At 68.8% G+C, this 114,084-nt stretch carries 97 protein-coding genes, 4 tRNA genes and 1 CRISPR repeat array (1 of these 102 running past the window's edge); of the genes, 69 read left to right on the top strand and 32 right to left on the bottom strand.

All coding sequences use genetic code 11. From position 1 onward, the window contains the following. The 3 genes from OMP39_RS14050 to OMP39_RS14040 all read left to right on the top strand — a co-directional run. Positions 1–505: the 3' portion of a porin gene (locus OMP39_RS14050; protein WP_264892397.1), read on the top strand. Its footprint begins 461 nt before the window's first position; 505 of the gene's 966 nt are visible here — the last part of the coding sequence; its start codon lies off the left edge, out of view; it ends in the stop codon at positions 503–505. Between the two features lie 209 nt (positions 506–714). After that, a complete protein-coding gene (locus OMP39_RS14045) occupies positions 715–1,347 on the top strand; it encodes a PhaM family polyhydroxyalkanoate granule multifunctional regulatory protein (RefSeq protein ID WP_264892395.1) in 633 nt (210 codons plus the stop codon). Between the two features lie 11 nt (positions 1,348–1,358). Further along, on the top strand, positions 1,359–2,645 hold the full coding sequence (locus tag OMP39_RS14040; protein ID WP_264892394.1) for an FIST signal transduction protein: 1,287 nt from the start codon (positions 1,359–1,361) through the stop codon (positions 2,643–2,645). 10 nt (positions 2,646–2,655) lie between these two features. On the opposite strand, the gene OMP39_RS14035 is transcribed toward OMP39_RS14040, so the two are convergent. Continuing rightward, positions 2,656–3,333, bottom strand: coding sequence for a hypothetical protein (locus tag OMP39_RS14035; RefSeq protein WP_264892392.1), 678 nt, complete (start codon positions 3,331–3,333; stop codon positions 2,656–2,658). 102 nt (positions 3,334–3,435) lie between these two features. Here OMP39_RS14035 and OMP39_RS14030 point away from each other — a divergent pair, with 102 nt between their 5' ends. The 6 genes from OMP39_RS14030 to OMP39_RS14005 all read left to right on the top strand — a co-directional run bounded on the left by OMP39_RS14030 (position 3,436) and on the right by OMP39_RS14005 (position 10,764). Beyond that, the gene (locus OMP39_RS14030) at positions 3,436–3,999 is read left to right on the top strand and encodes a hypothetical protein (protein WP_264892391.1); all 564 of its coding nucleotides are present in this window, start codon (positions 3,436–3,438) and stop codon (positions 3,997–3,999) included. Between the two features lie 200 nt (positions 4,000–4,199). Then, positions 4,200–5,717 carry an FAD-linked oxidase C-terminal domain-containing protein gene (locus OMP39_RS14025; protein ID WP_264892390.1) on the top strand — a complete coding sequence of 506 codons (1,518 nt, stop codon included), beginning with the start codon at positions 4,200–4,202 and terminating at the stop codon, positions 5,715–5,717. 75 nt (positions 5,718–5,792) lie between these two features. Next, positions 5,793–6,905: a glycolate oxidase subunit GlcE gene (glcE, locus tag OMP39_RS14020; protein WP_264892389.1), complete on the top strand. Its 1,113-nt coding sequence runs from the start codon at positions 5,793–5,795 to the stop codon at positions 6,903–6,905. 12 nt (positions 6,906–6,917) lie between these two features. Then, positions 6,918–8,153, top strand: coding sequence for a glycolate oxidase subunit GlcF (gene glcF / locus OMP39_RS14015; protein ID WP_264892387.1), 1,236 nt, complete (start codon positions 6,918–6,920; stop codon positions 8,151–8,153). 156 nt (positions 8,154–8,309) lie between these two features. After that, positions 8,310–8,519 (top strand): CsbD family protein, encoded by a 210-nt coding sequence (locus OMP39_RS14010; protein WP_264892385.1) that lies wholly within the window; start codon positions 8,310–8,312, stop codon positions 8,517–8,519. A gap of 370 nt (positions 8,520–8,889) precedes the next feature. Continuing rightward, on the top strand, positions 8,890–10,764 hold the full coding sequence (locus OMP39_RS14005) for an ABC-F family ATP-binding cassette domain-containing protein (protein WP_264892384.1): 1,875 nt from the start codon (positions 8,890–8,892) through the stop codon (positions 10,762–10,764). A gap of 30 nt (positions 10,765–10,794) precedes the next feature. Here the strand turns inward: OMP39_RS14005 and OMP39_RS14000 are convergent, their stop codons facing one another. Next, a complete protein-coding gene (locus OMP39_RS14000) occupies positions 10,795–11,553 on the bottom strand; it encodes a hypothetical protein (RefSeq protein WP_264892383.1) in 759 nt (252 codons plus the stop codon). Between the two features lie 338 nt (positions 11,554–11,891). On the opposite strand from OMP39_RS14000, the gene OMP39_RS13995 reads away from it, so the two are divergent. From OMP39_RS13995 to OMP39_RS13975, 5 genes are all read left to right on the top strand, one after another. Beyond that, the gene (locus OMP39_RS13995; RefSeq protein WP_264892382.1) at positions 11,892–12,506 is read left to right on the top strand and encodes a LysE family translocator; all 615 of its coding nucleotides are present in this window, start codon (positions 11,892–11,894) and stop codon (positions 12,504–12,506) included. A gap of 154 nt (positions 12,507–12,660) precedes the next feature. Further along, complete coding sequence (locus OMP39_RS13990) at positions 12,661–13,494, top strand: PhzF family phenazine biosynthesis protein (RefSeq protein ID WP_264892380.1); 834 nt, start codon at positions 12,661–12,663, stop codon at positions 13,492–13,494. Between the two features lie 63 nt (positions 13,495–13,557). After that, positions 13,558–14,538: an IS5 family transposase gene (locus OMP39_RS13985; RefSeq protein WP_028915768.1), complete on the top strand. Its 981-nt coding sequence runs from the start codon at positions 13,558–13,560 to the stop codon at positions 14,536–14,538. A gap of 460 nt (positions 14,539–14,998) precedes the next feature. Further along, on the top strand, positions 14,999–15,490 hold the full coding sequence (locus OMP39_RS13980; RefSeq protein WP_264892379.1) for a GNAT family N-acetyltransferase: 492 nt from the start codon (positions 14,999–15,001) through the stop codon (positions 15,488–15,490). A gap of 152 nt (positions 15,491–15,642) precedes the next feature. Then, positions 15,643–16,626, top strand: a complete 984-nt coding sequence (locus tag OMP39_RS13975; RefSeq protein WP_264892377.1) for an SMP-30/gluconolactonase/LRE family protein — start codon at positions 15,643–15,645, stop codon at positions 16,624–16,626. A gap of 27 nt (positions 16,627–16,653) precedes the next feature. Here OMP39_RS13975 and OMP39_RS13970 read toward each other — a convergent pair whose 3' ends face one another. Next, positions 16,654–17,187 carry a DUF2062 domain-containing protein gene (locus OMP39_RS13970; RefSeq protein WP_264892376.1) on the bottom strand — a complete coding sequence of 178 codons (534 nt, stop codon included), beginning with the start codon at positions 17,185–17,187 and terminating at the stop codon, positions 16,654–16,656. A gap of 160 nt (positions 17,188–17,347) precedes the next feature. Here OMP39_RS13970 and OMP39_RS13965 point away from each other — a divergent pair, with 160 nt between their 5' ends. From OMP39_RS13965 to OMP39_RS13925, 9 genes are all read left to right on the top strand, one after another. Beyond that, positions 17,348–17,851, top strand: coding sequence for an ATP synthase subunit I (locus tag OMP39_RS13965; protein ID WP_264892375.1), 504 nt, complete (start codon positions 17,348–17,350; stop codon positions 17,849–17,851). 19 nt (positions 17,852–17,870) lie between these two features. Then, positions 17,871–18,755, top strand: a complete 885-nt coding sequence (gene atpB, locus OMP39_RS13960) for a F0F1 ATP synthase subunit A (protein WP_264892374.1) — start codon at positions 17,871–17,873, stop codon at positions 18,753–18,755. 66 nt (positions 18,756–18,821) lie between these two features. Continuing rightward, entirely contained in the window at positions 18,822–19,070 is a 249-nt protein-coding gene (atpE, locus tag OMP39_RS13955; RefSeq protein ID WP_264892373.1) for a F0F1 ATP synthase subunit C, read from the top strand. Between the two features lie 59 nt (positions 19,071–19,129). After that, complete coding sequence (locus OMP39_RS13950) at positions 19,130–19,600, top strand: F0F1 ATP synthase subunit B (RefSeq protein ID WP_264892372.1); 471 nt, start codon at positions 19,130–19,132, stop codon at positions 19,598–19,600. Between the two features lie 2 nt (positions 19,601–19,602). Further along, positions 19,603–20,136: a F0F1 ATP synthase subunit delta gene (locus tag OMP39_RS13945; protein ID WP_264892371.1), complete on the top strand. Its 534-nt coding sequence runs from the start codon at positions 19,603–19,605 to the stop codon at positions 20,134–20,136. Positions 20,137–20,266: 130 nt separating this feature from the next. Further along, the gene (atpA, locus tag OMP39_RS13940; RefSeq protein ID WP_264892370.1) at positions 20,267–21,820 is read left to right on the top strand and encodes a F0F1 ATP synthase subunit alpha; all 1,554 of its coding nucleotides are present in this window, start codon (positions 20,267–20,269) and stop codon (positions 21,818–21,820) included. Between the two features lie 18 nt (positions 21,821–21,838). Continuing rightward, positions 21,839–22,708 (top strand): F0F1 ATP synthase subunit gamma, encoded by an 870-nt coding sequence (gene atpG, locus OMP39_RS13935; protein WP_264892368.1) that lies wholly within the window; start codon positions 21,839–21,841, stop codon positions 22,706–22,708. 50 nt (positions 22,709–22,758) lie between these two features. Continuing rightward, complete coding sequence (gene atpD / locus OMP39_RS13930; protein WP_264892367.1) at positions 22,759–24,159, top strand: F0F1 ATP synthase subunit beta; 1,401 nt, start codon at positions 22,759–22,761, stop codon at positions 24,157–24,159. A gap of 129 nt (positions 24,160–24,288) precedes the next feature. Next, positions 24,289–24,705, top strand: coding sequence for a F0F1 ATP synthase subunit epsilon (locus tag OMP39_RS13925; RefSeq protein WP_264892366.1), 417 nt, complete (start codon positions 24,289–24,291; stop codon positions 24,703–24,705). Between the two features lie 233 nt (positions 24,706–24,938). Here OMP39_RS13925 and OMP39_RS13920 read toward each other — a convergent pair whose 3' ends face one another. From OMP39_RS13920 to OMP39_RS13910, 3 genes are all read right to left on the bottom strand, one after another. After that, complete coding sequence (locus OMP39_RS13920; protein WP_264892364.1) at positions 24,939–25,445, bottom strand: TPM domain-containing protein; 507 nt, start codon at positions 25,443–25,445, stop codon at positions 24,939–24,941. Between the two features lie 8 nt (positions 25,446–25,453). Further along, positions 25,454–26,386, bottom strand: a complete 933-nt coding sequence (locus OMP39_RS13915; protein WP_425340680.1) for a TPM domain-containing protein — start codon at positions 26,384–26,386, stop codon at positions 25,454–25,456. A gap of 63 nt (positions 26,387–26,449) precedes the next feature. Then, on the bottom strand, positions 26,450–27,052 hold the full coding sequence (locus OMP39_RS13910) for a LemA family protein (protein ID WP_264892361.1): 603 nt from the start codon (positions 27,050–27,052) through the stop codon (positions 26,450–26,452). A gap of 193 nt (positions 27,053–27,245) precedes the next feature. Between OMP39_RS13910 and hemE the strand changes: the two genes are divergently transcribed. Further along, positions 27,246–28,340, top strand: a complete 1,095-nt coding sequence (gene hemE, locus OMP39_RS13905; protein ID WP_264892360.1) for a uroporphyrinogen decarboxylase — start codon at positions 27,246–27,248, stop codon at positions 28,338–28,340. 334 nt (positions 28,341–28,674) lie between these two features. Next, positions 28,675–30,720, top strand: a complete 2,046-nt coding sequence (locus tag OMP39_RS13900) for a primosomal protein N' (RefSeq protein WP_264892359.1) — start codon at positions 28,675–28,677, stop codon at positions 30,718–30,720. A 49-nt stretch (positions 30,721–30,769) separates the two neighbouring features. Here OMP39_RS13900 and OMP39_RS13895 read toward each other — a convergent pair whose 3' ends face one another. Further along, positions 30,770–31,729 (bottom strand): AEC family transporter, encoded by a 960-nt coding sequence (locus OMP39_RS13895; RefSeq protein WP_264892358.1) that lies wholly within the window; start codon positions 31,727–31,729, stop codon positions 30,770–30,772. A 239-nt stretch (positions 31,730–31,968) separates the two neighbouring features. Here OMP39_RS13895 and OMP39_RS13890 point away from each other — a divergent pair, with 239 nt between their 5' ends. Then, a complete protein-coding gene (locus OMP39_RS13890; protein ID WP_264892356.1) occupies positions 31,969–34,029 on the top strand; it encodes an ATP-dependent helicase in 2,061 nt (686 codons plus the stop codon). Positions 34,030–34,092: 63 nt separating this feature from the next. Further along, complete coding sequence (locus OMP39_RS13885) at positions 34,093–34,794, top strand: lysoplasmalogenase (protein ID WP_264892355.1); 702 nt, start codon at positions 34,093–34,095, stop codon at positions 34,792–34,794. 4 nt (positions 34,795–34,798) lie between these two features. Here OMP39_RS13885 and OMP39_RS13880 read toward each other — a convergent pair whose 3' ends face one another. The 12 genes from OMP39_RS13880 to OMP39_RS13825 all read right to left on the bottom strand — a co-directional run bounded on the left by OMP39_RS13880 (position 34,799) and on the right by OMP39_RS13825 (position 52,080). Continuing rightward, positions 34,799–35,344, bottom strand: coding sequence for a YceI family protein (locus OMP39_RS13880; protein WP_264892354.1), 546 nt, complete (start codon positions 35,342–35,344; stop codon positions 34,799–34,801). 167 nt (positions 35,345–35,511) lie between these two features. Further along, positions 35,512–36,588, bottom strand: a complete 1,077-nt coding sequence (locus OMP39_RS13875; protein WP_232301078.1) for an IS5 family transposase — start codon at positions 36,586–36,588, stop codon at positions 35,512–35,514. 214 nt (positions 36,589–36,802) lie between these two features. Next, positions 36,803–39,972: direct repeats of the CRISPR family, unit length 28 nt; unit sequence TTTCTGAGCTGCCTACGCGGCAGCGAAC. 130 nt (positions 39,973–40,102) lie between these two features. After that, positions 40,103–40,669 (bottom strand): type I-F CRISPR-associated endoribonuclease Cas6/Csy4, encoded by a 567-nt coding sequence (gene cas6f / locus OMP39_RS13870; RefSeq protein WP_264892353.1) that lies wholly within the window; start codon positions 40,667–40,669, stop codon positions 40,103–40,105. A 4-nt stretch (positions 40,670–40,673) separates the two neighbouring features. Further along, positions 40,674–41,714, bottom strand: coding sequence for a type I-F CRISPR-associated protein Csy3 (csy3, locus tag OMP39_RS13865; protein ID WP_264892352.1), 1,041 nt, complete (start codon positions 41,712–41,714; stop codon positions 40,674–40,676). A 24-nt stretch (positions 41,715–41,738) separates the two neighbouring features. Further along, positions 41,739–42,725 (bottom strand): type I-F CRISPR-associated protein Csy2, encoded by a 987-nt coding sequence (gene csy2, locus OMP39_RS13860; RefSeq protein ID WP_264892351.1) that lies wholly within the window; start codon positions 42,723–42,725, stop codon positions 41,739–41,741. Further along, positions 42,722–44,080, bottom strand: coding sequence for a type I-F CRISPR-associated protein Csy1 (csy1, locus tag OMP39_RS13855; RefSeq protein ID WP_264892349.1), 1,359 nt, complete (start codon positions 44,078–44,080; stop codon positions 42,722–42,724). The genes csy2 and csy1 overlap by 4 nt, the downstream gene beginning before the upstream one ends. Before the next feature lie 98 nt (positions 44,081–44,178). Next, positions 44,179–45,450, bottom strand: coding sequence for an IS256 family transposase (locus OMP39_RS13850; RefSeq protein ID WP_133598512.1), 1,272 nt, complete (start codon positions 45,448–45,450; stop codon positions 44,179–44,181). 183 nt (positions 45,451–45,633) lie between these two features. Beyond that, a complete protein-coding gene (cas3f, locus tag OMP39_RS13845) occupies positions 45,634–49,032 on the bottom strand; it encodes a type I-F CRISPR-associated helicase Cas3f (protein WP_264892347.1) in 3,399 nt (1,132 codons plus the stop codon). Next, a complete protein-coding gene (gene cas1f, locus OMP39_RS13840; protein WP_264892345.1) occupies positions 49,029–50,006 on the bottom strand; it encodes a type I-F CRISPR-associated endonuclease Cas1f in 978 nt (325 codons plus the stop codon). Before cas1f ends, cas3f begins: the two co-directional genes overlap by 4 nt. A gap of 221 nt (positions 50,007–50,227) precedes the next feature. Continuing rightward, the gene (locus tag OMP39_RS13835) at positions 50,228–50,797 is read right to left on the bottom strand and encodes a YceI family protein (protein ID WP_264892343.1); all 570 of its coding nucleotides are present in this window, start codon (positions 50,795–50,797) and stop codon (positions 50,228–50,230) included. Between the two features lie 104 nt (positions 50,798–50,901). Continuing rightward, entirely contained in the window at positions 50,902–51,462 is a 561-nt protein-coding gene (locus OMP39_RS13830) for a YceI family protein (protein ID WP_264892341.1), read from the bottom strand. Positions 51,463–51,522: 60 nt separating this feature from the next. After that, on the bottom strand, positions 51,523–52,080 hold the full coding sequence (locus OMP39_RS13825; RefSeq protein WP_264892340.1) for a cytochrome b: 558 nt from the start codon (positions 52,078–52,080) through the stop codon (positions 51,523–51,525). Positions 52,081–52,246: 166 nt separating this feature from the next. On the opposite strand from OMP39_RS13825, the gene OMP39_RS13820 reads away from it, so the two are divergent. The 7 genes from OMP39_RS13820 (at position 52,247) to OMP39_RS13790 (ending at position 59,202) form a co-directional block, all read left to right on the top strand. After that, positions 52,247–53,404, top strand: coding sequence for a phospholipase A (locus OMP39_RS13820; protein ID WP_264892339.1), 1,158 nt, complete (start codon positions 52,247–52,249; stop codon positions 53,402–53,404). A gap of 265 nt (positions 53,405–53,669) precedes the next feature. After that, on the top strand, positions 53,670–54,542 hold the full coding sequence (locus OMP39_RS13815; RefSeq protein WP_264892338.1) for an IclR family transcriptional regulator: 873 nt from the start codon (positions 53,670–53,672) through the stop codon (positions 54,540–54,542). Between the two features lie 15 nt (positions 54,543–54,557). Next, the gene (locus OMP39_RS13810) at positions 54,558–55,325 is read left to right on the top strand and encodes an ABC transporter ATP-binding protein (protein WP_264892336.1); all 768 of its coding nucleotides are present in this window, start codon (positions 54,558–54,560) and stop codon (positions 55,323–55,325) included. Position 55,326: 1 nt separating this feature from the next. Then, positions 55,327–56,037 carry an ABC transporter ATP-binding protein gene (locus tag OMP39_RS13805; protein ID WP_264892335.1) on the top strand — a complete coding sequence of 237 codons (711 nt, stop codon included), beginning with the start codon at positions 55,327–55,329 and terminating at the stop codon, positions 56,035–56,037. Positions 56,038–56,081: 44 nt separating this feature from the next. Then, a complete protein-coding gene (locus OMP39_RS13800; RefSeq protein ID WP_264892333.1) occupies positions 56,082–57,293 on the top strand; it encodes an ABC transporter substrate-binding protein in 1,212 nt (403 codons plus the stop codon). A gap of 69 nt (positions 57,294–57,362) precedes the next feature. Beyond that, positions 57,363–58,250, top strand: a complete 888-nt coding sequence (locus OMP39_RS13795) for a branched-chain amino acid ABC transporter permease (protein ID WP_264892331.1) — start codon at positions 57,363–57,365, stop codon at positions 58,248–58,250. Between the two features lies 1 nt (position 58,251). Then, positions 58,252–59,202 (top strand): branched-chain amino acid ABC transporter permease, encoded by a 951-nt coding sequence (locus tag OMP39_RS13790; RefSeq protein ID WP_264892330.1) that lies wholly within the window; start codon positions 58,252–58,254, stop codon positions 59,200–59,202. Between the two features lie 56 nt (positions 59,203–59,258). On the opposite strand, the gene OMP39_RS13785 is transcribed toward OMP39_RS13790, so the two are convergent. The 3 genes from OMP39_RS13785 to OMP39_RS13775 all read right to left on the bottom strand — a co-directional run bounded on the left by OMP39_RS13785 (position 59,259) and on the right by OMP39_RS13775 (position 66,445). Further along, complete coding sequence (locus OMP39_RS13785; protein WP_264892329.1) at positions 59,259–61,835, bottom strand: PEP-CTERM sorting domain-containing protein; 2,577 nt, start codon at positions 61,833–61,835, stop codon at positions 59,259–59,261. A 183-nt stretch (positions 61,836–62,018) separates the two neighbouring features. Continuing rightward, positions 62,019–62,783 carry a DUF4397 domain-containing protein gene (locus OMP39_RS13780; protein ID WP_264892327.1) on the bottom strand — a complete coding sequence of 255 codons (765 nt, stop codon included), beginning with the start codon at positions 62,781–62,783 and terminating at the stop codon, positions 62,019–62,021. An 89-nt stretch (positions 62,784–62,872) separates the two neighbouring features. Further along, entirely contained in the window at positions 62,873–66,445 is a 3,573-nt protein-coding gene (locus OMP39_RS13775) for an indolepyruvate ferredoxin oxidoreductase family protein (RefSeq protein ID WP_264892326.1), read from the bottom strand. A gap of 170 nt (positions 66,446–66,615) precedes the next feature. On the opposite strand from OMP39_RS13775, the gene OMP39_RS13770 reads away from it, so the two are divergent. Continuing rightward, complete coding sequence (locus tag OMP39_RS13770; protein WP_264892324.1) at positions 66,616–67,179, top strand: Lrp/AsnC family transcriptional regulator; 564 nt, start codon at positions 66,616–66,618, stop codon at positions 67,177–67,179. 191 nt (positions 67,180–67,370) lie between these two features. After that, positions 67,371–68,543 carry a GGDEF domain-containing protein gene (locus tag OMP39_RS13765; protein ID WP_264892323.1) on the top strand — a complete coding sequence of 391 codons (1,173 nt, stop codon included), beginning with the start codon at positions 67,371–67,373 and terminating at the stop codon, positions 68,541–68,543. Here the strand turns inward: OMP39_RS13765 and OMP39_RS15385 are convergent. Together OMP39_RS15385 and OMP39_RS13755 are read right to left on the bottom strand one after the other, a co-directional pair. Beyond that, positions 68,528–69,340: a DUF6515 family protein gene (locus OMP39_RS15385; RefSeq protein ID WP_342454864.1), complete on the bottom strand. Its 813-nt coding sequence runs from the start codon at positions 69,338–69,340 to the stop codon at positions 68,528–68,530. The two genes, OMP39_RS13765 and OMP39_RS15385, sit on opposite strands and share 16 nt — an antisense overlap. A gap of 206 nt (positions 69,341–69,546) precedes the next feature. Further along, on the bottom strand, positions 69,547–69,855 hold the full coding sequence (locus OMP39_RS13755) for a hypothetical protein (protein WP_264892320.1): 309 nt from the start codon (positions 69,853–69,855) through the stop codon (positions 69,547–69,549). Here OMP39_RS13755 and OMP39_RS13750 point away from each other — a divergent pair. Further along, positions 69,854–70,591 carry a hypothetical protein gene (locus OMP39_RS13750; protein ID WP_264892319.1) on the top strand — a complete coding sequence of 246 codons (738 nt, stop codon included), beginning with the start codon at positions 69,854–69,856 and terminating at the stop codon, positions 70,589–70,591. The two genes, OMP39_RS13755 and OMP39_RS13750, sit on opposite strands and share 2 nt — an antisense overlap. Positions 70,592–70,636: 45 nt before the next feature. Here the strand turns inward: OMP39_RS13750 and mltA are convergent, their stop codons facing one another. Continuing rightward, complete coding sequence (gene mltA / locus OMP39_RS13745) at positions 70,637–71,824, bottom strand: murein transglycosylase A (RefSeq protein ID WP_425340639.1); 1,188 nt, start codon at positions 71,822–71,824, stop codon at positions 70,637–70,639. On the opposite strand from mltA, the gene OMP39_RS13740 reads away from it, so the two are divergent. Beyond that, positions 71,823–71,978, top strand: a complete 156-nt coding sequence (locus tag OMP39_RS13740) for a hypothetical protein (protein WP_264892317.1) — start codon at positions 71,823–71,825, stop codon at positions 71,976–71,978. The two genes, mltA and OMP39_RS13740, sit on opposite strands and share 2 nt — an antisense overlap. 51 nt (positions 71,979–72,029) lie before the next feature. Here the strand turns inward: OMP39_RS13740 and OMP39_RS13735 are convergent, their stop codons facing one another. Both OMP39_RS13735 and apaG read right to left on the bottom strand, forming a co-directional pair. After that, positions 72,030–74,213 (bottom strand): site-specific recombinase, encoded by a 2,184-nt coding sequence (locus OMP39_RS13735; RefSeq protein ID WP_264892316.1) that lies wholly within the window; start codon positions 74,211–74,213, stop codon positions 72,030–72,032. 13 nt (positions 74,214–74,226) lie between these two features. Next, on the bottom strand, positions 74,227–74,604 hold the full coding sequence (apaG, locus tag OMP39_RS13730) for a Co2+/Mg2+ efflux protein ApaG (protein WP_264892314.1): 378 nt from the start codon (positions 74,602–74,604) through the stop codon (positions 74,227–74,229). A gap of 222 nt (positions 74,605–74,826) precedes the next feature. Between apaG and rpe the strand changes: the two genes are divergently transcribed. After that, positions 74,827–75,510 (top strand): ribulose-phosphate 3-epimerase, encoded by a 684-nt coding sequence (rpe, locus tag OMP39_RS13725; protein WP_264892312.1) that lies wholly within the window; start codon positions 74,827–74,829, stop codon positions 75,508–75,510. Then, a complete protein-coding gene (gene gph / locus OMP39_RS13720; protein WP_264892311.1) occupies positions 75,507–76,172 on the top strand; it encodes a phosphoglycolate phosphatase in 666 nt (221 codons plus the stop codon). The genes rpe and gph overlap by 4 nt, the downstream gene beginning before the upstream one ends. Positions 76,173–76,267: 95 nt before the next feature. Here the strand turns inward: gph and OMP39_RS13715 are convergent, their stop codons facing one another. Further along, the gene (locus OMP39_RS13715) at positions 76,268–76,885 is read right to left on the bottom strand and encodes a chalcone isomerase family protein (RefSeq protein ID WP_264892309.1); all 618 of its coding nucleotides are present in this window, start codon (positions 76,883–76,885) and stop codon (positions 76,268–76,270) included. A 453-nt stretch (positions 76,886–77,338) separates the two neighbouring features. Here OMP39_RS13715 and trpE point away from each other — a divergent pair, with 453 nt between their 5' ends. The 18 genes from trpE to rpoC all read left to right on the top strand — a co-directional run bounded on the left by trpE (position 77,339) and on the right by rpoC (position 96,609). After that, positions 77,339–78,823, top strand: a complete 1,485-nt coding sequence (gene trpE, locus OMP39_RS13710) for an anthranilate synthase component I (RefSeq protein WP_264892307.1) — start codon at positions 77,339–77,341, stop codon at positions 78,821–78,823. A 19-nt stretch (positions 78,824–78,842) separates the two neighbouring features. Further along, positions 78,843–79,412: an anthranilate synthase component II gene (locus OMP39_RS13705; RefSeq protein WP_264892306.1), complete on the top strand. Its 570-nt coding sequence runs from the start codon at positions 78,843–78,845 to the stop codon at positions 79,410–79,412. A 13-nt stretch (positions 79,413–79,425) separates the two neighbouring features. Then, positions 79,426–80,466: an anthranilate phosphoribosyltransferase gene (gene trpD / locus OMP39_RS13700; RefSeq protein ID WP_264892304.1), complete on the top strand. Its 1,041-nt coding sequence runs from the start codon at positions 79,426–79,428 to the stop codon at positions 80,464–80,466. Positions 80,467–80,515: 49 nt separating this feature from the next. Continuing rightward, positions 80,516–81,316, top strand: coding sequence for an indole-3-glycerol phosphate synthase TrpC (gene trpC / locus OMP39_RS13695; protein ID WP_264892302.1), 801 nt, complete (start codon positions 80,516–80,518; stop codon positions 81,314–81,316). Further along, on the top strand, positions 81,313–82,077 hold the full coding sequence (locus OMP39_RS13690; RefSeq protein WP_264892301.1) for a uracil-DNA glycosylase: 765 nt from the start codon (positions 81,313–81,315) through the stop codon (positions 82,075–82,077). The genes trpC and OMP39_RS13690 overlap by 4 nt, the downstream gene beginning before the upstream one ends. A gap of 125 nt (positions 82,078–82,202) precedes the next feature. After that, positions 82,203–82,288 (top strand) — tRNA-Tyr (locus OMP39_RS13685). A gap of 83 nt (positions 82,289–82,371) precedes the next feature. Then, a tRNA-Gly gene (locus tag OMP39_RS13680) sits at positions 82,372–82,445 on the top strand. A 278-nt stretch (positions 82,446–82,723) separates the two neighbouring features. Continuing rightward, positions 82,724–82,798, top strand: a tRNA-Thr gene (locus OMP39_RS13675). A gap of 51 nt (positions 82,799–82,849) precedes the next feature. Further along, entirely contained in the window at positions 82,850–84,040 is a 1,191-nt protein-coding gene (tuf, locus tag OMP39_RS13670; protein ID WP_264892270.1) for an elongation factor Tu, read from the top strand. A gap of 12 nt (positions 84,041–84,052) precedes the next feature. Then, positions 84,053–84,128: transfer RNA gene (locus OMP39_RS13665), tRNA-Trp, on the top strand. Positions 84,129–84,280: 152 nt separating this feature from the next. Next, on the top strand, positions 84,281–84,664 hold the full coding sequence (gene secE, locus OMP39_RS13660) for a preprotein translocase subunit SecE (RefSeq protein ID WP_264892300.1): 384 nt from the start codon (positions 84,281–84,283) through the stop codon (positions 84,662–84,664). Between the two features lie 16 nt (positions 84,665–84,680). Then, positions 84,681–85,238: a transcription termination/antitermination protein NusG gene (gene nusG / locus OMP39_RS13655; protein ID WP_264892299.1), complete on the top strand. Its 558-nt coding sequence runs from the start codon at positions 84,681–84,683 to the stop codon at positions 85,236–85,238. A 248-nt stretch (positions 85,239–85,486) separates the two neighbouring features. Further along, the gene (rplK, locus tag OMP39_RS13650) at positions 85,487–85,918 is read left to right on the top strand and encodes a 50S ribosomal protein L11 (protein WP_264892298.1); all 432 of its coding nucleotides are present in this window, start codon (positions 85,487–85,489) and stop codon (positions 85,916–85,918) included. 2 nt (positions 85,919–85,920) lie between these two features. Continuing rightward, entirely contained in the window at positions 85,921–86,628 is a 708-nt protein-coding gene (gene rplA / locus OMP39_RS13645) for a 50S ribosomal protein L1 (protein ID WP_264892297.1), read from the top strand. Positions 86,629–86,931: 303 nt separating this feature from the next. Beyond that, positions 86,932–87,435, top strand: a complete 504-nt coding sequence (gene rplJ / locus OMP39_RS13640) for a 50S ribosomal protein L10 (RefSeq protein WP_264892296.1) — start codon at positions 86,932–86,934, stop codon at positions 87,433–87,435. A gap of 36 nt (positions 87,436–87,471) precedes the next feature. Next, positions 87,472–87,846, top strand: coding sequence for a 50S ribosomal protein L7/L12 (rplL, locus tag OMP39_RS13635; RefSeq protein ID WP_264892295.1), 375 nt, complete (start codon positions 87,472–87,474; stop codon positions 87,844–87,846). A gap of 410 nt (positions 87,847–88,256) precedes the next feature. Continuing rightward, the gene (gene rpoB / locus OMP39_RS13630) at positions 88,257–92,378 is read left to right on the top strand and encodes a DNA-directed RNA polymerase subunit beta (protein ID WP_264892294.1); all 4,122 of its coding nucleotides are present in this window, start codon (positions 88,257–88,259) and stop codon (positions 92,376–92,378) included. Between the two features lie 13 nt (positions 92,379–92,391). Then, positions 92,392–96,609 (top strand): DNA-directed RNA polymerase subunit beta', encoded by a 4,218-nt coding sequence (rpoC, locus tag OMP39_RS13625; RefSeq protein WP_264892293.1) that lies wholly within the window; start codon positions 92,392–92,394, stop codon positions 96,607–96,609. A gap of 1,026 nt (positions 96,610–97,635) precedes the next feature. On the opposite strand, the gene OMP39_RS13620 is transcribed toward rpoC, so the two are convergent. Beyond that, complete coding sequence (locus OMP39_RS13620; RefSeq protein ID WP_264892292.1) at positions 97,636–99,165, bottom strand: sensor histidine kinase; 1,530 nt, start codon at positions 99,163–99,165, stop codon at positions 97,636–97,638. A 165-nt stretch (positions 99,166–99,330) separates the two neighbouring features. On the opposite strand from OMP39_RS13620, the gene OMP39_RS13615 reads away from it, so the two are divergent. The 5 genes from OMP39_RS13615 to OMP39_RS13595 all read left to right on the top strand — a co-directional run bounded on the left by OMP39_RS13615 (position 99,331) and on the right by OMP39_RS13595 (position 101,564). Continuing rightward, complete coding sequence (locus tag OMP39_RS13615; RefSeq protein ID WP_264892291.1) at positions 99,331–99,498, top strand: DUF1328 domain-containing protein; 168 nt, start codon at positions 99,331–99,333, stop codon at positions 99,496–99,498. A 183-nt stretch (positions 99,499–99,681) separates the two neighbouring features. Continuing rightward, on the top strand, positions 99,682–99,834 hold the full coding sequence (locus tag OMP39_RS13610) for an entericidin A/B family lipoprotein (RefSeq protein WP_264892290.1): 153 nt from the start codon (positions 99,682–99,684) through the stop codon (positions 99,832–99,834). A gap of 161 nt (positions 99,835–99,995) precedes the next feature. Then, complete coding sequence (locus OMP39_RS13605; protein WP_264892289.1) at positions 99,996–100,634, top strand: response regulator; 639 nt, start codon at positions 99,996–99,998, stop codon at positions 100,632–100,634. Between the two features lie 123 nt (positions 100,635–100,757). Further along, positions 100,758–101,189 (top strand): response regulator, encoded by a 432-nt coding sequence (locus tag OMP39_RS13600; RefSeq protein ID WP_264892288.1) that lies wholly within the window; start codon positions 100,758–100,760, stop codon positions 101,187–101,189. Positions 101,190–101,222: 33 nt separating this feature from the next. Further along, positions 101,223–101,564 (top strand): ElaB/YgaM/YqjD family protein, encoded by a 342-nt coding sequence (locus tag OMP39_RS13595; RefSeq protein WP_264892287.1) that lies wholly within the window; start codon positions 101,223–101,225, stop codon positions 101,562–101,564. 39 nt (positions 101,565–101,603) lie between these two features. On the opposite strand, the gene OMP39_RS13590 is transcribed toward OMP39_RS13595, so the two are convergent. Next, positions 101,604–102,431, bottom strand: a complete 828-nt coding sequence (locus OMP39_RS13590) for a carbon-nitrogen hydrolase family protein (RefSeq protein WP_264892286.1) — start codon at positions 102,429–102,431, stop codon at positions 101,604–101,606. Next, positions 102,428–106,600, bottom strand: a complete 4,173-nt coding sequence (locus OMP39_RS13585) for a YhdP family protein (protein ID WP_264892284.1) — start codon at positions 106,598–106,600, stop codon at positions 102,428–102,430. Before OMP39_RS13585 ends, OMP39_RS13590 begins: the two co-directional genes overlap by 4 nt. Positions 106,601–106,799: 199 nt before the next feature. Here OMP39_RS13585 and glnE point away from each other — a divergent pair, with 199 nt between their 5' ends. The 4 genes from glnE (at position 106,800) to OMP39_RS13565 (ending at position 112,244) form a co-directional block, all read left to right on the top strand. Beyond that, the gene (gene glnE / locus OMP39_RS13580) at positions 106,800–109,538 is read left to right on the top strand and encodes a bifunctional [glutamate--ammonia ligase]-adenylyl-L-tyrosine phosphorylase/[glutamate--ammonia-ligase] adenylyltransferase (RefSeq protein WP_264892282.1); all 2,739 of its coding nucleotides are present in this window, start codon (positions 106,800–106,802) and stop codon (positions 109,536–109,538) included. Next, positions 109,535–110,170 carry a rhomboid family protein gene (locus OMP39_RS13575; protein WP_264892281.1) on the top strand — a complete coding sequence of 212 codons (636 nt, stop codon included), beginning with the start codon at positions 109,535–109,537 and terminating at the stop codon, positions 110,168–110,170. The genes glnE and OMP39_RS13575 overlap by 4 nt, the downstream gene beginning before the upstream one ends. Before the next feature lie 393 nt (positions 110,171–110,563). Then, positions 110,564–111,496: a lysylphosphatidylglycerol synthase transmembrane domain-containing protein gene (locus OMP39_RS13570; RefSeq protein WP_264892280.1), complete on the top strand. Its 933-nt coding sequence runs from the start codon at positions 110,564–110,566 to the stop codon at positions 111,494–111,496. A gap of 79 nt (positions 111,497–111,575) precedes the next feature. After that, a complete protein-coding gene (locus OMP39_RS13565; protein ID WP_264892279.1) occupies positions 111,576–112,244 on the top strand; it encodes a glutathione S-transferase in 669 nt (222 codons plus the stop codon). A 16-nt stretch (positions 112,245–112,260) separates the two neighbouring features. Here OMP39_RS13565 and OMP39_RS13560 read toward each other — a convergent pair whose 3' ends face one another. Next, the gene (locus OMP39_RS13560) at positions 112,261–112,749 is read right to left on the bottom strand and encodes a putative toxin-antitoxin system toxin component, PIN family (RefSeq protein WP_264892277.1); all 489 of its coding nucleotides are present in this window, start codon (positions 112,747–112,749) and stop codon (positions 112,261–112,263) included. A 277-nt stretch (positions 112,750–113,026) separates the two neighbouring features. Here OMP39_RS13560 and rpsL point away from each other — a divergent pair, with 277 nt between their 5' ends. After that, positions 113,027–113,404, top strand: a complete 378-nt coding sequence (rpsL, locus tag OMP39_RS13555; protein ID WP_264892275.1) for a 30S ribosomal protein S12 — start codon at positions 113,027–113,029, stop codon at positions 113,402–113,404. Between the two features lie 160 nt (positions 113,405–113,564). Further along, the gene (rpsG, locus tag OMP39_RS13550; protein ID WP_264892274.1) at positions 113,565–114,035 is read left to right on the top strand and encodes a 30S ribosomal protein S7; all 471 of its coding nucleotides are present in this window, start codon (positions 113,565–113,567) and stop codon (positions 114,033–114,035) included. The last annotated feature ends 49 nt before the right edge of the window (positions 114,036–114,084 follow it).

Here is a 114,084-nt window from a genome sequence, read left to right as displayed (position 1 = left end):
CCTGACGGCTGAACTGCAGTACAGCCTGAAGGAAACCACCACCGGCGGCGACAACGCGTGGGAAATCGCGGCCAACTACCAAGCAGGCCCTCTGCACCTGGGAGGCGGCTACGTGAAGTTTGGTGAGGACAAGCTCTTCGTGATCCGTGCCCTGTACGAAATGGGCGCCTTCACGTTCGGCGGTTACTACGAGCGCGACGACTTCGACGGCGACAAGCGCAACAACTTCCGTCTGGCCGGCATGTACACCATGGGCGCCTCCGAGTTCCACCTGAACTTCGGCCTGGCCGGTGACGTGGGCGACCTCGACGACTCGGGTGCCAAGCAGTTCACGCTCGGCTACAACTACAACCTGAGCAAGCGCACCAAGCTGTACGCGTTCTATACCCGCATCAACAACGAAAACAATGCGGCTTACGCGCCCGCCCGCCTGCAAGGCAACCTGTCGATCGGCAACGGGCAAAACTTCAGCTCCTTCGCCGTGGGCGTGCGGCACAACTTCTGATCGATTCGCACCGATCGGCGAAACGGCCCTGCGGGGCCGTTTTTCTTTTCGTCACGCGTGGTCAAGCGTGGCGAGTGCGCGCAGAATGGGGACGGGACGGGCCGCCTGGCGCCCGCCCGGGTCGCGCGCTGCGCCGCCTGACGAGAGGCCGGCGGCGGCCGTGCCCCGCGCGCCAGAACGCTCTTGCCCGCTTACGAGGAGGCACGGGGATGAACGATGCAAGTGGACCGGGCAGCCAGATGCCCGGATTCGACTTTCTGCGCCAGCTCGGCGCCCAGGCGGGATCGGCCGCGCTGCCCTTCGCGCAGTGGATCGCACCGACCCTGGACCCGCAGGAGCTGGACAAGCGCATCGCCGATCTGAGGGCGGTGCAGTTCTGGCTGGAGCAGAACGCCAAGATGGTCGCGGCCACCGTGCAGGCGATGGAGGTGCAGCGCATGACGCTGGCCGCCCTGCAGACGATGAATGTGCCGCTGGAATCCATGAAGGACGCGCTCTTGGCCCGTCCGGCGCCGCCCCAGGCCGCCGGGGCGGCGCCTGCGGCTGCCGCCGCCCCGGCCTCTGCGGCGCAGCCTCCCGCCGCAGAGGCCTCGGCGGGGAGCGCGGCCCCTGTTGGCGCCCTGCCGCTCGTCGATCCGATCCAGTGGTGGGGGGCGCTCACGCAGCAGTTCGCCCAGCTCGCCGGCAACGCCTTGAAGGAAGTAGGCGCGTCGGCCGCCACGCCTGCGGCGTCCGGCACGGGCGGAGGTTCGCCCGAAGCCGGGGCGGCGGGCGACGGCGGGTCGCGCAGCCCCTCCCGGCCGCGCCGCGCGGCAACGAAGCGTCCGCCCGGCGCGCGCTGAAGGGGACTTCGGTGCCTGCATCGCTCTTTCTGCAGGGCCACGCGACACACCCCGACTGGCGCATGGCGCTCGGGCTCGCGCTCGCGCCGGTCGAAGGCCGCCTCGGCAGCGAGGGGTACGTGGTGCGGCCGACATTGGGTTGGATCTACTTCACCGATCACCTCGCGCCTCACGCCGAAGCGATGCTGGCCGAGCTGAATCGCCGTTTCCCGGGCACGCATTGGGTGGGGGCGGTGGGGGTCGGCGTCATGGGCAGCGGGGTGGAGTATTTCGACGAGCCGGCCGTCGCCGTGCTGCTCTCCGACCTGCCGGCGAGGTCCTTCCGGCTCTTTTCGGGGGTGGCCCCGTTGCCGCCGCGTCCGCGCTGGCATGCCGCGCAGGTGCACGCCGATCCTCGCGCCCCGGACCTGGAAGACCTGGTGCAAGAACTCGCCGCGAGGACGGACGCGGGCTATGTCTTCGGGGGGCTCGCCGCCGCGCGCACCCGCGTTTGTCACGTCGCCGACGGCGTGTGGGAGGGCGGGCTGTCCGGAGTCGCCTTTGCGGACAGTGTAGAGATCGTCTCGCGCGTGACGCAAGGCTGCGACCCGCTCGGACCGACGCGCACGGTGACCGAGGCGCAAGGCCAGCTGGTCGTGCGTCTCGACGATCGCCCGGCCCTCGACTGCCTGCTGACCGACCTGGGCGTGGACGCCACCGAGCCGCGCGACGCCCTGCCTCGCGTGCAGCACACGCTGGCGGCGCTCAGTGCCCCCGCGACGGCGTCTTCTGGGCGGGGCGGCGCCCGCGCCGGGCCGCGGCCCCGCCTGGGCGGGCGGCCACCGCAGGCGAGTGGGCGGGCGCTCGGCGAGGACACCCGCGTGCGCCATCTCATCGGCATCGATCCGCGCGGCGGCGGCATCGCGGTGGCCGACGAGCCGGTCGTCGGCACCTCGCTGACCTTCTGCCGCCGCGACCCGCAGGCCGCCCGGCGCGACCTGGTGCGCCTCTGCGCCGAGATCCGCGAGGCGCTCGAACCGCAGGAACTGTGGAACGCTCCGCCCGCTGCGTCTGCCGGGACGGGGACGCTGCCGACCGAGGTGGGCGGCGGGGGAAGGATCATCCGGGGTGCGGTGTACGTTTCGTGCGCAGGCCGGGGCGGCGCGCACTTCGGCGCCCCGCATGCGGAACTCCAGCTGGTGCGGCACGCGCTGGGCGACGTGCCGCTCGTCGGGTTCTTCGCCGGCGGCGAGATTGCGCACCGCCACGTCTACGGCTACACCGGGGTGCTGACGGTCTTCACGGCGCCTACGGCCTGACGCGGGGTCCTCAGCGGCCGCCAGAGGCCTCGTGCTCGCCCTTCCATTGCCACCAGCCGATCCACGGCAGGATGGCCAGACCCAGCTCGAGCATTTCCTCCACGGCCGACCGCAGCACGCTCAGCCACAGCGGAAAGGCAATGCCGAAGTCCTCCAGGAGGACGTTCTCGGACCGGTCGACCAGCTTGGAGACCACGATCGACAGCACGAAGACCAGCACCGTGACGGCCACCGGCCGGCCTCGGCCGATGCCGGCTGCGACGGCCGCCGCATGCCGCCGTACCAAGTAGAGCGTCGTCAGCCCCACCGGCCCCAGGACTGCCAGCGCCAGGGCCTTGTGCTCCCAGGCGGCCGGGCCGAAGTAGAAGCTGACCTTGAGCACGCTGACTCCGGTCCAGGCTTTGTGCAGGTCCAGCTCGCGGGCGCCGAACGCGGCCAGCACCAGGGCGATGGCGAAGACGGTGCCACGTGCGCCGGCCGGCGAGCGCCAGGCGAGCACGCCCCACATGGCGGCGGTGATGAAATACAACCACGCCGTGCCCCGCTCGACGGGCCCGGTTTCGGCCAGGAGTTGCGCGAGCACGTCCAGCGGGAGCGCCGCCCACAGTCCCAAGGCCGCCACCACGAGGGCCAGGGCCAGCGCCGGGGCCGTCCAGGCGCGCAGGGCGGGGTGGGGGGAGGCAGACACGGACATCCTTCGAAAAGAAGTGCGTGACTGTAAGCCAAGCGGGAAGTACCGGGTGGAACCGGGCTGGGGAGCTGCGGTCCAATAGGGGCGATGGACTGGTGCTTGACCTTTCGAGCCTGCGGATGGGCGGTGGCTTTGCTGGCGGCGGCCGGGGGGAGCGCGGCCGAGCCGGTCGTGCCCGTCACCGGCCGCGCACTGACGAAGGTGTACCAGCAGCGCCTGCCCGACGGGCGTGTGGTGCTGACCGACCGGCCCGTGCCGGGCGGCGGGGCGCCGGAGCGGCGCTGGGACTTCGAGCCCGAGGACCCTGCCCGGGCTGCGGAGGCGGCCGCGAAGCGGGAGGCCGCCTCGCGCGAGGCGGCCGAGGTGAACGAGCGCATCCAGCGCTCGATCGAACACCGCGAGCGGCTGCAGCGGGACCTGGAGCTGGAACGCCTGCGCCGTGAGCGGGCGTTGGTGGAGTTGCAAGCAGAGCGCGAGCGCGCGGCCCGTGCGCGCGAGGAGGTCCTCACCCCACCGGTGCTCGTGGTGCCCGGGTGGCACCGGCCCCAGCTCCCGCCCTCGGTGATCGGCCCGCGGCCCTGGGAGCCCCCCGGCGTGCCGCCGCCCGTCGCGCCCCCGCGGGAGCGGCCGGCGCCGCTTCTCGGCGAGCCGCCGCCGCGCTGAGCGGGGCGGCGGCCTCCGAGCCGACGCGCTCCTTCATCTTTGCTTGCGGTGCAAAGCCGTCGCGACGGCTCGCTCGGCGCGTCTTCAGTTGCATCTCAGCCCGCGCGGGTTACAGTGAGCCGCCGTAATCCGTCGCTGACGAGGGGCTGCCGCCCGGTTCGCAGCCCGCGGCGGCTCTCGGCCGAACGAGGAGACCCACGATGAACGCCCCCCTGCGCCCCGACGTCCTGGGCACCGGCCCCGGCGAGGCTATCGACCGCGCGGCCCGCCAGGCCGAGGTGGTCGAGGCCCTGTCGAAGGTGCTGCCGGGTCACGCCCTGCTGTGGCGCCGCGAGGACACGGTGCCCTACGAGTGCGACGGCCTGACCGCGTACCGGGAGCAACCCCTCGTCGTGGCGCTGCCGGAAGACGACGCCCAGGTGGCGGCCGTCTTGCGCACCTGCCACCGGCTGGGCGTGCCGGTCGTCGCGCGCGGCGCGGGCACGGGGCTGTCGGGCGGGGCCTTGCCGCACCGCCTGGGCGTCACGCTCTCGCTGGCCAAGTTCAACCGCATCCTCCAGGTCGACCCGGTCTCCCGCACGGCGGTGGTGCAAAGCGGCGTGCGCAATCTCGCCATCAGCGAGGCCGCCGAGCCGTACGGCCTCTACTACGCCCCCGACCCGAGCAGCCAGATCGCCTGCACCATCGGCGGCAACGTGGCCGAGAACTCGGGCGGCGTGCACTGTCTGAAGTACGGCCTGACCGTGCACAACGTGCTGCGGGTGCGCGGCTACACCGTCGACGGCGAACCGATGGAACTGGGCAGCGAGGCCCTCGATGCGCCGGGGCTGGACCTGCTGGCGCTGTTCATCGGCAGCGAGGGCATGCTGGGCGTGGTGACCGAAGTCACCGTCAAGCTCGTGCCCAAGCCGCAGGTGGCACGCTGCATCATGGCCAGCTTCGACGACATCCGCAAGGCAGGCGACGCGGTGGCCCACGTGATCGCCGCCGGCATCATCCCGGCGGGGCTGGAGATGATGGACAAGCCCATGATCGCTGCGGTCGAGGACTTCGTGCACGCGGGCTACGACCTGAACGCCGAAGCCATCCTGTTGTGCGAGAGCGATGGCACGCCCGAGGAGGTGCAAGAGGAGATCGGCCGCATGGTCGACGTGCTGGTCGGCTCGGGGGCCACGCGCGTCGAGGTCAGCCGCGACGAGGCGCAGCGGCTGAAGTTCTGGAGCGGCCGCAAGAACGCCTTTCCCGCCAGCGGCCGCATCAGCCCCGACTACATGTGCATGGACTCGACCATCCCGCGCAAGAAGCTGGCCGACATCCTGATCGCCATCGCCGAGATGGAAAAGAAGTACGGCCTGCGCTGCGCGAACGTCTTCCACGCGGGCGACGGCAACTTGCACCCCTTGATCCTGTTCGACGCCAACGACCCGGATCAACTGCACCGTTGCGAGCTCTTCGGGGCCGACATCCTCGAGACCAGCGTGGCGCTGGGCGGCACCATCACGGGCGAGCACGGCGTGGGAGTGGAGAAGCTCAGCTCGATGTGCGTGCAGTTCTCGCCCGAGGAGCTGGAGCAGATGCGCGGCATCAAGCGCGCCTTCGATCCGCGCGAACTGCTCAATCCCGGCAAGGTGGTGCCCACGCTCCACCGCTGCGCCGAGTACGGGAAGATGCACGTGCGCAAGGGGCTGCTGCCCTTTCCCGACATCCCGAGGTTCTGATGGCCCTCCGTCTCGCTCCCTCGTCCCGTTGCGCATCGTCCGGCCCCTGGGCCCCGACACCTCGATCCTGATCTCATGAGCATCGACACCTCGAGCGATCCCGCTCTCGCGCGGCTGACCGAGCAGGTCCGCGCGGCGGCGGCCACCGGCACGCCGCTGGACATCCGGGGCGGCTGCACCAAGCGCTTCTACGGAGGGCCGGCGCGCGGCGAGCCGCTGGACGTGCGACCGCTTTCGGGCATCTCCAGCTACGAGCCGAGCGAGCTCGTCGTGACGGCCCGGGCCGGCACGCCGCTGGCCGAGCTGGAGGCCGCCTTGGCCGAGAAGGGGCAGTGCCTGCCGTTCGAGCCGCCGCGCTTCGCAACGGGCGGCACCGTGGGCGGCATGGTCGCGGCCGGCCTTTCGGGCCCTGCGCGAGCGGCCGCGGGCGCGGTGCGCGACTACGTGCTCGGCGCGACGCTGCTCAATGGCCGCGCCGAGGTGCTGAGCTTCGGCGGCCAGGTGATGAAGAACGTGGCCGGCTACGACGTCTCGCGCCTCTTGGCCGGCTCGATGGGCACGCTGGGCGTCATCCTCGAAGTCTCGCTCAAGGTGTTGCCCGTGGCACCGGCCACCGCCACGCTGCGTTTCGATCTCGACGAGGCCACCGCCTTGCGACGTCTCAACGAGTGGGGCGGCCAGCCGTTGCCCCTCAACGCGAGCGCGTGGTGGGACGGTACCCTCGTCGTGCGGCTGCGCGGTGCGGCCGCGGCGGTGGAGGCGGCCGCGCGCAGCCTGGGCGCAGAGCGCCTGCCCGAGGAGCTGGCGCAGCCGTTCTGGGAGGGCTTGCGCGACCAGCGCGACGAGTTCTTCGCCAAGGCCCGCGCGGCGGTGCAGGCGGGCGCCTGCCTGTGGCGGCTGTCCGTGCCGTCGGTGGCGCCGCCGCTGCAACTCTCGGGCGAGCAGTTGATCGAATGGGGCGGGGCGCAGCGGTGGTGGTGCACCAGTGCCCCGGCCTCGCGGATGCGCGAAGCCGCACGTGCCGTGGGCGGCCACGCGACGCTCTTCCTTGCGCGCGACGAGGACAAGGCCGGCGCGCAGGTGTTCACCCCGCTGGCCCCGCCGCTCGAGCGCATCCACCGCGAGCTCAAACGCGCGTTCGACCCGCACGGCCTCTTCAACCCCGGCCGCCTGTACCCTGGCTGGTGAGCCTTCATCCGCATGCAGACCCATCTCGCCCCCGAATTCAAGGACACCCCCGAGGGACAGGAGGCCGAGGCCATCCTGCGCAAGTGCGTGCACTGCGGTTTTTGCACGGCCACCTGCCCCACCTATCAGTTGCTCGGCGACGAGCTCGACGGGCCGCGCGGGCGCATCTACCTGATGAAGCAGGTGCTCGAGGGCCAGCCGGTCACACGCAGCACGCAGCTGCACCTGGACCGCTGCTTGACCTGCCGCAACTGCGAGACGACCTGCCCCTCGGGCGTGCAGTACGGGCATCTGGTGGACATCGGCCGCAAGGTGGTGGAGGCGCGCGTCGAGCGGCCGCTGGGCGAGCGCTGGTTGCGCACCGCGCTGAAGGAAGGCCTCACCTCGCCGCTGTTCGCGCCGGCGATGAAGCTGGGGCAAATGGTGCGGCCCCTGTTGCCTGCGGCGCTCAAGAACAAGGTGCCGCCCAAGGACCGCTCGCCGCGGGCTCACCAGTGGCCGCAGCGCCAGCACCCGCGCAAGGTGCTGATGCTCACCGGCTGCGTGCAGCCGGCGATGATGCCCAACATCAACAGCGCCACCGCCCGCGTGCTCGACGCGGCCGGCATCCAGACGCTGGTGGCCGATGGGGCCGGCTGCTGCGGCGCGATCCGCACGCACCTGAACGACCACGAAGGCGGCCTGGCCGACATGCGGCGCAACATCGACGCCTGGTGGCCGGCGGTGATGCGCGGCGAGGTCGAGGCGATCGTGATGAACGCCTCCGGCTGCGGCGTCACGGTCAAGGAATACGGCCATGCGCTGCGCCACGACCCGCAGTACGCCGAGAAGGCGCAGCGCATCAGCGACCTCACGCGCGACCTGTCGGAACTGCTGCCCGACCTCGTGCCGCGGCTCAAGCCCCGGCTGAGGGCCAAGCCTGCGATGCGGCTGGCCTACCACCCGCCTTGCACCTTGCAGCATGGGCAGAAGCTGCGTGGCGGGGTGGAGGGCCCTCTGCGCGAGCTCGGCTTCGAGGTGGAGTTGGCGACCGGCGAAGCGCATCTGTGCTGCGGCTCGGCCGGCACCTACTCGGTGTTGCAACCGGAGCTGGCCTACCCCTTGCGCGACCGCAAGCTCTCGCAACTGCTGCCCCGCAACCCCCACGCGATCGTGTCGGCCAACATCGGCTGCATCCAGCATCTGCAATCGGGCACCGAAGTGCCCGTGCGGCACTGGGTGGAGGTGCTCGACGACGCGCTGGCCTGAGCCGAGGCCCTGCCAGAGGGGGCTGTGGTCGTCCGTCCTACACGGCAGGGCGCCCCCGGCCGACAGCCCGCAGTCCTTCTGCAAGGCACCATGGATCACGTCGAGCAAGAGATCTCTTGCCCGGCACATGTCCCCACTTTGCAGAAAGGACTCGCCATGAACCGAGATCAGATCAAAGGTCGCATGGAACAGGCCAAAGGCAAAGCCAAGGAGGTGACCGGCAAGGTGACCGACGACGAGAGCCTGGAATGGCGCGGCCGCGCGCAGAAGCACGCCGGTGACATGCGTGCCGACTACGGCGACGCGAAGGAGAACATCGACGACGCGCTGAAGCCCGACACCCCGCCGCGTGCGCGTGACCGCTGACGGCTTTTCGGAGAGCCGCAACATGTGGCTGTCTCACGCCAGGGCCTGCCCCATCCCGCAATGGGCAGGGGCGGGGGTGTCGGCCCATACCGATCCCCCGGCTCCGCCCACCGTGCCGAGCCCGCCTCCGCCGCCGACGGAGATTCCGCCCACGGGCCCCGATCCCTCGCCGCCCGAGGTGCAGGACCCGCCGCCGCCGGAAGCGCCGGTGCCGGTGCGCGAACCGCCGGTGATGCCGCCGCCCATGGCCTGAGCACCCGCCGCCCGGGACCGTACCGGGCGGCGGTTTTTTCATGCCCGGAGCACCGAGCAGGCGCGTGGCGTCCGCTCGATAATGCTCGGTTCCTCCTGATCTCATCGCCGCAGCCCCATGGCCCTGCTCACCCTCGCTCAGGCGCATCTCGCGTACGGGCATGTGCCGTTGCTCGACGGCGCATCGTTCTCGCTGGAGGCCGGCGAGCGCGTCGGCCTGATCGGCCGCAACGGCACCGGCAAGTCGTCGCTGCTCAAGATCCTGGCGGGGCTGGAGCGGCCCGATGACGGCGCGCTGCAACTGCAACAGGGCCTGCGCTTGGCCTACGTGCCGCAGGAGCCGCAGTTCGAGGCCCAGGCCACGGTGTTCGATGCGGTCAGCGAGGGCTTGGCGGAGGTGCGCGCCTTGCGCGAGCGCTTCGAGGCGCATCGGCCCGGCGACGACCTGGACGCCTTGCAGTCGCGCATCGAGGCCCTGGGCGGCTGGACGTGGGAGCAGCGCGTGGACGAGACGCTCCACCGCCTGCGGCTCGAGCGGGACCGCCCGCTCGCGCAACTCTCCGGCGGCCTGCGCAAGCGCGTGGCGTTGGCGCGCGCGCTCGTCGCGCAGCCCGACGTGCTGCTCCTGGACGAGCCCACCAACCACCTCGACCTGGACTCGATCGGCTGGCTCGAGTCGCTGCTCGGCGAGTTCCCCGGCGCAGTGGTGCTCATCACCCACGACCGCGCGTTCCTCGATGCCGTCGCCACCCGCATCGTCGAGCTCGACCGCGGCGTGTTGCGCAGCTACCCCGGCAACTTCAGCGCGTACCAGCAACTGAAGGAGCGACAGCTCGCCGAGGAGGCCGTCCAGCAGGCCAAGGCCGACAAGCTGCTCGCGCAGGAGGAAGTGTGGATCCGCAAGGGGGTGGAGGCGCGCCGCACGCGCAGCGTGAGCCGCATCAAACGCCTGGAGCGGCTGCGCGAGCGCCGGGCCGAGCGTCGCGAGGCCATCGGCCGCGTGCGGCTGGACATCGACGCGGGCGCTGCCTCCGGCAAGCTCGTGGCCGAGCTCGAGCACGTGAGCAAGTCCTACGACGGCCAGCCGGTGGTCCGCGATTTTTCGGCGATCTTCCTGCGCGGGGACAAGGTCGGCCTGATCGGCCCCAACGGCGCGGGCAAGACCACGCTGCTCAAGCTCATCCTCGGCGAGATCCCGCCCGATGCCGGCACGGTGCGGCGGGGCACCAACCTGCAGGTGGCCTACTTCGACCAGATGCGAGAGGCGTTGGACCTGGAGGCGACGTTGGCCGACACCATCAGCCCCGGCAGCGAATGGATCGAGATCGGCAGTGCCCGCAAGCACGTGATGAGCTACCTCGGCGACTTTCTCTTCGCCCCCGAGCGCGCCCATTCCCCGGTCAAGACGCTGTCGGGCGGCGAGCGCAACCGCCTGCTGCTGGCCCGGCTCTTCGCGCGGCCGGCCAACGTGCTGGTGCTCGACGAGCCCACCAACGACCTCGACATCGACACGTTGGAACTTCTGGAGGACTTGCTGCAGGACTACGAGGGCACGGTGTTCCTCGTGAGCCACGACCGCCGCTTCCTCGACAACGTCGTCACCAGCACGATCGCCTGGGAGGGCGACGAGTCGCCCGGGCGCTGGCGCGAGTACGAGGGCGGCTACGAGGACTGGCGCGCCCAAAGCGAGCGCAGCCGCGCACTGCGCCCGCGCGCTGCGGCACCCGCGCCCGCGCCGCCGCCCCCGCCGGCGGTCGCGCCGCGCCCGGCGGCGCGCAAGCTCTCATACAAGGAGCAGCGCGAGCTCGACGAGCTGCCCGCGCGCATCGAGGCGCTGGAGGCGGAGCAAAAGCAGATCGGCGAGACGCTGGCGGGCACCGAGATCTACCGCAAGGAGCCGCAGCGCGTCGCCCAGCTCCAGGCCCGCTACCAGCAGATCGAGGAGGAGCTGATGGCCGCGCTCGAACGCTGGGAGGCGCTCGGGTCGCGGTGAGCCGCGCAGGCGGTCAGCCGCTCGGCGCGCTCAACGCCGGCGCAGCGTGGCGAACCAGGAGCCGGCGGACGAGGGCAGCGAGCGGCTGACGATGAGGCCGGACTGCAAGTACAGCGCGTTGAGCAGGCGGCTCGCCTCCTCGCGCGTGCCGCTCAGCATGTCGGCCAGGTCCCGCACGCTGACCGGCTGCCCCCGCATGTGCCGGATCGCCTGCCGGTGGGCGGGGCTCATCGGCATCGTCCGCAGGTCCAGGCCCGGCGCCGTCCGGTACAGGGCCGGCTCGGCGATCTCGGGGAGCAGCTCGGAGCGCGCGCCGTGCAGCGCCAGCACCCACAGCAACGGGTCGAGCGGATGGTACTGGGAAGAATGGCCGACCAGGGCCTCCTCCCGGTCGCCGGGCGGACGCAGGACGGCCGGCTCCAGACGCAGCACCCGCAGGAGGGCCAGGCGCTGCAGCAGGTAGGTGCCCGGGTCGGCGGGGCAGTGGAACAGCCGCTCGCGCGGAAACAGGGTGATCGGTAGGACGTAGCCACCCGCCTCGCAGTGAACCACGACCCGTTGCGCGTGGCGCAGGCAAGCCGCCAACACCTCCAGCACGTCCGCGCCCTCGCCGCGGTGCTCGAATCGCTGCAGGTCGGCCATCAGCGAGGGGCTGAGCGACGTCCATCGGGAGCGGGCCGGGTCGCCTGCCGGCGAGCAGGCGAGCTCCTGCAGGTAGCGCCGGAACGCGCTGGCCCGCATCAGCTCGGGTTCGCCGAAAGGAATGGTCGTCTCGTCCATCAGCAGCATGGGGGCTTCGGGCGCCCCTCCTCGGGCCGGAGCCGGTCGCCCCCGCCCGTCATCGCCACAGCATGCGCAACCAAGCGCGGCGAATTGTGTGTAAACGTCACTTTACTTGACGCAAGCTGACTGTCCAGCTGACAGCCCTGCGAGGGGCTGCGAACCCGGGCCCAACCCGAAAAATGTCACGGCGGCAAGGCGCGGCCGCGGGGAGCTGCTCCAGTCGCCCGCCCCAAGTCCCGGCCGGAACCGGTGCGCGCTGGGAGTGCAGTGCTCGAGGCGCATCCACCGGCTGGACCGGCGCCCCATCTCGGTGCGGCACGTGCCTTCGGCATAGACTGCCGCCCATGACCCCGCAGGAATTCTTCGCTTTGCTGGTGTTGGCCACGGCCATGAGCTTCACGCCCGGCCCCAACACCACCCTCTCGACCGCCTTGGCCGCCAACGGCGGGCTGAGGCGGGCTCTGCGCTTTTGCCTGGCCGTGCCCACCGGTTGGACGCTGCTGATGCTCGTGTGCGGGTTGGGCCTCGGCGCCATCGTGATGGCGGTGCCCGCGCTGCGCGGGGCCGTGCAGATCGCGGGGGTGAGCTACATGCTGTGGCTGGCGTGGCGGCTCGCGGGAACGCGCCGTCTGGCGCAGGCCGACGACGCCCGGTTGAACGTCGGATTCTGGCAAGGCGTGGCACTGCAGTTCGTCAACATCAAGGCCTGGATGCTCGCGCTGGCCCTCACCGGCGGATGGGTGACGACCCAGGCGGGCCAGCCCGCCCCCAACCCCGGCGAACGGCTGGTGATCGTGATCGCCGTCATGGCGGTGTACGCCTTCTCGAGCAACTTCACCTACGCGATGGTGGGCTCGTTGTTGCGTCGTTGGCTGGCCGAGGGGCAGCGGCTGCTGTGGTTCAACCGGACGATGGCGGCGATCCTCGTCGCCACCGCCGTCTGGATGCTGCGGCTGTGACCGGCCTCATCGCACGCGCGCGCTCCGGCGACCACGCCCGCGGCCTGCTGCTCGTGGTCGGGGTGGCCATCTTCGGGCGGCGAATCGGTCCGCCGCCTGCCGCGCCTCGGGCGCTTCAACGGGCCAGTCACAAGGAAAGTCACAAGGGAAGGCCATGCCCTACCGATTCAAGCAAGTCGACGTCTTCACCCAGCACGCCCTGAAGGGCAACCCGCTGGCCGTCGTGCTCGGGGCCGACGACTGGACGGATGCGCAGATGCAGGACTTCGCGCGCTGGACGAACCTGTCGGAGACGACCTTCCTGCTGCGCCCCACCGACCCTCAGGCCGACTACCGCGTGCGCATCTTCACCCCGGGCAGCGAACTGCCTTTCGCCGGGCACCCGACGCTCGGCTCGTGCCATGCCTGGCTGGAGGCGGGCGGGCGACCGCGCACCGCCGGCCGGGTGGTGCAGCAATGCGGTGTCGGGCTCGTGACGCTGCGCCAAGACGGCGGGCGCTGGGCCTTTGCTGCGCCGCCCATGTCGGCGCAGGAACTTGCGCCCTCGGTGCTGTCCGCCCTCGTCGAGGCGCTCGGTCTGCGGCGCGAGCAAGTGCGCGCCGCGCGGCTGCTCGACAACGGCCCCCAGTGGTTCACGCTGCTGCTCGGCAGCGCCGAGGAGGTGCTCGCGATCGAACCGGACCTCTGCGCGCTCGCCCGCATCGGCTTCGTCGGCGTGGTCGGCCCCCACCCGGAAGGGCGCGAGGTCCAATTCGAGGTCCGCGCATTCGCCGCCCCCGACGGCATCGCCGAAGACCCCGTCACCGGCAGCCTCAACGCCAGCGTTGCACAGTGGCTCGTCGCCGCAGGCCTCGCACCGCGCCGCTATGTCGCCGCCCAGGGCACGCGGCTCGGGCGCGCCGGCCGTGTCCACATCGACGCCGCGGACGACGCAGTCTGGGTGGGCGGCCACTGCCGCACCTGCATCGACGGCACGGTGCAGCTCTAAGGAAGGTCTGAACAACTCCGCCCGATTGCGCGACAATGCCTCACCGTGATCGGGGTGAGTGCGATGCAGCTGTCGTTCGGTGATGCCGAGGGTCTGGGGAGCCGCAAGCGCACGCGGCGCGAGGTGTTTTTGGCGGAGATGGAGCAGGTGGTGCCGTGGCAGGCGCTGCTGGGTCTGATCGAGCCGCACTACCCGAAGATGGGCCGTCCCGGTCGCCAGCCCTATCCGTTGGCGACGATGCTGCGCATCCACTTCCTGCAGCAGTGGTATGCGCTCAGCGACCCGGCGATGGAAGAAGCCTTGTACGACACGCCGGTGATGCGCCGCTTCGCGCAGTTGGGCGGGCTTGCCGACATCCCGGACGAGACGACGATCCTCAACTTCCGCCGGCTGTTGGAGACGCACGGGCTGGCCGAGAAGCTCTTCGAGCAGGTCAACGCCCATCTTCAGCGCAAGGGCCTGAGCCTGCGCAGTGGCACGATCGTGGATGCCACGATCATCAGTGCGCCGAGCTCGACCAAGAACAAGGCGGGCGAGCGCGATCCGGCGATGCACCAGACCAAGAAGGGCAACCAGTGGTTCTTCGGGATGAAGGCGCACATCGGCGTGGATGACGCGTCCGGTCTGGTGCACCACGTGGAATGCACGGCGGCGAACGTGGCCGACGTGACGCAGGTGTACAAGCTGCTGCACGGCCGGGAAGACACGGTGTGCGGCGACAGCGGCTACACGGGTGCCGAGAAGCGCGAGGAGCTGCAGGACGTGGACGCCGGATTCCTGATCGCGGAGAAGCCGTCGAAGCTGCGTGCGATGAAGAACGAGCGCGAGCGGCGCTACGCCGAGCGGTGGGAGCGCTACAAGGCCAGTCTGCGGGCGAAGGTGGAGCACCCGTTCCGGGTGATCAAGCGGCAGTTCGGCTACACGAAGGTGCGCTACCGCGGCCTGGCGAAGAACGCGGCGCAGGTGCTGACGCTGTTCGCGCTGTCGAACCTGTGGATGGCGCGCCGGCGTTTGTTGCCGACGACGGGAGCAGTGCGTCCGTAAGGCGGGGAAACCCGCCAAAAACCGCCCTGCACGGGCGAAATCCGGCTCGAAAGCGACGCCAGGCCGGCGCCACGATGCCGCAATCCGGGCGGCAGAGCGGGTTGTTCAGACCTTCCCTAAGGCCCGGCGCCCGGCCGCCCGAAGCCGGGCCGTGACCCCCGCGGGGGGTGGGGCGCAAGCCCCGGGGGCAAACGGATAGGCCCGGCGCCCGGCCGCCCGAAGCCGGGCCGTGACCCCCGCGGGGGGTGGGGCGCAAGCCCCGGGGGCAAACGGATAGGCCCGGCGCCCGGCCGCCCGAAGCCGGGCCGTGACCCCCGCGGGGGGTGGGGCGCAAGCCCCGGGGGCAGAGATTTGAGCGGCCCCGGGACCGGCCGTGCGGCCCGCACGGCTGGCTGGCATGGCGCGCAGCGCACGCTAGACTTCGCGAGGTGAACATCGCGCGCCCCCGCGCCCTGGATGGATGGAGTCCCCTGAGATACGGCTCGTCGTGCCCGACACGCCGGAGCTGCTGCACACCACCCGCGCGCTCTTCGTCGAGTACGCCGATTCGCTGGGCATCGACCTGAGCTTCCAGCAATTCGAGGCCGAACTGGCCTCCTTGCCCGGCGAGTACGCCCCGCCGGCCGGGCACCTGCTGCTGGCCCTGCTCGACGGCGAGCCGGCCGGCTGCGGCGGCTTCCGTCCCATCGCCGACGTGGACTACGCCAATGCCTGCGAGATGAAGCGGCTCTACGTGCGCAAGCCGTTCCGTCGCTTCGGTCTGGGGCGAGCCCTCGCACAGGCCCTGCTCGATGAGGCGCGGCGCTGCGGCTACTCCGTGATGCTGCTCGACACACTCGACGAGATGGAGGCCGCACGCAGCCTCTACGCCAGCCTCGGCTTCCAGGAAGTGCCGCCTTACTACTACAACCCCCTGCCCGGGGCGCATTACCTCAAGGCCGAGCTCGAGTGAGCCGAGGCGGGCCGACGCCCCCGAACGCACCCGACGGCCGCAGTTACGTCGAAGTACCGGCGTAGGATCGAAAGCTGCTGCAGCCGGCATGCCCCTCGCATGTCGCCTGTGTCCCGACAGCCCCCGGCTTCGCATTCCACCGATCCCACCCCATGAACGTCCCCGCTTCCGGCTCCACCGCCTCCTTGCGCCGCGCCGCGCCCGAAGCCGCCCCACCGGAGGCCGTCAGCGTCGCCGTCGAACACGCCGCACTGCTCGGCGAATCACCCTTCTGGCACCCGCAGGAACAGGTCCTGTACTACTGCGACATCCCGGGCCGAAGACTCCACCGCTTCGACCCCGCGAGCGGCCATCTGGACGGTTGGGCGTTCGACACCGACGTGGCATGCGCCGTCCCGTACGCGGCGGGCGCTCTGGTGCTGGCACTGCGCGATGGCGTGTGGCAGTTCGACCCGGCCACCGGCACGGCGAGGCTGTGCGTGCCCGCGCCCTACGACCCCACGCACCAACGCTTCAACGACGGCAAGTGCGACCCGGCCGGGCGCCTGTGGTGCGGCACGCTCGACGAGACCCGGCAACCCCTGGGGGCCTTGTACTGCCTCGACCTCGATGGCCGCCTCACCGCGCGCGCCGAGGGCTGCACCACCTCCAACGGGCTCGCGTGGAGCCCCGACGCGCGCACCCTGTACTGGGCGGACACGCGCGCCCACACCGTCTACGCATTCGATGCAGATCCCGACACCGGACACATCGGCGAGCGTCGGGTCTTCGCGCAGTTCCCGGCCCGTGCGCAAGGGCAGCCGCTCGACGACTACCTGGGCCGGCCCGACGGCGCCGCGGTGGACGCCGAGGGCCACTACTGGGTGGCGATGTTCGAGGGCTCGCGCGTGCTGCGCCTGTCGCCCGAGGGCCGCGTCGTGCAGGAGATCCTGCTGCCCGTGCGTTGCCCGACGATGCCCTGCTTCGGCGGTGCGGACCTGCGCACGCTCTACATCACCACCGCACGCGAAAAGCGTCCCGCCGACGAACTCGCGCGGCAACCCTGGGCCGGCTGCGTGTTGCAGGTGCAAGTCGAGGTGCCGGGTTTGCCGACGAACGCCTTCCGCGGCGTGCTGGTGCCGCCGGCGGGAGATTGAAACCGAAGCGCCAGAGGCGGGCGGGCGTCAGCGCGCGCGGCGCAGCTCCCGCGCACGCAGGCGCCGCCACAGCCGCAGCCGCCAGAACAGCTTCACGCCCGCATAGCCGAGCACCGCGCCCACCACGCCAAAGATCGCCATGCCCACGAGCGCGGGCAGCCCCACCGTCTGGAGCCACATCAAGAGCCCCGCGCCTTCTTCGGGCGGTACCGCCGTCGCGGCACCGCCGACGAAGACGCTGCCCACCTGATAGGCCAGCCAGAGCCAGCCGCCCACCGTCAGCGGGTTGGTCACGAAAGTGATCGCGGCGGCAATCGGGATGTTGCCCCGCCACCAGACGCAGTGCAGCGTGGCGAACAAGATCTGCGCCACGGGCACCAGGAACGCCCAGAACAGGCCCACGGCCACACCCCGGGCCACCGACTCCGATTTCATGCGCCACAGCTCGGGCGCCGTGAGTTGCGCGGCCACGGGCTTGAGCCACTTCGACCGGGCCAGCTCGTGTCGCGTGGGCAGTTGCTCGCGCAGCCGCCTTGCCAGCAAGTCCTTCATCGATGCCATGGCACCTATGGTGTCACGAGGTTTCGCATCAGGGCAATGCGTTGCCGCGCGGCGCACCCGGGCGTCACGCGCAGGCGGACGCACGAGGGGGTAGCGGGACCGTGCGGGTTACCACGTATAATCCAAAGGATTTGCCGTAACCCGACCGGAACCGAACGCCATGACCGCCGATCCCGCGAAGGGAAGAACCGACGATGGCGCTCCCGATACGGGTGCAGATGCGGGCGCAGACCCGGAGTTCAAGACCCTGTCGCGTGAGGAAGCGCAGGCTCTGATGGCAAAGCACCCGCCGGTCTCACCGTGGCGGGTCGTCGCGGTGCAGGCCGCGGCGGGCGCGGTGGTCGCGGCCTTGTGGCTCGCGGCGACTGGCCGAGGTGGGGCGGCCTGGTCGGCCCTCTACGGGGCGGCGGCCGTGGTGCTGCCAGCGGCGCTGATGGCGCGCGGCATCACCAGGAGGCTTTCTGGGGCAGCGCCCGGCGCACTCGTGCTGGGCTTCTTGTTCTGGGAGGCCGTGAAGATTGCCCTGGCCGTCGCCATGCTGGTGGCGGCCGTCAAGATCGTGCCCGACCTCAGTTGGCCGGCTCTGCTGGTCTCGATGGTCGTGTGCATGAAAGTGAGTTGGTTGGCCCTGCTGTGGCGGGGTCGCGTGAAACAGACGTCATAGCGAGCGTTCGAGACACACGATGGCTGCCGAAGGACAAGGACCGACCCCGAGCGAATACATCCAGCATCACCTGCAGCACCTGCAGAACCGGGCGCAGGAGGGCATCGCCAATTTCTCGCTGAGCGAGCCGGTCTTCAAGCTCGACTCGCTGTTCTGGTCCATTCTGCTGGGCGTGCTCGGCTGCTTCCTGCTGTGGCGGGTGGCCAAGAGCGTCACCTCCGGCGTGCCCGGCCGCATGCAGGCCGCCGTCGAGTTCCTGGTCGAGATGGTCGACACCCAAGCCAAGTCGATCATCCACAACGAAGCCTCCCGCAAGGCCGTCGCGCCCCTGGCGCTCACCGCGTTCGTCTGGATCTTCCTGATGAACGCGATGGACCTGCTGCCGCTGGACCTCATCCCGCGCATCTGGGAGTGGATCTACGCCTCGGCCGGCGGCGACCCGCACCACGCCTACATGCGCGTCGTGCCGACCGCCGATCTGTCCATCACGCTGGGCCTGTCGATCACGGTGCTGCTGGCGTGCCTGTACTACAACATCAAGATCAAGGGCCTGGGCGGCTGGGTGAAGGAGCTCTTCTCCGCGCCGTTCCACGCGCACGGCATCGCCGCCGTGCTGCTCGCGCCGGTGAACTTCCTGCTGCAGATCATCGAGTTCCTCGCCAAGACCATCTCGCACGGCATGCGACTGTTCGGCAACATGTTCGCGGGCGAGCTGGTGTTCATGCTGATCGCCCTGATGGGTGCGGTGGGCTTCGCCTCGCTGGGCGGCGTCTTCCTGTGGATCGGCCAGGTCATCGCCGGTGCCGCCTGGGCCATCTTCCACATCCTGATCATCACGCTGCAGGCCTTCATCTTCATGATGCTGACCCTGGTCTATGTCGGCCAGGCGCACGACAAGCACTGATCGCCTGAAGTCAACGAGTTCCGCTTTTTCTTTCCGTCCGTCAACTACTCTCTCATAGGAGCAATCATGGAAAACGTGTTGGGTCTTGTCGCTCTGGCTTGCGGTCTGATCATCGGCCTGGGTGCCATCGGTGCCTGTATCGGTATCGCGCTGATGGGTGGCAAGTACCTGGAAGCGTCGGCCCGTCAACCCGAGCTGATGAACGAACTGCAGACCAAGATGTTCCTGCTGGCCGGTCTGATCGACGCCGCGTTCCTGATCGGTGTCGGTATCGCGATGCTGTTCGCCTTCGCCAACCCGTTCGTCGCCGCCTGATTCGACGTTTCTCGAACGTACTTTCCCAAGCAAAGTTCTAACCGAGAGAGGTCGAAGCCGTGAATCTGAACGCTACTTTGTTGGCGCAGATCGTCGTCTTCGCGATCCTCTGGTGGTTCACGATGAAATTCGTGTGGCCGCCGATCACGAAGGCGCTCGACGAGCGTGCCAAGAAGATCGCCGACGGCCTGGCCGCGGCCGACAAGGCCAAGCTGGAGCTGTCTGCCGCCAACAAGCGCGTCGAGGAACAGCTCGCCCAGACCCGTGACGAAGCCGCCAAGGTGCTGGCCGACGCCGAAAAGCGTGCGCAGGCCATCATCGAGGAAGCCAAGAAGCGGGCCGAAGACGAAGGTGCCAAGATCGTCGCGCAAGCCAAGGCCGAGGCCGAGCAGCAGATGGTCCAGGCCCGCGAGGCCCTGCGCGAGCAGGTGGCCGTGCTGGCCGTCAAGGGCGCCGAGCAGATCCTCAAGCGCGAAGTCAACGCCGGCGTCCACGCCGATCTGTTGAACCGTTTGAAAACCGAGCTGTGATCATGGCTGAGCTCGCAACCATCGCGCGTCCGTATGCCGAGGCCCTCTACGAGGTGGCTCGCACGCAGGACCTGAACCAGTGGGCGGCCCAGGTCGACGAACTGGCGGCCGTCGCGGCCAACCCGCAGCTGCGTCAGTTCGCCGACCATCCCAAGGTCACCGCCTCGCAGGTCTTCGACCTGATCGTGTCGGTGGTCAAGGTGCCGCTGGCCGACGGCGTGAAGAACTTCCTTCGCACCGTCATCGAGAACGACCGTCTGGCGGCCTTGCCGGCGATCGCGGAGCAGTTCCACGTGCTGAAGAACGAGGCGTCCGGTGTCTCCGACGCCACGATCGTCAGCGCCTTCCCGATCGAGCCGGCCCAGCTGGCCGATCTGGTGGCCACGCTGGAGAAGCGCTTCGGTCGCAAGCTGCAGGCCAAGGTCGAGGTCGATCCCGAGCTGATCGGCGGCGTGCGCGTGGTGGTCGGCGACGAGGTGCTCGACACCTCGGTCAAGGCCCGCTTGGAACGCATGAAGGTCGCGCTGACCGCCTGAAGGCGATCGGGCGTCGCGACCCGAGGTATGGGTGAGCCCCGGAGCCGTGTGGGCGCCGGGTCTTTCGGAGCCCCCGGGTTCCGGACAGCCGTTGCGGCCAGGTGGCCGAGGACGAGACTGGGAGCAAGCAATGCAACTGAATCCCGCAGAAATTTCTGAACTGATCAAGAGCCGCATCGAGGGTCTCGGTGCGGCGGCGGACATCCGCAATCAAGGCACCGTGGTGTCGGTGACGGACGGTATCTGCCGCATCCACGGCCTGTCGGACGTGATGGCGGGTGAGATGCTCGAGTTCCCGGCGGGCAAGGACGGCCAGCCCACCTTCGGCCTGGCGCTCAACCTCGAGCGCGACTCCGTCGGCGCGGTGATCTTGGGCGACTACGAGCACATCTCCGAAGGCGACACGGTCAAGTGCACCGGCCGCATCCTGGAAGTGCCGGTCGGCCCCGAACTCATCGGCCGCGTCGTCGACGCGCTGGGCCGCCCGATCGACGGCAAGGGCCCGATCAACGCCAAGCTGACGGACGTGATCGAGAAGGTCGCCCCCGGCGTGATCGCGCGCAAGTCGGTCGACCAGCCGGTGCAGACCGGTATCAAGGCCATCGACGCGATGGTGCCGATCGGCCGCGGCCAGCGCGAGCTGATCATCGGCGACCGCCAGACCGGCAAGACCGCCGTGGCGCTGGACACGATCATCGCCCAGAAGGGCCAGAACATGATCTGTATCTACGTCGCCATCGGCCAGAAGGCGTCGTCGATCAAGAACGTCGTGCGTGCCCTCGAACAGCACGGCGCGATGGACTACACCATCGTCGTCGCCGCCTCGGCCTCCGAGTCGGCCGCCATGCAGTACATCTCGGCCTACTCCGGCTGCACGATGGGCGAGTACTTCCGCGACCGCGGCCAGGACGCGCTGATCATCTATGACGACCTGTCCAAGCAGGCCGTCGCGTACCGCCAGGTCTCGCTGCTGCTGCGCCGCCCGCCGGGCCGCGAAGCCTTCCCCGGCGACATCTTCTACCTGCACTCGCGCCTGCTCGAGCGCGCCGCCCGCGTGAACGCCGACTACGTCGAGAAGTTCACCAACGGCGCCGTCAAGGGCAAGACCGGCTCGCTGACCGCGCTGCCGATCATCGAGACCCAGGCCGGTGACGTCTCCGCGTTCGTGCCGACCAACGTGATCTCGATCACCGACGGCCAGATCTTCCTGGAGACCAACCTCTTCAACGCCGGCATCCGTCCCGCGATCAATGCGGGTATCTCGGTGTCGCGCGTGGGCGGTGCCGCGCAGACCAAGCTCATCAAGAGCCTGTCGGGCGGTATCCGTACCGACCTCGCGCAGTACCGTGAGCTCGCGGCCTTCGCGCAGTTCGCCTCCGACCTCGACGAAGCCACCCGCAAGCAGCTGGACCGCGGTGCCCGTGTGACCGAACTGCTCAAGCAGCCTCAGTACCAGCCGCTGCCCATCAGCCTGATGGCCGCCTCGCTGTACGCCGCCAACAAGGGCTACCTCGACGACGTCGACGTCAAGAAGGTCCTGGCGTTCGAGCACGGGCTGCACCAGTACCTGAAGACCAGCCACGCCCAGCTGCTCGACAAGCTCGAGCGCGACAAGGCGATGGACAAGGACGCCGAGGCCGAACTGCAGGCTGCCATCGTGGCCTTCAAGAAGACCTTCGCCTGAAACTGAAGGAGTTCCGTCATGGCGGCAGGCAAGGAAATACGCGGCAAGATCAAATCGGTCGAAAGCACCAAGAAGATCACCAAGGCCATGGAAATGGTCGCCGCGTCGAAGATGCGCAAGGCGCAGGACCGCATGCGCGCGGCCCGGCCTTATGCCGACAAGGTGCGCAACATCGCGGCCAACCTGGCGCAGGCCAACCCGGAGTATAAGCCGGCGTTCCTGCGCAAGAACGAGGGCACCGGTCAGGTGGGCATGATCGTCGTGACCACCGACAAGGGCCTGTGCGGCGGCCTGAACACCAACATCCTGCGCGCCACGACGGCCAAGCTGAAGGAACTGGAGTCCCAGGGCCTGAAGTCGCAGACGGTCGCCATCGGCAGCAAGGGGTTGGGGTTCCTCAACCGCGTCGGCGCCAAGGTCGTCGCGCAGGTCACCCAGCTGGGCGACAAGCCCCACCTCGACCGCCTCATCGGGCCGGTCAAGGCGCTGCTGGACCAGTACGCCGAGGGCAAGCTGGATGCCGTCTACCTGTGCTACACGCGCTTCATCAACACGATGAAGCAGGAGCCGGTGGTCGAGCAGTTGCTGCCGCTGGCCGCCGACCGGCTGCAGGCCGACCAGGGCAGCCACTCGTGGGACTACATCTACGAGCCTGATGCCCCGACCGTCATCGACGAACTGCTCACCCGCTACATCGAGGCGCTGGTGTACCAGGCGGTGGCCGAGAACATGGCTTCGGAGCAGTCTGCCCGCATGGTGGCGATGAAGGCCGCGACCGACAACGCCGGCAACCTGATCAACGAGCTCAAGCTCGAATACAACAAGACGCGTCAGGCGGCGATCACCAAGGAACTGGCCGAGATCGTGGGCGGCGCGGCCGCGGTCTGACGCGGCGCCGGAACCGAAGGCATAACGAATACTGATTGAAGGAACGAAAAATGGCTCAAGGCAAGATCGTTCAGTGCATCGGCGCCGTGGTGGACGTGGAGTTCCCGCGCGACCAGATGCCCAAGGTGTACGACGCCCTGAAGATGGAAGGCACCGACCTCACGCTCGAGGTCCAGCAGCAGCTGGGCGACGGCGTGGTGCGCACGATCGCGCTGGGCTCCTCCGACGGCCTGCGTCGCGGCATGATGGTCACCAACACCGGCGCGCCGATCACGGTCCCGGTGGGCAAGGCCACGCTCGGCCGCATCATGGACGTGCTGGGTAACCCCATCGACGAGCGCGGCCCGATCGACCAGTCGCTGGCCAGCTCGATCCACCGCAAGGCCCCGGCCTACGACGAGCTGTCTCCATCGACCGAGCTGCTCGAGACGGGCATCAAGGTGATCGACCTGATCTGCCCGTTCGCCAAGGGCGGCAAGGTGGGTCTGTTCGGCGGCGCCGGCGTCGGCAAGACCGTCAACATGATGGAGCTCATCAACAACATCGCCAAGGCCCACTCGGGTCTGTCGGTGTTCGCGGGTGTGGGCGAGCGTACCCGTGAGGGCAACGACTTCTACCACGAGATGATCGAGTCCAAGGTCGTGGTGCCGGACAACCTGGGCGAGTCCAAGGTGGCGATGGTGTACGGCCAGATGAACGAGCCGCCGGGCAACCGCCTGCGCGTGGCGCTCACGGGCCTGACGATCGCCGAATCGTTCCGCGACGAGGGCCGCGACGTGCTGTTCTTCGTGGACAACATCTACCGCTACACGCTGGCCGGTACCGAGGTGTCCGCGCTGCTGGGCCGCATGCCCTCGGCGGTGGGCTACCAGCCGACGCTGGCCGAGGAGATGGGCAAGCTCCAGGAGCGCATCACCTCCACCAAGGTCGGCTCGATCACCTCGATCCAGGCCGTGTACGTGCCGGCGGACGACCTGACCGATCCGTCGCCGGCCACCACGTTCGCGCACCTGGATGCGACCGTCGTGTTGTCGCGTGACATCGCCGCGCTGGGTATCTACCCCGCCGTGGACCCGCTGGACTCCACCAGCCGTCAGGTCGACCCGAACGTCGTGGGCGAAGAGCACTACAACACCACCCGCGCCGTGCAGGCGGTGCTGCAGCGCTACAAGGAACTGCGCGACATCATCGCGATCCTGGGCATGGACGAACTGTCGCCGGAAGACAAGCTGGCGGTGGCCCGCGCCCGCAAGATCCAGCGCTTCCTGTCGCAGCCGTTCCACGTCGCCGAGGTGTTCACCGGCCAGCCGGGCAAGTACGTCCCGCTGAAGGAGACCATCCGCGGCTTCAAGATGATCGTGGGCGGCGAGTGCGACCACCTGCCGGAGCAGGCCTTCTACATGGTGGGCACCATCGACGAAGCCTTCGAAAAAGCCAAGAAGCTGCAGTAAGCGGCGCACACGGGCGCCATGCGTCGGTGCCCATCCTCAGCGGGCAGGAAGCCCGCTTCCGGTTGACGCCCAGCCTGGCACCCGTCTGCTTGCTTTCTGCACCTTCTCACACGCTAAGGATCAATCAGCATGGCCACGATTCATGTCGACGTCGTCTCCGCCGAAGAGTCCATCTTCTCGGGCGAGGCGAAGTTCGTCGCGCTGCCGGGCGAGGCGGGCGAGCTGGGCATCCTGCCGCAGCACACGCCGCTCATCACCCGCATCAAGCCGGGAGCGGTGCGCATCGAGCGGGCCGACACCGGCGAGGAGGAGTTCGTCTTCGTCGCCGGTGGCATCCTGGAGGTGCAGCCGAACGCGGTGACGGTGCTCGCCGACACCGCGATCCGCGGCAAGGACCTGGATGAGGCCAAGGCGGCCGAGGCCAAGCGTCTGGCGGAAGAGGCGATGAAGAACGCCAAGAGCGACATCGACTTCGCCCGCGCGCAGAGCGAGTTCGCGGTCATGGCCGCTCAGCTCGCGGCGCTGCGTCGGCTGCGCCGCAAGTAAGCCGGCCGATCCGGCACGCCGCCCTGGGGCCACCTCGGGGCGGCCACCCGAACACGCCCGCCTCTGGCGGGCGTGGTGCTTTCTGGGCGGCTCACGCGACGCGTGCGTCATGGGGGCAGCCATGGATCAGATGCAACTCCGCGTGGTGCTTTCTGGGCGGCTCATGCGACAGCGTGCGTGCCCGCAGCGGGCGGGGCGGGGCTGCGCAGCCCCATGGGCGGCCCCATCGCAGTTCATTGCAGGTGAGGCACGTCGGGCAGTTCGTTCGGGTTCTCCGCTCCCGCGGCCGCGGGGAAGTGCTGCACCAGCAGGGCCGTCACGGCGTCCACGGCCGCGTTCAGCCCTTCCTCGAAGCGCCCTGCGCGAAACGCCCCCGACATGCCCTGCACGATGTCGTCCCAGGTGCTCTGAGGCACGCGGCGCGCCAGACCGCGGTCGGCGATGATCTCGATCCGGTGCTCGGCCAGCAGCAGGTAGATCAGCACGCCGTTGTTGTGCTCCGTGTCCCACACGCGCAGCTTGCCGAACATCTGCACGGCGCGCTCGCGGGCGGTCGCGCCGCGCCACAGGTAGCTGAAGGGCAGGCCCGCTTCGACGCACACGCGGATCTCCCCGGTGTGCCGGCGTTCGCTGGCTTCGACCCGGCGGGCCAGCCGCTCGAGGGCGTCGGCTCCCAGCGCGCGCAGCGCGTCGCGGTCGTCGAGCCAGCGGTGTTTGAGGATGCGCCAGAGCCGGTTCATCGTGCGTCTCACCAGTCGCCGGAGGCGCCACCGCCCCCGAAGTCGCCGCCGCCGCCGGAGGAGAAGCCGCCGCCACCGCCACCGCCCCCCCAGCCGCCCCCGCCGCCCCAGATGATGGGCGGGCCGCCGTGGTGCCCTCGCCGCATGCGGCTGCCGGCCGCGGCGCCGGTGCCGAGCACCAGCGTGAACAGCCAGGCGAACAGCGCGACACCGAGGGCGATCGCCAGGCTCGCGGTGAACCACCACCCGAGCACGCCGACGGCCCCGCCGGTCGCCACCGAGCCGAGCTTGCGCCCGAGCAGCCCGGTGAGGACCGCGCTGATGACGGGAGCACCGACGAGCAGGAAGATGAGGAGGTCCGACCACTGCGTGCCTTCGTCGGCCCCAGCGGGGCTGCCGGAGGGCGCGGGCAAGCCCTCCCCGCGGAGGAGCCCGGCGATCCGGTCGATGGCCTGGTCGAGCCCGCGGTGGTAGTCGCCGGCGCGGAAGGCCGGCACGATGGCCTGATCGATGACGCGGCGGGCCATGAGGTCGGGAATGGCGCCTTCGAGGGCCTTGGCGACCTCGATGCGCACGCGCCGGTCGTCCTTGGCGACGACGATCAGCAAGCCGTCGCCGACCTCGCGCCGGCCGATCTTCCAGGTGTCGGCCACGCGGTGGGCGTAGGAGGCGATGTCCTCGGGCGCGGTGCTCGGTACGATCAGCACGACGATCTGGCTGCCGAGCTCGGTCTCCAGGGCCTGCAGTTTGGCCTCCAGCGCGGCGCGCTGCCCGGGCGTCAGCGTGGCGGTCTGGTCGATCACACGGGCGGACAGGGGCGGCACGGCGAGCACGTCCTGCGCGAAGCCGGGCGGCGCGAAGGCCGCTATCAGCGTGGCGAAGAGCGCGCCGAGGAGCGCCCGTGCGAAGTCGAGGCCGTGGACGGGCCCGCGGCGGCGCATCGCGTGCCCGATGACCTGAGCGACCCAGGCGCCGCACATGCCCGCGATCCCGAGGACGAGACTTCAGCGCGAGGCGCCGAAGTCGACCTTCGGCGGGGCGGAGATGGCCGCCTCGTTGGCGACGTTGAAGTTGGGCTTGGGCTTGTAGCCGAACACCATCGCCGTGAGGTTGGTGGGGAAGCTGCGCGCCAGCACGTTGTACTCCTGCACCGCCTTGATGTAGCGGTTGCGCGCGACCGCGATGCGGTTCTCGGTGCCTTCGAGCTGGATGCGCAAGTCCTGGAACCCCTGGTTGGCCTTGAGGTTGGGGTAGTTCTCGCTCACCGCGATGAGCCGCGACAGCGCGCTGGACAGCTCGCCCTGCGCCTGCTGGAAGCGATTGAAGGCCTCCGGGTCGTTGAGCGTCTCGGGCGAGACCTGGATGGAGGTGGCCTTCGCGCGGGCCTCGATGACGCGGGTGAGCGTCTCCTGCTCGAAGTTGGCTTCGCCCTTGACGGTGCTGACGATGTTGGGAATGAGGTCGGCCCGCCGCTGGTACTGGTTGAGCACTTCGGACCAGGCGGCTTGCGTCTGCTCGTCGAGCCGCTGGAACTCGTTGTAGCCACAGCCGCTGAGCGCGAAGACCGCGGCGAGCGCGACGAACCAGGACCACCAGTTGCGTTTCATCGAGGACTCCTTGAGCACGGAAACCTGGACGGCGGGCGCCACGTGCGGCACGTCGCTCCCGAACACCGACATCCAGATGCGTGCATCATGCCCGAATTCAACCGCCGCGCAATGACGGGTTGTGTCGGGCGGCGCGCCGGAGCGCGCGGGCTTCAGGCCGAGGGCGGGGTGGGCGTCTCTCTACAATGCAAAGATGTTTGCCCCCCTGCAGAACGACTGTCTGCTGCGCGCGCTGTTGCGCCAGCCCACCGAGTACACGCCTGTCTGGCTGATGCGCCAGGCGGGGCGCTACCTGCCCGAGTACAACGCCACCCGCGCGCGAGCGGGCAGCTTCATGGGGCTCGCCACCGATCCGGGCTACGCCACCGAGGTGACCCTGCAACCGCTGGAGCGCTACGCGCTCGATGCGGCGATCCTCTTCAGCGACATCCTGACCGTGCCCGATGCGATGGGGCTGGGTCTGCGCTTCGAGGCGGGCGAGGGCCCGCGTTTCGAGCGTCCGGTGCGTGACGAGGCCGATGTGGCGCGCCTGGCCGTGCCCGACCTCGAGCGTCTGCGCTATGTGTTCGACGCCGTCACGAGCATTCGGCGCGCGTTGCAGGGGCGAGTGCCGTTGATCGGCTTTTCCGGCAGCCCGTGGACCCTGGCGTGCTACATGGTGGAAGGCCGCGGCTCGGACGACTACCGGCTGGTGAAGACGCTGATGTATCGCCGGCCGGACTTGATGCACCGCATCCTGCAAGTCAACGCCGACGCGGTGGCCGCCTATCTGAATGCGCAGATCGAAGCGGGCGCGCAGGCGGTGATGATCTTCGACTCGTGGGGCGGGGTACTCGCCGACGGGGCGTTCCAGCGTTTCAGCCTGGCGTACACGCGGCGCGTCCTGCAGCAGCTCAAGCGCGACCAGGACGGCCAGGTCGTGCCGCGCATCGTGTTCACCAAGGGGGGCGGCCAGTGGCTGGAGGAGATCGCGGCCCTCGAGGCCGATGCGGTCGGCGTGGACTGGACCGTCCACCTCGGGCGCGCACGCCAGCGGGTGGACGACCGGGTGGCATTGCAGGGCAACCTCGATCCCGCCGTGCTGTTCGCCGAGCCGCAGCAGATCCAGACCGAGGCCGAGGCGGTGCTCGACAGCTTCGGCCCGCCCGAGCGCCCGGACGGGCGCTGGGGGGGGCACGTGTTCAACCTGGGGCACGGCATCAGCCAGTTCACGCCGCCCGAGCACGTCCAGGCGCTGGTGGAAACGGTGCACCGGCACTCGCGCACCCTGCGGCGCGAGAGGGGATGAAAGACCGTGTGCCTACTGGTGCAAACCCGTGAAGCCGACGAACGGGGCTTGACTTATCCCCAATTGGGGTGATCCAGCTCTGCTGCACCGCAATTGTTGCGCTGTAACATGAGCCGGCACGAAAGTACCGCTAAGTCGTTGATTTTACTAGGTTTGCCTCGTTGCTTCGTAGGTGGGCAATCCAACGGCCGGGCAGGCAGCACAAGGATTTAGGGCTCGTTTGCGCAGCTTGCCCACAAAGTTTTCCACAGGTTTGGTGGATAGCTGGAAAAGCGCAAGAGAATCAACTGCTTACGCCTGGAAGTTCAGACGGCGGCAGAAGTCACGGGGCTAAATGAGCGAGTCGTACCTGGTGCATGTGGCTGTGGAGGCGCCGCAACACAGCGCGCTGTCCGGCCCGCTCACCTACCGCGCCACGCACCCGTGGCCCGCGGGCAGCGTGGTGCAGGTGCCGCTCGGCCGCCGCGTGGTCTGCGGCATCGTCTGGGGCGCGGCGCCCGAGGCGGCGGCCGAGGAAGGCGCCGGCCTCGCCTTGCGCGACGTGCACAGCGGCCTGGCCGGGCTGCCGCCCCTGAGCGACGCCTGGCGCGCGCTCGTGCAGTTCGCCGCCGGGTACTACCAGCGCGGGCTCGGCGAGGTGGCGCTGGCGGCCCTCCCGCCTGAGCTGCGCAAGCTCGACGACAAGCAGCTCGCCCTGCGGCTCAGGCGGGCGCAGTCGATGAGCCTTGTCCCGCAGGGCGGTGAGCCCGAGTTGCCGCCCCTGACGCCCGAGCAGCAGGCGGCGCTGGACGGGGTGGACCATGGCGGGGTGAGCCTCCTGCACGGCAGCACGGGCAGCGGCAAGACCGAGGTGTACCTGCGCCTCGTGGCGCGCACGCTCGCGGCCGGCCGTCAGGCGCTGGTGCTGGTGCCGGAGATCAACCTCACACCTCAGCTGGAGGAGCGGTTCTCGGCGCGCTTTCCGGGCCGGCGCATCGTCTCGCTCCACAGCGGCCTCACCCCGGCGCAGCGGCTCAAGCACTGGCTCGCGGCCCACCTGGGATGGGCGGACATCGTGCTCGGCACGCGCATGGCCGTCTTGACGCCGCTGCCCCGGCTGGGGCTGGTCGTGGTCGACGAGGAGCACGACCCCTCGTACAAGAGCCAGGAAGGCGCGCGCTACTCGGCACGCGACCTGGCGGTCTACCGCGGCAAGCTGGAGCAGGCGGCCGTGGTGCTCGGATCGGCCACCCCGTCGCTGGAGTCCTGGTACCACGCGCAGCGGGGCCGCTACCGGCGCCTGGCGATGCCCACGCGCATCGGCGGTGCCGCGCTGCCGACGGTGCGGTTGATCGACATGAACCACGTCCCGCGGGAGGTGGCGCGCACCTCGGCGCTCTCACCCGCGCTGCTCGCGGCTCTCGGGTCGCGGCTCGAGCGCGGCGAGCAAGCCCTCGTGCTGCTCAACCGCCGCGGCTACGCGCCGGTGCTGCACTGCCCCGACTGCGGCTGGAAAAGCGGGTGCGCGCACTGCAGCGCGTGGCGGGTGTTCCACCGCATCGACCGCACCCTGCGCTGCCACCATTGCGGCGCGTGCGAGCGCGTGCCGCGCGCGTGCCCCGACTGCGGCAACCTCGACATCCAGCCGCTGGGCCGCGGCACCGAGCGGCTGGAGGAGCAACTGGCTGCCGCCTTGCCCGGCGCGCGCATCGCGCGCATCGATGCCGACACCACCCGGCACAAGGGCTCGCTGGAAGCCCAGCTCAGCAGCGTGCATGCCGGCGAGGTGGACGTGCTGGTGGGCACGCAGATGCTCGCCAAGGGCCATGATTTCCGGCGCGTGACGCTCGTGGCGGCCCTCAACCCTGATGCGGCGCTCTTCAGCAGCGACTTTCGGGCGGGCGAACGCCTGTTTGCCTTGCTGATGCAGGCGGCGGGCCGGGCCGGGCGCGAGGCGGCCCACAGCGCCGGCAGCGAGATGCTCGTGCAGACCTGGCATCCGGCGCACCCGCTCTACCAGGCTCTGCGCGCGCACGACTACGCCGCGTTTGCCGCTCGTACGCTGGAGGAGCGGGAGATGGCCGGTCTGCCGCCCTACGCACACCTGGCGCTGGTGCGCGCCGAAGCCCGTACGCAGGAGGCCGCGCAAGCCTGGTTGCTGGCCGCAAGCGAGCAGGCCGAGCGGCTGCCCGAGAAGGGCGGGGTCACGCTCTACCCGCCGGTGCCGAGCGCGATCGCGCGGGTGGCGGACGTCGAGCGTGCGCAGATGCTGGTGGAGTGCGAGTCGCGTCCGGCGCTGCAGCGCTTTCTCGCACAGTGGGTGCCCGGCCTGCATGCCTTGCGCGCCGAACACAAAGGGGTGCTGCGCTGGGCCGTGGACGTGGACCCCCTGGCGATCTGAGGGCTCGCCTGCACAGAGGCTCCCCTGCTCGCCGGGGAGGGGCGGGGGTTCACCCCCGCTCGACGCCGAACAGCCGCACCGCGAACGAGAAGCTGAGGAACGCCAGGGCGGTCGTCCACAGGATGATGCGCGCGATGCGCCCGTTGTCGGCGCCGTAGCGTTCGGCCAGCAGCGAGACGTTGCTCGCCGAGGGCAGCGCCGCGGCCAGCACCAGGATGCCCAGCGCGAAGCTCTCCAACGGCAGGCCCGCCTGCACGAACATCAGCCCCAGTGCGAGGACCAGGGCCGGGTGGACGAGCAACTTGACCAACACCACCGGCACGATGTCGCGCGCCGGGGTGCGGGTGTGCGCCGCCTGGTTGGAGCGCCAGAGCACGGCCCCGATGGTGAAGAGTGCCACCGGCGTGGCCGAGTCGCCCAGCAACTTGACGATCTGCATCACGGGCTGCGGCAGCGTCCACTGCGTGACGGACACCAGCGCGCCCAGGGCGATGGACCAGGGCAGTGGGTTGCTGAGCGCCCCGCGCAGCGCCTTGTCGAGGCCCTCGCGCCAGTGGCCGGCGCCCTCGCTTTGTGCCAGCGCCAGGCACAGCGAACTGGTGAAGAAGAGGTCGGCCAGCACCGTCATGATCACGGGCCCCGCGGCGCGGTCGCCCGCCAGCGCCACCAGCAGGGGCACGCCCATGAAGCCGGTGTTCGGGAAGGCCGCGATCAGCGCACCGAAGGCCGAATCCTTGAGCCCCAGGCCCGAGGCCAGGCTGTGGGTGGTGGTGACGAACACGACCAACAGCGCCGCGCCGATCCACAACGCGAGCCACACGGGATTGAAGAGCTGCCCGATCGGGGTGCTCGCGCCGAAGCGAAACAGCATGCACGGCAGCGCGAAGAAGAGCACGTAGGCGTTCAGGCCGGGGATGGCGGCCTCGGGCAGCACCCGGCGCTGGGCGGCGAGGTAGCCGCACAGCACCAGCGCGAAGAAGGGCAAGGTGACCTGGAAAATCGCTTGCATGCGCGCGGGAGTATCGCAAGCCGCTGCGCGCATCCGGCTGAACGGGCGCTGAAAGCATCCGACGGGCGCCCGGCAGGCACGCCGGAGGGACCCTTCGCCGACTCTGCACGCCGGGGCCCCCGAGCGGTTGGCTATCATGGCGCGCTCGCCGGCCGCCCGGGCTTTCGGGCGTGGCCGACCGTCTCTCGCACGACCGTCGGCTGGCCCGACGGTCTTTGTCGTCCCGTCTGGCTGCCCACGTGTCCACTCCTGCCACCCTCAACCCCGCTCAGCTCGAAGCCGTTCACTACCTGCAAGGGCCTTGCCTCGTGCTGGCCGGCGCCGGCTCGGGCAAGACGCGAGTCATCACGCACAAGATCGCGCGGCTGTTGCAGGCCGGCTACGAGCCCCAGCACATCGCGGCCATCACCTTCACGAACAAGGCCGCCGAGGAAATGCGCGAGCGCGCCCGCGACCTCGTCGGCCCCCGCGCGGCCAAGCCCCTGGCGATCAGCACCTTCCACTCGCTGGGGGTGCGCATGCTGCGCGAGGACGGCGAGCGCGTGGGGCTCAAATCGCAGTTCTCCATCCTCGACAGCGACGACGTGCTCTCCATCCTGCGTGATGCAGGCGGCACGACCGACGCGGCGCAGGCCAGGCGCTGGCAATGGGCGATCAGCCTGTGGAAGAACCAGGGCCTCGACGCGGACCAGGCCGAGGCCCAGGCCGAGGACGACGAGCGGCGCATCGCCGCACGCGTGATGAGGCTCTACCAGGAGCGGCTCGCGGCCTACCAGGCGGTGGACTTCGACGACCTGATCGGCCTGCCGCTCAAGATGCTCGAACGCGACCCCGAGGCCCGCACCAAGTGGCAGGGCACGCTGCGCTATGTGCTGGTCGACGAATACCAGGACACCAACGCCGTGCAGTACGAACTGCTCAAGGCGCTGGTGGGCGAGCGCGCGATGTTCACCGCGGTGGGCGACGACGACCAGTCCATCTACGGCTGGCGGGGGGCGACCATCGAGAACCTCAAGCGCTTGCCGCAGGACTTTCCGCAGCTCAAGGTCATTGCGCTGGAGCAGAACTACCGCTCCACCGGCCACATCCTGCGCGCGGCCAACAACGTCATCGCGGCCAACCCCAAGCTGTTTCAAAAGAAGCTGTGGAGCGAGTTCGGCGACGGCGAGCCGGTGCGGGTGCTGGAGTGCGACAACGAGGAACACGAAGCCGAGCGGGCGGTGGCGCGCATCCAGGCGATCCGCGGCAACGCCGGCATGTATGGCGGCCAGGTGGAGTGGAGCGACTTCGCCATCCTGTACCGCGCCAACCACCAGGCGCGCGTGTTCGAGCAGGCCCTGCGCAAGGCCAACATCCCGTACAAGGTGTCGGGTGGGCAGAGCTTCTTCGACCGCGCCGAGATCAAGGACCTGTGCGCCTGGCTGCGCCTGTTGGTGAACAACGACGACGACCCGGCCTTCCTGCGCGCGGTGACGACGCCCAAGCGGGGCATCGGCCACCAGACGCTCGCGCAGCTCGGCGAGTTCGCGTCGAAGTGGAAGGTGAGCCTCTTCGAGGCGCTGTTCGCCGATTCGCTGGCCAGTGCGGTGAGCGCCAGAGCGATCGGCTCGCTGCATGAGTTCGGCCGCTATGTGAACGATCTCGAGTACCGCTTTCGCCACACCGCGGGGGCCGAAGATGCCAAGCCCGCACTGCTCGAGTGGCTCAAGGAGATCGGCTACGAGCAGCATCTGTACGACGGCGAGGACAACGAGAAGCTCGCGGCCAGCCGCTGGCAGAACGTGCTCGACTTCATCGACTGGGTGGCGCGACGTTGCGGCGGCGAGATCGACAACGAAGGCGGGCTCACCACCGAGACCGAGAAGAAGACCATCCTCGAAGTCGCGCAGACCATCTCCGTCATCCTGAGCCTGGCCGAGCGCGGCGGCGACACCAACGTGGTGACGCTGTCCACCTTGCACGCCTCCAAGGGGCTGGAGTGGCCGCACGTGATCCTCGTGGGCGTCAACGAGGGGCTGCTGCCTTTCAAGGGCGAGGACGAGGAGATGACGCCGCAGCGCCTGGAGGAGGAGCGGCGCCTCATGTACGTGGGCATCACCCGCGCGCGGCGCACGCTGGCGGTGAGCACCTTGCGCCGCCGCAAGAAGGGCCGCGAGTTCGTGCAGGGCCTGCCCAGCCGCTTCATCGCCGAGATGCGCTTGCACGAGGCCTCCGGCAAGGAGGACCCGCGCGAAAAGCTCAAAGCGCTGCGCGCCGAACTTGCCGCACGCGCGGCGGCCAAGGCGCCGGCCGAGGGGTGAGCCCCGCACGCCGAGAGAAACCCCAGGTGACGGCGCGTACCCCGGACGGCAGACTCCGCCGGCATGGACACGTCCGCTTCCCTCACGTCGGCGCCACGGCCGCTTCGCTGGCTGGGCGCGCTGTACGCCCTCAGTGCCTTGGCAGCCATCGCTGCGGCCAGTGATTGGCTTCCCGGTGCATGGTTCTGGGTGCTCAAGCCGCTCACGACGGCGCTGCTCATCGCGCACCTCGCGCGCCACGAAGGCCCCGACCGCGCGTTGCGCCGATGGGTGTTGACGGGGCTCGTCTTCTCGCTGGCCGGAGACACCGCGCTCCTGTGGCGCGAAGGGTTCACCGTCGGGCTGGTGTGCTTTCTCGTGGCGCATCTGGCCTACATCGTCGCCTTCACCCGCCACGTGCGGCTGCTGGCGCGGTGGGAGCCGTTCGTCTTCTACGGCCTCGTGGCGGCCGGCGTCCTCACCCATCTGTGGGCCGGCGTGCCCGGCCCCTTGCGCGTGGCAGTGATGGCCTATGTGATGTGCCTGGTGGCGATGGCCGCTCAAGCCGCCGTATGGGCCTGGGTGGCGCGCCCCACCCCGGCGCTGCGCCCGGCAGCCTGGGCCGCTGTGGGCGGGGCGCTCTTCGTGGCCTCCGACAGCCTGCTGGCCATCGACCGCTTCACCCACCCGCTGCCGTGGCGCGACGTGTGGGTGTTGGGCACGTACTGGGCGGCGCAGTGGTGCATCGCCAAGTCGGCCCTGCGGCACTCGATGCGGCAGCCCTGAGGCCCTATTGCCGCACCCCTTCGGCCTGCACGCGCAAGACCACTTCGTCGGCCACGAAAGGCAGGGCCACGTCCATGCCCACATCGCTGCGCCGCATGCGCCCCTCGAAGTCGCCGCCGCACACCTCTTTGCGCCACAAAGGGTTGGTGTAGCACCCGAAGCGCACGGCCCGGAGCGTGAGCCCGATGGAGCGGCCCTTGAGGGTGAGTTCGCCCGTCACCGTCTGCAGCTGGCCTGCGGCATCGAACTCCAGCCGCTCCGCAACGAACCACGCGGCGGGGTGATCGGCCGTCGCAAACAGATCGCGTTCGCGCAAGCGAGCGTCGAAAACCGGCACACCCGTGTGCAACGTTCGCACATCGATCTCCACGGCCACCCGCCCGCGCCGCGCAGCCCGGTCGATCTCCACGTCTCCGCCGAGGGACGCAAACCGACCGCGCAGCGTCGAGGTGCCGAAGTGCAGCACCTCCCACGTCACACTCGTGTGGGTCGGATCGAGCCGATAGCGCACCGGCTCCGCGCGAGCGGTCCCGAGCAAAGAGAACCCCAAGGGGCACTTCGCATAACCCCATTTCCGAAGGCTGAACCGGCATGAGGGCGCTCGCGTCGTTCAGTTCGGGGTTCTCGGTGCCGCTCAGGCCCCGTCATCGCAGCCTTGGCGGGCGCCCGAGGCCCTGCAAAACTGCGTTTGCAGGCTCTGCGGGCGCACCTCTCCCTTCATCGCGCACACCCGCACGGGTCATGGCGCACCAGCCAGACCAGCCGCTTGGCGTTGTACGCCGCGCACTTCAGCAGGATCGCCAGTTCGTTTCTCGCCAGCGTCATCGCCCGCACGCACTTGCCGCCCAACTGCTCGAGGCCGGCGAACACATGTTCGCCTCTGGCGCGGACGCGGTTGATCGCCTTGTTGCGCGCGTCCAGTCGCACGCGCCGCTCCTGCCCGGGCTTGGCACGCCGCGCGATGCCGTCGCGCAGCCCGTGGGCCTGCAGCAACTGGCGGTTGGTCTGCGCGTCGTAGCCTCGGTCGGCCAGCAGCCGCGCGCCGGTGTTGGCGCGGTCCAGCACCTCCTTGAGCGTCTGGCCGTCGTCGGCGTTGGCCGGCGTGACCTTCGCCCGGCGGATCAGCTTGTAGCGCGCGTCCGCGTTGGCGTGCACCTTGTAGCCGTAGAAGCTCTTGCCGTGCTTCTTGGTCCAGCGCGCGTCGCGGTCGGTGTGCTGCAGCCGCTTGGCATTCCAGCCCTCGGGCCTGCGGCCTTCGTTGAGCGCTTCGCGCTCGTCCTTGTTCGCCTGGGTGAGCGGTGCCTGCACGATGCTGGCATCCACGATCTGCCCGCCGCGCGGGATGTAGCCGTGCTGCTGCAACTGCAGGCTCACCGCCTCGAAGATAGCGCGGCCGCCCAGACCGCCTTGGGCCAAGCGCTGCTTGAAACTCCACAGCGTGCGCGCATCGGGGATGTGCAGTGCTCCGTCCAGGCGGCAGAAGTGCTGGAAGCTCATGCGGTCCAGCACCTGGTACTCGCAGTCCTCGTCGCTGAGGTTGTACAGCGACTGGATGAACAGCAGCCGCACCATCACCTCGGTGGGGTACGGCGGGCGCCCGCCTTTGCTACGGTCAGCGCGAGGGCAGGCGGTGTCGACCCGGGCGGCAATGGCCGCGAAGTCGATCAGTTCGTCCATTGCTGCCAGGTTGGCGATGAAGCCGCCGAGCTTGGCTTGGCGCTGGTCCTGCACGAACAGGTCAGCGCCAGGCTGGTGACGCCACAAAGACGAGGGCTTGATGCGCGGGGTGATCATGGGCGACATCATGCCGGCTCACGGGCTGCAAGGGGGAGGGAGGTTTCGAGAAGTGCCCCAAGGCCAGTAAGGGGAGGCATCTCCAAGGCATGACCACTCCCGAGGGGTGCGGTTGAGGAATGATGCCAGGCCAATGCAGACAGGGTTATGGGCGATGCGGCAGCGAACGCTGTGTGTGGCGTGCGCGTTGTGGCCATAGGCCGCTCTGCTCAATTTTCTGAGCTGCCTTCGTGGCAGCGAACGCCGAGAAGAATCTGGGTCGTTGGAACCACGCATTCCTGAGCTGCCTACGCGGCAGCGAACGTTCAGGCTGTAGTCCGCAAACGCGAGCTCGATTTCTGAGCTGCCTACGCGGCAGCGAACTGCGAGCTGGTGCGCGCCTTGCGCCTGCAGATTTTCTGAGCTGCCTACGCGGCAGCGAACAAAGAACTCGGGGAGATGACCGGACAAGCTCATTTCTGAGCTGCCTGCGCGGCAGCGAACCGACTCGTTACGGCGGGGACGACTTCACTGAGTTTCTGAGCTGCCTACGCGGCAGCGAACGAATACGTCGGCAGCGGTTAGAACCGCGAAAATTTCTGAGCTGCCTACGCGGCAGCGAACGAAGATCGGCTTCGAGGGGCAGGAGCCTCAATTTTCTGAGCTGCCTACGCGGCAGCGAACTAGACGTTCGCCTCGTAGCTCTTGCCGCCACCTTTCTGAGCTGCCTACGCGGCAGCGAACAGCGCCAGGGGCTCCACGCCATCGATCGCGAATTTCTGAGCTGCCTACGCGGCAGCGAACCAGAGTTGCAACCGGTTCACCGACGACAGGATTTTCTGAGCTGCCTACGCGGCAGCGAACGTAAGGCGGCGGACATCTTCGAGCCCGCACCGTTTCTGAGCTGCCTACGCGGCAGCGAACTCGAGTGCGGTGCCGAATCGACTTCCTGTGAATTTCTGAGCTGCCCACGCGGCAGCGAACCCGACGAACGGTATTGACCACTAGCCCCATTGTTTCTGAGCTGCCTACGCGGCAGCGAACACGACCGGGGGCAGCCGGCCGACGTGCGGCCGTTTTCTGAGCTGCCTACGCGGCAGCGAACAGCAGCGCGTCGGGCTCCCAAGGCCAATCCGCATTTCTGAGCTGCCTACGCGGCAGCGAACGCCGCCTGGTCCGCAGCCAGTGACGCCGCCAAGTTTCTGAGCTGCCTACGCGGCAGCGAACTCCTGACGGTTCCACCCCGACCGCTGCCAATGTTTCTGAGCTGCCTACGCGGCAGCGAACGCAGGGGATTCAGGTCGCGGCTGCATCGCGCTTTTCTGAGCTGCCTACGCGGCAGCGAACGATCTGGATGCCCTTGGCCACGTTGCCCCACGTTTCTGAGCTGCCTACGCGGCAGCGAACTGTTTGCGTTGATCCCGTCGCTCACGCCTACCTTTCTGAGCTGCCTACGCGGCAGCGAACGAATATGGTGGGCGTCAATGAGGATGGGACGTTTTCTGAGCTGCCTACGCGGCAGCGAACTTTCACATCGGGCTCGGCGAAAACTTCGTGATTTTCTGAGCTGCCTACGCGGCAGCGAACGCGACCGCGCCCACATTCATGCCGGGCAGAAATTTCTGAGCTGCCTACGCGGCAGCGAACGGCCGCATGATGCGGCGGCAATCGACGGTTGATTTCTGAGCTGCCTACGCGGCAGCGAACTCCAGCATGGCGATCACGATTTCCGGCGGCATTTTCTGAGCTGCCTACGCGGCAGCGAACAGCACAAGAAGAGGCCGAGTGTGTCGCCCTGTTTTCTGAGCTGCCTACGCGGCAGCGAACTCTGCGGCAGCGAACCTCCGACAAAAGCCGACCTGCCACCCATTCCGTTTTCTGAGCTGCCTACGCGGCAGCGAACCCTGACCGCAACCGGCTTCACCGCTTCGGTGCTTTCTGAGCTGCCTACGCGGCAGCGAACGACCACTGGCTGGCACCGGGAGAGATGGGCTTTTTCTGAGCTGCCTACGCGGCAGCGAACGTCATCACCGAGCCCCTGGGCGATTGGCTCGGTTTCTGAGCTGCCTACGCGGCAGCGAACTCGACGCGCCGGTGGAGTGGATGGGGCTGCTGTTTCTGAGCTGCCTACGCGGCAGCGAACATGGACAGCACGGTGCTGCCCGACCAGCCGGCTTTCTGAGCTGCCTACGCGGCAGCGAACATCGCGCCTGCGATCAACTGCGGCATGGCAAATTTCTGAGCTGCCTACGCGGCAGCGAACCACGATTGACGCGGACTCCTGGACATGGAGCTTTTCTGAGCTGCCTACGCGGCAGCGAACCCACCATGACCAGCCGCGCGGCTGCACTCGCTTTTCTGAGCTGCCTACGCGGCAGCGAACGTTACCGCCGTCGCCGCTCAGGCGTCGGCACATTTCTGAGCTGCCTACGCGGCAGCGAACCGCCGCTCCGATGCGCAGAACAGGCGGCTGTGTTTCTGAGCTGCCTACGCGGCAGCGAACTTTCAGCAAGGGCTTGAGACGAATCGCCTGTTTTTCTGAGCTGCCTACGCGGCAGCGAACTGTGAAGGTGCGCTACGACTTCACCGCAAGCGTTTCTGAGCTGCCTACGCGGCAGCGAACCTTCACTCTGTGTGACCCGGTATGCACCGTCATTTCTGAGCTGCCTACGCGGCAGCGAACGCTCGCGGACCTGATGGCGCTCGCCACCGAAATTTCTGAGCTGCCTACGCGGCAGCGAACTCATGGTGCGTGTCGTCATCGTGCTTGGCCTTTTTCTGAGCTGCCTACGCGGCAGCGAACCGTTGATGCGCTCGCCGATCCAGCGCACTACTTTTCTGAGCTGCCTACGCGGCAGCGAACACGGTCTACAACACGAAGTCGCACGGGCTTGATTTCTGAGCTGCCTACGCGGCAGCGAACCCGATCGTCGGCCTCTACATCAACGCGATGCATTTCTGAGCTGCCTACGCGGCAGCGAACTTGCACTGCGGGCGCAAGGTGCACGAGCATATTTTCTGAGCTGCCTACGCGGCAGCGAACATGCTGATCGAAGGCGTGAAGGGCGAGCTGTACTTTTCTGAGCTGCCTACGCGGCAGCGAACTGGGCCGGGCTGCTGGACACGATGTCCATTCATTTCTGAGCTGCCTACGCGGCAGCGAACACCGACTGACTGGGACGAGGGCAATTTTGTTATTTCTGAGCTGCCTACGCGGCAGCGAACGCACACCGTCATAGATCCCAAAGCCCGCGTCTTTTCTGAGCTGCCTACGCGGCAGCGAACCATTTCGCCGCGGGTCGATACGGCGTCATCGTTTTCTGAGCTGCCTACGCGGCAGCGAACTGGATATGGCCTTGCGGCTACGACTTCGTTATTTTCTGAGCTGCCTACGCGGCAGCGAACTAGGACAGCGGTTTGCCAAGTCGCCGCTGCCATTGGGCTTGCGGCGACTTGGCGCTCTTGGACCCTTTCCTACAAGCCCGACGCAAGCCCTTGATTTCTCAACGCTCGGCCGGCAGCCGGCAAAAAAGGGTCAAAACCACGGGATGGTGGAGCTGCTGCTGAGGCCGTAGCTGTTAAAGGCTCCGGGTACAGGATCAGGACGAAGTGGCCCGAGCGCGATGAATAGGCAGTAAGGCTGTCCGGTGCTGCGGCTTCGAAGCCATACGTACGGAAGGTCGGGACGGCGCTCCACCGAGATCGGGATGGCCTTCGCGGCTTGTTCAGCGGACTCGCCCTTGCGCCGCATCCGCCGCCGGCGCAGCCGCTCCGCACTGGTCTTGAACTGACGTCGTTGAACAGTTCTGTGCAGAGCGTCCGCTGGCGCCGGCGCGACATCGCTGACACGGACATAGTCCCGTGTTCCCTTGAGCCAGTCACCCGACATCAGCTTCTCAAGGACGAGAGGTTGGCCATGCAGGCGCAGCAGTGGCCCGAGGCTTCTTGGGTCCAGGCTGTAGCGGGGGAAGCTCACGCCTACACTCTCGGTTCGATGGTGCACCAATGCGAGATGCAGCCGGTCATACAAGGCGCCGAGCAATTGGGGCAGGCTCACTTCTGGATCTGGCGCCAGAGACAGGTCGATGTAGTGCGTCGTCATGGCATCAAGCCGCCTCGCCGAACACGCCGCCGCGAATGAGAGTGGCGACGACGAAGTGCTGCTGCTCTACCGGTGGCACCTTGTCCCTGAGAACCCAGCCGTCGAGCAGGTTGTAGAAGTCCACCTTGTCCTTGGGTTGACGGTAGGCGCGCCCCTGCGTGGTCACAGAGCCGTACGGCTCAATCGCGATCGGCCCGTTCTCGTCGGCTCCGGGGTACCAGGTGTCGATCGTCCGCAACGCATTGCCGATCTTCTGCGAATGGATGGCGGCCACCGCGTCGTTTCCGCTCCCCACCGCGTAAAGCGTCTTGCTCTTCTTGCTGTTGGCGCGATCCAGAATGAGCTCCTGCGAGGGGAAAGCCTCCTGACCTGCGCCTACGCGTGCGAAGGCGGTTACTTGAAGCAGGACGTGCGACGTGCCCGCCAACCCCGATTCGATAAGAGTCGCAAGCCTGGCCACGTCGGCCTGCTCACCGACCGGCGCCGACAGCTCCCGTAGCGAGTGCTCAAGGGCCTGGAAAGTCCACTGAGCCAGAGGCCGACCGTCCTTCAAGTGCGCGACGCGCACTTCGACTTGCTCAGCGCCGATACGGTTGCGCCAGAGAAAACGCCCGTTAGCGAGGTTGGCAGCATATCGCCGTGCCAGCTCGCCAAAGCCATGCTGGCGGACGTACGCATCGATGGTGTCGATCAGCTTCCTGCGATAGTCCGCGTCGTTGCATGCCGAGGGCTGCCCCGTTCCACCGAGCACCCGCAGGGTGAACTGAACCTTCAGGGTGTCCGCATCCAACGGCAACGTCGCAACATCCACCGTTTGCAGATTGGGATTCTCGATGGCGGCATCGAGCTTGGCTGGATCCTGATCCTTTGCCTTCAGCCGATTCGAGATGGTGCCACGGACCGACTTCTCGCGGACCCTCACCGGCGTCCAGTTCGTCGAGTCTTCGCGCTGTTCCCATGTGCCACAGAAGAACAGGGCATCGGACGGGTCGAGCTTGCGCTCGAACGCGAGAACGGAAGCAGTTTCGAGATTATTCTTGGACACGATGGACTCCTTGTAGTAGGGCGGTCAGTCGAGTTCGTAGTAATCGTCGGACGGGACGGCGTAGTCGTTCCGGCAGCGGTAGCGGCCCTGGCCCGGTTGGCTATCCGCGTACCAGAGCATCTGCCGCGGCGAATGCAGCCGATGAGGGCTTATCCATTCGCCGATCGAGTACAGGCTCTCGACGAAATGAAACGGGGTGTGGGTATCCCGCGCGTTGGAAACGGTGCCCGGGGTCTGGATGCCGCCCAGAGCGCCATATCCGACCGGAATGGGGACGATCCAGCCATCGCGGTCGTGGACCCATTCGCCTTGGTCATCGCCTTTCCCGCTGGGGCGGTAGGTCCAGTTGACACGCGATAGCGATAGCCAGGCATCGAGCCGCGTTACCGTGGGGTTCTCGGCCCTGAGTGCTGCGAGACGCCGGTCGAGCAGTTCATCTCGCGATACCAGCGCAAAGCCGGGAAGCAGACGCATCTTCGCCTTGCGGAACTCCAGACGCTGGTCGGTCTCGCTGCCCGTGAGATCGAGCACCCAAGGACGATGACGAAGCCGCCGCTGGTCGACATCGGGCAGCACAGCGCCTCCCGCGATGCGCATCCCGCCCAGCAGCTCGGCCACACGGGCCACGTCACGGTCTCGGATGGCAGGGTCACGCATCCAGTGCTCGCTGCGCACCGCGAACACAAGGCTCAGTTCCAGGTGGATACGCCCCTCTTCGACGATGGCGGCCGTACTGCCGTCCTTCTCGACCGGATTGCGGGTCAAGCGCAAGGATTTGATGAAACCGCCGTCGCTGACCTGTTCCTGATGGTCGTGGCACACGACCCCTACCGCTTTGAACGCGAGATCAAGCCCGGTGGCGCGCGTTCTCCGCTCCAGCGCCCACATCAGACCCAGGAACGCCGTCATCGACGGAAAGCCGTGGGTAAGGGGGCTGGACACGGCGTTGGCGTTCTGCACGCGCATTCGAGGCAGCACGAGCAAGTGATCGAACTGCGGCAAGGCGCTCATGCACGACCTCCGGTTGGTGCGCGCCGCTGGACGGGCACTGGCCAGGCCGCATCGATGACCGCCTGCCGGGCCCAATGCCTGTACTCGGCATCACCCAGCCCGAGCAGCCCGGCACGGCGCAACTGCTCGTTCACCCAGTTGGCAAAGCGTCCGGCGACCTCGTCCGGCCAGTTGCCTGCGTGATAGGCCGCCTTGAAGCCCTTGTCCTCCTGCTCGTGCCCCGCTCGCGCAGGCAGGCCCACCCGCTCCGGGTCGAGCCACAGTTGTTCGCACAGCGGCAGTTCGCACGCCGGGTCCCGGGTCCAGCCTGGCTCCAGACGCGCATGGATTTCGGCGGCGAACAGGGCCAACTGCTGGCCCAGCTCCTGCTCGAGCTGGCGACGCTTGCGGCGGGTATCCTCATTGGGCGGCGGATCGGCCCGGAGGAAGTCGGCGAGCGCCGCGACCTGCTGACGCAAGCCTTTGAAGTAGGTCAACCGCTCCATTGCCGACTCGATGTACAGGAGCGCACGGGGGCGCTGCATGTCCCACTTGGGCGGCAGGGAAGCCAGCAGGTAGTTGATCCCGCCGCGTTCGCTATTGAGCTGGCTGATGTTCTGCGGCTTCGTGCCTCCCAACTTGCGGGCGACCAGATTGCGATAGTCGCGATAGGGGGCCTCATGCGGCTTCTTCTGAAAAAAGGCTTGCCGGGCGAGCTTGTTCGCTTCACCAAAGCGGGCATCCTGGATCTCCAGGTGGATCACATGCGCCAAGCTGCTGGAGAAGAGCGGCTGCAACAGATGGTAGTCACCGTCTTCGGCAGGACTTTCGCCAACCAGCCAGTAGACTTGTTTTGCCCGGCTATGAGAGCTGGAAGCCTGGCCGGTTCTAATGACCTGCTTGAAGGAGTCTGCCAGTTGAGATGCACGATTCCTGTCGGGATCAAGTGCCTGCAACAAATCCTCGTCGTTTTCCAGCAACCAATGAAGCAGAGGCCGGCCCTCAACCATTACTCGGCCAAGAAACCTAATGATGACGAGCCATGCAGCATCACCTGTCCCGTCGAGGACGTCATGCAGGATGAGGTGGCTCCCTACTTCCCAATGCTGCGGAAGGTTGCGTCCTTGAATGAAGGGACTTGTCGTCGCCCGAATCTTCGCATCGGGGAATGTGGCTTTGAGCGGATGCGTGGCGAATTGAACGGAAGCGGCTCGAGCTGCGGAATTAGCTAGCCACGTCGCGTAGTCGTACCTTGGCGCTGTCCCGGCGTCCATGCCCTTGCCCTTCAGCTTAGCCTCCTGCTGCTCCTCGATGAAGGTGGCGATAGCAGCGCGGAACGCCTCTGTTCTGCTTGAACTGGCTTGATCTTGTCGCATTCCTTGTCTCTCCTGACCCAACCGTCTTGAATAAGCCACGGCGGCGATGTCCCGTTCGCTGTTGAACGAGACCGTGTGACGGCTCCTCATTCGTGATGCTACGCGGCTTTGAGTTCGGCGGGCTGCGTGGCGGCGATGCGCTTGTCCAACGCGGCAATCAAGTGCTTCATGTCGCGGTGCCCGCGCAGCTTGCGGAAGCGATCCTTGGCGTCGCTGAGTGCGCTGGCGACCCAGCGCAACGTCATCTGTCCGTCCCGCCATCGCTTGACGTTGCGCGTGTAGTGCGCGATCGAGCCGTTGAGGTTCTCGATCGGGTTGGTGGTGCGCAGCGTGCGGTACAGCGCGCCCGTGATGCCCAGAGCCTGCACGGTGAGCGTCTCCTCGAGTCCCTCGCGCAGACTGGCCGCAGCGCCGGGATGCTTGGACTGCAGCGACGTAGCCAGGCGCTGCAGCTGCTTCTTGGCCAGCTCGGCGTTGGCGCTGTCCCAGGCGTCGCGCATCGCGCGGCCCACGCTGGCGTGCAGCTCTTCGGGCAGGTGCTCGATGACGTTGCGCCGCTTGTGCTCCTGGCAGCGCTGGATCAGCGCCGTGGCCCCGAAGGTCTCGACGATCGCCTTGCGCAGCGCCTTGCCACCATCGATCACCCACAGCCGTGCGCGGTCGGCATCGAGACCGCGCTCGATCAGATCGCTCAGCAGCGAGCGCACGACCCGCGTGCTCTCGGTGGAGCCTTCGCGCAGCCCCAGCACGTGCTTGTTCCCCTGGGCATCAATGCCCAGCGCCAGCAGGATGACGCGGTCTCGGAAGTGGATGCCGTCGACCATCACGACCGGCAGGTCCAGCTTGCCCAGCGAGCGCGACAGCCACTGCAGCAGTTGCTCTTCGCTCAGCGCCACGAAGCGCCGCGAGGTCGCGCTCTTGGACACCGACAGCGCTTGCTCGGGCGGCGGCAATTCCTCCAGCGTGCTGGCGTAGCGGCGCATGGACACGCCCGCAGCAATGGCGGCCATCGTCGCGGTGTCCAGCGGGTCGGTGCCGGCGGCCCAGGCGAAGCTGGGCAGCTCCAGCTCGCCCGCATCGACGCCGCGTGCACGTGGCCGCTTGATGCCGATGCGCTGCCCGCCGAGAACAACGGCGCTGCGCGTGCTGCCGCCACGTACCGCGCGGCGATCGGCATCGGGCACGCCCTTGGGGCCGCACAGTGCGATCCTGTCGGCCTCCATCATGGCTGCCAGCACCTGCTTGCCGGCGTTGATGCACAGCCCATAGAACGCGTGCTTCACGTCCTGCAGCACGCCCTGGATCGGCAACGTCAGCTGCACCTGCGCAGCCGGAACAACCCGCAGCGCGGGCTTCGTGCGAGACTTCATGTCGGTGGCTCCTTTGGTTGCTTGCTAGGCAACCCGCATGGTCACATGCGGGTCAAAGGAGCCGCCACCTTAGCTCACCCGTTCAACAATCCGCGGGACATCGCCAGCCACGGCTCCGTCTCAGCACACGAGACGTGACTGCGCGAGTTGCTCCGAAAGAAGTCGCCACCCGATCGACCTCATCTAGGCCGGAGCAAAACCTAACCAAGGGTGCCATCGCCACCCTTGGGTACTCTGCGGCACTTCGACACTCGCAAACTTTCTGGCGACCTCCCACAACGTCGTGTCCTCTGCCTCGGCCCGCTCAGCAAGCAGCTCCATCAACTGAAAATCTCCCCACGTGCCGATGCCTTGGCCCAACGCCAGCGCAACGTCATGCCGCATGCTCGCATCGACTCGCACATAGAGCTTCTCAGCAGACATGCTGCCGCCATCGATCCGATGCAGGATGAGCCGCTGCTCCTCATCATCGGGAAGAAAGACCAGCGAGACTTTGGGGTGTGGGTCGTCCCGAAACGCCTGCTGTTGCTGCAGGACCCCGATCAAGGTGACCTGCGGATGCAGCCAAGACCAGGCGGCCTCATCCCGCTCGACACGCCCGCTTTCTGGGCAGGCGAGCGATGCGGGCAGGCGATCGCGCGGAAGCAGGCTGGCCGCCACACGGGCATGCTCCAGATCGACCAACCGTTCACCGCAGGCCCACTCGGCGTCGGGTCGAGCGCGGATGCGTGGCAACGCCGAGATCGTGCGGTACTCCTCCGGCGACAGTAGGCGGCTCAAGCGGTGATAGCGCAACCGGAAGCGCCGGGAGCCGGACGATCCATCCCGCTCGAACCCGGGGCGGATGAAAACAGGAGCCGGATCTTCGCCAGGCACCGCTGGCTTTCTCTCAAGCGCCTTGATGTTGCGATCCAGCAGCAGGATGTTTGGCTTATCGCCCAGCCGGCCGCGATGGCGTTGGACACGTCCAGCCAGCTGGATCAGCGAGCGCATCGACGATGGTTCGGCTACGGCCCAATCGGCATCCCAGTCCCGGCCGACTTCGCAGACAGGCGATGCGAGAACCACGAACAGATGGTTCCCTTCCGGATGGGCATCGAGCTGGGCGCGAACGAACGGCAGACGATAAGGGCCTTGCCCGTCGCCGCGTCGATCGAATGCGGCATCGAGTTGACGCTCGATGGCCGAACGCTGCAAGGCGGGAAACCGGGCGTGATAGACGCACAAATGGATGCGGTAGCCCTCCGGTGCGCCCAGCGCGAACAATGTCCGCGCCACATCGAACAGCGGATCGATGTTGGCCATACGAACGAGGCCGAAGCTCACCCGCTTGCCTGTCGCCGGGTCGGTTTCGGCGTGATCATCGTGCAACCGCAGGCACGCCTGGCGCACGTGTTCGGCGAACTCGGCACGCAGGCGCTGCGTCGGTTGGCCCTTGCTCAGTTCGATGGGCAAGATTTCACCGCGCCGCACCGGTGGGGCTTTGTCCAGTTGTGAAGCGCGCTTGCTGACGAACACCGCGTGGTCCCGAGCAAAACCGTCCGCATCGCGGCAGCGGCTGCTCTGGACACCGAACTCATCGACCCACAGGCACGGAACCTCGAGTGAGTCGTCCGACCGCCCGCCCTCATTGCCGCGATTGCGCCGGTATTGGAGCCGGCCCGCGCGATAGGCCAGGAACATGCCCTGAACCAACGCCGGCGGAAGCGTCGCAGACGAAAGGACGATTCTCGTCCCCAGCATCCCAGCCCAATACACCAGCCGGACGAGGGCCGGCATGTCGTCCAGATCGTAGTCGTCCAGCTCGTCCAGCACCAAGTCGGCGCTCATCAGGCGCAGCATGGGCGCGATCTGACGCCCGGCGCGCAGGGCTTCTGTGGCCGGCGTCATATGGTCCACAGTACAGACCAGCACAGGCGCGGACAGCAGGCTTCGAATATCGGCGTCGCGCAGCGCTCGCGACAACAGGGGATGCTCGGCAACGGGGCCTTCGTAGCGAACATGAGCGTCTTCTTCGATGAGACGTTGCGACGAGGCCGAGCCCTGGGCCTCGGCCTGCCGCTCGTAGTACTCGAACAACGCTCGACTGGCTGATCCGCCCACACGGATCGCAAGGTCGTTGTCGTCAAGGTTGAGATCCGTGCGGTAGCTGCGCCCGGTCTGCAGGGTCAACGTGCGCAGGCCGAGCGCATAGGTGAAGCGCATTCCTCGTTGGGGGTCCGCAAGGGCGTACAGGAGGCGGGCATTGGCCAGCGTCTTGCCGCAACCGGTGGACGCCATGTTGACGATGAAGGCACCGTGATCGCGGGCGCTTTCGCGCAGTGCCGAGGCCGCGTCCGCGGCCCTGTCCTGCCAGGCGAACCGGAGGTCAGTACTCCGCCTGCGAAGGCCGCGGTGTCGAGCCAAATGGGGAAGATGGCGCTCGAAGCCGGGTAACGCATGGGCGATCAGACCGGCATCGCGCGCCACGCCCAACAGGTGCTCGTCGAGCGGCTGCTTGAGGCGACCGTCCCGGTCGGTGTTCGCATACAACGCAGTGCGACCGTCTCCTTCCACCCGTTCGGACGAGTCCAGCGGCAGGCTGGAGTAATGATGGTCCGCCAGCATCAGGGTGAGGCGGGCCAGATGCATCACGTAGGGATTGTCCAGCCAAGCGGTGCTGCGACGCGTGCGCAGTTCGATCAAGTGTTTCGCCAGCCGGGCTGCCTGGGCGCGCCACTTCGGTTCAAGCACCGGGAGGGGGGCGGCCGGCATCCAGTAAGGCTCGATCTGCCGCGGATCCGCGATCTGCCGGATCTCGTTCCAGTCATGCGCGACCAACGCCAAGGGCTCCGTCAGCCAAGTGGGATTGAAGTTCCGCACTCTTCGACCCCATGCCGCTTGGGTTCCGTCGTCCTTCTCGCACGGTGCAACCGGTAGTCTGTGGTGGGTCACCACCAGCCAACCCACTGCCGCAGCCAAAGGAGGCAAGCTCCTGAAGGGGTACTCCTCTCGGGCATCGATGCCATCGCGCTGATAACGCCCCGGCGCGAGCCAGTCTTCCTCGCCATAGCCGTCGGCAGCGGCCAGCCGCAGCAACCATCCTTCATCGTCATCATCCCCGACAAACGCCTGGAACAATCGAAGCGATACCCACTCATGCCGATACAGGTTCCGCTCCGTCCGTCGTCCACGCAGGCGCTCCTGGAAAGCGATGACGGCCTTGCCCAGGTCGTGCAGCAACGCGGCCAACTGGGCGAGCAGGCGGATGTCCTGGCCGGTGTGCCAGTCGTTCTCGTCTTCGCGCCGCAGCCGGTCGATGCTGGTCGTGTTTGTCGGTACCGCACCCTGCGCGTTGAAACGAGAAGCATCTCCCACAATCCACAGCAGCTCGCTGTGATCGCGCCCACGTATCCAATGACATGCCACCGCCGTGTTCTTGCGCGCGGTCTTGCGAAGCAGCCGACGCAATGTGTCCAGTCCATCCTGGGTGATGGCCGTTTGCCAGGTGCGCTCGCCGCGACGCTCGGCAAATTGATCGAGGATCCGCCGAGTCTCCTTGAGCGCGTTCTTGGTGCACTCGGATACCAGTAGTACGTTCATGCGGCTGACTTTGCCGTCTCGATCGCCACGTGTTTGACGGTGTCGATCATGTGGTCGAGCGCCTCGGCGCGCGTGAGGTTCTCGATGCAGGCGCGACGGAACTCCTGTTCGTCATCACCTCGAACAGCCGAAATGAATGCCTGAGGCAGAACGAGAGCATCCTTGACGAGATCGGCAATGTCGAACACCAGGCCGCCACGGCGGGTCTTGCCGTGCAGTACGGCCAGACCATGAGGAAGGCCGAGCACCCATGCGGCCGTTGCGCCCAGCCCGTATGCGAGGTAGTTGCCGTGATCGAGGAACCGGTTGGCGGGATCGGTTCCCGTTCCGCGCTTGGCGCGAACAAAATCTCCGTACTGCAGCGTGCGAGCGGCCAGCTTGAACAACTCCTTGGTCAAGCGCGCCTCCTCGGTGAGGAGACCCGTAGCGTCGGATGCGGTCACAACCATGGAAGCCGAAGCGGTCAGCAGCGTGCGCAGCTTGTGGGCATCTGGCACGAAGCCGCACTCCCGGAAAGCACCGTGAGCGAACCACTGGTGCTCGATCCATGCCAGTCGAGCCTTCTGGAACGCCTTTGCGGCCCGCAGACGTGCATCGTCCTGAAACCAGAAGCGCACCCAGGCCTGCAGGTACTCGGTGGGGCGGTACTCACTTTGTGGAGAGAACCAGACGACTTCCACGTCGAACTCGTTAGCTGAGAAGAGCGGCGTTCCACCACCTCCGCAGAAGCCGACCAGCACGCCTGCCTTCGCTAGTTCTCGCATCGCCGCTTGGGTGACGGACGTGCCGGTGCCGAGCAATAGCGTCGTCGTGTTGGCGATAGGGATGTTCCAGTAGAGCTGCCGTTTCCCGTGGTCCGTCACGTACTCGACCCGTCCCCCGTTGACGAGAACGCGGCAGTGCTCCAAGTAGTAGATGTTGGCCCGCTTGGAGTGGAGGATGGTCTTGAGATCGGATGGCGCAATCTCGTCCATATCCCTTCAGATTCCCTAAGCTCCAGGTACGGCATGGCGCGATCACCCTCGATCCACCGGATTTCTGGATGCCCGCGGAACCGTTTCTGTTTGTTACTTCACTGTAAGGCAACTGTCCGCGGCAAGGTGACGCTCCGACCTGCAAAGGTTGTCAGGGGCAAAGAAAAACCCCCGCGAGCTTGCGCGCGCGGGGGCTTTGCAAGACGTGTCGCCGGGGCGATTTACTGCTTGATGCCTTCCACCTGGATCAGCAGCCGCACGTTGTCCGGCGCCACCGCGGGCAGGCCGTAGGTCAGGCCCCACTGGCTGCGCTGGAGGGTGGTTTCGAAGTCGCCGCCGCACGCTTCGCGCCTGAGCATGGGGTGCTGGATGCAGTTGAAGCGCGTGGCCTTGAGGGTGACCGGGTTGGTCTTGCCCAGCATGGTGAGGGTGCCGCTCACTTCCGTCACGCGGTCGCCGTCGAAGACGAACTTGTCACCGACGAACTTGGCGTTGGGGTACATGTCGGTCTTGAAGAAGTCGTCGCCCTTGAGGTGGTTGTCGAAGCGGGGCACGCCCGTGCTGATGGAAGTGGTGTCGAACGTGACCTCGGCGCGTCCGGTCTTGGCGGCGCGGTCGATCTCGACGAAACCCTCTTTCTTGTCGAAGCGGCCTCGGATGGTCGACATCCCGAGGTGCTGGATCTCGAACGTCGCGAACGTGTGGTTGGGGTCGAGCGCGTAGCGCGCGGGCTCGGCCTGTGCGGCGAAGGCAGTGACCACGACAGACGCGGCGATCAGGGTCTTTTTCATCTTCAGTACTCCGTCCTTGGTGTGGGAGACACGAACTGCAGGGGGCTGGCACCCCCCGCGCATACGCTCTGGCAGCGCCGGCAAAGGCGAGGGCGTGAGGCCGATCACAGCGGCGGCACGCCCGTCAAGGCGAGCTTGAACTTGACCTGCACGTCGTTGGCGACCATCGAGGTGTCGGCCCAGTCGCCTTCGCCGATCTTGAAGTCGAGCCGCTTGAGGGTGAAGGCGCCGGTGGCGGTGGTGGTGCCGGCGTTCTGCGCCACCGCCACCGGCACCACGAGGTCGCGCGCCTGGCCCTTGATCGTGAGCTTGCCGGCCACTTCGTAGCGGCCGCCGCCCAGTCCCTTGATCGCAGTCGACTGGAACTGCGCCTGCGGGAACTTGCGGGTGTCGAACCACTCGGGCTTGGCGAGTTCGGCCTCAGTCTCGGGCACACCGAGGGCGGCGCTGCCGAGGTCCACGGTGAAGGCGACCTTGGAGGTCTCGGGCTTCTTCGGATCGAACTGCACCTGGGCGTCGAACTTCTTGAAGCGGCCCTCCACCGGCACACCCATCTGCCGGCTGACGAACACGATCTCGCTTTGCGCCGGCAGCAGCTTCTGCTGCGCCCACGCCGGGGCGGCGAGGGTGAGCGAGGCGCAACAGGCAAGGAACCAGGATTTCATCGGATCTCCAACTTTCGAAGAGGCTCGCGCAACGGGTGGCAGGGCAGCCGGCATGGCGGCTCAGCCCCGACCCGGCAGCATGCGCCAGAGCAGGCCGTCGCGATCGACCCATTGGTGCTTGACCACCGCGGCCACGTGGACGACCACGAGCAGCGCGAGCAACCAAGCGAGGCGGCCGTGCCAGGGCTTGATCGCTTCGGCCAGAGCCTTGTCGGGCGAGACGAAGTCGGGCAGCGGCACGACGCCGAACCACACCACCGGAAAGCCGGCGGCGGAGCTGTAGGCCCAGCCGACGAGCGGCACCGCGAAGAACAGCAGGTACATGCCGGCGTGCGTGGCGTGGTGGGCGGCGCGCTGCCAGGGCGGCATGGTGCGCAAGACGGCCTCGGGCAGCGGCGGGGGGCGCCGCCACAGGCGCCACAGCAGGCGCAGCGCCGACAAAGCCAGGATCGTCACCCCCGCCCACTTGTGCCAGTTGTACAGCTTGAGCCGGGCAGGCGATATGGGCAGCCCGGTCATGTACAGGCCCACGCCGAAGGCGCCGATGACGGCCACGGCCAGGAGCCAGTGCAAGACGATGGCGAGGGCCGAGTAGCGTGGGGTCGGGGCAGCGGGCATTGTTGAAACGGATTGAATCTGAGCGGCCGGCCGGGCCGGCAGGCATCCGGCGAAGAATAGGAGTTGGCCGCGCGATGCGAGTTCACGCGGCTTCACGGAAATGTTCGAAGGATTTGAAACGCCGGGCTCGCGGGGCGGGCCGGCATCTGCGGCACACTGCCGGCCCATGTTGCACTGCGAAGTGACCCACCGCGGCCCCCGGGCCGCCGCTCGGGGCAGGCGCGGCACGCTGGCCGTGGGCGCGCTGGTGGCCGCGATGAACATGAACGCGTGGGCCGACACGCCGGCGCAGCCCATCGGGTTGCCGGCGTGCGCCGCGATCGAGAACGATGCCGACCGTTTGGCCTGCTACGACCGCTTGGCCGGGCGCCAGCCGCCGGCACCTGCCGCGGCCCAGCCGCAGCCCGACACCGTGTCCCGGCCGGCGCCGCTGCCGCAGCCCGCCTCCACGGCCGTATCGCCTGCGGCAAGCCCGGCGGGCGAGGGGCTGCGTCCGCCGGCAGGCACGAGCCTGTGGTCGCGCTTCTGGGAGCTGGACCCCCAGGACAAGCGAGGCACGTTCAACTTCCGCACCTACCGTCCCAACTTCCTGCTGCCCGTGCACTACACGAGCAGCATCAATCGCGCGCCCACCAGCCCGACGCGGCCCGCTCCCACCGAGCGGCTGCGCTACAAGCCGCTCGAGGCGAAGCTGCAGTTGTCCCTGCGCACGAAGATCGCGCAAAGCGTGCTGCTGCCGCACGCCGACCTGTGGTTCGGCTATACGCAGCAGTCGCTGTGGCAGGTGTGGAATCCCTCGGAGTCGGCTCCGTTTCGCAACACCGACTACGAGCCCGAGGTGATCTACGTGGTGCCCGTGCCGGAGGGCCTGGCGCGCCTGCCGGGCGGATGGCGCTGGAGCATGGCCCAGGCCGGCGTCGCGCACCAGTCCAACGGGCAGTCCGAGCCCCTGTCGCGCAGTTGGAACCGCGTGTACCTCGCTGCGGGGCTCGAGCGTGGCGAGCTCACGGTGCTTGCGCGAATCCACAAACGGCTGCGCGACGGCGACGACGACAACCCCGACCTCACCACCCACCTCGGGCGCGGGGACGTGGCGCTGGCCTGGGTGCCGGGCCGTGCGACGGCCTCGCTGCGCTGGCGCACGAACTTCAAGGACCTCAAGCGCGGCTCCTGGCAACTGGACTGGACCTACCCCGTCGACGAGGCCAAGCCCGACGGGCTGCGCTGGTACGTGCAACTCTTCAACGGCTACGGCGAGACGCTGATCGACTACAACCGCCGTCAGACGAGCATCGGCGCCGGTCTCACTCTGTTCGAGTTCTGAGGGCGGTGGGGCGGGCCAGAGCGGGCCTGGCCCTGCCGGCCGCGGTGCCCGCCGGGCGCTGCATCGAAAGCCCCGTTGCTTGCCCCCGCGCGAAATGTTCAGCATCTTCTCAGTTTGGGCGCAGTTTTCGGGTCTTCCCTGTGAGGAGTAACCCGTGAATCGAGCCTTGCCCCGGTAGGAAGGCGCGTGCGGCCTGCCTAGACTGGCCCACGTTCCAAACACCGAACGGGCGTTCAAAATCTTGAACGCCTGGCGTGAGGCTCGCATGACATCGCCCGCGGTGGCCACCGGCCACGAAGCCCCTTCGCTGCGCACCGTGCTCACCCCGACCGAGGCCGGGGGCGGCTCGGCCTCGGCCCTCGTGCCCGCGGTCACGCGCGCTTTCGCGGTGCTGGAGCTGCTGGCGGCCGAGGGCGAGCCGGCGAGCCTCTCGCGCATCGCGTCGTCGCTGGCGCTGCCCAAGAGCAGCGTGCATGCACTGTGCCGCACCTTGGCGCACCTTGGCTACCTGCGTCGCTTCGACGACGGCAGCTACTTCCTCGGGGCCCGGGTGCTCGAGCTCGCGCACGCCTTCACCTCGCGCACGCAGGTGGTGGACGAGTTCCAGCGCATCTGGGCCGAGCGCGGCGACCCGCCGGAAGAAACGATCATCCTCTCGGTCCTCGACGGTCCCGACATCGTCTATGTCGGCGCTCGGCCGGGCAGCCATCCGCTCGGCCTCGCCTTCCACGTCGGCATGCGGCTGCCGGCGCACCTGGCAGCCACCGGCAAGGCCATGCTCGCCTTCCATGACCCCGCCGAGGTGCGCGCGCGCCTGCCGGCCTCGCTCGCGCCGATGGTGCAGGGCCGCGGTCCCGTGCCGATCGACGAGTTCCTGAGCGAGATGGCCGACACGCGTCGGCGCGGATACAGCATCGACGACGAGGGCGTGCGCGAAGGCATCTACTGCTACGGCGCACCGGTGCTCGATGCGGCCGGGCAACCGGTCGCCGGTGTGGGCGTGTGCATCCCCAAGCCGCTCCTGCCCTCCAGCGGCGAGCGCCTGCGCGGTGTGGTGATCCACGTCGCCACGCGCCTGTCCGAACGCATCGGCGGCCCGGGCGTGGCTGCCGCCGCCATTTCCGGTCCGAAGAGCTGACGAGGCTGCAACCCGATGGACATCATCCTCGAGACACGTGCGCTGACGAAGGAGTTCAAGGGCTTCGTCGCGGTCAACAAGGTGGATCTGAAGGTGCGCCGAGGCACCATCCACGCGCTGATCGGGCCCAACGGCGCCGGCAAGACCACCTGCTTCAACCTGCTGACCAAGTTCATCGCCCCGACTTCGGGGCAGATCCTGTTCAACGGACACGACATCACGCACGAGAAGCCGGCGCACATCGCGCGGCGCGGGATCATTCGTTCGTTCCAGATCTCGGCGGTGTTTCCGCACCTCACCGTGCTGGAGAACGTGCGCGTCGCATTGCAGCGCAAGCTGGGCACCTCGTTCCACTTCTGGAAGCCCGAGCGCTCGCTCTACACCTTGAACGACCGCGCGATGGAGCTGCTGCGCGAGGTGGACCTGGAACGCTACGCGCAGTTGCCGACGCACGAGCTCAGCTACGGGCGCAAACGCGCGCTCGAGATCGCGACGACGCTTGCGATGGAGCCCGAACTGATGCTGCTGGACGAACCCACCCAGGGCATGGGCCTGGAGGATGTGGAGCGGGTGCAAAGGCTCATCAAGAAGGTCTCGGCCAATCGCACCATCTTGATGGTCGAGCACAACATGAGCGTCGTCTCCAGCATTGCCGACACCATCACCGTGCTGCAACGCGGCGCGACGCTGGCCGAAGGCCCGTATGCCGAGGTCTCGCGCAACCCCGCGGTGATCGAGGCCTACATGGGCAGCGCGGACGCCGAGCTGAAGGGAAGCCACTGAGATGTCGAACAACAAGCGCATGCTCGAGGTGCAGGACCTGCATGGCTGGTACGGCGAGTCGCACGTGCTGCACGGCGTGAATTTCCATGTGGACGAGGGCGAGGTGGTGACGCTGCTCGGCCGCAACGGGGCGGGGCGCACCAGCACGCTGCGCGCCATCATGGGTCTCATCGGCAGCCGCAAGGGGTCGGTGAAGATCATGGGCCGCGAGTCGATTGCGCTGGCGCCGCACCAGATCGCCCGGCTCGGCGTCGGCTACTGCCCGGAGGAGCGCGGCATCTTCTCGAGCCTGTCGGCCGAGGAGAACCTGCTGCTGCCGCCGGTGCTGGCGCAAGGCGGCTTGGCGCTCGAGGCCATCTACGCCATGTTCCCCAACCTGAAGGAGCGTGCCGCGAGCCAGGGCACGAGGCTGTCGGGCGGCGAGCAGCAGATGCTCGCGGTGGCCCGCATCCTGCGCACCGGCGCGCGGCTGCTGCTGCTCGACGAGATTTCCGAGGGCCTGGCGCCAGTGATCGTGCAAAAGCTCGCCGAAGTGGTGCGCACGCTGCGCCAGCAGGGCTACACGATCGTCATGGTGGAGCAGAACTTCCGCTTCGCCGCGCCGCTGGCCGATCGCTTCCTCGTGATGGAGCACGGCCGCGTGATCCAGTCCTTCTCGCAGGCCGAGCTGCCCGCGCGCATGCACGATCTGCACGAATACCTCGGCGTCTGACCAGAGGCTATCCCCACCGTCCCACCACACTGAAGGAGACATCGATGACACCGAAGAAACTCGCCGCCGCCTGCTCGCTGGCCTGTGCCGCCCTGGCCGTCGCAACGCCCGCCCAGGCCCAGATCTCGGGCGATGTCATCCGCATCGGCTTCATCACCGACATGTCCGGCCTGTACGCCGACATCGACGGCCCCGCCGGTGCCGAGGCCATCCGCATGGCGATCGCCGACGCGGGTGGGCAGATCGAGGGCAAGAAGATCGAGTTGCTGGTCGCCGACCACCAGAACAAGGCCGACGTGGCCGCGGCCAAGGCCCGCGAGTGGTTCGACCAGCAGGGCATGGACGTGCTGATCGGCGGCACCAACTCGGCCACGAGTCTGGCGATGGCCAAGGTCGCGCAGGAGAAGAAGAAACCCTTCATCGCCATCGGCGCGGCGACCTCGGCGCTGACCAACGAGCAGTGCAGCCCGTACACCATCCACTACGCCTACGACACCGTGGCGCTGGCCAAGGGGACCGGCAACGCCGTGGTCAAGGCCGGCGGCAAGACGTGGTACTTCCTGCAGGCCGACTACGCGTTCGGTCAGGCGCTCTACAACGACACCGCCAACGTCGTGAAGGCGGCGGGGGGCAACGTGGTCGGCGTGGTCAAGCATCCGCTGTCGGCGAGCGACTTCTCCTCCTTCCTGCTGCAAGCGCAGGCCAGCAAGGCGCAGATCCTGGGCCTGGCCAACGCGGGCGGCGACACGATCAACAGCATCAAGGCGGCCAACGAGTTCGGCATCACCAAGACGATGAAGCTGGCCGGCCTGCTGATGTTCATCAACGACGTGCACTCGCTGGGTCTGAAGGCCACGCAGGGCATGTACCTCACCGACAGCTGGTACTGGAACCGCGACCCCGAGACGCGCGCCTGGAGCCGCAAGTTCTTCGAGAAGATCAAGCGCATGCCCTCGTCGCTGCAGGCGGCCGACTACTCGGCCACGCTCCAGTACCTCAACGTCGTCAAGACGATCAAGACCGACGATGCGGACAAGGTGATGGAGCAGTTCCGCAAGGTCAAGATCAACGACATCTTCGCCAAGGGCGGCTACGTGCGTGCCGACGGCCGCATGGTCCACGACATGTACCTGATGCAGGTGAAGTCGCCCGACAAGTCGGTCGAGCCCTGGGACTACTACAACGTCGTCTCCGTCATCAAGGGCGAGGACGCCTTCACGACGAAGGCCGAAACCAAGTGCGCGTTGTGGAAGTGAGCGCGCGCGACTGCCGCTAGAGGTCCAGCTCCCGCCGGCTCGCGCCGGGGGAGCGCGACGGGAGAGCACATGAGCGAGATCTTCGGCATACCGGTCCAGGCCCTGCTCGGGCAGTTGCTGCTCGGGCTGGTGAATGGGTCGTTCTATGCGATGCTGAGCCTGGGCCTGGCCGTGATCTTCGGCCTGCTGGGCATCGTCAACTTCGCGCATGGCGCCCTCTACATGGTGGGCGCCTACATCGCGTGGTTGGGGCTGGAGAAGTGGGGCCTGAACTACTGGGTGGCCCTGGTGCTCGCGCCCGTGGTCGTGGGGGCGCTGGGCGTGGTGATCGAGCGCACGATGCTCAAGCACCTGTACCGGCTGGACCCGCTCTACGGCCTGCTGCTCACCTTCGGTCTGGCGCTGATCCTGGAAGGCATCTTCCGCGACCAGTTCGGCGTCTCGGGCCAGTCCTACCCGGTGCCGGAGCAACTCACCGGGGCCACCGACCTGGGCTTCATGATCCTGCCCAACTACCGCGGCTGGGTGGTGTTCGCCTCGCTCGCGATCTGCCTCACGGTGTGGTTCGTGATCGAGAAGACGCGCCTGGGGGCCTACCTGCGCGCGGGCACCGAGAACCCGCAGCTGGTGCAGGCCTTCGGCATCAACGTGCCGTTGATGGTCACGCTCACCTATGCGGGCGGTGCCGGTCTGGCGGCGGTGGCGGGCGTGCTCGCCGCACCGGTCATCCAGGTCACGCCGTTGATGGGCTCGAACCTCATCATCATCGTCTTCGCGGTCGTCGTGATCGGCGGCATGGGCTCGATCCTCGGTTCCATCCTCACCGGGCTCGTGCTGGGCTTGATCGAGGGCCTGACCAAGGTCTTCTACCCCGAGGCTTCCAACATCGTGGTGTTCGTCATCATGGCCATCGTGCTGATGCTGCGACCGGCCGGCCTGTTCGGCAAGGAGAAGTGACTTGAACGCGCAGACTTCCCAACGCGTCGCCTGGCTGGTGGTGCTGGCCCTGCTGGTGGTCGCGCCGTTCGCGGGGATCTACCCCGTGTTCATGATGAAAGCGCTGTGCTTCGCGATCTTCGCCTGTGCCTTCAACCTGCTGCTCGGCTACACCGGGCTGCTGTCGTTCGGGCATGCGGCCTTCCTCGGCTCGGCCGCCTATGCCACCGGCTGGCTCGTGCGCAGCGCGGGGTGGTCGCCCGAGCTCGGCATCCTGGCCGGCACGTCGGTCGCCGCGCTGCTGGGGCTGGTGGTGGGGCTGGTGGCCATCCGCCGGCAGGGCATCTACTTCGCGATGATCACGCTCGCCATGGCGCAGATGGTCTACTTCATCTGCCTGCAGGCGCCCTTCACCGGCGGGGAAGACGGCCTGCAGGGCGTGCCGCGGGGCAAGCTGTTCGGCGTGCTGCCGCTGCACAACGACGTGGTGATGTACTTCTTCGTGCTCGCCGTCTTCGTCGCGGTCTTCCTGTTCGTCGTGCGCATCGTGCATTCGCCCTACGGACAGGTGCTCAAGGCGATCCGCGAGAACGAGCCGCGCGCGGTGTCGTTGGGCTACGACGTCGACCGCTACAAGCTGCTGGCCTTCGTGCTGTCGACCACGCTGGCGGGCCTGGCCGGCTCGCTCAAGACGCTCGCGCTCGGATTCGCGACGCTGTCTGACGTGCACTGGAGCCTGTCGGGCGAGGTGGTGCTGATGACGCTGCTGGGCGGCATGGGCACCTTCGCAGGCCCCGTGATCGGCGCCTTCACCATCGTGGGCTTGCAGAACTTCCTGGCCGACCGCGTCGGCTCCTGGGTCACGGTCATCATCGGCGTGACCTTCGTCGTCTGCGTGCTGGCCTTCCGCCGCGGCATCGTCGGCGAGCTGCTCGAGTGGCAGAAGCGGCGCAACCGCCACCATCGGGCCTAAGGCCCGGCGCCCGGCCGCCCGAAGCCGGGCCGCGACCCCCGTGGGGGCTGGGGCGCTCAGCGGCGCCGCCGGTGGACCCGCGCGGCCAGAGCACCCAATCCGGCGAGCATCAGCGCGTAGGTCTGGGGCTCGGGCACGGGCGAAGCCGGCAGCAGCGCCTGGGGTCCTTCGAGTTCGAGTGCGGTCAAGCGGCTGACGACCAGGTCCAGGGACTGGGCGGCGTAGCGCACTTCGAGCCGGTACACGGCGGGATCGAGGTCGGTCAGGACCGCAGCGAAGCTGCCGGTCAGCCCACCGCCTGCCGTGAGAACCCGGTACGTCCCTTCGCCCGCTGCTTCGCCGAAGCTCGCGTGCAGCGAGCCGCCCAAGGTAGCGCGGCCCGAAATCCACACCACATCGTAGAGCGAGCCGCCGAGGATATCGACGTCGAGCTGACCCGCGCTCAGCGTGACGGCGCCGCCAAGGAGCGACGCCCGCCCGACGGTGCCATCCGACCCGGCGCCCCACACGCCGCCTTCGAAGCTGAGGCCGGCGGCCTGAAGCGTCCCGTCGATCCACGTGCGGGCCGATGGACCCGATTGGGTGTACCGCCCGGTGCTGGCCAAGCTGCTGCCTGCGGCCACGACCACCTCGCCGGCATTGCGCAGCGCGGACTGCGTGGCCATCGAGGCACCGGCCAGCAGCCGCAGGCTCCCGTCGTTGACCGCCAGGGTGGCGAGGGCGGGGCGGTCCACACCGCCGTGGTTGTCGACGAGCCGGGCGGTGCTGCCACGCAGTTCGATCCGCGCCGAATTGCGCGCGATGCCTCCCGTGCCCAGAAGGTCGAGGCCGAGGGTCTGCCGCTCGGCGATGTAGGTGCCGCCGGTGAGCCGCCGTTCGCCCGCGCTCCATTGCGCGAGCCCGCCTCGCACGTCGATGCGGGCCCCCCGTGCGTGCAAGGTCCCGGGGGTGTTCAGCGGGCCGGTGAAGATCAGGGCCCCACCGCCTTGCGTCAGCACCCGGCCGGTGTTGTAGTAGCGTGCACTCACCTCGGTGCGCCCCGCGCCCGTCTTGAGGTGCAGGCCGTGGTTCTCGAAGGCGGCGACGCCGAGCACCACCGGGCGCCCGCTGCCTTCGCGGGGCGCAAGGTCGGCCGCCGCCTCGTCGCGGAAGGCGCCGCCGCGTGAGACGACGATGCGCCCGCTGCCCACGATGTCCGTCTCGCCGGTCCACGACGCTGTTGCCAGCACCAGCTGGCCGTCGATCTGCTTGCGGTAACCCGGCACGTCCGGCCCCGCCCCGTCGCTCACCCAGTATTGAGGGCCGCCATGCAGCCGTGCCGTGCCCGTCACCAGGATCGGCCCGGCCACGCGCAGGTCACCCACGCCCCAGTCCAGCCGCCCGACGGTGAGCGAGGGCGCTTGCACCCGCCCCCAGTACGGTTCGTGCCAGCCGGGGGCGACCGCGCTGTCGAGCCGCAGCGCCCCCACGGACAAGGCATTCGCGTGCACGAGCGCCGCGCCGCGGGTGACCTCGACCCGGCCGCGACCGGTCAGTGACGCCTGCGGCGCGAAGTGCGCCTCGCCGCCCTCGAACGCCAGCACGCCGTCGTTGCGCAGCGTGCCGGCCGAGAAGTGCGCGCCGCGGGCCGGATCCAACGGGCCGCCCGTGACGATGCGCAGCACGCCGCTGGAGCCGACGAGCCACTGACCGCTGCTCTCGAACCCTGAGTCGGGCGTGCGCAGCTCCGCCCGCCCGTCGATCTGCGCGGTGCCGGTGTGGGAGAAGCCGCCGCGGGAGATGTCGAGCGTGAACGCGGCACCTCGCGCCACCTCCAGCCGCCCGCCGTTGTGCCAGCGCGCGTCTGCCGGCGCCCCGCGAACCTCGTAGCGGCCCTCCAGCACCCGGAGGGTGCCGCGGTTCTCGGCGAGCGGGCCCGCGTACGGCATCGAAAGGGTGGACGTGCCCGAGCCCGTCTTCACGTAAGTCCCGGCGTTGACGAATCCCCCGGCCACCGACAGCTCGTGCGAGCCACCGGTCACGTGGTCCTCGAAGCGGCTGCCGGGGCCCAGCGCAAGGCGCCCGTCGAAGGCCATCGACGAGTCGCCGTCGAGCCAGCGCGTGGTGCCGCGCCACTCGACGGCGGCGCCATAGCCGACGTACTTGTCGCCCCCCGGCCCGATGGTGGTGTTGCCGCTGACGACCAGGTGCGAGGCGGGGTCGCTCAGGGGATCGAGGGGGCCGAAGCTGCCGCGGTCCCAGCGCAGATGCGTCAGGTTCATGCGGCCCTGCAGCGTGCCGCCGTCGAGGTGCATCGCCCACAGGGCCGATGCGTCGCCGTGCAGGCGCAAGGTGCCGCCGGTGAAGCTCAGGCGGCCGGTGCCGTGCACGCTGGCGATGTCGAAGGACCCGCTGCGCAAGGTGGTGTGGTGGGCGCCCAGCAGGGCGCGCGCCTCCGGGCCCGCGGGCAGGCCCGGGGTCCAGTTGGCGGCCAGATCCCAGAACGACGCCCCGCTTCCCGCGCCGCCCGTCCAGCGGTAGTCTGTGGCCTGCGCAGCGCCCGCCAGCGCGGCGGCCGCCAAGGCGAGCGCTGCGCGATGCCGGGGCCGCGCGCAAGTACTGGGCGCGCGTGCGCCTCGTGTCGGGTTCGACATGTCCTCCTCCTCGCTTGTGCATTCGGCGTCTCGCCGGGAAGTGAATGATCACTCCACGAATGTGACTCCAGGGGGAGAAGCGCAACTGCTCGTAACGGTCACCGGGCTTTCCCGGCGGGCACGAGGCCGACGATCGCCTCGTTCAACGAGCGGGGTGACGCCCCCCTTGGAAGGGGTGAGCGATCAGGCCGTCCAGGTCTGGCCGTCGCCACGCTCGCGGATGGCCGCGATGTTCACCCTGTCGCTGCCCGCGGCGCGGGGCACGACCGCCAGGTGCCAGACGGTGTCGGCGGGCAGGAGCGCGGCCGGGTAGTCCAGGAGGAGGTCGTCCGGGGCGCCGGCGGGGGTGACGCGGACCCGGTACGTGCCGGCCGGCACCTCGACGAAGCCCGAGCGCGTCTCGTAGGCGTCGAGGGTGAAGGTCGGCGTGCCCAGCGGGGCGCCGGCCGCGCCGACGTGCACGGCGAGCGGCTGCGGCCGGTGCACCGCGGCGTGGAACGCGCGCAGCCGCACCTGGCCCGGCGCCGGCCGGGCACTGTCTTCTGCGACGACCCAAAAGCGCACGTCGCCGCCGGGGGCCGTGCTGCCGTACGCCAGGATGGTGGTGGCGCTGTCGCCGAAGAAGGCGAGCTGCACCCGTTCGAGCTCGTTGCCGCCTTGTCGCACGCTCACGGTGTGCGTGGCGCGCGAGAGCTCGCCATAGATGGAGCCGATGCCGCCGAGGTTGAGGCTCGTGGCGAAGAGGTCGTCGACGTAGAAGCTCGCGAGCGTGACGTCGCGCGTGCCGTTGACGAAGCGCAGCAGGGGATCGGCGGGGCGGTCGTCGTGACCGCCCCCGCAGCCCGCGAGGCCCGCCAGCGCGGGGAGGCCGAGCGCGGCCAGCACCAGGCGGCGCCTGCGGGCGTCCCGAGGGGACAGGGGCTGCACGGACAAGGGCGGCCGGCTCATCGGGATCCTCCTGCGTGAGCGGACATTGTGGCCCGCACGCGCAGGCCGCGCGTGCTTCTCCCCGCTGCCATCGCTGGCGGCCGGTGCCGTCAGGCCGCGCGTGCCTGCACCTCGGCCGAGCGCCAGCGGGCCATCAGCTGCGCCCACTTCTCGCGCGCCTTGGCGAGGTGCCGCTCCTTCACGTGCCCATAGCCACGGATGTCCTCGGGGATGCGCGCGATCTCGACCGCCAGCGGCAAGCGCTCGGGCGTGAGGCCGGCCAGCAGCTCCTCGATGCAGTCCTTGTACTCGCCGATCAGCGCGCGCTCGGTGCGGCGCTCCTCGGTGCGGCCGAACGGGTCCAGCGCCGTGCCGCGCAGGCCCTTGAGCTTGGCCAGCAGGCGGAAGGCGGAGAGCATCCACGGGCCGAAGCGCTGCTTGACCAGGTGCCCGTGCTCGTCGCGCCGGGCGGTGAGCGGCGGCGCGAGGTGGTAGGCCAGCTTGTAGTCCCCTTCGAACTGCTCGGCGATCCTCTTCAGGAATTGCGGGTCGGTGTGCAGGCGCGCGACCTCGTATTCGTCCTTGTAGGCCATCAGCTTGAAGAGGTAGCGGGCCACGGCCTCGGTCAGCTTGGTGGAGCCGAGCGGCGCCTCGGCCGCACGCACGCGGTCGACGAAGGCGCGGTACTGGCGGGCGTACGCGGCGTTCTGGTAGCCGGTGAGGAACTCCTCGCGCTTGGCGATCAGCTCGTCGAGGTTGACCGACTTGCGCACGAACTGGACGACCTGACCCTGGGGCTCCACGAGCCGCATCACCGAGGCGAGGTCGTGCGCCGCGCGGCGTCCCCATTCGAACGCGGCCTTGTTGTTGGCGACCTGCACCCCGTTGAGCTCGATCGCGCGCATCAGCGACGCGTGCGCGAGCGGCACCCAGCCCTTTTGCCAGGCGTAGCCCAGCATCAGCGGGTTGGTGTAGATCGAGTCGCCCAGCAGCTGGGTGGCCAGAAGCTCCGCATCGAACTTGGCGAGCTGCCCTTCACCGACGGCCTGGGCCAGCACCGACTCGCACTGCCCGGCCGGAAACTCCCAGTTCGGGTTGCCGACGAAGGCCGCGGTCGGCGTGCCGTGCGTGTTGAGCGCCACGCGCGTGCGCCCCGCGCTCATCGTGGCCACGGTGGTCGCGTTGGCGGTGACGATCGGGTCGCACCCGATCACGAGGTCGGCCTCGGCCGTGCCGACCTTGGTCGTGTGGATGGCCTCGGGCCGGTTGGCGATCTGGATGTGGCTCCAGGTGCTGCCGCCTTTTTGCGCCAGGCCCGCGGCGTCCTGCGTGACGACGCCTTTGCCTTCGAGGTGGGCCGCCATGCCCAGCAATTGCCCGATGGTGATGACGCCGGTGCCGCCCACGCCCGCGACGACGATGCCGTACGCCTCCTCGGCCACCGGCTGCGACGGCTCCGGCAGCGGCGGCAGCGAGAACGGGTCGGGCCGCACGCCCGTCTTCTTCGCCGTCTTGAGCTGCCCGCCCTCGACGGTCACGAAGCTCGGGCAGAAGCCCTTCAGGCAGGAGTAGTCCTTGTTGCAGGTGCTCTGGTTGATGCGGCGCTTGCGGCCGAACTCGGTCTCGACCGGCTCGACGGACAGGCAGTTGCTTTGCACCGAGCAATCGCCGCAGCCCTCGCACACCAGCTCGTTGATCACCACGCGCGTGGTCGGCTCGGTCATCGTGCCGCGCTTGCGGCGGCGGCGCTTCTCGGTCGCGCAGGTCTGGTCGTAGATGATGACCGTGCAGCCCTCGATCTCGCGCATTTCGCGCTGGAGGCGGTCGAGCTCGTCGCGGTGGTGCACCGTCACGCCCGGTGCCAGGTTCAGCGGCGCGTGGTACTTCTCGGGCTCGTCGGTGACGACGACGATCTTCTTGACGCCCTCGGCCTCGAGCTCGCGCGTCATCTGCGGCACCGTCATCGTGCCGTCCACCGGCTGGCCGCCCGTCATCGCCACCGCGCCGTTGTAGAGGATCTTGTAGGTGATGTTGACCCCGGCCGCGATGCTCTGGCGGATCGCGAGCAGCCCCGAGTGGTAGTAGGTGCCGTCGCCCAGGTTGGCGAAGATGTGCTTTTCCTTCGTGAAGGGCGCCTGGCCCACCCAGGGCACGCCTTCACCGCCCATCTGGGTGAACGTGGAGGTCTGGCGGTCCATCCACACCACCATGTAGTGGCAGCCGATGCCTGCGACGGCTCGGGAGCCCTCCGGCACCCGCGTGGAGGTGTTGTGCGGGCAGCCGCTGCAGAACCAGGGCACGCGGTCCGAGCCGAGATTGAGCGGCTGCTGGCTGCGCTCCTTGGCCTCGATGATGGCCAGGCGGCTGGCGATGCGGGCGCGCAGGTCGCTGCCCAGCTGGTGCAGCATGCCCAGCTTGTCGAGCCGCTGCGCGATGGCCTTGGCGATCAGCGCCGGGTTGAGGTCCGCTTGCGCGCGCAGCAGCCAGTTGGAGGCGGGGTTGGGCCGCGACCATTCGCCGCCCGAGTAGTCGCCCTCGGGCTCGTTGAACTTGCCCAGCACGTTGGGCCGCACGTCCTCGCGCCAGTTGTAGAGCTCTTCCTTGAGCTGGTACTCGATGATCTGGCGCTTCTCCTCGATGACGAGGATCTCCTGCAAGCCGGTGGCGAACTCGCGCGTGATGGTCGCTTCGAGCGGCCACACGACCGTCACTTTGTGCAGGCGGATGCCGATGCGCCGGCAGGTCTCGTCGTCCAGTCCCAGGTCGTGCAGCGCCTGGCGCGTGTCGTTGTAGGCCTTGCCGCTGGCGATCAGGCCCAGGCGCGCGTTCGGCGAATCGATCACCGTGTGGTTCAGGCGGTTGGCGCGCACATAGGCCAGCGCCGCGTACCACTTGTAGTTCATCAGCCGCGCTTCCTGCTCGAGCGGCGGGTCCGGCCAGCGGATGTGCAGCCCGCCCGGCGGCATCTCGAAGTCGGTCGGCAGCACGATGTCCACGCGCTCCGGGTCCACCCACACGCTGGAGGAGGACTCGACGATCTCCTGGATCGTCTTCATGCCGGTCCACACACCCGCGAAACGGCTCATCGCGAACGCATGCAGGCCCAGGTCCAGGATCTCCTGCACGTTGGTCGGGAAGAACACGGGAAAGCCGACGGCCTTGAACACGTGGTCGCTCTGGTGCGCGGCCGTCGAGCTCTTGGCCACGTGGTCATCGCCGGCGATCGCGATGACGCCGCCGTGCTTCGCGGTGCCGGCCATGTTGGCATGCTTGAACACGTCCAGGCAGCGGTCCACGCCCGGGCCCTTGCCGTACCAGATGCCGAACACGCCGTCGAACTTCTTGTGCTCGGGGTACAGGTCGAGCTGCTGCGTGCCCCACACGGCGGTGGCGCCCAGCTCCTCGTTGACGCCCGGCTGGAAGACGATGTGGTTGGCCGCGAGGTACTTCTTGGCCTGCCACAGCGCCTGGTCATAGCCGCCCAGCGGCGAGCCGCGGTAGCCGCTGATGAAGCCGGCCGTGTTCAGGCCGTGCATCGCGTCGCGTTTGCGTTGCAGCATCGGCAGGCGCACCAGGGCCTGCACGCCGCTCATGAAGGCGCGGCCGTGTTCCAGCGCGTACTTGTCGTCCAGGGTGACGGACTCGAGCGCCTTGCGGACCGACTCGGGCAGGGGGGCGTTCATCGCGGTACTCCTTCTCGTGCGCCCGCCGCGCCGGCTTGTGGCCGGCTGGCGACCTGGATGTGGGGATCGTCAAAGTGTAGGAAGCCGCCGCTGAGAAATCTTTTCTTTCTTTGCCGGAAATTGCACGCGCCGAGGAATAAGATTCTCCGGATGCTCCTTGGAAGAGAAGAATGACCTCAAAGTTGCCGGAATCAGGGAAAACCCGAGGCTCTGCCGGGGCCCCGGAGCCCCGCGCCGAGCCCGGGGTCCTGGACCGCTACGACGTCGCCATCCTGCACGAGTTGCAGCAGGATGCGCGCCTGTCCAACGCCGAGCTGGCCGCGCGCATCGGCCTGTCGGCCACCCCGTGCTGGCGGCGCGTCAAACGGCTGGAGGAGCAGGGCTACATCAAAGGCTATCGCGCCGAGATCGACCGTCACAAGATCGGCCTGGGGGTGCTCGCCTTCGTGCGGGTGGATGCCGAGCGCAACAACGCCGTGGCCACGCGCGAGCTGGAAGACGCGCTGCGGGCGCTGCCGGAGGTGATCTCGTGCCACTACATCTCCGGCTCGGGCACCTTCGAGCTCCAGGTGATGGCGACCGACCTCGATGCGTACTCGCGCTGGGCGATGGACACGCTCTTTCGTTTGCCCAACGTCAAAGACTTGCACACCAGCTTCTCGCTCGGGGAGGTCAAGGCGAGCGGCGCGCTGCCCCTCGGCCACTTGCACGAGCGCGTGCGGCGCGGTGGCTGACGTGACTTCTGCACGCCGGATCGCGGCAATCCACTATTTCCGCGACACGCCGGCCTGCGGTACAACCGGCACCGAGGACGAGGAGGTGCGCGGGTGAGACAGCAGTACGCTCGACAGATGACACAGGCAGCAGCCCGCGGTGAGGGGCGCTCGCGCTTCGTCCGGTCCTGTCGGTCCGCCTCGGGCGCCGCGTGAGCGCGCCGCAGCAGGGCCTGCCGCACGCACCCCTTCGGGCCCGCCTTCTCGACCTGCTGCTCGGGCGCGAGCGCAAGCGCCGCATCCGGGTGCAGCGCACCCTCATCGCCTTCGCGATCTACGCCGCGCTGTCGGTCATCCAGATGTACCGCATCTCCCGGGGGCTGGCCGACCCGTGGCTCGGCAGCATCCTGATCGGCGTCGTCCTCGCGGCCTCGAGCATCTTCTACCTGGCCACACGCACCGGCTGGAGCGAGCGCTTCGCCGACCCGGCGCTCACCTTGCCGCAGATGCTGTTCGGCATGCCTGCGGCCGCGCTCACTTATGCCAGCGGCGGGCCCGGCCGCGGGGCCTTGCTCACGCTGGTCGCGGTGATCCTGATGTTCGGCGCCTTCAACCTCACGCGCCGGCAGTTCGCGTTGGTCAGTTCGCTCGGCCTCGTCTGCCTGGGCGCGGCGATGTACACCATGTCGCGGCTGCATCCGCACGTGTTCTCGCCGAAGGAAGAGATCGTCCACTTCCTCTTCACCCTCACCATGCTTCCGACCATCGCGGTGCTCGGCGGGCAGTTCACCGACTTGCGGGACCGGCTGCGCAGCCAGAAGGCCGAGCTCAGCGAGGCGCTCGCACGCATCCAGGAGCTGGCCACGCACGACGAACTGACGGGCCTGTACAACCGGCGTCAGATGCAGGTGATGCTGGAGGCCGAGTGGCGCCGGTGCCAGCGCACGGCGCATGGCTTCAGCGTGGGGCTGGTGGATCTGGACCACTTCAAGCGGCTCAACGACGAGTACGGCCATGCCGCTGGCGACGAGGCGCTGCGCCTGTTCGCGCAGGAGGCGCGGTGCACCTTGCGCGACAGCGACGTCGTGGCCCGCTGGGGGGGCGAGGAGTTCCTGGTGCTCCTGCCTTCGGTGAAGGCGGAAGACGCGCGGTGCGCGCTCGAGCGGCTGCGCGCCGCGCTCGCACGCCATGCGCGGTGGCAGGCGCATCCGCACCTCAAGTTCAGCTTCTCAGCGGGGGTGGCGGAATACCTGCCCGGCGAGGACATCCACCACACGATCGAACGGGCCGATCGGGCGCTGTATGCCGCCAAGCAGGCGGGGCGCGACCGCATCGCCTGCGCCCCCGGCGGTGCGCCCGCCGCCGGTCATCAGCGCACGGCGTAGCCCCGGCCTTCGAGGCAGGCCGTGAGCGCGCGCGTGTATCGCTCACGGGCCGCCACCGTGTCTTCGTTCTCCTGCCCCACCGCCGCCAGCGTCGGGTCGTAGTCGGTCTCCTGCACCGCCCAGCGGTGGCACTCGTACTCGTCGTCGGACTGCTGCTGCGCGCTCTGGCCGCTCTTGGGGTAGGCGAGCGGCGGCTCGTAGGGCGGCAGAGGGGACTCGGATTGCGGCGGCGCGACGACCTGGTAGCCCCCGGTCGCCAGCGGCACGTAATAGACCCCATAAGCCTGGTAGTACACGTGCGGGCCGACCCGCACCACCGTGTAAGGCCCCATCAGCGTCGAGACGTACAGGCCCGGCGGCGGCTGCACCAGCACGTAGCCGCCCCAGCCCGGCGCGTACCAGTAACCATCGGCATACCAGTACGTCCGGCCTGCGTGCACCACGGTGTGGCTGTGAGGCGGCAGCACCGGCACCGGCCGGCCGTAGTAGGGCCGGCGGTGCGACCCGTACCGGTCCGGGTACCACGGGTCGCCGCGCCAGGGCTCCGAGCGCGGCTGCCCCCAGCGCGGGGTGCGGCTTTCGCCGGGCTCCCGCCACGAGCCGCCCGGCGCCGGGGCGGGGGCGGGCCGGGGGGCCGGCGGGGGGAGCCGGTGCGGCCGCCGGGGGGCGCAGGGGGGCGGTCGGCGGGCGGCGCACGTCCGGCACGTCCGCGTTCGGGCCCGACCCGATCGGACGAGGCCCCGGCGGCGACGCCCGCCGGGGGCCGTCGTCGTCGCGAGGGTCTTGCCGCGGGTCATTCGCCTGCGGGTGGCGCGAGGGGGCCGAGAGGCTGCCGCGACCGCGGTTCGGAAGGTCGTCGCGCGAGAGGGCCTGGGCGGCGGCCGCCACGGCGAGCAGGCTGCAGGCCATGCCGACTGCGGCGCGCTGGAGCACGCGCCCGGCACGGTGCGCCCGCCCGGGGGCGGAGGTCGGATTCGAGGGCATGTGAAAGGAACTCCTGGTCTCAGCCCACCCGGTAACCGCGAGCGGCCATGCACGCGCCCATCGCATCGCGCACACGCTGGGCGGGCAGCGGGCGCGCGGCCGAGCCCTGGGCGGCTTGCCGCAACGACCATCGGTAGCACTCGTAACGGTCGCGATCCTGCTGCGCCGGGGTCTGCGCCCGCTCGGGGTAAAAGAACATCGGCGCCGGGCCCGGCGGCCCTTCATCCACGCTGGCGCAGCCGGCCAGCAGCCATGCGGCACATGCAGCGCACGCGAGAGCGCCGGCGCGTGTCAAGATGGCGCCAGGGGATCGGTAGGTCACGCTCATGCACACCGTCATCTATGGGTATCGCCGCGCCGCCGTCGGTCGTCGCGCGGGTCTTCGGCTCCTGTTTCAGCTCCCGTTCGCGCTGGCCCTCGGCGGGGTGCTGCCCGCCACTGCGCAAACGGCTGCCCACGTCGGCTTGCCGCTGCGCAACCTGCTCGTCGAAGTCCGACAAGGCGAGGAGGAAGAAGGTTCCCAGCGGCGCCAGGGCGCCTCCGGCGCCGTGGTCATCTCCAGCGGGCCCAGTTCCTCCAACGTCTCGGGCGGCGTTTCGGTGCACAACGCGCAGGTTGACTCCACCCGGCGTGGTGACGGAGTGCAACAAGTGCTGGTGCTCAACGGCGGCCGCGCGGCGGTGCGCCTGGGGCACACCCAGGCCCTGCAGTGGTATCAGGTGGTGTGGAATGAGCGTGAGGGGGCCACGCTGCTGCCCTCGACGCTGTGGCTCGAGGCCGGGCGCGGGATCGTGGTGCAGCCGCGCTGGACGGCCGGTTCGTCCACTGCGACGGTCGAGATCAGTGCGCAGTCGAGCCGCCTGCAAGCTCAGGGCAACCCGGCCGAGGGCGTGCTGCGCGAAGGCGCGAGCGCCTCGACGACGCTGCAGGTGCCGCTCGGTGAGTGGGTGACCGTGGCCAGCACGGCCGAGCACTCCCAGCAGCGCGACCAGCGCGTGTGGTCCAGCCGCGAGGCGAGCCGGGAGGGGCGCCGTATCGTGCAGATCCGCGTGACGCTGCCTTAGCGGAAGGCCTCGCGGCGGTACTCGGCGAGGCGGCGGGGGTCGCGGTCAGCGCCGCGGCCATAACACCCACATGCGCAGCGGCTGCTTCATGCGTCCAGCCCGGTCCTCGGCCCCTTCGGCCCAGCCCCAGAAGTAGTCGGCGCGCACGGCACCGACGATGGCGGCGCCGGTGTCCTGCGCCAGCACCAGGCGCTGCAGCGGCCGCGGCGGCTGCGGGCTGCCCCAGGGCTGCGGCTCGGTGGTGTCGATCCACACCGGCGTGCCGTAGGGCACCGACTCCTTGTCCACCGCGATCGAGCGTCCCGGGGTCAGCGCCACCCCTTGGGCGCCCACGGGCCCGACCGTCGGGTCCGAAAGCGGCTCCTCGCGGAAGAAGACGACCCGCGGGTTGGCGTGCAGCATCTCCTGTACGCGCTGCGGGTTGGCGCGCGCCCACGCCTTGATGGCCGGCCAAGAGGCCTGATCGAGCGTGAAGGCGCCCTGGTCCACCAGCCAGCGGCCCACCGAGCGGTAGGGATGGTCGTTGTGGCCCGCGAAGGCCACGCGCACCAGCCGGCGCGAGCCGTCCGGCTCGGTCACCCACAGTCGGCCCGACCCCTGCACCTGCAGCAGCAGGGCATCGAGCGGATCGGCCACGTACGCGATCTCGCGACCCTTGAGCGCTTCCTTGGCCGCGGGCAGCATTTCCAGCTGCGCGCGCGTCCAGTAGGGGCGCCGCTGTTGCAGGTCGGCCGGCGGTGCGTGCAGCGGCACGCGGAAAGCGCCCCGCGGCAGCCGGCTCGCTTCCACGAGCGGCTCGAAGTAGCCGGTGACCAGGCCCACGTCCGCCGGGGTGCCGGCCGGGGCGTCCTTCGCCTCCACGCGGTACGGCTGCAATCGCTGTTGCAGCCAGGCGCGCACCGCGGTCTCGGTCGGGTCCTTCAGCCCCCGCGCCTCGGCGCACAGCGCGACCCAGGCGGGCCCCGGCCGTTGGCAACTGCGCAACAGGGCCGGCCAGGCCATCACGAGCTGGTCGGCCCCCCAGCCGGGCAGCGCATCCCAGCCGACGGGCACCCAGCGCGAGCGCGGCTGCTCGATCACGGCGCCTGGCGCGGCCGCGGCGGCAGGCGGGGCGGCCGCAGGGGGCGGGGGGCTTTCCGGCGGCACCGTGCCGCACGCGGCCAGCGTGCCTAGAATCGCCGCAACCGCCCAGCGCGCGGCGGCGCTTGCCCTCGTCTGTCTGTTCGATCCCATGTGGCTCTTGCTGTTGGAAGCGCTCGCGGCGCTGCTCATCCTTGTGTTCATCGTGTGGTGGACCATGTTCTCCGGTCGCCGCCGCGACGAGCCGCACCCCTCGGGCCCCGGCGAGGAGCACCCCTCGGGGCACGACGAGCGCGGTCCGCACTGAGGCCCGGTGCAGCGGCCTCGCGGTCTTCGCGCGAGGCTTCGTCGCGCGCCATCACGCCGGCTGCGCTTTCGCCGCGCGCGGCGGCCACAGGAAGCTCCCCGGCCGCTGCACCAGCCGCCGGCGCACGGCGGCGTAGATGCGGGCGCGGTCGCGCAGACGCAGGTTGCGCGAGCGCAGCGCCAGCCGGAAGGCCAGCAGGAAGCTCACCGTCACGTTGAGCGCGCCCGTGACGGCGATGCCCGCCACCGCGAGCCAGAAGGCAGGCTCGTACACGAGTTGCCCACCAAGCGCCCCCAGGGCTGCCCCGAGTTGTCCGCTGGCCAGCGTGACATGCCGCACGTCGAAATGGATACCGAAGAAGACCGCGACCGCCGGCACCAGGCCCAGCATCAGTCCGAGCGAGACGTTGCCGGCGAAGCCCGAGATGTTCGATTCGAGAAAAGCCGCCCAACGCTGGGCGCGGGCCGCGCCCAGCCGCGACAGGATGCGCGGGTTCCAGCGCAACGCGCTGCCCAGCCGATGCAAGACGAACCAGTTTTCCGCCCATCCGGCGACGAGGCTGGAGGCGAAGAGCAGCACCCCCGTGCCCGCGGCGAAAACCGGGGTCCAGCCCAGCACGCTGAGCGACTCCACCGCCCACCGCGCCTTGGCCTCGCCGACCAACGGCGCGCCCAGTGCCCACTGCGCGAGCCCCTGCAGCGCCCACACGCAGGGCAGCACCACCATCACGTTGCCCAGGATGCCGGCCACCTGCGTGCGCGTCAGATGGGCCAGCTCGTCGACGAACCGCTCGACAGCCTCGTCCGTGCCGACGTCGGCCAGCCGGGCCGCCATCGCCGGAGCCGTCATCGCCGGCTGCTTGGTCGCCAGCGTGAAGTGCGCGAGTTGGATCGCAACGAAGCTCACCGCGTAGTTGAGGCCCGCGGCCAGCCCCGCGAAGAAGGGCGACAGCCCCCAGCCCGTCAGCAGGAACTTCACGAACACCGTGATCGCGGTGATCGCACCGCCACCGGCGGCCCGTCCCACCATCTGCAGGTACTCGCTGCGAGTGCGGGTGATGTAGTGCTCGCCCGCCTCGGCGCTGCGTTCCACCACCTTGCGCGCCAGCAGCGAGTAGTTGCGGGCCAGCAAGGCGCGCACGCTGCGTCGGTGTTGGGCCGTCTGCGCGAATTCGACGAACAACCGCTGCACCGCGCGGGCCGCTTCGCTGGGGCCGGTCTGCCGCCCGCAGGCCGCGCCCGGCGTGCCGGGGGCGCTCAGCAGGCACTCCAGCAGGCGTTCGATCCGATCCAGCCGCGCCTGGAGCTGCTGCGTGGCGAACACGATGTCCACCGAGATGCCGTGCTCCTCCAGGTGATCTCGCACCGTGGCCGCATCGCGTCGGCAGGCGTCGAGCACGGCGCGCATGTAGCTCATCGCGCGCTCGAGGTCCGCGGTGCGCGCGGCCTGCGCGGCGGGGCCCGCCTCCGTGCCGGGGTCGCGCAGGCCGAGGGCCCCGCCGTCCTCGTCCTCGATCAGACCGCGCAGCGCCTCGAAGCTGCGCATGAGCTGCCGGAACGGGACGAGCGGCTGGGCCTGCGGCGACATGCGGGTGCGGACCTCGGCCGAGAACGCCGTCGCCTCCACCTGGCTGATGCAGAACATCAGGGCGTCGAGCAGCGCGCCACGCCAGCGTGTGGCGGCGCCGCCCGGGCCGGCGGCCGGCGCCTCCTCGGCCTGCTCGGGGGGAGCCAAAGCCTCGGCCACCAGGGCCCCCACCCGAGCCAGCGTCTCGTCGTCGATGGACGCGAGCCAGTCGGCATCTTCGGGGTGCGAGAACACCAGCTGGAACAGCTCGGACAAGTCCCGCGTTTCGGGCGTGCCGGGCAGCAGCCGGCGTTGCAGGCGCTCGCCCACCTCCGAGAAGAAGGCCATCCGGGGCGCGAAGCCGAAGTCGGCCAGCAGCAAGGTGGCGTCCATCTCGCGCAGCGTGGACGCGAGCGTCCGGGCCACGCGCGATCGCGCGTCCGGCTCTCGTTCCAGGCGCTGGAGTAGCAGCCGCAACCGCAGCACCGGCAGCGGCGTGTCCCCCCGCGTGCCGGGCTCCGCGTGGACCGGGGCGTGGCGCAGCCATTCGGCCAGCCGCACCCACCACAGGTTGCGCTCGGCCGCTGCCGCGCCGGGCTCCAGCGCGGCGAGCAAGGAGTTCAGATCCCAGGTCGACTGCCTGAGCAAGGCCAGCAGCTTCCCCTTCATCGCGTGCGCATCCTCAATGCAGCCCGCTGCGGTCGGCAGAAAGCGCAAAGGCGGGGATCGGCGCCTCGAAGCGCTCGCCGTCCTCGGCCACGCAGAAGTAGCTTCCGCTCATCGTGCCGTGCGGCGTGGCAATGCGCGTCCAACTCGTGTACTCGAAGCCCTCGCCGGGCTTGAGCAGGGGCTGGTGGCCCACCACGCCCAGCCCCTTGACCTCCTCCACGCGCCCGGTGGCGTCCGTGATCACCCAGTGGCGGGAGATCAGCTGTGCCGCGACCCGGCCGGTGTTGCGGATCGTCACCGTGTAGGCGAACGCGTAGATCCCTTGTGCAGGGTCGGATTGCTCCGGCAGGTACTGCGGATGGACGGTGCAGGTGAACTGGTACGCGGTCATTCGACTTCCCTTCGCTTGCTGCGCAACCTACCTTCGCAGGAAGGCCGTGCCGCTTCCGCGCGGCCCGGCGGGGCGCTCATCGCGGGCGATGGTAACGCCGCACGCCCGATCCGGCGGGGGGCGGGGTATGCGAGCGGGAATACCACCGCCGGGCCCGGCCCGCGGCCAGTTCCTACAATGCGCGCTCGCCAGTTCACCTGCCGGCGTCGCCGGCCCCAGCCCATGTCCCGCTACCGCATCGCCCCCAGCATCCTGTCGGCCGACTTCGCCCGCCTCGGCGAGGAGGTGCGCCACGTCATCGCCGCCGGCGCCGACTGGATCCACTTCGACGTGATGGACAACCATTACGTGCCCAACCTCACGTTCGGGCCCATGGTGTGCGAGGCCCTGCGCAAGCATGCGGTGACGGCCGACGGCCACCGCGTACCGATCGACGTGCACCTGATGGTGCAGCCCGTCGACGCCCTCGCGCAGGCGTTCGCCCGCGCGGGTGCGGACCTCATCAGCTTCCATCCGGATGCGTCCACCCACGTGGACCGCACGCTGCAACTCATCAAGGCCGAAGGCTGCCAGGCCGGCCTGGTGTTCAACCCCGCCTCGCCGGTGGACGTGCTCGAGTGGGTGATCGACAAGGTCGATCTGGTGCTCATCATGAGCGTCAATCCCGGCTTCGGCGGGCAAAGCTTCATTCCCAGCGCGCTGCGCAAGATCGAGCGGGTGCGCCGGATCATCGACGCGAGCGGCCGCGACATCCGCCTCGAGGTCGACGGCGGCATCAAGGTCGACAACATCCGCCAGGTCGCCGACGCCGGCGCCGACACGTTCGTGGCCGGCAGCGCGATCTTCGGGCAGCCCGACTACAAGGCCGTGATCGACGCGATGCGCGCGCGTCTTGCCGCCGCATGAAGCTCGCACACGTGCGTGCTGCCCTGATCGACCTGGACGGCACGCTGGTCGACACGCTCGGCGACTTCGTCGTCGCGCTCGGCCGCATGCTGCGGGAGCTCGGCCTGCCCGCGGTCGACCGCGCCTTCGTCGAGCGCACCGTGGGCAAGGGCTCCGAGCATCTGTTGCGGCAGACCCTGCTGCACGTCACCGGCGACCCGCAAGCGCCCGAGCGGTGGTTCGAGGCTGCCTGGCAGGCCTACCAGCGCCACTACCTGGCGATCAACGGCGAACACGCCGCCGTCTATCTCGGGGTCGTGGAAGGGCTGGAGCGGCTGCGTTCGCGGGGCTGGCCGCTCGGGTGTCTGACCAACAAGCCGACGGCCTTCGCACGGCCACTTCTCGAGCGCAAGGGGCTGGCGGGGTACTTCCAGCAGGTCTGGGGCGGCGATGCGTTCGAGCGCAAGAAGCCCGACCCCTTGCCCCTGCTCAAAGCGTGCGAGGCGCTGGGCATGGCCCCGGCCCACACGCTGATGATCGGCGACTCGCACAACGATGCCCAGGCGGCACGGGCGGCCGGCTGCCCCGTCGTGCTCGTCACCTACGGGTACAACCACGGCCAGCCGGTGCACACCGCGGGGGCCGACGGATACATCGAGCGGCTCGACGCGCTGCCGCTGTAGCCTGGCGCAGTCCGCGTGGGGCGGCGCGTCCGGGCGGGGGCCTCACGCTGCCCGCCGCCGCGTGACGCGACAGCGGGGCGGGCCCCGACGCCGCCTCACGCCCCGTCGTTGCGCACGGACTTCGGCTCCTTGCCCAGCAGCAGCTCCTTGAGCTGCGCGTCCGCGGGGTTGTTGCCCAGCCAGATCTTCATCAGCGAGCTGTAGAACTCCGGCTCCTTGATCGGCTCGGCCGCTTGCTTGCCGTTGATCGAGATGACCGTGCCCTGGCCCGGCAGCCAATCGACCTGGAACGACTCGCCCTGCGCGAGCATCTTCTTGGCGGCGAAGATCTCGCCCATCTTGATCGTGCCGGGGATGGACTTGGCGAAGTCCTCGCGAGAGGCGTTCTGCTCCATGCCGCGGGTGAAGAGCTTGCCCAGCTCGTTGCCGTCGATGTCGCGCAGCATCACGATGTGCAGCCGCTTGGGGCCCGGCGCCGTCAGCGCGGCCTGGGGCGTGTTGGCCTTGGCGGTGAGGTAGAGCCCTGCCGCGTACACCTTGAAGATCGCCTTGTAGCGCACCCCGGCGCCATTGAGTTGAAGCTTGGCGCCCCCGACGGTGACCTCCGGTGCGTACTTCACGCCCGCCACATCCACCGGTTGCGAGTGCGCGAGCCCGGTGAAGACGGCGAGCGAGGCAGCGGCCAGCCCAGCGGCGAGTAGACGACGTTTCATGTGCGACTCCAGGCAGGTGACGTAACAAATTGTGTGCGCCCAGTCTGGGGCGTCTCGCCGCCTTTGTCTATCAGGAAACGCACGACCGTTCGTAAGTTTCTGCACGGAACGCGCCGGTTGCGTGCATACCCCGGCGCCGGGTAGGGAATCATCGCCGCCGCACGCCGGGGCGGCGCGGGGTGGTGCGCACGCCCGGTCGGCTGCTACACTCGGCCTCCATGTTCATCTCGCGCAAGCAAACCAAAGGTCCGCACGACCGGGGAGCCTGGCCCTGGCGTCGCCCGCTCGTCCTGGTTTGACTTGCCGCCTGCCCGGGCTCCTGCCGTCTTGACACGGCGTGCCCCCGGTGCCTCGCCGGCTCGCCCGGAATCCTCCCGATTCCCCTTTGCTTGACTCGCAGTGCGCCGTGCGCGACCCCCGTTCGCGCCGCCGCCGGGCTTGGAGGGCCCCCGCGTGATCACCGAACTCGAATTCCAGAGCCTGTCGCAACAAGGCTACAACCGCATCCCCCTCATTTCCGAGGCGTTCGCCGACCTCGAGACGCCGCTGTCGCTGTACCTGAAACTCGCCTACGCCACCGGCCGCAGCCGCTACAGCTTCCTGCTGGAGTCGGTGGTCGGCGGCGAGCGCTTCGGCCGCTATTCCTTCATCGGCCTGCCGGCGCGCACCTTCTTGCGCACCACCGGCTGGAAGACCGAGGTGGTCACCGACGACCGGGTCGTCGAGACGCACGAGGGCAATCCCCTCGACTTTCTGGCCGAGTACCAGTCGCGCTTCAAGGTCGCGCTGCGTCCCGGCTTGCCGCGCTTTTGCGGCGGGCTGGCGGGCTACTTCGGCTACGACACCGTGCGCTACATCGAGCCCAAGCTCGCGCAGACCGTCAAGCCCGACGGCATCGGCACGCCGGACATCCTGCTGCTGCACACCGAGGAACTGGCCGTCATCGACAACCTCTCGGGGCGGCTGTACCTGATCGTCTATGCCGACCCGCGCGAGCCGGAGGCGTACTTCCGCGCCAAGCGGCGGCTGGCCGAACTGGCCGACCAGTTGCGCTACAGCGTCACCGCCCCGGCGGTCAAGCGCGGCGTCTCGCATGCCGTGGAACGCGAGTTCGCCAAGGACGACTACCTGCGCGCCGTCGAGCGAGCCAAGGAGTACATCGCGGCCGGCGACATGATGCAGGTGCAGATCGGCCAGCGCCTCAAGAAGCGCTACACCGGCTCGCCGCTGTCGCTGTACCGGGCGCTGCGCTCGCTGAACCCGTCGCCCTACATGTACTTCTACGACATGGGCGACTTCCAGATCGTGGGCGCCTCGCCGGAGATCCTGGTGCGGCACGAGCACGTGCCCGAGGGCGAGAAGGTCATCATCCGCCCCATCGCCGGCACCCGCCCGCGCGGTGCGACGCCGGAGCAGGACAAGGCGCTGGAACAGGAGCTGCTCGCCGATCCGAAGGAGCGCGCCGAGCACCTGATGCTGATCGACCTGGCTCGCAACGACATCGGCCGCATCGCGCAGACCGGCAGCGTCCAGGTCACCGAGGCCTTCGTCATCGAGCGCTACTCGCACGTGATGCACATCGTCAGCCACGTGGAGGGGCTGCTCAAGCCCGGCATGACCAACCTCGACGTGCTGCGCGCCACCTTCCCGGCCGGTACCTTGACCGGCGCGCCGAAGATCCGCGCGATGGAGATCATCGACGAGCTGGAGCCGGTCAAGCGCGGCGTCTACGGCGGGGCCTGCGGCTACCTCAGCTACGCCGGCGACATGGACGTGGCGATCGCGATCCGCACCGGCATCGTCAAGGACCACACCCTCTATGTGCAGGCCGCCGCCGGGGTGGTGGCCGACTCGGTGCCCGAGCTCGAATGGAAGGAGACCGAGGCCAAGGCCCGGGCCCTGCTGCGCGCGGCCGAGCTGGTGGAAGAAGGCTTCTGAAGGCGCGAAGGAGACGACCATGCTGCTGATGATCGACAACTACGACTCCTTCACCTACAACCTGGTGCAGTATTTCGCCGAGCTGGGCGAGGACGTGCGCGTCTTCCGCAACGACGAGATCACGCTGGAAGGCATCGCCGAACTGCGGCCCGACCATCTGGTGCTCTCGCCGGGGCCCTGCTCGCCGGCCGAGGCCGGCATCTGCGTCGAGGCGATCCGCCACTTCGCCGGCCGGCTGCCCATCCTCGGCGTGTGCCTGGGCCACCAGAGCATCGGCGCGGCCTTCGGCGGCCGCATCGTGCGCGCGCAGCGCCAGATGCACGGCAAGGCCAGCACCATCACCACCGACGGGCGCGGCGTCTACACCGACTTGCCGCGCGAGTTCAGCGTGATCCGCTATCACTCGCTGGCGATCGAGCGCGCCTCGCTGCCCGCGTGCCTTGCGATCACCTCCACCTCGGAGGACGGCGAGATCATGGGCGTGCGCCACGAGGCGCTGCCGATCGAGGGGGTGCAGTTCCATCCCGAATCGATACTCAGCGAGCACGGCCACGCGATGCTCAAGAACTTCCTCACCCACGTACGTTGACCGGAGGGGCCACATGCCGATCAGCAACACCGACGCGCTGGTGCGCGTCATCGAGCACCGCGAGATCTTCCATGACGAGATGCTGGCGCTGATGCGCCGGATCATGAGCGGAGAGATGTCGCCTGTGATGATCGCCGCGCTGGCCATCGGCCTGCGCGTGAAGAAGGAAACCATCGGCGAGATCACCGCGGCCGCGCAGGTGATGCGCGAGTTCGCCACGCCGGTCCAGGTGGCCGACAAGACGCACCTGGTCGACCTGTGCGGCACGGGCGGCGACGCGGCGCACACCTTCAACATCTCCACGGCCGCGATGATCGTCGCCGCCGCGGCCGGCGCGCGCGTGGCCAAGCACGGCGGGCGCGCGGTGTCGTCCAGCACCGGCAGCGCCGACGTCCTCGAGGCGCTGGGCGCGCACATCCTGCTCACGCCCGAGCAGATCGCGCGCTGTCTGGAGGAAACCGGCATCGGCTTCATGTTCGCGCCCAACCATCACGGCTCGATGAAGCACGCCGCGCCCGTGCGCAAGGAGCTGGGGGTGCGCACCATCTTCAACATCCTGGGGCCGCTCACCAACCCGGCCGCCGCGCCCAACCAGTTGATGGGCGTGTTCCACCCCGATCTCGTCGGCATCCAGGTGCGCGTGCTCCAGCGGCTGGGCGCCGAGCACGTGATGGTCGTCTACGGCATGAACGGCATGGACGAGATCTCGCTGTCGGGCGAGACCATGGTGGGCGAACTCAAAGACGGCGAGGTGCGCGAGTACACGATCCACCCGGCCGACTTCGGCCTGCCGGTGTACGACGCGCGGGTGCTGCGCGTGGCGAGCAAGGAGGAGTCGGTGCAGTGCATCCAGCGCGCGCTCGCCAACGAGGACGGGCCGGTGCGCGACATCGTGCTGCTCAATGCCGCCGGCGCGCTCTACTGTGCCAACGTGGTCTCCTCGATCGCCGAAGGGGTGCGCCTGGCGCGTGAAGCGGTCGCATCCGGCAAGGCGCTCGCCAAGCTGAGCCAGTTCGTCAACACCACGCAAAGGCTCAAGGAGGAGGTGGCATGACACGCGCCGGGCCCGTCGGGTGTGCCACCCGCCAGCGGAGGGTGGGGCGATGAGCGACATCCTGCGCAAGATCGTCCAGGTCAAGCAGGCCGAGGTGAGCGCGGCCCGCCAGCGCATGCCCTTGGCCGAGCTGCGGCGCGAGGCCGAGAGCCGGCGCGACGTGCGCGACTTCATCGGCGGCCTGCGCACGGCGCTGGCGGCCGGCCGCCCCGCCGTCATCGCGGAAGTCAAGAAGGCCAGCCCCAGCAAGGGCGTGCTGCGCGAGCACTTCGTGCCGGCCGACATCGCCCACAGCTACGCCACGCAGGGAGCGTCCTGCTTGTCCGTGCTCACCGACGAGCCGTTCTTCCAGGGCCACGCCGACTACCTGCGCCAGGCGCGCGCGGCCTGCTCGTTGCCCGTGTTGCGCAAGGACTTCATGGTGGACGACTACCAGGTCTTCGAGGCGCGCGCGATGGGCGCCGACTGCATCCTGCTCATCGCCGCCTGCCTCGACGACGCCCGCATGCGCGACTTGGAAGCCGTCGCCCACGCGCTGGGCATGGCCGTGCTGGTGGAAGTGCACGACGAGACCGAGCTCGAGCGGGCGCTGCGCCTCGCCACCCCGCTGGTGGGCATCAACAACCGCAACCTGCGCACCTTCGAGGTCTCGCTCGACACGACGCTCGCGATGCTCCCCCGCGTGCCACCGGACCGGCTGTTGGTCACCGAATCGGGCATCCTTGCGCGCGACGATGTGCGGCGCATGCGCGAGGCAGGCGTGCACGCCTTCCTCGTCGGCGAGGCCTTCATGCGCGCCGCCGACCCGGGCGCGGCGCTGCATCAGCTCTTCTTCGCCGCCGAGCCATGAGGCCAGTCGACCTTTTCGCCGCCGCGCCGGCCGCCGCGGGGCCGCGCCCGCCGAGCCTGCCCGACAACGCGCTGCGAGAGCCGCTCGCGAACTGCTTCGACCGTGTGCCGGCCGACTGGCGGGCCGTCACCGAGCCCTTCCGCCGCAGTCCCGCCGGCCAGGCGCTGATCGAGTTCGTCGACGCCCGCCGCGCGGCCGGGGCCGTGATCTACCCGGCCGAGGTCTTCCGCGCGCTGCAACTCACCCCGCTGGCGCAGGTCAAGGCCGTCATCCTCGGGCAGGACCCGTACCACGGTCCCGGGCAGGCGCAGGGCTTGGCGTTCTCGGTCCCCTCCGGGCAAAGGCTGCCCCCCAGTCTGCGCCACATCTTCCAGGAGGCGCGGTGTGCCGGCGGCGCGGCGGCCGACGGCGATCTGACCCCCTGGGCGCGGCAGGGGGTGCTGCTGCTCAACACCGTCCTCACGGTGGAGGACGGTTGCCCCCACAGTCACGCCGGCCGCGGCTGGGAGCCGCTCACCGACGCCCTCATCGCGCATGTGAGCGCCCACGCCGGGCCGTGCGTGTTCCTGCTGTGGGGTGGGCCTGCACAGAAAAAGCGCGGGCTCGTGGACGAGTCGCGCCACCTCGTGCTCGTCGCCAACCACCCGTCGCCCCTGTCGGCGCGCCGGCCCCCGCAGCCGTTCCTGGGCTGCGGCCATTTCGCGCAAGCCAACGCCTGGCTCGCGCAACACCGGCCGGCCGACGGTCCCGTGCGCTGGTAAGCCGGTAGAGGCGGGCCTTCCCGGTCGGCGGCGTTCCATCGACACCCGGGTGCGCCGCGCCGGAGCGCGCGCATGAGGGGCTTGGCAAATCGAAAAGGCCGCTGCTAGAATCTGTGGTTCGCCGCGGAGGGGTGCCCGAGTGGCTAAAGGGGGCAGACTGTAAATCTGTTGGCTTACGCCTACGTTGGTTCGAATCCAACCCCCTCCACCAAGGCGAAACGTTGGTTTTTGGCTTGGTTGCGGCTGAAGCGATACCTCACCCGATAGCCCCGCTGGGCTTGAAGGTGCTCCCGGGCGGGAGTAGTTCAATGGTAGAACCTTAGCCTTCCAAGCTAATGACGCGGGTTCGATTCCCGTCTCCCGCTCCAGTTACCAGAGGGCCCCGAGCGGGCCCTCTGGTAACTGGTACGGTGGTGCGGGTGGGAATTCGCTGGTTCGGTCGGGGCTGCCCAGTCGAGCGGCCTCGGACGTGCGGCGCAGCCGCACGGGCCCGGAACGAAGTGCAGGGCCGAGGAATCGCCCTCGAGCGATTCCGAGCATTCCCGCGGGTGGCTCGGCCGCAACGGGGGTGTGGTGACGAGTGGTGGGTGCCAAGTCGCCAGTGGTTTGCCGGTGCGGTTCTCGGGTGGGCAAACCAGTGTCGACTGCCCATGTGGCTCAGTGGTAGAGCACTCCCTTGGTAAGGGAGAGGTCACGCGTTCGATCCGCGTCATGGGCACCACCTCCTCTTCACCGTCCAAACCCGACATTCGACCGTCAGGAGATCGGAAAAATGGCAAAGGAAAAGTTTGAGCGGACCAAGCCGCACGTGAACGTGGGCACGATTGGTCACGTGGACCACGGCAAGACGACGCTGACGGCGGCGATCACGACGGTGCTGTCGCAGAAGTTCGGCGGTGAAGCCAAGGCGTACGACCAGATCGACGCGGCGCCCGAAGAAAAGGCGCGCGGCATCACGATCAACACCGCGCACGTCGAGTACGAGACGGCCAACCGTCACTACGCGCACGTCGACTGCCCGGGCCACGCCGACTACGTCAAGAACATGATCACCGGTGCGGCGCAGATGGACGGCGCGATCCTGGTGGTGTCGGCCGCCGACGGCCCGATGCCGCAGACGCGCGAGCACATCCTGCTGGCGCGCCAGGTCGGTGTGCCCTACATCATCGTGTTCCTGAACAAGTGCGACATGGTCGACGACGCCGAGCTGCTCGAGCTCGTCGAGATGGAAGTGCGCGAGCTGCTGAGCAAGTACGAGTTCCCCGGCGACGACATCCCCATCGTCAAGGGCTCGGCGAAGCTGGCGCTCGAAGGCGACAAGGGCGAGCTGGGCGAGCAGGCCATCATGAAGCTGGCCGAGGCGCTGGACACCTACATTCCCACGCCCGAGCGCGCGGTGGACCAGCCGTTCCTGATGCCCATCGAAGACGTGTTCTCGATCTCCGGCCGCGGCACCGTGGTGACCGGGCGTGTCGAGCGCGGCATCATCAAAGTCGGTGACGAAATCGAGATCGTGGGTCTGCGCCCGACGACCAAGACCACCTGCACCGGCGTGGAGATGTTCCGCAAGCTGCTCGACCAGGGCCAGGCGGGCGACAACGTCGGTATCCTGCTGCGCGGCACCAAGCGCGAGGAAGTCGAGCGCGGCCAGGTGCTGGCCAAGCCCGGCACGATCACGCCGCACACGCACTTCACCGCCGAGGTGTACGTGCTGAGCAAGGAAGAGGGCGGGCGCCACACGCCGTTCTTCAACAACTACCGTCCGCAGTTCTACTTCCGCACCACCGACGTCACCGGCGCCATCGAGCTGCCCAAGGACAAGGAGATGGTGATGCCTGGCGACAACGTGACGATCACCGTCAAGCTGATCGCCCCGATCGCCATGGAAGAGGGTCTGCGCTTTGCGATCCGCGAAGGCGGCCGTACCGTCGGCGCCGGCGTGGTGGCCAAGATCATCGAGTAAGGCGAAGGTTCTAGGGGTATAGCTCAACTGGCAGAGCGTCGGTCTCCAAAACCGAAGGTTGGGGGTTCGATTCCCTCTGCCCCTGCCACAATTCGCTGACCACCCACGTTGCGCAGCGCAAGCTCCCCCGGGTGGATCGGTCCAGCAGCCCGCAGGCAGGCCCCGCAAGGGGTCGCAAGCCCGGCGGGCTTTGCTGCTGATGGTGGCGACGAGCCGTTCGCCGCGTTCGAAGTGATGCACATGACCCAACCTCAAGTCGAAACCGTCTCCAGTGGCGCGGACAAGGCCAAGCTTGCCGTCGCGGCCTTGCTGGTGGTCGCTGCGGTGGCGGCTTACTACCTGCTCGGCCAGCAGGATCTGTGGATCCGCGTGGTGGCGCTGCTGCTCGCGCTGGCCGCCGCGATCGGCGTGTTCTTCACCGCCGAGCCCGGCAAGCGGCTGATCGGTTTTTCCGGCGATTCCTGGCGGGAGCTGAAGAAGGTCGTGTGGCCGACCCGCAAGGAGGCCATGCAGATGACGGGCTACGTGTTCGCCTTCGTCGGTGTGATGGCCGTGTTCCTGTGGCTCACCGACAAGAGCCTGGAATGGGTGCTGTACGACCTGATCCTGGGCTGGAAGCGCTGACGAAGGGAGCGAGACGATGAGCGAAACCCAAGGCCAAGGCCCTGCCAAGCGCTGGTATGTCGTGCATGCCTACTCCGGCATGGAGAAGGCGGTCGAGCGCAACCTGCGTGAGCGCATCGAGCGCGCCGGCATGCAGGACAAGTTCGGCCGCATCCTCGTGCCCACCGAGGAGGTCATCGAGGTCAAGAACGGCAAGAAGGCCGTGACCGAGCGCCGTTTCTTCCCCGGCTACGTGCTGGTGGAGATGGTGATGGACGACGACACCTGGCACCTGGTCAAGCACACGTCCAAAGTGACCGGGTTCGTCGGCGGCGCCAAGAACCGCCCGGTGCCCATCTCGGAAGACGAGGTCATGAAGATCGTCAACCAGATGCAAGAGGGCACCGAGAAGCCGCGTCCCAAGGTCGAGTGGGAGGTGGGCGAGATCGTGCGCGTCAAGGAAGGTCCGTTCACCGACTTCAACGGCGCCATCGAAGAGGTCAACTACGACAAGTCCAAGCTGCGCGTGTCGGTCACGATCTTCGGTCGTGCCACCCCGGTGGAGCTGGACTTCCATCAGGTCGAGAAGGTCTGACGGCCTGCGGTCGTTGAGCCGGTCGCCGCAGGGGTGGCCCGACGCCCGGCGTCGGCCGCGTGCTCGGTGACCAGAGGATGAAGGCCCTGGCCGGGGCCTGCGGCACGAAAGTGCGGCGATCCGGCCCGTTGCGAGCCGGTGACGAGACATCGGCAGGAGGAGCAAGGGTAAGCGCGCCAGCGTCCAGTCCCTTGCGTTCGTACTCGACAAGCCCTGCCTGGCCGCGGGGCTTGTGAATGGAGATCATCATGGCCAAGAAGATTGTCGGCTTCATCAAGCTGCAAATCCCGGCAGGCAAGGCCAACCCCTCGCCCCCGGTCGGTCCGGCGCTCGGTCAGCGCGGTCTGAACATCATGGAGTTCTGCAAGGCGTTCAACGCCCAGACCCAGGGCATGGAGCCCGGTCTGATGCTGCCGGTCGTCATCACCGCGTATGCAGACAAGTCCTTCACTTTCGTCATCAAGACGCCGCCGGCCACCGTGCTGATCAAGAAGGCGCTCAAGCTCGAGAAGGGCTCCAGCCGCGCCCACCTCGACAAGGTCGGCAAGATCACCCGCGCCCAGCTCGAGGAGATCGCCAAGACCAAGATGAAGGATCTGACGGCCGCCGACCTCGACGCTGCCGTCAAGACGATCGCCGGTTCTGCCCGTTCGATGGGCGTGATCGTGGAGGGGGTCTGACCATGGCCAAGCTGACGAAACGCCAAAAGGCCCTGCAGGGCAAGGTCGACAGCACCAAGCTGTATCCGATCGACGAGGCGCTGAACCTGGTGAAGGAGTGCGCCACCGCCAAGTTCGATGAGTCCATCGACGTGGCCGTGCAACTAGGTGTGGACGCCAAGAAGTCCGACCAGGTCGTGCGCGGCGCGGTGGTGATGCCCAACGGCACCGGCAAGACCAAGCGCGTGGCGGTGTTCGCCCAGGGCGCCAAGGCCGAGGAGGCCAAGGCCGCCGGCGCCGACATCGTCGGGATGGAAGACCTGGCCGAGCAGATCAAGGCCGGCAACATCAACTTCGACGTCGTGATCGCCTCGCCCGACACGATGCGCATCGTCGGTACGCTGGGCCAGATCCTGGGCCCGCGCGGCCTGATGCCGAACCCCAAGGTCGGCACCGTGACGCCGGACGTCGCCCAGGCGGTGCGCAATGCCAAGGCCGGCCAGGTGCAGTTCCGCGTCGACAAGGCCGGCATCATCCACGCGACGATCGGCCGCCGCTCGTTCGACACCGACAAGCTCAAGGGCAACCTGAGCGCGCTGCTGGATGCCCTGAACAAGGCCAAGCCGGCTTCGAGCAAGGGCGTGTACCTGCGCAAGATCGCCGTGTCGTCGACGATGGGCGTCGGCGCGCGCGTGGACGTGACGACGATCAACACCCCGCAAGCGTCCTGAACGCCGGGGCGCCGGCACCTCGTCGCGGTGCCGGCAGGAATTGGTGGGCCGACGGCCCGCCCGACCGTTCCGCAAGGAGCGGCCGGCGCGGCCGCCGGGCTATCAAAGACCGTTGGTGCGGGCTCGGTCCCGCTTAATGGAGCCGGCCGCTGTGCAAGCGGCGGTCGTGCGAAGCCAACGCAGATGGCGTACCCGCTGGAATGGAGATGAGGCCGGCCGCAAGGCGGGCTTGGTGTCCTGAACAGAAGGTCGCTGTAACTGGTGCACCGGGGGCGACCCCGGTGTGGATGTGAGGAGTAGACCTTGAGTCTGAATCGCAACGAGAAACAAGCCGTTGTGGCGGAAGTGGCGGCCCAAGCGGCCAAGTCGCAGACGCTCGCATTGGCGGAGTATCGTGGCCTCACCGTCGCTCAACTGGACCAGCTGCGTCGCCAGGCGCGTGAAAAGGGCGTGTACCTGCACGTTCTGAAGAACACGCTCGCCCGTCGCGCCGTCGCTGGCACCCCGTTCGAGGTGGCGGCCGAGTCCATGGCCGGTCCGCTGATCTACGGCTTTTCGGAAGACGCCGTCGCTGCGGCGAAAGTCCTCGCCGACTTCGCCAAGGGCAACGACAAGCTGGTCGTCAAGGCCGGCGCGTACAACGGCAAGCCCCTGGACGCCGAAGGCGTGAAGGCGCTGGCCGCGATCCCGAGCAAGGAAGTGCTGCTGTCCCAGCTGCTGGGTCTCATGCAGTCGCCCGTGTCTCGTCTGGCTCGCGTGCTCGCCGCTCTGGCCGAAAAGCGTGGCGAAGCCGCCCCTGCTGCTTGATCCGAACCCCCGTATCTTTCTGTTTAGGAACCCAAAATGGCATTCGATAAAGACGCTTTCCTGACCGCCCTGGACAGCATGTCCGTGATGGAGCTCAACGAGCTGGTCAAGGCCATCGAAGAGAAGTTCGGCGTGTCCGCCGCCGCGATGGCCGCTCCGGCCGCCGCCGCGGGTGCTGCCGCTCCGGCCGCTGAAGAGAAGACCGAGTTCACCGTGGTGCTGGCCGACGCTGGCGCCAACAAGGTGGGCGTCATCAAGGCCGTGCGCGAGATCACCGGCCTGGGCCTGAAGGAAGCCAAGGACCTGGTCGACGGCGCTCCGAAGCCCGTCAAGGAAGGCATCTCCAAGGCCGACGCCGAGGCGGCCAAGAAGAAGCTGGAAGAAGCCGGCGCCAAGGTCGAACTCAAGTAAATCGGCGCTCGCCTGCTGCGCGGTCCGATCTCGGTCCTGCGATGCTCGCCGTACGCCAGTACGACTGGGCTTCTCGAACCGACCTCGGACCGCTCGCAACGGCAGTCGCTCGATTTACTCCCCTTCGGGGGGTAGGGGCATGCCCCGTTTTGGGGCAAAGCCCTTTTTGCGCTTCAGGGGTTCGCCCCTGGAGGGCACCTGGAAGCGCCTGACGGGGTATCCTGTCGGGTTCTTCCAAGTGTTCTCTGATCCGACTGCGGAGAACCGGGTTTGGTCGGACCGTGGTGCAACGCCAGGGTTGTCCGCCAGCGGCTGGTAGTGGCCAGCCACCAAGCTTCAGACGCAACGTCTGGTGCCAGTCGCCGAACGCAACGCCGTCATGGCCGGACGGCGTTCGACACGGAGTGTTTATGGCGCAAGCAAAATCCTACAGCTACACCGAGCGCAAGCGCATCCGCAAGAGTTTTGGCAAGCGTGAAAGCGTGCTCGAGGTTCCTTACCTGCTGTCGATGCAGAAGGACTCCTACCGGGCCTTCTTGCAGCAGGAGGTGCCTCCGCAGAAGCGCAAGAACGAGGGCCTGCAAGCCGCGTTCCTGTCCACGTTCCCGATCGTCTCGCACAACGGGTACGTGGAGATGAAGTTCCTCGAGTACAACATCGCCAAGCCTCCGTTCGACGTGCGCGAGTGCCAGCAGCGGGGCCTGACCTACGCTGCGGCCGTTCGGGCGAAGCTGCAGATGATCATCTACGACCGCGAGGCGGCGCAGGCCAAGACGGTCAAGGAGATCAAGGAGCAGGAGGTCTACATGGGCGAAGTGCCGCTCATGACGGACTACGGCTCCTTCATCGTCAACGGCACCGAACGCGTCATCGTCTCCCAGCTGCACCGCTCGCCGGGCGTGTTCTTCGAGCACGACAAGGGCAAGACGCACAGCTCGGGCAAGCTGCTGTTCTCCGCGCGGATCATCCCGTACCGCGGCTCCTGGCTGGACTTCGAGTTCGACCCGAAGGACATCCTCTACTTCCGCGTCGACCGCCGTCGCAAGATGCCGGTCACGATCCTGCTCAAGGCCATCGGCCTCAATCCCGAGCAGATCCTGGCGCACTTCTTCGTCTTCGACAACTTCCGCCTGATGGATTCGGGCGCGCAGATGGAATTCGTTCCTGAGCGCCTGAAGGGCGAGGTGGCGCGCTTCGACATCACCGACAAGTCGGGCAACGTCGTCGTCGAGAAGGACAAGCGCATCACCGCGCGCCACACCCGGATGCTGGAGCAGTCGGGCACGCAGTTCATCACCGTGCCGGAGGACTTCCTGATCGGCCGCGTGCTGGCGAAGAACCAGATCGACCCGGAGACGGGCGAGATCATCGCCAAGGCCAACGACGAGCTGACCGAGACGCTGCTCAAGAAGCTGCGCGGCGCCGGCATCAAAGAGATCCAGTGCATCTACACGAACGAGCTGGATCAGGGCCCGTACATCTCGCAGACGCTGGCCAGCGACGAGACGGCCGACCAGCTCGCCGCGCGCGTGGCGATCTATCGCATGATGCGCCCCGGCGAGCCGCCGACGGAAGATGCCGTCGAGGCCCTGTTCAACCGTCTGTTCTACAGCGCCGACACCTACGACCTCTCGCGCGTCGGCCGCATGAAGTTCAACGCGCGCGTCGGCCGCGACACCGCGGACGGTCCGATGACCCTGACCAACGAGGACATCCTCGACGTGGTCAAGATCCTGGTGGACCTGCGTAACGGCCGGGGCGAGGTCGACGACATCGACCACCTCGGCAACCGGCGCGTGCGCTGCGTGGGCGAACTGGCCGAGAACCAGTACCGCTCGGGCCTGGCGCGCATCGAAAAAGCGGTCAAGGAGCGTCTCGGCCAAGCCGAGACGGAAGCGCTGATGCCGCACGACCTGATCAACTCCAAGCCGATCTCCGCGGCGCTGAAAGAGTTCTTCGGGGCGAGCCAGCTCAGCCAGTTCATGGACCAGACCAACCCGCTGTCGGAGATCACGCACAAGCGGCGTGTGTCGGCGCTGGGCCCGGGCGGTCTGACGCGCGAGCGCGCGGGCTTCGAGGTGCGCGACGTGCACCCGACCCACTACGGCCGCGTGTGCCCGATCGAAACGCCCGAAGGCCCGAACATCGGCCTGATCAACTCGCTGGCCCTGTACGCGCGCCTGAACGAGTACGGCTTCCTGGAGACGCCGTACCGGCGCGTCGTGGACGGCCAGGTGACCGACCAGATCGACTACCTGTCGGCCATCGAGGAAGGCAAGTACGTGATCGCGCAGGCCAACGCGACGCTGGACAAGGACGGTCGCCTGATCGACGAACTGGTGTCCGCGCGTGAGAAGGGCGAGTCGGTGCTGACCTCGCCGGACCGCATCCAGTACATGGACGTGGCCCCGTCGCAGATCGTCTCGGTGGCGGCCTCGCTGGTGCCCTTCCTGGAGCACGACGACGCGAACCGCGCGCTGATGGGCGCCAACATGCAGCGCCAGGCGGTGCCGACGCTGCGGCCCGAGAAGGCCTTGGTCGGTACCGGCATCGAGCGCGTGGCCGCGGTGGACTCGGGCACCGTCGTGACGGCCAAGCGCGGCGGGGTGGTGGACTACGTCGATGCCAACCGCATCGTGATCCGCGTCAACGACAACGAGGCGGTCGCGGGCGAAGTGGGCGTGGACATCTACAACCTCATCAAGTACCAGCGCTCCAACCAGAACACCAACATCCACCAGCGCCCGATCGTCAAGCGTGGCGACGCGGTGGCCGTGGGTGACGTGATCGCGGACGGCGCCTCGACCGACCTGGGCGAACTCGCGCTCGGCCAGAACATGCTGGTCGCGTTCATGCCCTGGAACGGCTACAACTTCGAGGACTCGATCCTGATCAGCGAGAAGGTGGTGGCCGACGACCGCTACACCTCGATCCACATCGAGGAACTGGTGGTGATGGCGCGGGACACCAAGCTGGGTCCGGAAGAGATCACGCGCGACATCCCGAACCTCTCGGAGCACCAGCTCTCGCGCCTGGACGAGTCCGGCATCGTCTACATCGGGGCCGAGGTCGGTCCCGGCGACGTGCTGGTCGGCAAGGTCACGCCCAAGGGCGAGACCACGCTGACGCCAGAGGAGAAGCTGCTGCGTGCGATCTTCGGCGAGAAGGCGTCCGACGTGAAGGACACCTCGCTGCGCGTCGAGCAGGGCACCAGCGGCACGGTGATCGACGTGCAGGTCTTCACGCGTGAAGGCATCCAGCGCGACAAGCGTGCCCAGCAGATCATCGACGACGAGCTCAAGCGCTTCCGCCTGGATCTGAACGACCAGCTGCGCATCGTCGAGGCCGACGCGTTCGACCGGATCGAGAAGCTGCTCGCCGGCAAGGTGGCCAACGGCGGGCCCAAGAAGCTCGCCAAGGGCACGGTGATCACCAAGGAGTACCTGGCCGACGTCGACAAGTACCACTGGTTCGACATCCGCCCGGCCGACGAGGACATCGCCCAGCAGCTCGAGAGCATCAAGAACTCGCTGGAGCAGACCCGCCACAGCTTCGACCTGGCCTTCGAAGAGAAGCGCAAGAAGCTCACTCAAGGCGACGAGCTGCCGGCCGGCGTGCTCAAGATGGTCAAGGTGTACCTGGCCGTCAAGCGCCGGCTGCAGCCTGGCGACAAGATGGCCGGCCGTCACGGCAACAAGGGCGTGGTCTCCAAGATCGTGCCGGTCGAGGACATGCCCTACATGGCCGACGGCACGCCGTGCGACATCGTGCTGAACCCGCTGGGCGTGCCCTCGCGCATGAACGTGGGCCAGGTGCTCGAAGTGCACCTGGGCTGGGCGGCCAAGGGCATCGGCCAGCGCATCGGCGACATGCTGCAGCGCGAGGCCCGCGTCGCGGAGCTGCGCCAGTTCCTGGACGAGCTGTACAACCGCTCGGGCGGCAAGACGGAAAGCCTGGAGGCGCTCTCGGACGACGAGGTGCTGGAGATGGCGCGCAACCTCTCCGAGGGCATGCCCTTCGCGACGCCGGTGTTCGACGGGGCCTCGGAAGACGAGATCCGCGCGATGCTCAAGCTCGCCTACCCGGACGAGATCGCCAAGGCCAAGGGCCTGACCGAATCGCGCACCCAGGCGACGCTCTACGACGGGCGCACCGGCGATGCCTTCGAGCGGCCGGTGACCGTGGGCTACATGCACGTGCTGAAGCTGCACCACCTGGTGGACGACAAGATGCACGCGCGCTCGACCGGCCCGTACTCGCTGGTGACGCAGCAGCCGCTGGGCGGCAAGGCGCAGTTCGGCGGCCAGCGCTTCGGCGAAATGGAAGTCTGGGCGCTGGAGGCCTACGGCGCGGCCTATGTGCTGCAGGAAATGCTGACGGTGAAGTCCGACGACGTGAACGGCCGTACCAAGGTGTACGAGAACATCGTCAAGGGCGAGCATGCGATCGACGCCGGCATGCCGGAGTCGTTCAACGTGCTGGTCAAGGAAATCCGTTCGCTCGGTATCGATATCGAGCTCGAGCGCAACTAAGTAGGAGCAACGCATGAAAGGTCTGCTCGATCTTTTCAAGCAGTTCACGCCGGACGAACACTTCGACGCGATCAAGATCGGGCTCGCTTCGCCCGAGAAGATCCGGTCCTGGTCCTTCGGCGAGGTCAAGAAGCCCGAGACGATCAACTACCGCACGTTCAAGCCCGAGCGCGACGGCCTGTTCTGCGCCAAGATCTTCGGCCCGATCAAGGACTACGAGTGCTTGTGCGGCAAGTACAAGCGCCTGAAGCACCGCGGTGTGATCTGCGAGAAGTGCGGCGTGGAAGTCACCCAGACCAAGGTGCGCCGTGAACGCATGGGCCACATCGAACTGTCGGCTCCGTGCGCGCACATCTGGTTCCTCAAGTCGCTGCCGTCGCGTCTGGGCCTGGTGCTCGACATGACGCTGCGCGACATCGAGCGCGTGCTGTACTTCGAGGCCTATGTCGTGGTCGACCCCGGCATGACGCCTCTGAAGAAGTTCTCGATCATGAGCGAGGACGACTACGAGACCAAGCGCCGCGAGTACGGCGACGAGTTCGTCGCGATGATGGGCGCCGAGGGCATCAAGAAGCTGCTCGAGGAGATGGACATCGATGCGGAGATCGACAAGATCCGCAACGACATGACCGGCTCGGAGCTCAAGATCAAGAAGAACTCGAAGCGCCTGAAGGTGCTGGAGGCCTTCAAGAAGTCGGGCATCAAGCCGCAGTGGATGATCCTCGAGGTGCTGCCGGTGCTGCCGCCGGACCTGCGTCCGCTGGTGCCGCTGGACGGCGGCCGCTTCGCGACCTCCGACCTCAACGACCTGTACCGCCGCGTCATCAACCGCAACAACCGCCTGGCGCGCCTGCTGGAGCTGAAGGCGCCCGAGATCATCGTGCGCAATGAAAAGCGCATGCTGCAAGAGGCGGTGGACTCGCTGCTGGACAACGGCCGCCGCGGCAAGGCGATGACCGGCGCCAACAAGCGTGCGCTCAAGTCGCTGGCCGACATGATCAAGGGCAAGAGCGGCCGCTTCCGTCAGAACCTCTTGGGCAAGCGCGTCGACTACTCGGGCCGCTCGGTCATCACGGTGGGCCCGACGCTCAAGCTGCACCAGTGCGGCCTGCCCAAGCTGATGGCGCTGGAGCTGTTCAAGCCGTTCATCTTCAGCAAGCTCGAGGCGATGGGCATCGCCACGACGATCAAGGCGGCGAAGAAGGAAGTCGAGGCCGGCACGCCGGTGGTGTGGGACATCCTCGAAGAGGTGATCCGCGAGCATCCGGTGCTGCTGAACCGCGCACCGACGCTGCACCGTCTGGGCATCCAGGCGTTCGAGCCGGTGCTGATCGAAGGCAAGGCCATCCAGCTGCACCCGCTGGTGTGCGCGGCGTTCAACGCCGACTTCGACGGCGACCAGATGGCCGTGCACGTGCCGCTGTCGCTCGAAGCGCAGATGGAAGCGCGCGTGCTGATGCTCGCGTCGAACAACGTGCTGTTCCCGGCCAACGGCGAGCCCTCCATCGTGCCGTCGCAGGACGTGGTGCTGGGCCTGTACTACGCCACGCGTGAGCGCGTCAACGGCAAGGGCGAGGGCATGGTCTTCACCGACGTGGCCGAGGTGCAGCGTGCGCTGGACAACGGCGTGGTCGAGCTGACCGCGAAGGTCAGCGTGCGCCTGACCGAGTGGAGCAAGGACAAGACCACCGGCGAACTGGTGCCCGAGACCAAGATGGTCGAGACGACCGTCGGCCGCGCGCTGCTGTCGGAGATCCTGCCCAAGGGCCTGCCTTTCGCGCTCATCAACAAGGCGCTGAAGAAGAAGGAGATCTCCAAGCTCATCAATGCCTCCTTCCGCCGTTGCGGCCTGAAGGAGACGGTGGTGTTCGCCGACAAGCTGCTGCAGGCCGGCTTCCGCCTGGCGACGAAGGCCGGCATCTCGATCGCCATCGACGACATGCTCGTGCCCAAGGAGAAGCACGCCATCATCGAGCGCGCCGAGAAGGAAGTGAAGGAGATCGAGCAGCAGTACGTCTCGGGTCTCGTGACCGCCGGCGAGCGCTACAACAAGGTGGTGGACATCTGGGGCAAGGCCGGCGACGAGGTGGGCAAGGTGATGATGAGCCAGCTCGCCAAGGAGAAGGTGGTCGACCGCCACGGCAAGACCGTCGAGCAGGAGTCGTTCAACTCCATCTACATGATGGCCGACTCCGGTGCCCGGGGTTCTGCCGCCCAGATCCGCCAGCTCGCGGGCATGCGGGGGCTGATGGCCAAGCCGGACGGCTCGATCATCGAGACGCCGATCACGGCGAACTTCCGCGAAGGCCTGAACGTGCTGCAGTACTTCAACTCCACGCACGGCGCCCGCAAGGGTCTGGCCGACACGGCGTTGAAGACGGCGAACTCGGGCTACCTGACCCGCCGCCTGGTGGACGTGACGCAGGACCTGGTGGTCACCGAGGACGATTGCGGCACCGAGCACGGCTTCGCGATGCGCGCGCTGGTCGAGGGCGGTGAGGTGATCGAGTCGCTGCGCGACCGCATCCTGGGCCGCGTGGCGGCGACCGAGGTGCTGCACCCCGAGACGCAGGAGGTCATCATCCCGGCCGGCTCGATGCTGGACGAGGATGCGCTCGATCTCATCGAGCAGGCCGGCGTCGACGAGGTGAAGGTGCGCACGCCGCTGACCTGCAACACGCGCTACGGCCTGTGCGCCAAGTGCTACGGCCGCGACCTCGGTCGCGGTGGCCTGGTCAACGTCGGCGAGGCGGTGGGTGTGATCGCCGCCCAGTCGATCGGTGAGCCGGGCACGCAGCTGACGATGCGCACGTTCCACATCGGTGGCGCGGCGACCCGTGCCGCTGTGGCCTCCAGCGTCGAGGCGAAGTCCGACGGCCTCATCGGCTTCAACACGACGATGCGCTACGTGACCAACGGCAAGGGCGAGCTGGTGGTGATCTCGCGTTCGGGCGAGATCATCATCTCCGACCAGCACGGCCGCGAGCGCGAGCGCCACAAGGTGCCGTACGGCGCGACGCTGAACGTCAAGGCCGATCAGGCGATCAAGGCCGGCACGGTGCTGGCCAACTGGGACCCGCTGACCCGTCCGATCATCACCGAATTCGCCGGCCGCGCGAAGTTCGAGAACGTCGAGGAAGGCGTCACCGTCGCCAAGCAGGTGGACGAGGTCACCGGTCTGTCCACGCTGGTGGTCATCGACCCGAAGCGGCGCGGCGCGGCCAAGGTGGTGCGTCCGCAGGTCAAGCTGGTCGATGCCAACGGCAACGAAGTGAAGATCCCGGGCACGGACCACTCGGTGACCATCGGCTTCCCGGTGGGCGCGCTGATCCAGGTGCGCGATGGCCAGGATCTGGCCCCGGGCGAGGTGCTGGCGCGCATTCCGGTCGAAGGCCAGAAGACGCGCGACATCACCGGCGGTCTGCCCCGTGTGGCGGAGCTCTTCGAAGCCCGCTCGCCGAAGGACAAGGGCATCCTGGCCGAGATGACGGGTACCGTCTCGTTCGGCAAGGAGACCAAGGGCAAGGTGCGCCTGCAGATCACCGACCCGGACGGCAACGTCTGGGAGGAGCTCGTGCCGAAGGACAAGAACATCCTGGTGCACGAGGGTCAGGTGGTCAACAAGGGCGAGCTGATCGTCGACGGCCCGGCCGACCCGCAGGACATCCTGCGTCTGCTGGGCATCGAGGAACTGGCGCGCTACATCGTCGACGAGGTGCAGGACGTCTATCGTCTGCAGGGTGTGAAGATCAACGACAAGCACATCGAGGTGATCGTTCGCCAGATGCTGCGGCGCGTGCAGATCGTCAACCCGGGCGACAGCCACTACATCTCGGGCGAGCAGGTCGAGCGCTCGGAGCTGTTCGACACCAACGACAAGCTGCGCGCCGAGGGCAAGATGCCCGCGACCTACGCCGACGTGCTCCTCGGCATCACGAAGGCCTCGCTGTCCACCGACTCGTTCATCTCCGCGGCCTCCTTCCAGGAGACCACCCGCGTGCTGACCGAGGCGGCCATCATGGGCAAGCGCGACGAGCTGCGTGGCCTGAAGGAGAACGTCATCGTCGGTCGCCTCATCCCCGCCGGTACGGGCCTCGCGTTCCACCAGGCGCGCAAGGCCAAGGAGGAGATGGACGAGCAGGAGCGCCGTGCCATCGCGATGCAGGAGGCGGAAGAACTCGCAGCGGTGCAACTCTCGCAGTTGGGCGACGACGACACTTCTGCTCAGTGATGAACGGCTCCGGGGCGCGGGAAGCGCTCTGCGGGCACCCTGAGAAAGGCGGCGCGAGCCGCCTTTTTTCTTGTTCGTTGAGGTCGTACTGCGGCGGGGGGAGCGTCCGGCCGGTGGGGAGCCTGCGGGCTTCGGCCCCTCGCGGGCGGCCACCGAGCGGGGCGGGAGGTGGGCCTCGTCAACACGAGCCAAGTGGCTCACCCGTCAGGACACCGCGAACCAGGGCCTACGCCCGCAGGCACGCCCACCGGCCTTGGGGGGCGGCGGTGGGGTTCGTAGAGGTTAGAGGTGGTACTGCGGCGGGGGGGAGCGTCCGGCCGGTGGGGAGCCTGCGTGCTTCGGCCCATCGCGGTCGGCCACCGAGCGGGCGGGAGGTGGCCTCGTCAACACGAGCCAAGTGGCTCACCAGTCAGGACACCGCGAACCAGGGCCTGCGCCCGCAGGCACGCCCACCGGCCTTCTAGGGGCGGTGGTGGGCTTCGTAGAGGTTAGAGGTGGTACTGCGGGGGGTGGAGCGGCAGGCCGGTGGGGAGCCTGCGTGCTTCGGCCCCTCGCGGTCGGCCACCGAGCGGGGCGGGAGGTGCCTCGTCAACACGAGCCAAGTGGCTCACCAGTCAGGACACCGCGAACCCAGGGCCTGCGCCCGCAGGCACGCCCACCGGCCTGCGACACGGCGGGTGGCATGCGAAGAAGAGAAAGAGAACGGGTGACCAGCACCGACGGGTGTGGGGCCCCGACCCTCCGCACGCCTGAGCGAAGGGCAGGCCGGTGCCCGAGCGGCAGGGGGTGGGTGGTGGGGGCGATTTCTCGGGCGGCGAGGAGCGCAGGGGCTCGGGTCAGCGCGCGCCAGCGCGCCACGTCCTCATACTCGCCGCCGATGTTCGAGCGCAGCGAACGCAGTGAGCGCAGCGAGTTCGGCGGCGGACCCGAGCCCCGCGGGGCCCGACCGCTCGAGCATGAGCCCCCGCCGCCCACCCCCTGCCGCGCAGCGCTCCACCTTTCGACCACAGAGGCGGCGAGACAAACTCAGCCCTCGGACCCGGGCGCTTCTTCCTCGGCAACGTCTTGCAGTGGCAGGGCCACGCGCAGCTCAGTGCCGCCCCCCGGGGCCGGGCCGATGTGGAAGCTGCCGTGGAAGGCATCGACGCGGTGCTTCATGCCGCGCAAGCCGTGGCTCTTGAGCTTGGCCCGCGAGCCGGCGCCCAGACCGACGCCGTCGTCACGCACGCGCAGGTGCAGTCGTTGGCCGTCACTGTGCAGGTGCAGCTCGACCCGGCGAGCCTGCGCATGCTTTTGCACGTTGGTCAAAGCCTCCTGCACGAGGCGGTAGATCGCGATGCTGCGCTCGGCATCGAGCGTCAAGTCCTCGGGCAGTTCGCGTTCGATTTGCAAGGCGCCGAGCGACTCCACTTCGTCGGCTAGCGCCTCGAGGGCGGCGACGAGCCCCAGGTTGCGAAGGGCCGTCGGCACGAGGCCCTCGATCACCCGCCGCTTGAGCTGCACGCCGCGCTCGAGGGTGTCTTGCAGGCGCTTCAGGCTCGCCAGGGCCCACTCGCGCGGCTCGAGCTGCTTGCGCAGCAGCATGCCCACGTCCATCTTGCTCGCCGTGAGGATGGCTCCCAGCTCGTCGTGCAGTTCACGCGCGAGGCGGCTCTTCTCCTGCTCGGCCAGGTGTTGCAGGTGCGTGGCCAGCTCCGACAGCTCGCGGGTGCGCTGCCGCACCTCGCGTTCCAGGCGGTCGCGTTCCTCCTGTAGACGCTGGCCCATCCGCAACTCGGCGTCCAGTTCGGCCCGGTACGTCTGCAACAGCAGCACGAGCAGCCCGACGCCCGCCGCGATCGCGCCGAGCGTCAGCCAGCGCTGGCGACGCAGTTCGGCGCTGGCGGCTGCCTCCGCGCTCGCCAGCCGTTGCCGCTCGCGTGCAACCAGCGCCCCCAGCGCTTCTCGCAGGGCACCGTCGCTCACCGGGTTGGGGTGCAGCTGGACGTTGCGGACATCGCCCGGCGGGGCTGCCGCGCGGGCCTGGTCGAGACGCTCCACCTCCTGGCGCTCGGCTTCCACATACCGCGCGACGACGGCCGCGTCGCTGCCGCCCCCGCTCCAGCCGCCCATAGCCGCCAGGCGCGCGTGCGCCTGCACCACCTCCTGCGACGCGGCGCGGTGACGGGCCAGGCTCTCGGGCGAGCCGGTGAGGATGTACTCCGCCTGCGTCGCGTCTACGCGCGCCGCGAGGAACGACAGGTTGTTGAGCTCCTGCAAAACCTGGCGCGAGTTCTTGAGGGCCGCGTAGCTCTCGTCGATGCGCTGGTAGCCGCGCTCCGTCATCCAAAGCATCGCGGCGCCGAGCAGCAGGGTGAGCGGCAGCGACAGCTTGAGCACGGCCAGGCGCCGCAGGATCTGCGCGGGCACCCGGCCGGAGCGTGCGGCGGCGGCCTCGATCTCGGCCTGCGCCTTCCGTAGCCGTGCGAGGAACTGTTGCCAGCGCGACCGCGCCAGGCCCGGGCGTTCGCCGCCGGGATCGGAAGCGGGGGGCAGGGGACGCGAGGGCTCGTTCATGAGACGGGGGGTGTCAGTGCCTTCCGACGATGCCGCGCGGCGCCTGGCGGACAGCGCAGCACCCGATGGGTTTCTACCATGGCTGCATGGACGGTGCGTCTGCCGATGCGGGCACCGTCGATCGGAACGAAGGGCCGCCGGGCGGCCCCCTGAAAGGAGTGCAACATGCTCTATTACGCTGCAGTGTTCTTCGTCATCGCGCTCATCGCGGCGATGTTCGGTTTCGGCGGCATCGCGGCGGGCGCGGCAGGCATCGCGAAGATCCTGTTCTTCGTGTTCGTCGCCCTCACGGTGATCTCCTTCCTTGCGGGCTTGTTCCGCCGCGGGGGGTGACGCCCGGCTCGGGCCCGGGCGTAGGAGACGCCGAGGCGGGGCGTGTCCACGCCTGCGACTCCGGGCGCCCGGACGGCGGGCAGGCACGCCGCATGCCTAGAGCCAGTGGCGGTGGCCGGCAGCGTCCGGCCGCCGGGCCCCGCGCCGGTGGCGCGGCTCTTCCTGACGTGCGGAGAAATGGCAATGAAACAACGTTGGTACGCGGTGGTCGCGCTGTTGCTCGTCTCGGCCTTCGGCCTGTCGGCCTGCAACACGGTGCAGGGCATGGGCAAGGACGTCGAAAGAGGCGGTGAGAAGGTGCAAGACGCCGCCGAGCGGACGAAGCAGAAGATGTGAGAAGGGGCCGTCCCGTCTGCGCTTCGGCGGGTGCGGGCGGCCGGCTTTGCCATCCCAACGAGGGTGCTCCCATGACGACGCCTCGCCCCACTGGGCACGGTGCTTTGACGTCGCCGTCCGCCTCGTGCCAGACTCGGTTTTCCCCGTCCACGAAACCGCAGATGGAGCGCAAACGTATCCTGCTCGCCGACGATCACCAGATCGTGCGTGCGGGCCTCAAGCAGATCATCGACGCGGAGCCCGACATGGTGGTGGCTGGCGAAGCGGCCACCAGCGCCGAGGCCCTCACGCTGCTGCGCGAAGGCCACTGGGACCTGGTGCTGCTCGACATCTCGCTGCCCGATCGCACGGGGGTGGACACGCTGCGGCTGATCCGCAACCACCTCGGCGACATCCCGGTGCTGATCGTGAGTGCCTTCCCCGAGGAGCAGTACGCGATCAACCTGCTGCGGGCGGGCGCGAACGGCTACCTCAAGAAGGACGCGGATGTCGACGAGATCCTGCGCGCCATCCGGGTGGTGCTGCAGGGCCGCCGCTACCTGAGCCCGACGGCCGCCGACCTGGTCGCCAGCCGCCTGGACCAACCCGGCGCCGGGCCGGCGCACCAGGACCTCTCCGAACGGGAGTTCCAGGTGCTGTGCAAGCTGGCGAGCGGCATGTCGGTCACGCAGATCGCCGAGGAGCTGTTCATCAGCGTCAAGACGGTCAGCACCTACCGCAGCCGCCTGCTCGAGAAGCTCAAGCTGAGCAGCAACGCGGAGCTGACCTACTACGCCGTGAAGAACGGGCTGATCCAGTGATGCGCGTGGGGGCCTGCTCCTTTGCGTCGGGCGACCGCCTACAGACAGCGACCGTCGCCTGGGGCTACTCTCGGGCCCGGGTCGTGAGAGGAACGCTCTCGCGGCTTTGCTGGAACAGGTGCCATGAGTGCTTCCGTGCGGACCGACGACGCTGCCGACGTTCTTGCCGCCCCGGCGGCGGTGCAGGTCCTCGTGATCGAGGACTCGGCGCTCATTCGGGAACGCCTGCTCGACCTCATCGGCAGTTGCGAGGGGGTCCAGGTGACCGCGCAGGCCGAAACCGAACGCGAGGCGCTGGCCGCGCTCGAGGCGGGGCACTTCGACGCGGTGGTGGTGGACCTGCAATTGCGCGAGGGCAGCGGGTTCGGCGTCTTGCAGGCACTGCGCCAGCGGGTGCCACGGCCTTTGACGCTGGTGTTGACCAACACCAGCACGCGGCCCATCCGCGAGCGGTGCCTGGCGCTCGGCGCCCATCACTTCTTCGACAAGTCCAACGAATTCGATCAGGTCGCGGCTGCGCTGGAGGCGATGCGCGACCATCGCGCGGGCCGCTGAGGCATCCCGGCCGCACGCACACAGGAGAACCGCATGTCCTACGACGCCGACACCCCCCGCCGCCGCTACTTCTCGGATGACAGCGTCTCGGCGCTGCAGCGCGAATGGGCTGACTTGCGCAAGGACGTCAACGAAGTGCTGTCCAAGCCGGAGGTGGCCAAGCTGCCCGAAGTGCGCGCCCTGAAGGACCGGTTGCAGGAGGCCTTGCGCAGTGCCAGCGACACGGTGGCCGATGTCTCGCACGGCATCGGCAAGCAGGTGCGCTACACCGCGAGCGCGGTGGACGAGTACGTGCGCGACCGCCCCTGGAAGTTCGCGGTGGGCGCCGCGGCGGTGGGCCTGGTGGTGGGGCTGTTGCTCGGGCGTCGTCGTTGAGTCGTCCTGGCGCGGTTCAGAGGCACGGGCGCCCGGCCCTCATCGCAGCCGCCGGTGCTCCAGGCAGGGCAGGCGGCGCCGCACCTCGTCCAGCCGGGCCGGGTCGAGCACGGCGGTGACCACGCCTTCTTGCTCCGGCTGCTGCGCCAGCACTTCGCCCCAGGGATCGACGATCATCGTGTGGCCCCAGGTGCGGCGGCTGTTGTCGTGCAGCCCCCCTTGCGCCGGGGCGATCACATAGCATTGGTTCTCGACCGCCCGCGCCCGCAGGAGCAGTTCCCAGTGCGCGCGGCCGGTGGTGTAGGTGAAGGCCGAAGGCACCGCGATCAGTTCGCACGGCGGGTGCATCAGCGCGCGGTACAGCTCCGGGAAGCGCAGGTCGTAGCAGATCGACAGGCCCACGCGCCACTGACGCTCGCCATCGTCCGCCAGGAACGACTGCGGCGCGTCGCCCGCGACGAGCACCGCCCCTTCGTCGTAGCGCCGGGGCGCGCCTTCGCCCGGCTCGTCATAGCGGAAGAGATGGATCTTGTCGTAGCGTGCGACGGGTGCGCCGTCCGGCCCGTACACGAGGCAGCTGTTGGTGAGCCGGGTGGGGTCGCCGGTGCGAAGCGGCAGCGAGCCGGCGATGAGCCACACCGAGAGCTCCGCTGCCAGGCCGGCCATGAGCCTCTGGGCGGGGCCGGCGCCCGGCGCCTCGGCGATCTCGAACTTGTCGGTGTCCGCCCGGCCCATGAAGGCGAAGTTCTCGGGCAGTGCGACCAGCTTCGCGCCCGCGGCGGCGGCCTCGCGCACGAGCGCCTCGGCACGCTGCAAGTTGTGCTCGAAGGAGGTGGAAGACACCATCTGGACGGCGGCGATCCTCATCGTGCTTCTCCTTGCATCTCGGGGCCGCGCTCTTGGCGCGCGAGTTCGGGGCGCACCGGGCCTTCACCGGTGCCCGTGCCCGGGCCGGGCCGGCGCCGCACCGCATCGACCTTCGGGTCCGTCCACGTGCCCGTCACGTGGAACTCGCGGGTGCTGGCCTCGGCCAGGGGCTTGCGCAAGAACCACTGGGCGAGGAAGGTGCCCAGCCCGATCGCGGGGTTGATGACTGCGTAGGCGAGGGAGGCGGTGCCGGCATTGATCTCGGGCACCACCACCACGCGCAGGTCCTGCGTCTCACGATCGATGTCGGTCTGCCCTTCCATCAGCACGGCGGCGGTGACCCCCCGCAGCCGCAGGTTGTTGGTGCGCGCCACCCCGCTTTCGATACGCACATCACCGGTGAAGGCGTCGAACGCGAAGCCTTCCTGGAACACGTCGCGGAAGTCCAGCGTCAGGCGGCGCGGCAGCGACTGCAGGCTCAGGATGCCGGCGAGCTTGGCGATGCCCGGGTCCGCCTTGAGGAACTGGCCGCGAGCGACATCGATGTGGAACTCGCCGTCCAAGGTGGAGTAGTCGAGGGCCAGCGGCGAGCCGAGCCAGCCGATGCGTCCTTCCAGCTTGCCCTTGCCGCGCCGCACCACCTGCTTCAGCCCGAAGCGATCCAGCAGCGCCCCGGCATCGGCGATGTCGAGCTCGAAGTCGAGGTCGGTGCGTCGGCGGGCGCCCGTGCCCTGGGCGCCGCGCCAGGTGCCGGTCGCGCTCAAGCGCGCATCGGGTGTGGCCACCACCAGCCGTTCCAACCGCCATTCGCGGATCTCGCCGGCGCGGCGGTTGGTGGCCTCCACCTCGACGCGGCCCAGCCGCAGGTCGTGCAGCTGGAAGTCGTCGACCACGATGTCCAGCGAGGGCACCTGGGCGGGCGCCTGATCGAGCAGGCTGTCCACCTCCTCGGCGGCGCTCGCCGGCAGCGCCAGGCGGGACAGCCGCGCATACACCTGGCCGCCGGCACGGCTGCCGCGCCCCTGCGGCGGCCGGTACTCGACGTAGCCGCTCAGTTGCTCGGCGACGAGGTTGGCACGCCACACGTCCTCGTCGCGCGTCAGGCCCGCCACCACCCGCGTCAGCCGGCGCTGATCGACGGTGAGTTCGTCGGCGCGCAGGGAGATCCGGTCCGGCAGAAAGCCGAAGCGGTCCTCTTGTCCGATGGGGCCGCCGGCGCCCGACGGCGTCGCGGCGACGCTCCCCTCGGCCAGACCCTCGAAGCTGGCCGCCACCGCCCGCCAGGCGTCGACGTCCAGACGCGAGGGCTGGATGACGGCCAGGACGCCTCGGGCCGGCGGCTCGACCGGATGCGGCAGGCCGATCGCGCCGGCCAGCACACGCGCGCCTTCGGGGGCGAGTTCGCGCTCGTACTGCGCGTGCAGACGCTGCGCCAGCTCCACGACCAGCCGGTCCCGTGCGGGGCGGCCCTCTGCCGGGGGCTGGGTCTGTTGGGTCTGGACGCGCAGCGGCCAGGAGGCGTCGGCGGACTTGGCCAAGGGCTCGGGCAACTGGATCGCCAGGCCCTGCAGCGAGCTGGTGATCTGCAACTGGGGCACGCCCTCCTGCGTGACATCCAGCGTCGCGCGGTAGGTCGCCTGGCCGCGCAGGTGTTCCGCGAGGTAGGGCAGCCAGGCGATCTCGCGCGCCAGGCGCATGCCCTCGGCGCTCGCGGTGCCCTGGCCCGAGAAGCGCATCGAGCCGTCCTTCTGCGTGCCGCCTTCGAAGCTCGCCTCGCCGCCCAGCACGCGCGCGCTCGCCCCGCGCACCGCAAAGCCCTGGTCGGAGAACTGCACCTGCCCGCGGGCCTGCGTCATCACCGGCGTGTCGGGGACGATCTGCACCTCGTTGCCCAGCAAGGTCACCAGCCCCTGCACGCGCGCCTCGTCCATGCGCGCCAGCGGGATCTGCACGTGGAGCCGCAACTGCGCATCGCCCGTGCCGCGCGCCTTGCTCAGCGCGTGGTGCGTCCACTCGTCCACCGGGGTTTCCTTCACGAACCGCAGCGCATCGGCGAGCGGCCCCTTGCCGTGCCCCTCCAAGACGAGCACCGAGTCGTTCATCAGGTCGGCGATGCCGCCGCGGATGCCCCCCAGCTCGAAGCCGAAGAGCCGCGCCCGCGCGTCCTCGATGCGCATCGAAGTCCGATCGAACACCAGATGCCCCCGCACCTGCGTGAAGGCGGGCCACGGCGCCTGGGTTTGTCCCCGCTCGGCCGGGCCATAGGCGAAGATGCCGTCCTCGATCTGCGCCGCGATGCGGAACTCGCCCTGCCGCGCATCGGCATACGGAAAGTGCCAGAGGTCACCCTTGACACGAAAGTCCACCTGGCGCGCCGTGCCCGCGACCACCGCACGGCGCACGTAGTCGCGCACATCGGCCGGGAGTTCCAGCGGCAGGTAGCGCCAGGTGCGGGCCGCGTCGGCGCGAGACAACCGCCCCGTCAGCTCCAGCACTCCCGGCAGCCGCCCCCCGGGCCCCTCCCCCTCGGGGCCGGTGCCCGTGCGCCAGACCGCTTGGAACTGGCCCTCGGCGTCCGCGTTGGCAAAGCGCGCATCGCGCACCCGCAGCTCCACGGCCGCCGGGCGGGAGAGGTCGCCCGCCGCCGCCCCCCGTGGGCGAGTCAGGGTCCATTCGAGCCTGGCCTCGAGCCGATCGAGCGGGATCTCGGGCTCCTCGAACACACCGGGCAGGCCCAGCGCCCCCTCACGGATGTGGAGCTGGGCCGCCCCGCCGTGCTCGCTGGCCTCGAACTGCAGGTCGGCTCCCGAGAACCCGGGGCGCCCCACGCGCCGCGCGCGCAACTGCGCGTCGTCCAGCGTCTCGGCGGCCAGGTGCAGCCCTTCCACCCGGCCTTGGGCGCGATAAGTCTGGGGCGCGTCGATCGGCCCCTCCCAGCGCACCTGCAGGCCGTGCACGATGCCCGCCGGTGCCAGCGCGGCCAATTCGCGGCGCAAGGCCGAGCCCAGGGGCAACCGCTCGCCCAACCCGGCCAGCAGCGCCAGGTCGAGCCGGTCCGCGCGGAATTCCCCGTCGTGCGCGCCGTCGTCGCTGCCCGCCTTCCAGGTCGCTTGCCAGTCGCTCGCCGGCCACGCGGAGCCGTCCCCGGTGCGAAAGGCGAGCTGTCGTGCCGCGAGCCGGTAGACGTCGCGTTCGTGCTGTGCCTCCAGACGGCCCTCCAGCGAGTCCAGCACGAGCGGGTCGCCGTCCGGCACCAGTTGCGCCCGCACCTCGCGCAGCGCGGCGTCGAGCGTCGCCTCCACCGGGCGGCCGTCGCGCAAGGCCGCCCACAGGCGCAGCGCCCCGGTGCCCGCGTCGAGGCGGAACGGCAAGTCGGTGTACTGCCGCAGCCGTCGCACGTCGACGTGAGGCAGCTCGGCATAGCCCGTCCCGCTCCAGCGCGACACATCGCCGGCCCGGCCGAGCAGGGGGTGGGTGAAACGGCCTCGCAGGGAGAAGCGGTCGCCCCAGTCGGCGGGCGGCGTGGCGTCGAGCCGCCACTCGTGCCGCCGCGAACCCAGGCCACCCCCGTTGCGCAGCACGAAGGTCACGTCCGAGAGCACGAGAGGCTCGCTGCCGCGCAGTTCGTCGATCCAGCGCACGGCCCCTTGCCGCACCACCACCTCGTCCTGACTGAACAGCCAGTCCGCCTGCGCGCCGTCGCCGGGCGAGGACCCGTCGCCGAGCTCCAGCCCGGCCACGCTCCAGCGCCCCTGCGCGTCGCGGCGCACGTCGAGCACCGGCGCATCGAACACCAGTTGGGCGAAGCGCGGCTCCAGGTGGACGAGCGAGCTCGCAGACAGGGCCGCCCGCACCCGGGCGAGATGCAGAGCCACCCGGTTCTCGCGGTCGCGCACCCGCACGTCGGTCAGCTCCAGCGTCGGTACCCACCCGTGAGATTCCACACGGATGCGTCCGATTTGCGCCGGCAGCCCCAACGCTTGTGAGGCGGCTCGTTCGAGGTCGTCTCGCCAGTGGTCGATTCGCGGCAGAATCGCCCAGTGGAGCACGAGCCATGCCACGACGAACAAACCCCACGCCAGCAGCACCAGGCTGCCCGCCACACGCACCGCGATGCGCACCGTGCGCCATGAGGGCGTGAGCATCACGGGAGAGGGAAGCAACGGCATGAGGATGTTCGAACTGCAGACAGCCCCGCCGGGGCGAGGCGCGCTCGTCGCACCGGCCCGGCTCGCCGGTCGGGGCGCGAGGCGCGGCCAATCTAGCACATGGCCGGGGGGGCTCGCGCAACCCACGGCAATCCGCGGACCTCGGTCGCCGGCTCGTCCCGGGGCCTCTTCCGCCTCCTTGTAGACCCGGAGCGCTCACATGGGGTTCCAGGACGCACCGACGCTGCCCCTCGCGGGCGCCGCCGCCGACCACTGCCGCTTCGTCCAGCGCGTCCGCCGCCGGTATGCGGCCGAGCTGGCCCTCCTGCCTCCCGGCTTGCCGACGCGGGAGCGGTTGGAGGCGTTGATCGACACGCTGCTGGCGCAAGGGCGCGACCTGCCTTCGGCCTTGCGCGTGGCGCGCCAGCTGGCCCTGGAGCGCCTGGCGGTGCTGGATGTGGAGGACGCCGCGCCGATGACCGATGTGGCGCGCACGATGACCGAGCTCGCCGAGGTGACGCTCAACCGGGCGCTGGCCGCGGCGCTGGCGGAGCAGGACGAACGCCACGGCGCCCCGATGAACGAGGCGGGCGAGCGCATCGACTTCTGGGTCGTCGGCATGGGCAAGCTCGGCGGGCGCGAGCTCAACGTCTCGTCCGACATCGACCTCGTCTATGTGTACGAGGAAGACGGCCAGACGACGGGCCGTGCCGACGGCGGCGGGCGCGTCTCCGCGCACGAGTATTTCTCCAAGGTGGCCCGCAGCCTCTACGCGCTGATCGGCGACACGACCGAGGACGGTTTCGTCTTCCGCGTGGACCTGGCCCTGCGCCCCAACGGCAACTCCGGCCCGGCGGTCGTCAGCCTGGCCATGCTGGAGGAGTATTTCCTGGTCCAGGGCCGCGAGTGGGAGCGCTTCGCCTGGCTCAAGAGCCGGGTGATCGCGCCGTGGGCGTCCGTCGCCTGCGGCCGTGCCCTGCAACTGCGCGACGTCGTGGTGCCTTTCGTGTTCCGGCGCTACCTGGACTACGGCGTCTTCGAGGGCCTGCGCAGCCTGCACCGCAAGATCCGCGAGGAGGCCCAGCGCCGCGCCGCCGGCCGCCCCGAGCGTGCCAACGACGTCAAGCTCTCGCGCGGCGGCATCCGCGAGATCGAGTTCATCGTGCAGCTCCTGCAGGTCGTGCGCGGCGGGCAGTTCCCGGAAGTGCGCACCCGCTCCACGCTCAAGGCGTTGGAGCGGCTCGCGGCCGTGGGCGTGATGAAGCCCGAGACGGCCGCCAAGCTCGCCGAGGCCTACACCTTCCTGCGGCGGCTGGAGCATCGCATCCAGTATCTGGACGACCAGCAGACGCACGTGCTGCCGACCGCCGACGGCGACCTCGCCTGGATCGCCCGCTCGATGGGCTACGCCTGCAGCCCCGACGCCTGCGGCCTGCTCGACAAGCTGTGCGAGACGCGCGAGCTGGTGGCCCTGGAGTTCGACGCCTTGCTGCACGACGGCCGCAGCCCGGCCGGGGGCGCCGGCTGCCGCAACTGCTCGGCACCGCCCAGCCTGGACAGCGAAGCCTTCTTGGAGCGACTGCCCCCGGCACTGGCCGAGCGGGTACGGCCCTGGGTGCAGTCGCCGCGCGTGCAGTCGCTGCGCGAGGAAACCCGCCAGCGGCTGGCTAAGCTCATCCTGCGTTCGGCGCAAGGGGTGCATGAGGGCAGCTGCCCGGCCGAGGCGGCGATCCGCTTCGTGGACTGGATCGAGCCGCTGCTACGTCGCGAGAGCTACATCGCACTGCTGGTCGAGCGGCAGGAGGTGCACCAACGACTGCTGCGCCTGCTGGGCCTGGCGCGCTGGCCGATGCGCTACCTGATGCGCCATCCAGGCGTCATCGACGAGCTCGCCGACCCGCGCCTCATCTACACGCGCTTCGAGCCCGACGGCTTCCTGCGCGACCTCGAGCAGCGCCACGACGCCTGGGCCCGGTCGGGCCAGGCGGACGAGGAGGCCCTGCTCGACACCTTGCGCCGCGCCCACCATGCCGAGGTGTTCCGCACCCTGGTGCGCGACGTCGAAGGCCACATCACCGTCGAGCAGGTGGCCGACGACCTCTCGGCGCTGGCCGATGCCACCGTCGGCTGCACGCTGCGCTGGGCCTGGCACCACCTGAAGCAGCGGCACCGCGACGAGCCGCGTTTCGCCGTCATCGCGTACGGCAAGCTCGGCGGCAAGGAGTTGGGCTACGGCAGCGACCTGGACCTCGTCTTCCTGTTCGACGACGAGGACGAGCGCGCGCCGGAGGTCTACGCCGCCTTCGCGCGCAAGCTGATCACCTGGCTCACGCTGCGCACGGCCGCGGGTGAGCTGTTCGAGATCGACACCGCCCTGCGCCCCAACGGCAATTCGGGTCTGCTGGTCACGTCGCTCGCGGCCTTCGAGGCGTACCAGACGGGCCGGGGCAGCAACACCGCCTGGACGTGGGAGCACCAGGCCATCACGCGCGCGCGGTTCTGCGCGGGCGACCCGAGCCTGGCGCCCCGCTTCGAAGCCGTGCGCCGAGCGGTCATCGCCGCCCCGCGCGACCTGGCCGCGCTCAAGGGCGAGATCCGCGCCATGCGCGAGAAGGTCCGCGCGGCCCACCCTGTCAAGCCCGACCGCTTCGACGTCAAGCACAGCCGCGGCGGCATGATGGACGTCGAGTTCGCCGTGCAGTACCTCGTGCTGGCCCACGGCGCCACCCATCCCGAGCTGCACGACAACGTCGGCAACATCGCCTTGCTGCAACGCGCCGAGGCCGGGGGGCTGCTGCCCGCCGGGGTCGGCCGCGCAGCCGCCGATGCCTACCGCGAGCTGCGCCGCGCCCAACACCGCGCGCGGCTGGACGAGCAGGCGACGCAGTTCCCCTTGGAAGACTGCGCCGCCCCGCGCGACGCGGTGCTGGCCTTGTGGCGGGCCGTCTTCGACGAGTGAGTCCCGAGGCGGGGGCCCGCGGGGCCGGGGCACCGGCCCGGGCCTGGGTCTCGGTCGCGGCGCTGCTCGCGGTGCTCGCGCTGCTCGGAGCCGGGTTGCCGAGCGACTGGCTCGTCTGGCGGCGTGATGCGCCGCTGCAACTGTGGCGCTGGTGGACGCCCGTCGCAGTGCACTGGACGACCGGGCACCTCGTCGCCAACCTGGCCGGCTGCGCGCTGCTGGGCTGGCTCGGCTGGAGCGCCCGCCTGCCTGCCCATGCCGCCATCGCCTGGCTGCTGGCCTGGCCGTTGACCCACCTCGGCTTGTGGCTCGACGGGCCGGACAGTGCTCTGCAGCGCTACGCGGGGCTGTCGGGTGTGCTCCACGCGGGAGCCGCCGTGGCGGGCCTGGCGATGCTCGCCGATCGCACTTGCGCCGCGATGCGCCTGCTCGGCGCGGCGATGCTCGCGGGGCTGGTGTGGAAGCTGGCCACCGAAAGGCCCTGGGCGGCCGCGGTCACGACCCTCGAAGCCTGGAGCTTTCCGGTGGCCGTGCTCGCCCACGCGACGGGTGCCCTCGGTGGTGCGTTGGCATTCGGGCTCGTCGGGCTGTGCGTGGGGTTTCGGGGGCGGCATCCCGCGCCCGACCCATGACGGCCCCGGCCTCGCGAGGAGCCCTCTTGGATGCCTGGCCCTCGGAGTGACGGCGACCGGCGCGCACGCCCCCCGCCTGAACCCCCCTGGACGGGCTTGTAGCCAGGTGTACAGCCGCGGCTGGAACAACGGCTGCTGCCGATAAGATCGCAGTCGGCCGCACAGAGCCCACCGCTCGCGGCGTTCACTTCCCATGTCGTTCAGCACCCCTTCCCCCGCCGCGCCGGCGACCGAGGCCGTCGCAGCGCCGAGGCCGCCGGCTGAAGCCCTCGATGTGCCGATCGTCACGGGCATCCCTCTGCACGAGGGGGGCGCTTTCAAAGCCTTTCGGCCGCCGTACCCCGTCCGCGTGCTGCCCGGGCGCTTGGCGGAGCGGTCGTGGGGCGCCCGGCCGTGACCGGCTGGTGGCGTCTGGTCGCCGCGCCGGTGCTGCTCGGGGCGGTGGTGGCCTTGGCCGGGCCTCGCGAGATCCTGGGCGCCGTCTGGCGCGCCGACCCGGCCTGGCTGGCGCTCGGCCTCCTGAGCGCCACCCTCGCCAACGTGATGTCGGCGCTGCGTTGGCGGGGGCTGTGCCGCTGGCTCGGCCTGCCCGTGCCCACGCGCTGGGCCATCGTCACCTATTTCCGCGGCGTCGCGGTCAACGCCGTGCTGCCCGGGGCGGTGGTCGGTGGCGACGTCATGCGCGCCTTCGGATTGCAGCGTCTGGGGCACCCCGGCATGGAAGCCGGCGCCTCCGTCGTGCTCGACCGTCTGAGCGGTCTGTGGATGCTCGTCGCCCTGGGCCTCGTCGCGCTCGGTTGGGGCGCCGGCACGCCGGAAGCCGAGCGGCTGTTTTCGCGCTGGCCGCAGTGGGCGGCGCTGCCTTGGCGCGAGCTCGCCTGGGCGCTCGCCGCCGCACTGGTCCTGGGCCCGTGGATCGTGCTGCGGTTCGCTGCGGGCCGGCTGCGCGCGCGCCCCTCGGTGGCACGCTGGGTGGAGGCCATGCACCACCCCCACGCGGGGCGCCGGTATGCGGCGCAGGTGGTGTATTCGCTCGCCGTGCAGGCCCTGTCGGTGCTCACACTCGGCTGCGCTGCACAGGCCGTCGGCCAGACGGTGCCCGCCTGGGCGCTCACCGCGGCTGCGGTGCCGATCTTCCTGATGGCCACCCTGCCGGTGAGCTTCGGCGGCTGGGGCACGCGCGAAGCGGCAGCGGTCGTGTGTCTCGGCGTGCTCGGGGTGCCGGCGCACGCGGCCGTCACGATGTCCGTCATCTATGGCGTCTATCCGCTCGTGCAGGCAGGGTTCGGCTTGCTGGCCCACGGCCCCGCGAGGGCGCGGTCCTGAGCGCCCGGTTGTCGCACGCGCAACACCCGGGGGCGCCGCGATTGCATAGACTTCGCGCACCTACACGAGGAGACATTCCATGCTGGTCCTGTGCGGTTTCTCGCTCTCCAACTACTACAACAAGGTCAAGATGGCGCTGCTCGAAAAGGGCGTGCCCTTCACCGAGGAGTTGTGTCCCACCGGGCGGCCCGAGATGCTCGAGCACTCGCCGCTGGGCAAGGTGCCCTTCATCCGCACCGAGCAGGGCTCCCTGTGCGAGAGCCAGGTCATCATGGAATGGATCGAGGCCCGCTGGCCCGATCCCGCCCTGATGCCGCGCGACCCCTGGGCCGCCGCCAAGGTGCGCGAGCTGATCGTCTTCATCGAGCTGCACCTCGAGCTCGTCGCACGCGAGCTCTATCCTCAGGCGTTCTTCGGCGGCACCGTGAGCGAGCGCAGCCAGGAGCGTATCCGCAAGCTGCTGGACAAGAACATCGCCGGTTTCAAGCGCCTGGCCCGCTTCTCGCCCTATGTGGCCGGCGATGCGTTCACCCAGGCCGACTGCGCCGCGTTCGTACACCTGCCGCTCGTCGCGCTGGCGACCAAGTCCGTCCTGGGCGCGGACCTGCTCGCCGAGCACGGCGTCGACTGGAAAGCCTACACACGCTTCATCGGCGAGCGCCCCAGCGCCCAAAAGGTGACGGCCGACCGCAAGGCCGATCAGGAGCGTGCGGCGGAGCTCGCGGCCCAGGGCCGCGCCAAGGCCTGAGGAGGCTGTCCGGCCATCAGCCCGATGGCAGCGGCGAGCACTGCCGCCGGTGGGCTGAACCGGCCGGTGCGCTCCCCCCTTCGTCCGGCGGGTTCCACCGGGCCGGGGTGGCGATGCGAAGCCCCAGGCGCGCCGCCCGCCCTGCCAGTCGCAGCACCGCACGGTCCTTGCTCAGCAGCCAGTGCGCCTGCGCGGCGAAGGCCAGATCCAGGAACTTCTGGTCGTCCGGGTCCGTGCACCGCAGGCGAGCCGGACTCAGGCCCTCGGTCCAGGCCACCGCGTGCCGCTGCCAGCGGCGCAATATCGCGTGCGAGTCGCCGACCCGGGCGGCGAACTGAGGATAGGCCAGCACCCGGCGCAATTCCTCCAGCATCTCGGCGGTGGCCAGGCACAGCACCGTGCCTTCTTCGATGGCGCGACCCAGCCGGGCGACGGCCGGGTCCTCGAAGACCAGCCAATCCAGTAGGACATTCGTGTCCAGCACGAGCCGGGCGCGAGCCGTCATCGCAAAAGGAGCCTCTCTCTAGCAGGCTGTGGAGGTTTGCGCAAGGGCGTTGCTTGCGGCAGGTAGGGGGCCGAAATATAATGGAGGGCTTTTCGGCGGATTCCGCGGGGCATTCTATTGCCCAATGTCTGCTTCGCCCTGGCGCCTCGGGTCGGTTTTTCGAGCTCCTCTTGCGAGCGGGCGGAGCCGGTCGGCGGTGGCCCGGGCGGTCGTTGCGGTCATCCGGGGTCGGTCGGGAAAGAACAGTCACGTAACTTCAAACGGGAACAAGTTACCCATGCCAACCATCAACCAACTCGTGCGTCAAGGTCGCAAGGCCGAGATCACGAAGTCCAAGTCGCCTGCGATGCAGAACTGCCCGCAGCGCCGCGGCGTGTGCACCCGCGTCTACACCACCACCCCGAAGAAGCCGAACTCGGCGCTGCGGAAGGTGGCCAAGGTGCGCCTGACCAATGGCTTCGAGGTCATCTCCTACATCGGCGGTGAGGGTCACAACCTGCAGGAGCACAGCGTCGTGCTCGTGCGCGGCGGTCGTGTGAAGGATCTCCCCGGTGTGCGCTACCACATCGTGCGCGGTTCGCTGGACCTGCAAGGCGTCAAGGATCGCAAGCAGGCGCGCTCCAAGTACGGTGCCAAGCGTCCCAAGAAGGCCTGATCGGTCAACTGGTCGTCACGGTCTGCGGCGATGCTGCAGGTCCGGACATGTGGCGGCGGCCCTCGGGTCGTCGAGTAAGTGGGTGGCCCCTGAGGTGGTGGCGCCCGCGGTGCGGTGTGCGGCAAGCGCCCGCGCCAACTGAAGTGAAAGAAGGTGAGTCATGCCTCGTCGTCGCGAAGTTCCCAAGCGTGAGGTCCTGCCGGATCCCAAGTTCGGCAACGTCGATCTGTCCAAGTTCATGAACGTGATCATGGAGTCCGGCAAGAAGGCCGTGGCCGAGCGCATCGTCTATGGCGCGCTGGACCAGATCGAGAAGAAGTCCGGCAAGGAGCCGCTGGAGGTCTTCCTGACCGCGCTCAACAACGTCAAGCCGCTGGTGGAAGTCAAGTCCCGCCGCGTCGGTGGTGCGAACTACCAAGTTCCCGTGGAAGTCCGCCCCGTCCGCCGCGTCGCACTGGCCATGCGCTGGCTGAAGGAGTCGGCGCGCAAGCGCGGCGAGAAGTCGATGAGCCAGCGCCTGGCCAACGAGCTGCTCGAGGCGGCCGAAGGTCGCGGCGGCGCGATGAAGAAGCGCGACGAGGTCCACCGCATGGCCGAGGCCAACCGCGCCTTCTCGCACTTCCGCTTCTAAACCTGTAAGCAAAGCCCCTCGGCTGCCCCGTCCGGTCCACGAGACACGC

Origin of the sequence: Schlegelella aquatica (genome assembly GCF_026013905.1) — a bacterium.
Lineage (GTDB): Bacteria > Pseudomonadota > Gammaproteobacteria > Burkholderiales > Burkholderiaceae_C > Caldimonas > Caldimonas aquatica.
Note: the sequence above shows the minus strand (reverse complement) of the source record. Positions and strands in the feature narration are given on the sequence as shown.

Excerpts from the sequence above, each read along its gene's own strand:
- OMP39_RS13770 (WP_264892324.1), top strand. The coding sequence starts at position 66,616 with ATGACCTCAAAGTTGCCGGAATCAGGGAAAACCCGAGGCTCTGCCGGG.
- csy2 (WP_264892351.1), bottom strand. The coding sequence starts at position 42,725 with ATGAGCGCCTTGCCGCAGTTCGATCACTTGCTCGTGCTGCCTCGAATG.
- glcE (WP_264892389.1), top strand. The coding sequence starts at position 5,793 with ATGAGCATCGACACCTCGAGCGATCCCGCTCTCGCGCGGCTGACCGAG.
- OMP39_RS13975 (WP_264892377.1), top strand. The coding sequence starts at position 15,643 with ATGAACGTCCCCGCTTCCGGCTCCACCGCCTCCTTGCGCCGCGCCGCG.
- OMP39_RS14010 (WP_264892385.1), top strand. The coding sequence starts at position 8,310 with ATGAACCGAGATCAGATCAAAGGTCGCATGGAACAGGCCAAAGGCAAA.
- OMP39_RS13590 (WP_264892286.1), bottom strand. The coding sequence starts at position 102,431 with ATGAGGATCGCCGCCGTCCAGATGGTGTCTTCCACCTCCTTCGAGCAC.
- OMP39_RS13970 (WP_264892376.1), bottom strand. The coding sequence starts at position 17,187 with ATGGCATCGATGAAGGACTTGCTGGCAAGGCGGCTGCGCGAGCAACTG.
- OMP39_RS14045 (WP_264892395.1), top strand. The coding sequence starts at position 715 with ATGAACGATGCAAGTGGACCGGGCAGCCAGATGCCCGGATTCGACTTT.
- OMP39_RS13900 (WP_264892359.1), top strand. The coding sequence starts at position 28,675 with ATGAGCGAGTCGTACCTGGTGCATGTGGCTGTGGAGGCGCCGCAACAC.
- OMP39_RS13615 (WP_264892291.1), top strand. The coding sequence starts at position 99,331 with ATGCTCTATTACGCTGCAGTGTTCTTCGTCATCGCGCTCATCGCGGCG.
- OMP39_RS13925 (WP_264892366.1), top strand. The coding sequence starts at position 24,289 with ATGGCCACGATTCATGTCGACGTCGTCTCCGCCGAAGAGTCCATCTTC.
- OMP39_RS13990 (WP_264892380.1), top strand. The coding sequence starts at position 12,661 with ATGCCCTACCGATTCAAGCAAGTCGACGTCTTCACCCAGCACGCCCTG.
- OMP39_RS13800 (WP_264892333.1), top strand. The coding sequence starts at position 56,082 with ATGACACCGAAGAAACTCGCCGCCGCCTGCTCGCTGGCCTGTGCCGCC.
- trpD (WP_264892304.1), top strand. The coding sequence starts at position 79,426 with ATGCCGATCAGCAACACCGACGCGCTGGTGCGCGTCATCGAGCACCGC.
- OMP39_RS13965 (WP_264892375.1), top strand. The coding sequence starts at position 17,348 with ATGACCGCCGATCCCGCGAAGGGAAGAACCGACGATGGCGCTCCCGAT.
- glnE (WP_264892282.1), top strand. The coding sequence starts at position 106,800 with ATGGGGTTCCAGGACGCACCGACGCTGCCCCTCGCGGGCGCCGCCGCC.
- OMP39_RS15385 (WP_342454864.1), bottom strand. The coding sequence starts at position 69,340 with ATGACCCGCGGCAAGACCCTCGCGACGACGACGGCCCCCGGCGGGCGT.
- OMP39_RS13895 (WP_264892358.1), bottom strand. The coding sequence starts at position 31,729 with ATGCAAGCGATTTTCCAGGTCACCTTGCCCTTCTTCGCGCTGGTGCTG.
- OMP39_RS13795 (WP_264892331.1), top strand. The coding sequence starts at position 57,363 with ATGAGCGAGATCTTCGGCATACCGGTCCAGGCCCTGCTCGGGCAGTTG.
- rpoB (WP_264892294.1), top strand. The coding sequence starts at position 88,257 with ATGGCGCAAGCAAAATCCTACAGCTACACCGAGCGCAAGCGCATCCGC.
- OMP39_RS13620 (WP_264892292.1), bottom strand. The coding sequence starts at position 99,165 with ATGAACGAGCCCTCGCGTCCCCTGCCCCCCGCTTCCGATCCCGGCGGC.
- rpsL (WP_264892275.1), top strand. The coding sequence starts at position 113,027 with ATGCCAACCATCAACCAACTCGTGCGTCAAGGTCGCAAGGCCGAGATC.
- trpC (WP_264892302.1), top strand. The coding sequence starts at position 80,516 with ATGAGCGACATCCTGCGCAAGATCGTCCAGGTCAAGCAGGCCGAGGTG.
- OMP39_RS13780 (WP_264892327.1), bottom strand. The coding sequence starts at position 62,783 with ATGAGCCGGCCGCCCTTGTCCGTGCAGCCCCTGTCCCCTCGGGACGCC.
- OMP39_RS13605 (WP_264892289.1), top strand. The coding sequence starts at position 99,996 with ATGGAGCGCAAACGTATCCTGCTCGCCGACGATCACCAGATCGTGCGT.
- OMP39_RS13815 (WP_264892338.1), top strand. The coding sequence starts at position 53,670 with ATGACATCGCCCGCGGTGGCCACCGGCCACGAAGCCCCTTCGCTGCGC.
- OMP39_RS13705 (WP_264892306.1), top strand. The coding sequence starts at position 78,843 with ATGCTGCTGATGATCGACAACTACGACTCCTTCACCTACAACCTGGTG.
- atpG (WP_264892368.1), top strand. The coding sequence starts at position 21,839 with ATGGCGGCAGGCAAGGAAATACGCGGCAAGATCAAATCGGTCGAAAGC.
- OMP39_RS13920 (WP_264892364.1), bottom strand. The coding sequence starts at position 25,445 with ATGAACCGGCTCTGGCGCATCCTCAAACACCGCTGGCTCGACGACCGC.
- gph (WP_264892311.1), top strand. The coding sequence starts at position 75,507 with ATGAAGCTCGCACACGTGCGTGCTGCCCTGATCGACCTGGACGGCACG.
- rpe (WP_264892312.1), top strand. The coding sequence starts at position 74,827 with ATGTCCCGCTACCGCATCGCCCCCAGCATCCTGTCGGCCGACTTCGCC.
- atpB (WP_264892374.1), top strand. The coding sequence starts at position 17,871 with ATGGCTGCCGAAGGACAAGGACCGACCCCGAGCGAATACATCCAGCAT.
- OMP39_RS13805 (WP_264892335.1), top strand. The coding sequence starts at position 55,327 with ATGTCGAACAACAAGCGCATGCTCGAGGTGCAGGACCTGCATGGCTGG.
- csy1 (WP_264892349.1), bottom strand. The coding sequence starts at position 44,080 with ATGCGACAAGATCAAGCCAGTTCAAGCAGAACAGAGGCGTTCCGCGCT.
- OMP39_RS13560 (WP_264892277.1), bottom strand. The coding sequence starts at position 112,749 with ATGACGGCTCGCGCCCGGCTCGTGCTGGACACGAATGTCCTACTGGAT.
- OMP39_RS13910 (WP_264892361.1), bottom strand. The coding sequence starts at position 27,052 with ATGAAACGCAACTGGTGGTCCTGGTTCGTCGCGCTCGCCGCGGTCTTC.
- OMP39_RS13820 (WP_264892339.1), top strand. The coding sequence starts at position 52,247 with ATGTTGCACTGCGAAGTGACCCACCGCGGCCCCCGGGCCGCCGCTCGG.
- OMP39_RS13835 (WP_264892343.1), bottom strand. The coding sequence starts at position 50,797 with ATGAAAAAGACCCTGATCGCCGCGTCTGTCGTGGTCACTGCCTTCGCC.
- OMP39_RS13980 (WP_264892379.1), top strand. The coding sequence starts at position 14,999 with ATGGAGTCCCCTGAGATACGGCTCGTCGTGCCCGACACGCCGGAGCTG.
- cas3f (WP_264892347.1), bottom strand. The coding sequence starts at position 49,032 with ATGAACGTACTACTGGTATCCGAGTGCACCAAGAACGCGCTCAAGGAG.
- cas1f (WP_264892345.1), bottom strand. The coding sequence starts at position 50,006 with ATGGACGAGATTGCGCCATCCGATCTCAAGACCATCCTCCACTCCAAG.
- OMP39_RS13750 (WP_264892319.1), top strand. The coding sequence starts at position 69,854 with ATGCACACCGTCATCTATGGGTATCGCCGCGCCGCCGTCGGTCGTCGC.
- secE (WP_264892300.1), top strand. The coding sequence starts at position 84,281 with ATGACCCAACCTCAAGTCGAAACCGTCTCCAGTGGCGCGGACAAGGCC.
- tuf (WP_264892270.1), top strand. The coding sequence starts at position 82,850 with ATGGCAAAGGAAAAGTTTGAGCGGACCAAGCCGCACGTGAACGTGGGC.
- mltA (WP_425340639.1), bottom strand. The coding sequence starts at position 71,824 with ATGGGATCGAACAGACAGACGAGGGCAAGCGCCGCCGCGCGCTGGGCG.
- OMP39_RS13985 (WP_028915768.1), top strand. The coding sequence starts at position 13,558 with ATGCAGCTGTCGTTCGGTGATGCCGAGGGTCTGGGGAGCCGCAAGCGC.
- OMP39_RS13830 (WP_264892341.1), bottom strand. The coding sequence starts at position 51,462 with ATGAAATCCTGGTTCCTTGCCTGTTGCGCCTCGCTCACCCTCGCCGCC.
- atpE (WP_264892373.1), top strand. The coding sequence starts at position 18,822 with ATGGAAAACGTGTTGGGTCTTGTCGCTCTGGCTTGCGGTCTGATCATC.
- hemE (WP_264892360.1), top strand. The coding sequence starts at position 27,246 with ATGTTTGCCCCCCTGCAGAACGACTGTCTGCTGCGCGCGCTGTTGCGC.
- OMP39_RS13610 (WP_264892290.1), top strand. The coding sequence starts at position 99,682 with ATGAAACAACGTTGGTACGCGGTGGTCGCGCTGTTGCTCGTCTCGGCC.
- OMP39_RS13690 (WP_264892301.1), top strand. The coding sequence starts at position 81,313 with ATGAGGCCAGTCGACCTTTTCGCCGCCGCGCCGGCCGCCGCGGGGCCG.
- OMP39_RS13585 (WP_264892284.1), bottom strand. The coding sequence starts at position 106,600 with ATGCCGTTGCTTCCCTCTCCCGTGATGCTCACGCCCTCATGGCGCACG.
- OMP39_RS13875 (WP_232301078.1), bottom strand. The coding sequence starts at position 36,588 with ATGATCACCCCGCGCATCAAGCCCTCGTCTTTGTGGCGTCACCAGCCT.
- OMP39_RS13775 (WP_264892326.1), bottom strand. The coding sequence starts at position 66,445 with ATGAACGCCCCCCTGCCCGAGTCGGTCCGCAAGGCGCTCGAGTCCGTC.
- OMP39_RS13740 (WP_264892317.1), top strand. The coding sequence starts at position 71,823 with ATGTGGCTCTTGCTGTTGGAAGCGCTCGCGGCGCTGCTCATCCTTGTG.
- glcF (WP_264892387.1), top strand. The coding sequence starts at position 6,918 with ATGCAGACCCATCTCGCCCCCGAATTCAAGGACACCCCCGAGGGACAG.
- OMP39_RS13600 (WP_264892288.1), top strand. The coding sequence starts at position 100,758 with ATGAGTGCTTCCGTGCGGACCGACGACGCTGCCGACGTTCTTGCCGCC.
- rplK (WP_264892298.1), top strand. The coding sequence starts at position 85,487 with ATGGCCAAGAAGATTGTCGGCTTCATCAAGCTGCAAATCCCGGCAGGC.
- OMP39_RS13995 (WP_264892382.1), top strand. The coding sequence starts at position 11,892 with ATGACCCCGCAGGAATTCTTCGCTTTGCTGGTGTTGGCCACGGCCATG.
- OMP39_RS13755 (WP_264892320.1), bottom strand. The coding sequence starts at position 69,855 with ATGAGCGTGACCTACCGATCCCCTGGCGCCATCTTGACACGCGCCGGC.
- OMP39_RS13850 (WP_133598512.1), bottom strand. The coding sequence starts at position 45,450 with ATGAAGTCTCGCACGAAGCCCGCGCTGCGGGTTGTTCCGGCTGCGCAG.
- rpoC (WP_264892293.1), top strand. The coding sequence starts at position 92,392 with ATGAAAGGTCTGCTCGATCTTTTCAAGCAGTTCACGCCGGACGAACAC.
- rplA (WP_264892297.1), top strand. The coding sequence starts at position 85,921 with ATGGCCAAGCTGACGAAACGCCAAAAGGCCCTGCAGGGCAAGGTCGAC.
- OMP39_RS13595 (WP_264892287.1), top strand. The coding sequence starts at position 101,223 with ATGTCCTACGACGCCGACACCCCCCGCCGCCGCTACTTCTCGGATGAC.
- OMP39_RS14000 (WP_264892383.1), bottom strand. The coding sequence starts at position 11,553 with ATGCTGCTGATGGACGAGACGACCATTCCTTTCGGCGAACCCGAGCTG.
- OMP39_RS13715 (WP_264892309.1), bottom strand. The coding sequence starts at position 76,885 with ATGAAACGTCGTCTACTCGCCGCTGGGCTGGCCGCTGCCTCGCTCGCC.
- OMP39_RS13915 (WP_425340680.1), bottom strand. The coding sequence starts at position 26,386 with ATGCGCCGCCGCGGGCCCGTCCACGGCCTCGACTTCGCACGGGCGCTC.
- OMP39_RS13810 (WP_264892336.1), top strand. The coding sequence starts at position 54,558 with ATGGACATCATCCTCGAGACACGTGCGCTGACGAAGGAGTTCAAGGGC.
- OMP39_RS13785 (WP_264892329.1), bottom strand. The coding sequence starts at position 61,835 with ATGTCGAACCCGACACGAGGCGCACGCGCGCCCAGTACTTGCGCGCGG.
- OMP39_RS13565 (WP_264892279.1), top strand. The coding sequence starts at position 111,576 with ATGCTGGTCCTGTGCGGTTTCTCGCTCTCCAACTACTACAACAAGGTC.
- rpsG (WP_264892274.1), top strand. The coding sequence starts at position 113,565 with ATGCCTCGTCGTCGCGAAGTTCCCAAGCGTGAGGTCCTGCCGGATCCC.
- rplL (WP_264892295.1), top strand. The coding sequence starts at position 87,472 with ATGGCATTCGATAAAGACGCTTTCCTGACCGCCCTGGACAGCATGTCC.
- atpA (WP_264892370.1), top strand. The coding sequence starts at position 20,267 with ATGCAACTGAATCCCGCAGAAATTTCTGAACTGATCAAGAGCCGCATC.
- OMP39_RS13735 (WP_264892316.1), bottom strand. The coding sequence starts at position 74,213 with ATGAAGGGGAAGCTGCTGGCCTTGCTCAGGCAGTCGACCTGGGATCTG.
- OMP39_RS13825 (WP_264892340.1), bottom strand. The coding sequence starts at position 52,080 with ATGCCCGCTGCCCCGACCCCACGCTACTCGGCCCTCGCCATCGTCTTG.
- OMP39_RS14005 (WP_264892384.1), top strand. The coding sequence starts at position 8,890 with ATGGCCCTGCTCACCCTCGCTCAGGCGCATCTCGCGTACGGGCATGTG.
- OMP39_RS13885 (WP_264892355.1), top strand. The coding sequence starts at position 34,093 with ATGGACACGTCCGCTTCCCTCACGTCGGCGCCACGGCCGCTTCGCTGG.
- nusG (WP_264892299.1), top strand. The coding sequence starts at position 84,681 with ATGAGCGAAACCCAAGGCCAAGGCCCTGCCAAGCGCTGGTATGTCGTG.
- cas6f (WP_264892353.1), bottom strand. The coding sequence starts at position 40,669 with ATGACGACGCACTACATCGACCTGTCTCTGGCGCCAGATCCAGAAGTG.
- OMP39_RS14025 (WP_264892390.1), top strand. The coding sequence starts at position 4,200 with ATGAACGCCCCCCTGCGCCCCGACGTCCTGGGCACCGGCCCCGGCGAG.
- apaG (WP_264892314.1), bottom strand. The coding sequence starts at position 74,604 with ATGACCGCGTACCAGTTCACCTGCACCGTCCATCCGCAGTACCTGCCG.
- OMP39_RS13945 (WP_264892371.1), top strand. The coding sequence starts at position 19,603 with ATGGCTGAGCTCGCAACCATCGCGCGTCCGTATGCCGAGGCCCTCTAC.
- atpD (WP_264892367.1), top strand. The coding sequence starts at position 22,759 with ATGGCTCAAGGCAAGATCGTTCAGTGCATCGGCGCCGTGGTGGACGTG.